General features: G+C 46.3%; 106 protein-coding genes (2 of these 106 running past the window's edge). 33 read left to right on the top strand and 73 right to left on the bottom strand.

Going from position 1 to position 115,343, the window contains the following annotated elements; genetic code table 11:
• The 8 genes from ABN764_RS00990 to ABN764_RS00955 all read right to left on the bottom strand — a co-directional run.
• Nucleotides 1-494, bottom strand: partial view of an alpha-L-fucosidase gene (locus tag ABN764_RS00990; RefSeq protein ID WP_446670692.1) — the 5' portion only. The gene continues 916 nt to the left of window position 1, outside the view; the window shows 494 of its 1,410 coding nt (coding positions 1-494); its start codon is at nucleotides 492-494; the stop codon falls past the left edge of the window.
• A gap of 273 nt (nucleotides 495-767) precedes the next feature.
• Nucleotides 768-1,508 (bottom strand): hypothetical protein, encoded by a 741-nt coding sequence (locus tag ABN764_RS00985; protein ID WP_090510341.1) that lies wholly within the window; start codon nucleotides 1,506-1,508, stop codon nucleotides 768-770.
• A 153-nt stretch (nucleotides 1,509-1,661) separates the two neighbouring features.
• On the bottom strand, nucleotides 1,662-3,653 hold the full coding sequence (locus tag ABN764_RS00980; protein WP_072727870.1) for an ABC transporter permease: 1,992 nt from the start codon (nucleotides 3,651-3,653) through the stop codon (nucleotides 1,662-1,664).
• Complete coding sequence (locus ABN764_RS00975) at nucleotides 3,625-4,404, bottom strand: ABC transporter ATP-binding protein (RefSeq protein ID WP_021253030.1); 780 nt, start codon at nucleotides 4,402-4,404, stop codon at nucleotides 3,625-3,627. The genes ABN764_RS00980 and ABN764_RS00975 overlap by 29 nt, the downstream gene beginning before the upstream one ends.
• A 210-nt stretch (nucleotides 4,405-4,614) precedes the next feature.
• Nucleotides 4,615-5,700, bottom strand: a complete 1,086-nt coding sequence (locus ABN764_RS00970; RefSeq protein ID WP_175560609.1) for a sensor histidine kinase — start codon at nucleotides 5,698-5,700, stop codon at nucleotides 4,615-4,617.
• Complete coding sequence (locus ABN764_RS00965) at nucleotides 5,697-6,401, bottom strand: response regulator transcription factor (protein ID WP_021253032.1); 705 nt, start codon at nucleotides 6,399-6,401, stop codon at nucleotides 5,697-5,699. The genes ABN764_RS00970 and ABN764_RS00965 overlap by 4 nt, the downstream gene beginning before the upstream one ends.
• Nucleotides 6,402-6,633: 232 nt before the next feature.
• A complete protein-coding gene (locus ABN764_RS00960; RefSeq protein ID WP_021253033.1) occupies nucleotides 6,634-7,494 on the bottom strand; it encodes a DegV family protein in 861 nt (286 codons plus the stop codon).
• 178 nt (nucleotides 7,495-7,672) lie between these two features.
• The gene (locus tag ABN764_RS00955) at nucleotides 7,673-8,047 is read right to left on the bottom strand and encodes a winged helix-turn-helix transcriptional regulator (RefSeq protein ID WP_021253034.1); all 375 of its coding nucleotides are present in this window, start codon (nucleotides 8,045-8,047) and stop codon (nucleotides 7,673-7,675) included.
• Between the two features lie 230 nt (nucleotides 8,048-8,277).
• On the opposite strand from ABN764_RS00955, the gene ABN764_RS00950 reads away from it, so the two are divergent.
• The 6 genes from ABN764_RS00950 to ABN764_RS00925 all read left to right on the top strand — a co-directional run bounded on the left by ABN764_RS00950 (nucleotide 8,278) and on the right by ABN764_RS00925 (nucleotide 15,427).
• On the top strand, nucleotides 8,278-9,540 hold the full coding sequence (locus ABN764_RS00950) for a CapA family protein (protein ID WP_174809171.1): 1,263 nt from the start codon (nucleotides 8,278-8,280) through the stop codon (nucleotides 9,538-9,540).
• A 123-nt stretch (nucleotides 9,541-9,663) separates the two neighbouring features.
• Nucleotides 9,664-10,584 (top strand): ribokinase, encoded by a 921-nt coding sequence (rbsK, locus tag ABN764_RS00945; RefSeq protein WP_174809170.1) that lies wholly within the window; start codon nucleotides 9,664-9,666, stop codon nucleotides 10,582-10,584.
• A 28-nt stretch (nucleotides 10,585-10,612) separates the two neighbouring features.
• Nucleotides 10,613-11,737: a GNAT family N-acetyltransferase gene (locus ABN764_RS00940; RefSeq protein ID WP_268623268.1), complete on the top strand. Its 1,125-nt coding sequence runs from the start codon at nucleotides 10,613-10,615 to the stop codon at nucleotides 11,735-11,737.
• Nucleotides 11,738-12,014: 277 nt separating this feature from the next.
• Nucleotides 12,015-13,022 carry a LacI family DNA-binding transcriptional regulator gene (locus tag ABN764_RS00935; RefSeq protein WP_065291924.1) on the top strand — a complete coding sequence of 336 codons (1,008 nt, stop codon included), beginning with the start codon at nucleotides 12,015-12,017 and terminating at the stop codon, nucleotides 13,020-13,022.
• A 290-nt stretch (nucleotides 13,023-13,312) separates the two neighbouring features.
• Nucleotides 13,313-14,713, top strand: a complete 1,401-nt coding sequence (nhaC, locus tag ABN764_RS00930) for a Na+/H+ antiporter NhaC (RefSeq protein ID WP_446670691.1) — start codon at nucleotides 13,313-13,315, stop codon at nucleotides 14,711-14,713.
• 540 nt (nucleotides 14,714-15,253) lie between these two features.
• Nucleotides 15,254-15,427: a hypothetical protein gene (locus ABN764_RS00925; protein ID WP_174809167.1), complete on the top strand. Its 174-nt coding sequence runs from the start codon at nucleotides 15,254-15,256 to the stop codon at nucleotides 15,425-15,427.
• A gap of 76 nt (nucleotides 15,428-15,503) precedes the next feature.
• On the opposite strand, the gene ABN764_RS00920 is transcribed toward ABN764_RS00925, so the two are convergent.
• The gene (locus ABN764_RS00920; RefSeq protein ID WP_446670690.1) at nucleotides 15,504-16,376 is read right to left on the bottom strand and encodes an AraC family transcriptional regulator; all 873 of its coding nucleotides are present in this window, start codon (nucleotides 16,374-16,376) and stop codon (nucleotides 15,504-15,506) included.
• A gap of 176 nt (nucleotides 16,377-16,552) precedes the next feature.
• Here ABN764_RS00920 and ABN764_RS00915 point away from each other — a divergent pair, with 176 nt between their 5' ends.
• Nucleotides 16,553-17,851 (top strand): alpha-glucosidase/alpha-galactosidase, encoded by a 1,299-nt coding sequence (locus ABN764_RS00915; RefSeq protein WP_446670689.1) that lies wholly within the window; start codon nucleotides 16,553-16,555, stop codon nucleotides 17,849-17,851.
• Between the two features lie 79 nt (nucleotides 17,852-17,930).
• On the opposite strand, the gene ABN764_RS00910 is transcribed toward ABN764_RS00915, so the two are convergent.
• Both ABN764_RS00910 and ABN764_RS00905 read right to left on the bottom strand, forming a co-directional pair.
• On the bottom strand, nucleotides 17,931-18,653 hold the full coding sequence (locus ABN764_RS00910; protein ID WP_174809164.1) for a TerC family protein: 723 nt from the start codon (nucleotides 18,651-18,653) through the stop codon (nucleotides 17,931-17,933).
• Nucleotides 18,654-18,793: 140 nt separating this feature from the next.
• Nucleotides 18,794-18,931, bottom strand: coding sequence for a hypothetical protein (locus ABN764_RS00905; protein WP_155987322.1), 138 nt, complete (start codon nucleotides 18,929-18,931; stop codon nucleotides 18,794-18,796).
• A 111-nt stretch (nucleotides 18,932-19,042) separates the two neighbouring features.
• Between ABN764_RS00905 and msrA the strand changes: the two genes are divergently transcribed.
• Nucleotides 19,043-20,029, top strand: a complete 987-nt coding sequence (gene msrA / locus ABN764_RS00900; protein ID WP_028533149.1) for a peptide-methionine (S)-S-oxide reductase MsrA — start codon at nucleotides 19,043-19,045, stop codon at nucleotides 20,027-20,029.
• Between the two features lie 61 nt (nucleotides 20,030-20,090).
• Here msrA and ABN764_RS00895 read toward each other — a convergent pair whose 3' ends face one another.
• Together ABN764_RS00895 and ABN764_RS00890 are read right to left on the bottom strand one after the other, a co-directional pair.
• On the bottom strand, nucleotides 20,091-20,960 hold the full coding sequence (locus tag ABN764_RS00895) for a protein phosphatase 2C domain-containing protein (RefSeq protein ID WP_268623265.1): 870 nt from the start codon (nucleotides 20,958-20,960) through the stop codon (nucleotides 20,091-20,093).
• Nucleotides 20,961-20,989: 29 nt separating this feature from the next.
• The gene (locus tag ABN764_RS00890; protein ID WP_251482900.1) at nucleotides 20,990-21,565 is read right to left on the bottom strand and encodes a hypothetical protein; all 576 of its coding nucleotides are present in this window, start codon (nucleotides 21,563-21,565) and stop codon (nucleotides 20,990-20,992) included.
• A 272-nt stretch (nucleotides 21,566-21,837) separates the two neighbouring features.
• Between ABN764_RS00890 and ABN764_RS00885 the strand changes: the two genes are divergently transcribed.
• Nucleotides 21,838-22,686 (top strand): DegV family protein, encoded by an 849-nt coding sequence (locus ABN764_RS00885; RefSeq protein ID WP_174811278.1) that lies wholly within the window; start codon nucleotides 21,838-21,840, stop codon nucleotides 22,684-22,686.
• A 71-nt stretch (nucleotides 22,687-22,757) separates the two neighbouring features.
• Here ABN764_RS00885 and ABN764_RS00880 read toward each other — a convergent pair whose 3' ends face one another.
• From ABN764_RS00880 to ABN764_RS00835, 10 genes are all read right to left on the bottom strand, one after another.
• Nucleotides 22,758-23,366, bottom strand: a complete 609-nt coding sequence (locus ABN764_RS00880; RefSeq protein WP_174811277.1) for a hypothetical protein — start codon at nucleotides 23,364-23,366, stop codon at nucleotides 22,758-22,760.
• Nucleotides 23,367-23,428: 62 nt separating this feature from the next.
• On the bottom strand, nucleotides 23,429-25,186 hold the full coding sequence (locus ABN764_RS00875; RefSeq protein ID WP_446670688.1) for a sensor histidine kinase: 1,758 nt from the start codon (nucleotides 25,184-25,186) through the stop codon (nucleotides 23,429-23,431).
• Between the two features lie 14 nt (nucleotides 25,187-25,200).
• Nucleotides 25,201-26,781, bottom strand: a complete 1,581-nt coding sequence (locus ABN764_RS00870; RefSeq protein ID WP_065291915.1) for a response regulator — start codon at nucleotides 26,779-26,781, stop codon at nucleotides 25,201-25,203.
• A 168-nt stretch (nucleotides 26,782-26,949) separates the two neighbouring features.
• Nucleotides 26,950-28,629 (bottom strand): extracellular solute-binding protein, encoded by a 1,680-nt coding sequence (locus ABN764_RS00865; RefSeq protein ID WP_174810197.1) that lies wholly within the window; start codon nucleotides 28,627-28,629, stop codon nucleotides 26,950-26,952.
• A gap of 86 nt (nucleotides 28,630-28,715) precedes the next feature.
• Nucleotides 28,716-29,612, bottom strand: coding sequence for a carbohydrate ABC transporter permease (locus ABN764_RS00860; protein WP_446670687.1), 897 nt, complete (start codon nucleotides 29,610-29,612; stop codon nucleotides 28,716-28,718).
• Nucleotides 29,613-29,643: 31 nt separating this feature from the next.
• The gene (locus tag ABN764_RS00855) at nucleotides 29,644-30,618 is read right to left on the bottom strand and encodes an ABC transporter permease (protein WP_028533158.1); all 975 of its coding nucleotides are present in this window, start codon (nucleotides 30,616-30,618) and stop codon (nucleotides 29,644-29,646) included.
• A gap of 201 nt (nucleotides 30,619-30,819) precedes the next feature.
• Nucleotides 30,820-32,655 carry an ABC transporter ATP-binding protein gene (locus ABN764_RS00850; RefSeq protein ID WP_446670686.1) on the bottom strand — a complete coding sequence of 612 codons (1,836 nt, stop codon included), beginning with the start codon at nucleotides 32,653-32,655 and terminating at the stop codon, nucleotides 30,820-30,822.
• A 289-nt stretch (nucleotides 32,656-32,944) separates the two neighbouring features.
• Nucleotides 32,945-33,508 (bottom strand): hypothetical protein, encoded by a 564-nt coding sequence (locus ABN764_RS00845; RefSeq protein WP_446670685.1) that lies wholly within the window; start codon nucleotides 33,506-33,508, stop codon nucleotides 32,945-32,947.
• Nucleotides 33,509-33,518: 10 nt separating this feature from the next.
• Entirely contained in the window at nucleotides 33,519-34,010 is a 492-nt protein-coding gene (locus tag ABN764_RS00840; RefSeq protein ID WP_315744161.1) for a MauE/DoxX family redox-associated membrane protein, read from the bottom strand.
• Nucleotides 34,011-34,300: 290 nt separating this feature from the next.
• Nucleotides 34,301-35,542 (bottom strand): metallophosphoesterase, encoded by a 1,242-nt coding sequence (locus ABN764_RS00835; RefSeq protein ID WP_268623258.1) that lies wholly within the window; start codon nucleotides 35,540-35,542, stop codon nucleotides 34,301-34,303.
• Between the two features lie 244 nt (nucleotides 35,543-35,786).
• Between ABN764_RS00835 and ABN764_RS00830 the strand changes: the two genes are divergently transcribed.
• On the top strand, nucleotides 35,787-36,602 hold the full coding sequence (locus ABN764_RS00830; RefSeq protein WP_446670684.1) for a DeoR/GlpR family DNA-binding transcription regulator: 816 nt from the start codon (nucleotides 35,787-35,789) through the stop codon (nucleotides 36,600-36,602).
• A 118-nt stretch (nucleotides 36,603-36,720) separates the two neighbouring features.
• The gene (locus ABN764_RS00825) at nucleotides 36,721-36,882 is read left to right on the top strand and encodes an HPP family protein (protein WP_446670891.1); all 162 of its coding nucleotides are present in this window, start codon (nucleotides 36,721-36,723) and stop codon (nucleotides 36,880-36,882) included.
• Between the two features lie 68 nt (nucleotides 36,883-36,950).
• Here ABN764_RS00825 and ABN764_RS00820 read toward each other — a convergent pair whose 3' ends face one another.
• The 8 genes from ABN764_RS00820 to ABN764_RS00785 form a co-directional block, all read right to left on the bottom strand.
• Nucleotides 36,951-38,858, bottom strand: coding sequence for an ABC transporter permease (locus tag ABN764_RS00820; protein WP_446670683.1), 1,908 nt, complete (start codon nucleotides 38,856-38,858; stop codon nucleotides 36,951-36,953).
• A complete protein-coding gene (locus tag ABN764_RS00815; RefSeq protein ID WP_065294399.1) occupies nucleotides 38,833-39,597 on the bottom strand; it encodes an ABC transporter ATP-binding protein in 765 nt (254 codons plus the stop codon). Before ABN764_RS00815 ends, ABN764_RS00820 begins: the two co-directional genes overlap by 26 nt.
• Before the next feature lie 185 nt (nucleotides 39,598-39,782).
• Complete coding sequence (locus ABN764_RS00810) at nucleotides 39,783-41,690, bottom strand: FtsX-like permease family protein (protein ID WP_446670682.1); 1,908 nt, start codon at nucleotides 41,688-41,690, stop codon at nucleotides 39,783-39,785.
• Nucleotides 41,665-42,429 carry an ABC transporter ATP-binding protein gene (locus ABN764_RS00805; protein WP_044355020.1) on the bottom strand — a complete coding sequence of 255 codons (765 nt, stop codon included), beginning with the start codon at nucleotides 42,427-42,429 and terminating at the stop codon, nucleotides 41,665-41,667. Before ABN764_RS00805 ends, ABN764_RS00810 begins: the two co-directional genes overlap by 26 nt.
• A gap of 219 nt (nucleotides 42,430-42,648) precedes the next feature.
• Nucleotides 42,649-42,948, bottom strand: coding sequence for a hypothetical protein (locus ABN764_RS00800; protein WP_174809258.1), 300 nt, complete (start codon nucleotides 42,946-42,948; stop codon nucleotides 42,649-42,651).
• 221 nt (nucleotides 42,949-43,169) lie between these two features.
• Nucleotides 43,170-44,264, bottom strand: coding sequence for a histidine kinase dimerization/phospho-acceptor domain-containing protein (locus ABN764_RS00795; RefSeq protein ID WP_446670681.1), 1,095 nt, complete (start codon nucleotides 44,262-44,264; stop codon nucleotides 43,170-43,172).
• Between the two features lie 47 nt (nucleotides 44,265-44,311).
• Nucleotides 44,312-45,970, bottom strand: coding sequence for a hydroxysqualene dehydroxylase (locus ABN764_RS00790; RefSeq protein WP_028533167.1), 1,659 nt, complete (start codon nucleotides 45,968-45,970; stop codon nucleotides 44,312-44,314).
• Between the two features lie 307 nt (nucleotides 45,971-46,277).
• Complete coding sequence (locus ABN764_RS00785) at nucleotides 46,278-47,069, bottom strand: lipid II flippase Amj family protein (RefSeq protein WP_021253095.1); 792 nt, start codon at nucleotides 47,067-47,069, stop codon at nucleotides 46,278-46,280.
• Between the two features lie 168 nt (nucleotides 47,070-47,237).
• Here ABN764_RS00785 and ABN764_RS00780 point away from each other — a divergent pair, with 168 nt between their 5' ends.
• On the top strand, nucleotides 47,238-47,726 hold the full coding sequence (locus ABN764_RS00780) for a copper amine oxidase N-terminal domain-containing protein (protein WP_446670680.1): 489 nt from the start codon (nucleotides 47,238-47,240) through the stop codon (nucleotides 47,724-47,726).
• A 91-nt stretch (nucleotides 47,727-47,817) separates the two neighbouring features.
• On the opposite strand, the gene ABN764_RS00775 is transcribed toward ABN764_RS00780, so the two are convergent.
• The 3 genes from ABN764_RS00775 to ABN764_RS00765 form a co-directional block, all read right to left on the bottom strand.
• Nucleotides 47,818-48,396 carry a GNAT family N-acetyltransferase gene (locus tag ABN764_RS00775; RefSeq protein WP_446670679.1) on the bottom strand — a complete coding sequence of 193 codons (579 nt, stop codon included), beginning with the start codon at nucleotides 48,394-48,396 and terminating at the stop codon, nucleotides 47,818-47,820.
• A 230-nt stretch (nucleotides 48,397-48,626) separates the two neighbouring features.
• Nucleotides 48,627-49,070 (bottom strand): flavodoxin, encoded by a 444-nt coding sequence (locus tag ABN764_RS00770; RefSeq protein WP_446670678.1) that lies wholly within the window; start codon nucleotides 49,068-49,070, stop codon nucleotides 48,627-48,629.
• 198 nt (nucleotides 49,071-49,268) lie between these two features.
• Nucleotides 49,269-49,745, bottom strand: a complete 477-nt coding sequence (locus ABN764_RS00765) for an NUDIX domain-containing protein (RefSeq protein WP_446670677.1) — start codon at nucleotides 49,743-49,745, stop codon at nucleotides 49,269-49,271.
• Nucleotides 49,746-49,991: 246 nt separating this feature from the next.
• Here ABN764_RS00765 and ABN764_RS00760 point away from each other — a divergent pair, with 246 nt between their 5' ends.
• From ABN764_RS00760 to ABN764_RS00740, 5 genes are all read left to right on the top strand, one after another.
• A complete protein-coding gene (locus ABN764_RS00760) occupies nucleotides 49,992-51,713 on the top strand; it encodes a peptide ABC transporter substrate-binding protein (RefSeq protein ID WP_174811411.1) in 1,722 nt (573 codons plus the stop codon).
• Nucleotides 51,714-51,830: 117 nt separating this feature from the next.
• Nucleotides 51,831-52,769 carry an ABC transporter permease gene (locus ABN764_RS00755; RefSeq protein ID WP_446670676.1) on the top strand — a complete coding sequence of 313 codons (939 nt, stop codon included), beginning with the start codon at nucleotides 51,831-51,833 and terminating at the stop codon, nucleotides 52,767-52,769.
• The gene (locus tag ABN764_RS00750; RefSeq protein WP_021253102.1) at nucleotides 52,766-53,716 is read left to right on the top strand and encodes an ABC transporter permease; all 951 of its coding nucleotides are present in this window, start codon (nucleotides 52,766-52,768) and stop codon (nucleotides 53,714-53,716) included. Before ABN764_RS00755 ends, ABN764_RS00750 begins: the two co-directional genes overlap by 4 nt.
• Before the next feature lie 18 nt (nucleotides 53,717-53,734).
• Nucleotides 53,735-54,727 (top strand): ABC transporter ATP-binding protein, encoded by a 993-nt coding sequence (locus tag ABN764_RS00745; RefSeq protein WP_090510264.1) that lies wholly within the window; start codon nucleotides 53,735-53,737, stop codon nucleotides 54,725-54,727.
• Nucleotides 54,724-55,683, top strand: coding sequence for an ABC transporter ATP-binding protein (locus ABN764_RS00740; RefSeq protein WP_090510259.1), 960 nt, complete (start codon nucleotides 54,724-54,726; stop codon nucleotides 55,681-55,683). Before ABN764_RS00745 ends, ABN764_RS00740 begins: the two co-directional genes overlap by 4 nt.
• Nucleotides 55,684-55,810: 127 nt before the next feature.
• On the opposite strand, the gene ABN764_RS00735 is transcribed toward ABN764_RS00740, so the two are convergent.
• From ABN764_RS00735 to ABN764_RS00645, 19 genes are all read right to left on the bottom strand, one after another.
• Nucleotides 55,811-56,905 (bottom strand): acyl-CoA dehydrogenase family protein, encoded by a 1,095-nt coding sequence (locus ABN764_RS00735; RefSeq protein WP_446670675.1) that lies wholly within the window; start codon nucleotides 56,903-56,905, stop codon nucleotides 55,811-55,813.
• 77 nt (nucleotides 56,906-56,982) lie between these two features.
• Nucleotides 56,983-57,438, bottom strand: coding sequence for a GNAT family N-acetyltransferase (locus ABN764_RS00730; RefSeq protein WP_065291238.1), 456 nt, complete (start codon nucleotides 57,436-57,438; stop codon nucleotides 56,983-56,985).
• Nucleotides 57,439-57,534: 96 nt separating this feature from the next.
• Nucleotides 57,535-57,822, bottom strand: coding sequence for a hypothetical protein (locus tag ABN764_RS00725; protein ID WP_021261872.1), 288 nt, complete (start codon nucleotides 57,820-57,822; stop codon nucleotides 57,535-57,537).
• 93 nt (nucleotides 57,823-57,915) lie between these two features.
• Nucleotides 57,916-58,428, bottom strand: coding sequence for a GNAT family N-acetyltransferase (locus ABN764_RS00720; RefSeq protein WP_174811616.1), 513 nt, complete (start codon nucleotides 58,426-58,428; stop codon nucleotides 57,916-57,918).
• Between the two features lie 92 nt (nucleotides 58,429-58,520).
• Nucleotides 58,521-58,718 carry a DUF4184 family protein gene (locus tag ABN764_RS00715; protein WP_174811343.1) on the bottom strand — a complete coding sequence of 66 codons (198 nt, stop codon included), beginning with the start codon at nucleotides 58,716-58,718 and terminating at the stop codon, nucleotides 58,521-58,523.
• A 2-nt stretch (nucleotides 58,719-58,720) separates the two neighbouring features.
• Entirely contained in the window at nucleotides 58,721-58,975 is a 255-nt protein-coding gene (locus ABN764_RS00710; RefSeq protein WP_021253110.1) for a DUF2164 domain-containing protein, read from the bottom strand.
• 56 nt (nucleotides 58,976-59,031) lie between these two features.
• The gene (locus ABN764_RS00705) at nucleotides 59,032-60,024 is read right to left on the bottom strand and encodes a phosphotransferase (protein ID WP_174811342.1); all 993 of its coding nucleotides are present in this window, start codon (nucleotides 60,022-60,024) and stop codon (nucleotides 59,032-59,034) included.
• Between the two features lie 51 nt (nucleotides 60,025-60,075).
• Nucleotides 60,076-60,294 (bottom strand): hypothetical protein, encoded by a 219-nt coding sequence (locus ABN764_RS00700; RefSeq protein WP_174811341.1) that lies wholly within the window; start codon nucleotides 60,292-60,294, stop codon nucleotides 60,076-60,078.
• A gap of 183 nt (nucleotides 60,295-60,477) precedes the next feature.
• Entirely contained in the window at nucleotides 60,478-61,017 is a 540-nt protein-coding gene (locus ABN764_RS00695; protein WP_021253112.1) for a DUF402 domain-containing protein, read from the bottom strand.
• 170 nt (nucleotides 61,018-61,187) lie between these two features.
• Nucleotides 61,188-62,003, bottom strand: coding sequence for a hypothetical protein (locus ABN764_RS00690; RefSeq protein ID WP_446670674.1), 816 nt, complete (start codon nucleotides 62,001-62,003; stop codon nucleotides 61,188-61,190).
• 118 nt (nucleotides 62,004-62,121) lie between these two features.
• Nucleotides 62,122-62,874 (bottom strand): vWA domain-containing protein, encoded by a 753-nt coding sequence (locus ABN764_RS00685; RefSeq protein ID WP_446670673.1) that lies wholly within the window; start codon nucleotides 62,872-62,874, stop codon nucleotides 62,122-62,124.
• A 49-nt stretch (nucleotides 62,875-62,923) separates the two neighbouring features.
• Nucleotides 62,924-64,960, bottom strand: coding sequence for a coiled-coil domain-containing protein (locus ABN764_RS00680; protein WP_446670672.1), 2,037 nt, complete (start codon nucleotides 64,958-64,960; stop codon nucleotides 62,924-62,926).
• A 100-nt stretch (nucleotides 64,961-65,060) separates the two neighbouring features.
• Nucleotides 65,061-65,336, bottom strand: coding sequence for a WXG100 family type VII secretion target (locus ABN764_RS00675; protein ID WP_021253116.1), 276 nt, complete (start codon nucleotides 65,334-65,336; stop codon nucleotides 65,061-65,063).
• 119 nt (nucleotides 65,337-65,455) lie between these two features.
• Nucleotides 65,456-65,773 (bottom strand): DUF4176 domain-containing protein, encoded by a 318-nt coding sequence (locus tag ABN764_RS00670; RefSeq protein ID WP_021253117.1) that lies wholly within the window; start codon nucleotides 65,771-65,773, stop codon nucleotides 65,456-65,458.
• Nucleotides 65,774-65,969: 196 nt separating this feature from the next.
• Nucleotides 65,970-67,139, bottom strand: a complete 1,170-nt coding sequence (locus ABN764_RS00665) for a WXG100 family type VII secretion target (RefSeq protein ID WP_446670671.1) — start codon at nucleotides 67,137-67,139, stop codon at nucleotides 65,970-65,972.
• A gap of 4 nt (nucleotides 67,140-67,143) precedes the next feature.
• The gene (locus ABN764_RS00660) at nucleotides 67,144-68,007 is read right to left on the bottom strand and encodes a hypothetical protein (protein ID WP_315744109.1); all 864 of its coding nucleotides are present in this window, start codon (nucleotides 68,005-68,007) and stop codon (nucleotides 67,144-67,146) included.
• 18 nt (nucleotides 68,008-68,025) lie between these two features.
• The gene (gene essC, locus ABN764_RS00655) at nucleotides 68,026-72,057 is read right to left on the bottom strand and encodes a type VII secretion protein EssC (RefSeq protein WP_446670670.1); all 4,032 of its coding nucleotides are present in this window, start codon (nucleotides 72,055-72,057) and stop codon (nucleotides 68,026-68,028) included.
• Nucleotides 72,058-72,093: 36 nt separating this feature from the next.
• Nucleotides 72,094-72,426, bottom strand: coding sequence for a hypothetical protein (locus ABN764_RS00650; RefSeq protein ID WP_021253121.1), 333 nt, complete (start codon nucleotides 72,424-72,426; stop codon nucleotides 72,094-72,096).
• A 246-nt stretch (nucleotides 72,427-72,672) separates the two neighbouring features.
• Nucleotides 72,673-73,620, bottom strand: a complete 948-nt coding sequence (locus ABN764_RS00645; RefSeq protein WP_446670669.1) for a helix-turn-helix transcriptional regulator — start codon at nucleotides 73,618-73,620, stop codon at nucleotides 72,673-72,675.
• A 103-nt stretch (nucleotides 73,621-73,723) separates the two neighbouring features.
• Between ABN764_RS00645 and ABN764_RS00640 the strand changes: the two genes are divergently transcribed.
• Both ABN764_RS00640 and ABN764_RS00635 read left to right on the top strand, forming a co-directional pair.
• Nucleotides 73,724-74,089: a VOC family protein gene (locus ABN764_RS00640; RefSeq protein ID WP_446670668.1), complete on the top strand. Its 366-nt coding sequence runs from the start codon at nucleotides 73,724-73,726 to the stop codon at nucleotides 74,087-74,089.
• Nucleotides 74,089-74,529 carry an N-acetyltransferase gene (locus ABN764_RS00635; RefSeq protein WP_446670667.1) on the top strand — a complete coding sequence of 147 codons (441 nt, stop codon included), beginning with the start codon at nucleotides 74,089-74,091 and terminating at the stop codon, nucleotides 74,527-74,529. Before ABN764_RS00640 ends, ABN764_RS00635 begins: the two co-directional genes overlap by 1 nt.
• Nucleotides 74,530-74,612: 83 nt before the next feature.
• Here the strand turns inward: ABN764_RS00635 and ABN764_RS00630 are convergent, their stop codons facing one another.
• Entirely contained in the window at nucleotides 74,613-75,215 is a 603-nt protein-coding gene (locus ABN764_RS00630) for an HD domain-containing protein (RefSeq protein WP_446670666.1), read from the bottom strand.
• Between the two features lie 286 nt (nucleotides 75,216-75,501).
• On the opposite strand from ABN764_RS00630, the gene ABN764_RS00625 reads away from it, so the two are divergent.
• Entirely contained in the window at nucleotides 75,502-76,134 is a 633-nt protein-coding gene (locus tag ABN764_RS00625; protein ID WP_446670890.1) for a stalk domain-containing protein, read from the top strand.
• Nucleotides 76,135-76,296: 162 nt separating this feature from the next.
• On the opposite strand, the gene ABN764_RS00620 is transcribed toward ABN764_RS00625, so the two are convergent.
• Nucleotides 76,297-77,025: a class II aldolase/adducin family protein gene (locus tag ABN764_RS00620; protein WP_446670889.1), complete on the bottom strand. Its 729-nt coding sequence runs from the start codon at nucleotides 77,023-77,025 to the stop codon at nucleotides 76,297-76,299.
• Nucleotides 77,026-77,287: 262 nt separating this feature from the next.
• On the opposite strand from ABN764_RS00620, the gene ABN764_RS00615 reads away from it, so the two are divergent.
• Nucleotides 77,288-78,049 (top strand): DeoR/GlpR family DNA-binding transcription regulator, encoded by a 762-nt coding sequence (locus tag ABN764_RS00615; protein WP_021253127.1) that lies wholly within the window; start codon nucleotides 77,288-77,290, stop codon nucleotides 78,047-78,049.
• A gap of 128 nt (nucleotides 78,050-78,177) precedes the next feature.
• Here ABN764_RS00615 and mtnA read toward each other — a convergent pair whose 3' ends face one another.
• The 9 genes from mtnA to ABN764_RS00570 all read right to left on the bottom strand — a co-directional run bounded on the left by mtnA (nucleotide 78,178) and on the right by ABN764_RS00570 (nucleotide 87,623).
• Entirely contained in the window at nucleotides 78,178-79,278 is a 1,101-nt protein-coding gene (mtnA, locus tag ABN764_RS00610; RefSeq protein ID WP_446670665.1) for an S-methyl-5-thioribose-1-phosphate isomerase, read from the bottom strand.
• A 17-nt stretch (nucleotides 79,279-79,295) separates the two neighbouring features.
• Nucleotides 79,296-80,519: an S-methyl-5-thioribose kinase gene (mtnK, locus tag ABN764_RS00605; RefSeq protein WP_065291257.1), complete on the bottom strand. Its 1,224-nt coding sequence runs from the start codon at nucleotides 80,517-80,519 to the stop codon at nucleotides 79,296-79,298.
• Nucleotides 80,520-80,540: 21 nt separating this feature from the next.
• Nucleotides 80,541-81,542, bottom strand: coding sequence for an ABC transporter permease (locus ABN764_RS00600; RefSeq protein WP_446670664.1), 1,002 nt, complete (start codon nucleotides 81,540-81,542; stop codon nucleotides 80,541-80,543).
• A 2-nt stretch (nucleotides 81,543-81,544) separates the two neighbouring features.
• Nucleotides 81,545-83,059: a sugar ABC transporter ATP-binding protein gene (locus tag ABN764_RS00595; RefSeq protein ID WP_446670663.1), complete on the bottom strand. Its 1,515-nt coding sequence runs from the start codon at nucleotides 83,057-83,059 to the stop codon at nucleotides 81,545-81,547.
• A gap of 111 nt (nucleotides 83,060-83,170) precedes the next feature.
• Nucleotides 83,171-84,289 (bottom strand): sugar ABC transporter substrate-binding protein, encoded by a 1,119-nt coding sequence (locus tag ABN764_RS00590; RefSeq protein ID WP_446670662.1) that lies wholly within the window; start codon nucleotides 84,287-84,289, stop codon nucleotides 83,171-83,173.
• A 765-nt stretch (nucleotides 84,290-85,054) separates the two neighbouring features.
• Entirely contained in the window at nucleotides 85,055-86,029 is a 975-nt protein-coding gene (locus ABN764_RS00585) for an alpha/beta hydrolase (protein WP_174811281.1), read from the bottom strand.
• A 130-nt stretch (nucleotides 86,030-86,159) separates the two neighbouring features.
• Nucleotides 86,160-86,546 carry a DUF2500 domain-containing protein gene (locus ABN764_RS00580; RefSeq protein ID WP_174811282.1) on the bottom strand — a complete coding sequence of 129 codons (387 nt, stop codon included), beginning with the start codon at nucleotides 86,544-86,546 and terminating at the stop codon, nucleotides 86,160-86,162.
• A gap of 62 nt (nucleotides 86,547-86,608) precedes the next feature.
• The gene (locus tag ABN764_RS00575) at nucleotides 86,609-87,133 is read right to left on the bottom strand and encodes a GNAT family N-acetyltransferase (protein ID WP_083189148.1); all 525 of its coding nucleotides are present in this window, start codon (nucleotides 87,131-87,133) and stop codon (nucleotides 86,609-86,611) included.
• Nucleotides 87,134-87,155: 22 nt separating this feature from the next.
• On the bottom strand, nucleotides 87,156-87,623 hold the full coding sequence (locus ABN764_RS00570; protein WP_446670661.1) for a DinB family protein: 468 nt from the start codon (nucleotides 87,621-87,623) through the stop codon (nucleotides 87,156-87,158).
• Between the two features lie 151 nt (nucleotides 87,624-87,774).
• On the opposite strand from ABN764_RS00570, the gene ABN764_RS00565 reads away from it, so the two are divergent.
• On the top strand, nucleotides 87,775-88,287 hold the full coding sequence (locus ABN764_RS00565; protein ID WP_142543140.1) for a DUF2165 family protein: 513 nt from the start codon (nucleotides 87,775-87,777) through the stop codon (nucleotides 88,285-88,287).
• A gap of 136 nt (nucleotides 88,288-88,423) precedes the next feature.
• Here the strand turns inward: ABN764_RS00565 and ABN764_RS00560 are convergent, their stop codons facing one another.
• Together ABN764_RS00560 and ABN764_RS00555 are read right to left on the bottom strand one after the other, a co-directional pair.
• Nucleotides 88,424-89,734 carry a purine/pyrimidine permease gene (locus ABN764_RS00560; RefSeq protein ID WP_446670660.1) on the bottom strand — a complete coding sequence of 437 codons (1,311 nt, stop codon included), beginning with the start codon at nucleotides 89,732-89,734 and terminating at the stop codon, nucleotides 88,424-88,426.
• A 59-nt stretch (nucleotides 89,735-89,793) separates the two neighbouring features.
• Complete coding sequence (locus tag ABN764_RS00555) at nucleotides 89,794-91,131, bottom strand: sigma 54-interacting transcriptional regulator (protein ID WP_174810419.1); 1,338 nt, start codon at nucleotides 91,129-91,131, stop codon at nucleotides 89,794-89,796.
• A 283-nt stretch (nucleotides 91,132-91,414) separates the two neighbouring features.
• On the opposite strand from ABN764_RS00555, the gene ABN764_RS00550 reads away from it, so the two are divergent.
• Nucleotides 91,415-92,335, top strand: a complete 921-nt coding sequence (locus ABN764_RS00550) for a proline dehydrogenase family protein (protein ID WP_446670659.1) — start codon at nucleotides 91,415-91,417, stop codon at nucleotides 92,333-92,335.
• 92 nt (nucleotides 92,336-92,427) lie between these two features.
• Entirely contained in the window at nucleotides 92,428-93,975 is a 1,548-nt protein-coding gene (pruA, locus tag ABN764_RS00545) for an L-glutamate gamma-semialdehyde dehydrogenase (protein WP_072727806.1), read from the top strand.
• Nucleotides 93,976-94,299: 324 nt separating this feature from the next.
• Here the strand turns inward: pruA and ABN764_RS00540 are convergent, their stop codons facing one another.
• The 3 genes from ABN764_RS00540 to ABN764_RS00530 all read right to left on the bottom strand — a co-directional run bounded on the left by ABN764_RS00540 (nucleotide 94,300) and on the right by ABN764_RS00530 (nucleotide 97,221).
• Nucleotides 94,300-94,992, bottom strand: coding sequence for a hypothetical protein (locus tag ABN764_RS00540; protein ID WP_446670658.1), 693 nt, complete (start codon nucleotides 94,990-94,992; stop codon nucleotides 94,300-94,302).
• Nucleotides 94,993-95,182: 190 nt separating this feature from the next.
• Complete coding sequence (locus ABN764_RS00535) at nucleotides 95,183-95,464, bottom strand: hypothetical protein (RefSeq protein ID WP_065291270.1); 282 nt, start codon at nucleotides 95,462-95,464, stop codon at nucleotides 95,183-95,185.
• Between the two features lie 68 nt (nucleotides 95,465-95,532).
• Complete coding sequence (locus tag ABN764_RS00530) at nucleotides 95,533-97,221, bottom strand: methyl-accepting chemotaxis protein (protein WP_446670657.1); 1,689 nt, start codon at nucleotides 97,219-97,221, stop codon at nucleotides 95,533-95,535.
• 292 nt (nucleotides 97,222-97,513) lie between these two features.
• Here ABN764_RS00530 and ABN764_RS00525 point away from each other — a divergent pair, with 292 nt between their 5' ends.
• The 4 genes from ABN764_RS00525 (at nucleotide 97,514) to ABN764_RS00510 (ending at nucleotide 102,701) form a co-directional block, all read left to right on the top strand.
• A complete protein-coding gene (locus tag ABN764_RS00525) occupies nucleotides 97,514-98,563 on the top strand; it encodes an AI-2E family transporter (protein WP_446670656.1) in 1,050 nt (349 codons plus the stop codon).
• 490 nt (nucleotides 98,564-99,053) lie between these two features.
• Nucleotides 99,054-100,379, top strand: coding sequence for a glycosyltransferase family 2 protein (locus tag ABN764_RS00520; RefSeq protein WP_446670655.1), 1,326 nt, complete (start codon nucleotides 99,054-99,056; stop codon nucleotides 100,377-100,379).
• Between the two features lie 75 nt (nucleotides 100,380-100,454).
• Complete coding sequence (locus tag ABN764_RS00515) at nucleotides 100,455-101,555, top strand: acyltransferase (protein WP_021253147.1); 1,101 nt, start codon at nucleotides 100,455-100,457, stop codon at nucleotides 101,553-101,555.
• 6 nt (nucleotides 101,556-101,561) lie between these two features.
• Nucleotides 101,562-102,701 (top strand): glycoside hydrolase family 18 protein, encoded by a 1,140-nt coding sequence (locus tag ABN764_RS00510; RefSeq protein WP_142543150.1) that lies wholly within the window; start codon nucleotides 101,562-101,564, stop codon nucleotides 102,699-102,701.
• Between the two features lie 151 nt (nucleotides 102,702-102,852).
• Here ABN764_RS00510 and ABN764_RS00505 read toward each other — a convergent pair whose 3' ends face one another.
• Nucleotides 102,853-103,398: a putative glycolipid-binding domain-containing protein gene (locus ABN764_RS00505; RefSeq protein WP_446670654.1), complete on the bottom strand. Its 546-nt coding sequence runs from the start codon at nucleotides 103,396-103,398 to the stop codon at nucleotides 102,853-102,855.
• 197 nt (nucleotides 103,399-103,595) lie between these two features.
• Between ABN764_RS00505 and ABN764_RS00500 the strand changes: the two genes are divergently transcribed.
• Entirely contained in the window at nucleotides 103,596-104,294 is a 699-nt protein-coding gene (locus ABN764_RS00500; RefSeq protein WP_446670653.1) for a cupin domain-containing protein, read from the top strand.
• Between the two features lie 129 nt (nucleotides 104,295-104,423).
• On the opposite strand, the gene ABN764_RS00495 is transcribed toward ABN764_RS00500, so the two are convergent.
• The 3 genes from ABN764_RS00495 to ABN764_RS00485 form a co-directional block, all read right to left on the bottom strand.
• Complete coding sequence (locus tag ABN764_RS00495) at nucleotides 104,424-106,709, bottom strand: beta-glucosidase family protein (RefSeq protein WP_446670652.1); 2,286 nt, start codon at nucleotides 106,707-106,709, stop codon at nucleotides 104,424-104,426.
• 23 nt (nucleotides 106,710-106,732) lie between these two features.
• A complete protein-coding gene (locus ABN764_RS00490; protein WP_268623220.1) occupies nucleotides 106,733-107,974 on the bottom strand; it encodes a PTS sugar transporter subunit IIC in 1,242 nt (413 codons plus the stop codon).
• 255 nt (nucleotides 107,975-108,229) lie between these two features.
• Entirely contained in the window at nucleotides 108,230-110,755 is a 2,526-nt protein-coding gene (locus ABN764_RS00485; RefSeq protein ID WP_446670651.1) for a GH39 family glycosyl hydrolase, read from the bottom strand.
• A 292-nt stretch (nucleotides 110,756-111,047) separates the two neighbouring features.
• Between ABN764_RS00485 and ABN764_RS00480 the strand changes: the two genes are divergently transcribed.
• From ABN764_RS00480 to ABN764_RS00465, 4 genes are all read left to right on the top strand, one after another.
• A complete protein-coding gene (locus tag ABN764_RS00480; protein ID WP_446670650.1) occupies nucleotides 111,048-112,322 on the top strand; it encodes an esterase/lipase family protein in 1,275 nt (424 codons plus the stop codon).
• Nucleotides 112,323-112,421: 99 nt separating this feature from the next.
• Nucleotides 112,422-113,138, top strand: coding sequence for a YiiX/YebB-like N1pC/P60 family cysteine hydrolase (locus ABN764_RS00475; protein ID WP_446670649.1), 717 nt, complete (start codon nucleotides 112,422-112,424; stop codon nucleotides 113,136-113,138).
• A gap of 25 nt (nucleotides 113,139-113,163) precedes the next feature.
• Entirely contained in the window at nucleotides 113,164-114,345 is a 1,182-nt protein-coding gene (locus tag ABN764_RS00470; protein ID WP_446670648.1) for a YycP family beta-propeller protein, read from the top strand.
• Between the two features lie 251 nt (nucleotides 114,346-114,596).
• On the top strand, nucleotides 114,597-115,343 hold the 5' end (the start) of the coding sequence (locus ABN764_RS00465; protein WP_446670647.1) for a methyl-accepting chemotaxis protein. Its footprint extends 1,314 nt past the window's final position; only the first 747 of its 2,061 coding nucleotides appear in the window; its start codon is at nucleotides 114,597-114,599; its stop codon lies off the right edge, out of view.

The raw sequence follows: 115,343 nt of genomic DNA, 5'->3' as shown, positions 1-115,343 counted from the left end.
TGCCTGCATACATCTGCGTACTTATGGGTATGGAATGGCGTCTGTGCACCTGTTATCCGATAGTCCGTTGTTTTGGTGTCCCACATGCAAAAACCATCATGATGCTTCGTGGTAAAAATCAAATACTTGAAGCCGCCTTCAACAGCAAGATCCGCCCATAATTCCGGCTGGAAGCGCAGCGGATTAAATGTCTTATTTAGATCGAAGTATTGCTGCTTCAGCTCTTCGGCATCATAATCCCAATCCACACTATCTCGCGACCACTCTTCATCGACATCACTAAGCGCCCACGACTCTACGATACCGAGCTGGGAATAGGTTCCCCAATGCATCATTAAGCCCAGCTTCTGATCCTTGAACCATTCCAGCTGTTCGAGCAATTCAGGGCGATCTGGCTTCACCCATTCGTCTTCCCCACTGAAGTTATGTACCCCTTGCTGAACGATCTGCTCATCCTCACGTAGTTCTGCCTGTTGCTGAATGGTTTCACTCATCTCGCTTATCCTCCTCTGTCTGTTCATTGATGAAATCGAACCATTGTACTAACAAAAATATCTATTTCTAGTTAACCAGAAACCGCTCTCAATCTGCAATACAAAAACAAGGACACAAGAAAATTACGGGGAAAATGAATAAACGAGCGGAAAATTCTATAAATGGTGTCTTTGTCAAGGATCGTGCACATCATGCATCTCAACGCAAAAAAGCCCCCAACATGTGACGCGCGTCCCGCGCTCACATTGAGGACTGTATGGATATGCATCCCTTTATGGAGTGATGATAAATTCAATCTGGTCATCTGGCTGCAGAACAAGCTTCCGTCCCTCGACCACCGTCATCTTCTTCCCATTTACCTTTAATGCAAAGTCTATCGTTTTTTCCATTTTTCGCTGACCAATGTGCAGCACTTGCTTGCCGTCATCTGACAAGGAGATTTGTGCAAACTCATCAATTAGATCGTTAACATTCATATTCTCTTTCCAGCTGACCACATAGGTATTGGTCATTTCTGGGATCGTAGTGCCTCCGTCGATACTCAATGTCAGTCCTGCAGTAGGCAGGGAATTCGTCTTGACATCCATTCGCTTCACAAACACAACAACCGTATCACCGGGGCCAACGATCTTCTCCATCGCTGCAGGTTGCCTAAGTTCTTCATCATTGACCACGATGCCCCATCCCATCTTCGTATCTAGGGCAACATCTCCGACGGACATGATCACACCATCCTCTTCAGAGATCTTTACAATTCCTGTCTGCTTCAAGGAATCGGTAACGGTCATGCCTGACTTCCAATCAATTTCAATGCGTTCTGACAAGTTCGGTATATAGGAACCGCCCTCGATAGTAACTGTCACCTTCGAAGCCGGACTAGATTGCTCTTCTGCCTGCTGCTCCTGCTCAGTTGTCTTGGAGCAAGCAGTGATTATGCATATCAACAACATCAGTACAACAAGAACTTTGGAGTGTTCGGCGTAGTTGCGAATGCGTAGCCATCGTCTTTTCATTACGTCAACTCACTTTCTTGCCTTCTCTACCTATAAACATACAGGTTTCTTAGTCTATTATGCAATAAGATGAGCAAGAAATCGTATCAATCCCGTAACAAAATCCGTCGGATTTACAACTCGTTCGACATAAATACGAGAGTTAGCCCTTATTTATACAACTACTTCCTCCAATATTTTCCTCATATAGGTTTTTCGTGCAGCGAAGAAGAAGAGCGCCTGCATCACAACGAACATGCTCACGACTGTCAATGCATACCCCATCATGTTCGAATTAACCAGGTTGCTCAGTGTCTTCAAGGCGAACAATGTATGAACGCTCCCTACCATGCATGGTGCGAAGAAGATAAGTCCTACTTGGAACGTAACAACACGACGGATCTCCGCAATCGACAAACCAATTCGCGTTAACCCCTTGAAGTATGCCTGATCATCCTGCAGTTCGGTGAACAATTTGAAGTAGATGACACTTCCGCTCGCGATAAAAAATAACAAACTAATAAACAATCCGATGAACATCCCTAGAGAGGACACTTGGTTCGTGCTGCTCCAATCATACACCCTGCTTGAGATTCTGATACTGTCATCTTCCTCTTCGTTAAACGACACGTGCTCCCGGATCTTTTTGTCTAAGGCCAAGGAATACTCCCAATCCGACCAATTGAATGCATGTCCATATCGAGCTCGGTCAGCCGGCGCCTTATCGAAAAATGGGGCAAACAAATCATCGCTAACGACTAATACATTGTAAACGCCTACGCCTGAATTGATTACATTTCTTGTGGTCTTTTCCCGAATATGCCCGGATACCTTTGTATACGTATCACGAATATGCCCCGATACCTTTGCAGACGTTTCACGAATCATGATCGTTACAGGCCCTGGATATCCCAAATATAGTTTCGAATCACTTGGTTCATCCACATTCAGGGGCTTACGAAGAACAAGAACCATCTCATTGTTCATAAGGGAAAGGGGTTGTCCCCCATCCATTGCAATGATCCGATTATAATCAGACACACTAACCATAGCTCCATAGTTCTCAGACAACTCTTGCGTATAATACACTTCAACATACCTGAAGTCAGCATCTTGTTCTATCTCGTTCTTTGTGCTGTCCCCCCAAGCCTTTATCATTTCTGGTTTGATCGGTTGCTGTCTGTCCTTCGTCCAGGTGATGACGTAGCTTTGCGGCATATCATTCAACTGCTGCCGCTTCATTGTCTGATCGAACGCATAAAAGCTTGCGGTAGCTGTCAACACTACTGCACACAAAATGGATACATTGAACAGCACACGGGCATTATCCTTCAGCTTGAATGCTGCTTGTGAGATATTCAACAAATTGGTTCTTCGATAATAGACGCGCTTATTTCGCTGCAGTATACGGATAATGGCTACACTGAACTGCGTGTAGAAGAAATAGGTGCCCAGCACCGTGAATCCTAATATCGGTAACGCGGTTAGGCCGAACAACTGTATAGTTGTAACATAAGCCAGACTATATCCCAGCGCTAGCGAAAATACAGAGAGAATGACGAGCACCCATGAGAATTTAGGCGGTGATTTCGGCTCTTTGTGCGCCCGTATGAGCTCAACAATTTGACTGCGCCCTACTTTTCTCAATGAATACACGGTAATACACGTAAACAAAATCAAGTAACCTGCCGATGTTAGTAGAATCGCTTTCGGAACAATATAAAAAGTAATCGGGGTATCGACAGCCAGTATGTGGGATAAAGCCATCAAAAACAGCTTCGTCATAAAGGCGCCGATTCCCATTCCTACTGCAATGGCTAGGATGGAAATAATCATGTTCTCATAAAATACGAGTCTTCGTAACTGCAGCTTGGTCATTCCGAACAGAGTGAGTAAACCGAATTCCTGCTGTCTGGATTTCAAAAATGCAGAGCTTGAGTATAACGTAAAGAAAAAAGAGAAGATGATGATCAAATACTCGCACATCATCATTACTTCTCGAATTCGATGTCCACCAGGCACTTGTCCATTAACTACGTCAGGATGGTAAATAAATGCTGCATACATAAAGAAAATCATTACCGCGAAAACACTGCTCAAAAAATAAGCGCTGTATCGATGCCAATTCCCCTTGATATTACTTGTAGCGAGCTGTCGGAATGTCATCGAAGTTCCCTCCTAGCAAGCTTAGCGAGTCTAAGATGTGCTGGAAGAAAATCTGTCGATTGGCACCACGTCGCAGTTCGGAGAACAATCTGCCGTCCTTAATGAATAAGATTCGTTTGCAATAACTCGCCGCAAAAGCATCATGCGTGACCATCAATATGGTCCGATTCGATCGCTCATTCAAATCTTCGAGCGCAGTCATAACATCCTTCGCAGCCTTGGAATCTAAGTTTCCTGTCAGCTCATCCGCGAGAAGCAGAGATGGCTGATGAATGACTGCTCGTGCAATCGCCGTCCGCTGCTTCTGACCACCTGAAATTTCATAAGTACGCTTATCCAATATATGATCAATGCCAAGCCAGCTCGCCGTTTCCAACAGTCTGCGCTCAATCTCTCTAGCCGAGATGCCGTCAAGAGCAAGCGGCAATATAATATTCTCCCGAATACTTAACGTATCCAGCAGATTGAAGTCTTGGAAGACATAACCGAGTTCTCTTCTACGAAAATAGGCCAACTTCCGATTGCTCAGCTTCGCCGGATCCGTCCCGTTAATAAACACATCTCCAGAAGTTTGCTTGTCTATCGTAGCTAATATGTTCAACAGTGTCGTCTTGCCACTGCCTGATGGCCCCATAATCCCAACAAATTCCCCTTCATCGATCGTTAGATTGATATCTTGAAGAGCCGTATAGGTCATGTTTCCTCGTGTTCCATATACTTTGGATAATTGCTTAGCTTCTAATACAGGCATAGGTGTCCGCCCCTTCCTCCTTGCTTACGCTCCAGAATCCTCATGTATACACACAGTATACCCTTTCCCTTCTTCCTGCCAACATCGAATTGGCTTTCAATCCCCTCTACCACCTTACAAAGTTGTCACATTCGCCTGATCCTATAACAATAGCCCTCTTCCTCATGGAAAAGGGCTTCAGGGTAAGCGTTTGTTCATCGGGTCATGTACTTAGTGCAATCGCTCCAGCAACTGATGGTGCATAGCTCTAGACTCGAACTTTATCGTTACTGTCGTGCCTTCATTCAGCTTCGATGCAATACTGATTGTGTGTCCCAGCTTGGCGCAAACTTGTCTAACCAAGTAGAGTCCCATACCGGTTGCATCCCCTTCCTTACGGCCATTCTGACCGGTGAAGAATGCATCAAATACACGCGGCAAATCCTCAGGAGCAATACCAATTCCTTCGTCTTGAACATGCAGGAGTATTGAGTCACCTTCCCGCTCCACCTTAAACATTAACGATTTGGAGCCCTCTTTGTCCCTCATATATTTAATCGAATTCGTTACAAGCTGTGTTAAGACGAAGTTCAACCATTTCTCATCACTATCGACAATCACATCATCGGCTTCAATCTTCGGGAAAATTTTATGCTTAATCAGCGATTTTTTATTCTCATTCACAACCTGCCGGATGACCTGCTTTAGATTCAATCCCCCAACATGAAGATCCAGCTCGAACTTGTCCAGTCGTGCCGTACTCAGCATCATGTCCAGACCTCTCGTAAGACGATCAGCCTCTTCACTCACACTCCGCAGCAGCGACTCAATCTGAGACTGATCAAGCTCATATACTGGCTGCTGTGTAAGCAAATGAATAACAGACACCGGAGTCTTCATATGATGAACCCATTGGTTCGTGAAGTGAACATGCTTCTCTCGGTCTTTCCGCATCGTAAGCAGTTCGTTCATAAATGAGCGATATTGACGTGATAGAAGCGCATGCATTCGTCTCTGCTCTAATGTGCTTGGATGCTGCAAACAAAGCGTGAAGTCACTATCACTTGCATTCGTCTCTGCATTGTACATTTCCTTGTACCAGCGCCGTTGATTCGTATAATCATAGACTAAACCAATCATAAGAATGAACACAGCAAGTATGAAGATATAGATGAGACTTTCCTTCGCAGCAAATCGCTGCCCAATGCTAAGATCTAGCCACACAACAAGCAATGCAATCGCTATCGCTAAGAAGCACGTTAAGATAATTACAGTTCGGTCTCTTACATATTGGAGAAAGGTCATTCCCGGCTTCATTCATTCACCCATGTAGCTGACATGCGATACCCTTGGCCTCGCACTGTCTCTATTGCCTTCGCAATTCCAATCTCCTCCATCTTCTTGCGAACGCGGGTAACATTCACGGTTAGCGTATTGTCATCGACGAAGTCTACATCATCCCATAACGTCTCCAGCAATGTCTCTCGAGATACGATATAGCCAATCCGTTCCATAAGGCAAGCAACGAGAAGAGCCTCATTCTTCGTCAAGTCCACACGCTTGCCTGACCATTCAAGGGTGTTCTTCGCCCGGTGCAGTGTTAAGCCTTGGACAATCAGCTCTTCACCATTGCCCCCACCATTAGCTGCGTATTCCCCATAGGTTCGGCGCAGAACTCCTTTTACTTTGGCTAGAAGGACGTCGAGATGGAATGGCTTCGTAATAAAGTCATCGCCGCCATTTTCAATCGCCATTACTTGATCCATTTCTCCCGTACGTGCTGAGACGAATATGATGGGTACATTCGTCTCACTGCGGAATTGTCGACACCAATAGAAACCATCGAAGGCCGGCAAATGGATATCAAGCAAAATTAAATCTGGATTGATTTCCAGCATTTCATCCTTTAATTGGCTGAATTTTGTCGCACGAGCTACATTGTAATTGTATTTTTCAAGAGAAGACTGCAAGATCGATGCAATCTTATCATCATCTTCCACGATCATAATTGTATACATAACAATACCCCCAGTTCGCGAACGTACTTCTATCTATTTTGTTGCTTTCTTGTTTCCATCATAACATAAACTTCTTTTAATCTAGAAACGAACTATCCACCTGAATGCCTATGTACGCAGATTCAGTAGAGCTGAATCTCTCCATACAATGAACACAACAGAACAAAGCTCCCGCTTCTTAAGACGGGAGCTTATCGATGTGTTCCTTCAATAAATCATATGTTGGAAATATTTACGTTGTCTGTGGCAGTTCTTGATACGTGATGAGTACCCCGCCTTCACCTGCATAGGTGCCGATGACTGGGCCCATATTCACGAACAGAACTTGATCGAAGTGATATTTGTCGAGCAATTCCTTCATAAAGGCCTTGGCCCGCTCTTCACAATTGGAATGTGCAAAGGCAATCCACTCTTTGTCAACATGGTTCCATGCGTCCCCAACCTTCTCAATCAGTCGGCGGAGCGTTTTCTGTGTGCCTCGTATCTTCTCCATCACCTCTATGGAACCCTCTTCGCTTGCCTCCATGAGCAGCTTGATGTTCAACATAGAAGCGACCGTGCCCTTGAACTTGCCCAAGCGTCCGCCACGAATGACATTATCGAGGGTATCCAGGGTGAAGTACGTGCGAGTGTGCTTCACTTGGTGGCTCACGGTATAAGCAACCTCATCAAGTGTCTTCCCCGCTCCAGCTAGCTGTGCCGCACGCACGGCAAGCAAGCCAAGGCCAGCAGATGCTGTCTTCGTATCTATAACTTCAATCCGGTTCGGATGACCTTCTTCCTCGTACATCGTCTTTGCCATTAATGCATGATTGTAAGTGCTGCTTAAGCTAGAGGTCAAGGAAAGGACCAATATATCTTTATCAGTGCCAAGCGATTGATACATATGGTAGAAATCAGCTGGCGACGGACTGGATGTCTTCGGCAGATCCTCCTCCTCTCGCATACGCCCATAGAATTGAGCGGTATCCATATCAGAGGTCAGCACCTCTTGTCCGAAACGTACATATAGAGGTACTACATGGATGCCGAACTGCTGGACGATCTCTGGAGTCAAGTCTGAACTTCCGTCCGTAATGATGTGAATGGTCATGTCATTCTCCTGTCCTAAAGTAAAAGTAAGTTAGTATCGCTCATTCCGCTTAATTATACGAGCTTGTCCATACGTTTACAACGTCAAAAAGTAGGCAATCTTGTGGACACAGCAAAAATGCCGAGCACTAACCTGCTGTCAAGTTAGGCTCGGCATCCGATGAGCTGTCCACTGCGCATTATTCTTGATCCGAATGCTGTAAGGTAGAGCTAGTCTCATCGCAGCATCCGATTGATTCGTTCACCCACTGCTCCGCCCACTGCCCTATGGCTTCCATTACTGGCTGCAGAGCCAATCCTTTGTCCGTAAGCGTATATTCAATGCGTACAGGCGTCTCTGGATACACATTACGAACTACAATCCCTGCCGCTTCCATGTCTTTCATGCGTTCACTCAACATTTTGTCGCTCATGGTAGGAATGAGTGCGGAAATATCCTTAAAGCGCTTCGGCCCGCTCAATAGCACCTGAATAAGCAGCCCGTTCCAACGCTTTCCCAAAATGCAGAATGCCGCTTCGAATCGGGGACACATTCCCAACTGATCTGATTGCATCCGTTCATCCCTCCTTCTATACTTACAAAATGTAAGCATATTTATTTTACCATAGCTGATTCGAAAAGAAAACGCGACTGACATCATTTATTACAAAATTTAATGGACTTGCAAAGAATCTGCAACTTTTTTGGTACGTACGATCATTATAATAGTATGGTGAAAACTTACAATCCATTATTTATTTAATCCGAAAATATCGGGTACTTGCAGAGCTGAGGAGGCTTCCATTGAATTCATATCGCGAGAGCAGGAAAGAGCGGCATGCCCGCATAAAGAAGCAGAGGGCGCGCAAACTGAAGCAATTAGCCGGGGTGGGATTGCTGGTAATTATCGGCCTTGGCTGCATGCTCGCGCTGACAGTGGCCATGCGCACTGTAGAGAACCAGTCTGATTTGGTTTCTCCACCTAATGAAAGTGTGACTCCTACGTCCCCACTGGAGCCAAATCACGAGCAAAAAAAGAAGAACATTGCAGCAAAGGACGAATCAAGTAAATTTGTGTTGCCTCCTTCGCATGATCCCATCCGAATTGTCTTTGCAGGAGATGCACTCATGGATTGGTCCGTCAAGGAAACCATTCGCAAAAAAGGACCTGATTATCCATTTGAATACGTCAAGGACGAGGTCAGCAGCGCCGATTTTGCAGTTGTAAATCTGGAGACCGCTATCACACACCATACCGAGAAGGATACGAATCAACTGTATAATTTCAAGTCCGATCCGGAATCCTTGCAAGGAATTAAAAATACCGGGTTTGATCTGGTTACGATCGCTAACAATCACACCCTCGATTTTAAACAGAAGGGATTTCTCGACACACTATCATACTTGGAGCAATATGACATCCCCTATGTAGGCGGCGGAAGAAATAAAGAAGAAGCGTATCGGGCGCATACGGTGAAGATTAAGGGTCAAACAATTAAGATCCTCGCCTTCTCCCGATTTATCCCTCAAACGTATTGGTTCGCCGGAGAGAAGCGCCCAGGAATTGCGGAAGCATATAATAAATCAAGTGTTCTCCCTGTTATCAAAAGAGAACGTAAAGACTGTGATTACTTGCTTGTGTATCTCCATTGGGGGGTTGAGAAAAGTCATCGTCCAGAACCATGGCAGCGTACCTATGCACGTGAAATCATTGATGCTGGTGCAGATGCCATCATCGGCAGTCATGTCCATGTTCTGCAGGGATTCGAATTTTATAAGGGCAAGCCAATTGCTTATTCGATCGGCAACTTCTTATTTCCAGATTATGTGCGAGGAGACAAAGCGGATACAGGGCTGTTGAATCTAACGCTGGATCAAGGAGATATCTCAATGCACTTCACCCCTTACTTCATCTATAAAGACCAAATAATTAAGAAAGATGAGGCTTATGATCGAAAGCAATTAAAGTATTTGGAATCCATCTCGTTTGATGTTAAAATGGACGGCAAACAGGTACGGGATGCAGTGAAGGCAAATGGGCGCGCAACTGCTCCGCCAACACGCTAACCATGCTAGATATGCCGACATCTCGGTCATAAGACGCGAACCTGTACGCAGGATTCGCGTCTTATTGTATGTAAGGCATAATGCCGCAGCATACACAGCAAGCAAGAGGAAGGAAGATGTAATGTGACACAGCCAAAAATAACAATCATCGGAAGCTTGAACATGGATCTCGTAACGGTCACCTCCACAGTGCCAGCACAAGGTGAAACGGTAACTGGTCAATCGTTCGCGACCATGTACGGAGGGAAGGGCGCCAACCAAGCGGTAGCCTGCGCACGTCTAGGGGCTGATGTCAGCTTCATCGGATGTGTCGGTAATGACACATTCGGCACAATGATGTTAGATAACTTGAATCGTGAAGGCATACATACTGAAGCTGTTGAAGTACTTCGTGATGTATCTTCAGGAACCGCTTCCATTATTGTGAAGGATGGAGATAATCGCATTATTGTTGTACCGGGTGCAAATGCACAGGTAACAGCTGAACGAGTTCGCAAACACGCCGATGTCATTCGCCAATCGGACATCATCGTTCTGCAGCTTGAAATTCCTCTTCCTTCGGTACGAGCTGCCATCGAGATCGCGGCTGAGTCAGCAATCCCTGTCATCCTTAATCCAGCACCAGCAATGGAACTGGATCATCAATTGCTCAGCCAAGTCACTGTGCTCACGCCGAATGAGTATGAGCTTGCCGAGCTTCTCGGGCAAGCGGTTCAGGCAGGCGCCTTCGATTGGCAATCTGCTCTGCAAGCGATGCCAGGTAAAATCGTGTTAACCAAAGGGGCTGATGGAGCCTATTGGTCAGACGCCAAGGGACAACTTCACCATAGTCCAAGCCACCGGGTCAACGTTGTTGATACTACGGGAGCTGGTGACACATTCAACGGCGCTCTGGCCGTAATGCTTGCGGAAGGCCGCTCTATGGAGGAAGCAATTCCGTTCGCGACAGCCGCAGGGGCATTGTCTGTGACCGTATTCGGCGCGCAGGGAGGAATGCCGACTCGAGAGCAATTGACGCATTGGATCGCGCAGCACCAAGAGTAATAGCCCATTTATAAGGAGGAAGCAATATATGGCAACGATTCGCATGCTGCAGGCACTTGATTATGATGCTGCAGCCAGATTGTCTGATGACGTGTTTCGCAATGAAAAGCAGATGTCGATGGCACATAGTTTTTCGTACTTGTTCTCCCCTATTACCGCTCACTCATTTGGTGCGTTTGAGGACGGGGAACTGCTCGCACATATGGGATTGCTTCCATCAGTTGTCCGTATCGGACGATCTCGACTACCTGTATTCTCACTCGGCTCGGTATGCACATCCGAGGCTGCTCGCGGCAAAGGATTCGGTACGGATCTGCTGCACAAGGTTCAAGATCATGTTGCTTCTACAGGCGGAGTGATGATGTTCGTGTCCGGAGGACGATCGCTCTATACTCGCAATCGTTGTTATCCCTTCGGTCAAACACAGATTTATACGGTTACTGCAGATGCAAATGTTGCTGAAGAAGCGGGTGTTACAGCTCGCGTTCTTACTGAGAATGACTGTTTTGCTTGGTATGAACTTGCGCAGCAACGAGAAGCTGCTTTTGACTTAAGCTTATGGGATATGCACGGACTTGAGCATGGCGGTGCATTCGCTTCCTGCGTCATGATGAAGCCTAAGGTATACGTACTGGAACGCAACGGTCACATTACTGCATACATCTATATCCTGTTCCCTTCTGCCAAACAGCAGGATGCTGCACCACGTGTTTATGAGTATGGCGGCGCCGCTGAAGAGGTTACATACTTGCTGCAGCTTGTAATGAAACAGAAGCAAATCACTGCTTCCCAACTGTACGTACCATGGCAGGATACGGAAGTCAGCACTTGTCTGCGCGGCTATTCTTCGGAAGAGGAGCCAAACCAAGGGACGTTGTATGTTCCGAGCATGGAGCGACTATTCCGCTATATGCAGAACTGGTGGAGTGATCAAGGGGCGCTGGCCGTGCATATTCAAGTTACGGAGCTTGAAGGCGGTAATGTTCGCCTTGAGTATCCAGATGCAGCGTCAGTTGAACTTACTGAGAGTCAATTGTTCTCCCTGCTATTCGATCCGAAGGCAACTGACATTCTCCCTCCTGAATGGCCTTCTGCCGAGCAATTGAAGATCACAATACCACTTCCTTATACGATCGGACTTTTTTACGTATAACTTAATGTTCTCATCATCATTTCTTCTATCGCAGTTGTACTGCTTCAAAGCGCACTAAAATTAGTGCGCTTTTACTTTTGAAGTATACAAAGTTCCACACTGTTTCGCCTTGCCCCAAGCTTTCCTCTTGATGTGAACCTGAATTTTCGCATACAATGAACAAAAGTAGTAGGATATAATCAGAAGGTGAATCCTAGAAATGATTACCCCTTATACTTCCAAGTATCCACATCCCGATGCAGCCTTCTTTTAATTTGTATAATAGGAGCATTTTCATATGGCTACCATTTATGATATTGCGAGACAAGCCAACGTCTCCGCAATGACCGTATCACGCGTCATTAATAATACAGGCAGGGTCAGCGAAAAGACCCGAACCAAAGTTAAGCAAGTGATGGAAGAGATGCAGTACATACCAAATTCGGTTGCTCGCTGTCTCGTCACCCAAGAGAGCAAAATATTATCTCTACTTATTACAGATATCACAAACCCATTCTTCACAACAATGGCCCGTGGAGCAGAAGATGCCGCCATGCAGCATGGATATCGTCTTATGTTCGGCAATAGTGATGAGAGCTTAGTGAAGGAAAAAGACTATGTTCAAATGATACTGTCCATGCGGGTGGATGGTGTCCTATTTGCGCCCAGTGGAGACCAATCCAAAGAACATCTGGAATGGCTGACAAGACAAAATGTCCCGTTCGTGCTGCTTGATCGTGAGGTTCCAGGGATCGATTGTGATGCAGTACTCGGGGATAGTCGTGGCGGTGCCAAACAGATGGTCAGTGAATTAATTCGGTATGGACATCGACGGATTGCCCTATTGAACGGGTCTGAAGAAGTATCGACCGCCAGGGAGCGCAAAGCAGGCTATATCGCCGCCTTGCAGGAAGCCGGCATCCCATTTGACGAACAACTATGCATGCAGATGGGCTATTTACATGATCGGGATGCGCTCGATTTATCTCATTGGACGGAATTGGAGCCGCAATCTCGCCCTACGGCTATCTTTGCTGCCAACAACATGCTTGCGCTCTCTATCTTTACGGCGCTGAATCATGTCGGACTGCGAGTTCCGGATGATATCTCGATCGCTTGCTTTGACGATTTTGGGTGGGTAGAAGAAGCGAATCCGTTCTTTTCTGTTGCTTCACAGCCTGCATATCAATTTGGAGAGACCGGAATGCAGCTGCTGCTTGAGCGAATCAAGGATCGGGATCAAGCCTCCCGCCGAATTATTTTACCCTGCCAAGTCCACATGCGGCAATCTGTACGACAGCTATAGAACCATAATAAGCTCGAGCACGTTCACGGCCTACTCGAACGGGATTTCATCCCTGTTCAGAACAGGCCGTTCTTTTTTGTCCAGTGAATACCACGAAGCTGCCCAATCGTGTTCCTTGCCTCTTTCTCCGACTCGAATGTATATTCTTACCTGTAGACCTAGTAAATCAAGCGTACTAGAATAGAAACATTGACGCTTCTTTTGCTTTTATGCATAAAAGCGTGTAAGTGTAAAAGCATCTATCCGATCTTTACATACTAAAAACGTTACCATCAAGGAGTTGAATAACTATGAATACGAATGATGAACAATCAGTCAAGCAGCCACTCCGCTTCGTGCAGAGTGTTACCATCTTTGCGGTCATCATCGCCATTTTACTGCTTACAATACTTGGATGGGGTGCACAGCCGCACATCCCACTGCTAACAGCAACTGTTGCTACAGGCTGTCTGCTCTTGCTGTTCGGACAATCGTGGAATCTAGTAGAACGAGCATTGATTAAGGGACTTCAAGCTTCTGTTATGCCTGCCTTGCTCCTATCTCTTATCGGAATCCTGATTGCAGTATGGATGATGAGCGGGACAGTTCCTACGCTACTCGTATATGGAACCTCCTGGTTTCAGCCTCAATGGTTCACGATTAGCGCTCTGCTGCTTACGGTTATCGTCTCGATGTTCGTCGGCAGCTCAGTGACGACAGTCGGAACATTCGGCGTAGCCTTGATAGGCATGTCGGATTCCATGGGCGTCCATCCCGCAATCGTAGCAGGGGCAGTCGTGTCTGGTGCCTGCTTCGGGGATAAGATGTCTCCGCTCTCCGATACGACGAATTTCGCATCTGCCGTTGCACGTGTCAGTATGCCTGATCATATTCGCAACATGACGAAGACGACCGTACCCGCATTTCTTATTACCTGCATCGCCTTTTTATTTTTCGGTTCTTCCGCTCAATCCAATATGGATCAATTGCTGTCGATGCAGCAGGATATCCGCAGTGTATTTCATATTCATCCGCTAACTTTACTGCCGCTTGCTGTCGTGCTTATCGCTGCATTTAAGCGATTGCCAATCATCATTACGATGCTGCTCGGTATTGGATCGGGTCTGCTAGTTACTGCGCTCATTCAAGGAGACGTAAATGTTCCACAATGGATGGAAGTGATGCAGGGAGGATTCCAAGGGTCATTCCAGATGGAGGAAGTAAGCCGTATCGTGAACCGAGGTGGCCTTCAGTCTATGACTTGGGCAATATCGCTCATTGCGATTGCCTTCGCTCTGGGAGGATTGCTGCAGCATGCAGGCATCATTGAAACGATGTTCAATCGTCTGATTGCACCTGTAAAGACCAAGGAAGGACTTGTTGTCACAAGCGGACTTAGTTCAATCGGGGTGAACATGATTACAGGTGAACAATACATGTCGATTCTGATTCCGGGCCAATTGTTCGAATCCGAATATGATAAGCGCGGCATTCCACGACTCACCTTATCTCGTACATTGGAGGATTGCGGAACATTAGTGAATCCGCTTATTCCTTGGGGGGTCAGCGGTGCAATGATGACAAGCGCGCTTGGTCTTACCGTACTGGATTACATGCCATATGCTTTCTTCCTGTGGGTATCCCCACTGGTTACATTTGCTTTTGCACTATTGCCCGGGTTAAAACGTGTGACACTCGGTAATTCACAATAGCAACTTCATTGCAGGTCATCAGTCGCAACGAGATGATGACTAAGCGGTAGGATACAGAAGACCCTATTGCTTCTTCCAATCCAGTTATGATACTGTCTTCTTAACTAGTCATGGATTATAGACAGAAAGGAAGGGATAAGATGCGCCTTATACATGCCCGTATGCCAAGGTATATATTGCTTGTACTTAGTGTGCTTGCTATCGTATGTACAGCACTTACCCCTCTTGCTTCGAATGAAACGATGTTCATGCATCCTGATGAATCCGCATTTACGTATCCCGAGCATGTAAGCTCTGTAGTAGGCATTCATCAGGTTCAGTCTATTAAGCATTTTTCCATGCCTTTATGGTTCATCTTATTCATTCTCTATATCGCGATCGCCCTCTTGAGGAGCCGACTTCCCAGTTACAGATTTGATACGCCGTATATGATTTTACTGCGCAGTCAATTCTTGAGGCCTCTCAAATTCACTTCTAGGTTCGTGGCTCGTCCCCTCGCCTGTACAACTCAACAATCACTTACAGACGAGGAGAATAACAATGACGACATCGAACACGAACACGGAGAAACAAATGAAGCAAGAGAGCGGGCCTTCCGGCAAAGAGCAAGCATTGAAAACAGATATACAGGTTCTTAATCGGGATTTGAAGCATATGATATGGTTTATTATCCTGTCAGCGGTAGTCATTACCGCACTTTATTTTCTCATGTAACGAACGTACTACAAGCATCCCATTCAGCAGAGGCTGTGTGGGATGCTTTTTTATGGATCCCATCACGAAAGCGCATTCAAAAATATAGACACCCTGACGGCTTTCCACTCTGCATCTCAGTTCGATGTGAGGAAGGAGAGTGTGAATACCATTTTTTATACAATTTCGAGAAATAAAGAGCATCTTCGTAGCCGACAGCCGCAGCAATTTGCTCGATTGTTAACCTTGTCGTCATCAGCAATGTTTTGGCGCGCTCCATCCGGATGCGCAGCAAAAACTGCATAGGCGATTCCCCCATTTGTTTGCGGAACATCTTCGATAAATAGGTGCGGTGATAGCCTAGCGTATGTGCAAGTTCGTCTATGGATATGGATTTATCAAACTGCAGCGACAGCCAGCGAGCTGCTTGTTCTACCTGACGTTCGATATCGGAGCGTTTATCATCGTTATTCGCATCAGAACCTTTGTCAGTAGTACGTGCATATTCAGCAAGAACAACACGCATATAGCCCTCAGCTTCCATGTCCCCAGCACTGCCTCCGATTTGAAGTGCTTTATATACATTCCGGAACAACGCTTCTACTCGATGTATGCGATAGCCTTGAACAATTGGTGCATGCGGCCCAATGCCGATTATCGCCAACAGCTGTTCGACACCGCTGCCGCGATATCCTATCCAGCGGTACTGCCAAGGATCTGCTTCATCAGCTACATAATGATGAAGCTCCCCCGGGAAGATGAAGAAGCTCTCTCCTGCCCCAACTTCATAGGCAACCCCTCTAATCGTAAATTTCCCTCTGCCAGACTGTACACAATGCACGATCCCGTAATCATGAACGCTAGGACCTACGTGGTGCAGAGGTTCCGTGATTGATTGGCCGCAGAACAATACGGACAGTTCTCCCTTGGAAGGTGCTTCATTAATTGCGAGATTTGCTCGTTCACCCATCCGGTTCCCTCCTAACTGACAACAATCCTCCATATTCACATTCGTTTTCCCCATACCAAGCCTTAATCGATTCAGATACATTAATTGTACAACAATCATTTCCAAGTTGCATCACACCATGCCGATGTTCCCTTACATTTCATGACAGCAGCTCGGAACGAAAGGAGACAAGATATATGAGTAAAATTACATTTCTCGGAGCAGGAAGCACCGTATTTGCCAAAAACGTATTAGGTGACTGCATGCTCAGTCCATCACTGCAAGGATTTGAGCTTGCCTTGTTCGATATTGACCACGAGCGTCTTCGTGATTCCGAAAGCATGTTGACCAACATGCTTGGAACGACTGGCAGCACCTGCCGAGTTGTTGCCTACACAGACCGCAAAGAGGCACTGCGCGGCGCTAAATATGTAGTGAATGCGATTCAAGTTGGCGGGTACGATCCATGTACAATTACAGACTTCGAAATTCCGAAGAAGTATGGCCTTCGCCAAACCATTGCAGATACGCTCGGAATTGGGGGTATCTTCCGCAATCTGAGAACGATCCCTGTCATGCTTGATTTCGCCAAAGATATGCAGGAAGTATGCCCAGATGCTTGGTTCCTGAACTATACAAATCCAATGGCCGTGTTGACCAATGTGATGAACACATACGGCGGGATCAAAACAGTAGGACTCTGTCATAGTGTTCAAGTATGCGTACCTTGGCTGTTCCATGATCTTGGCATCGACAGTGAAGGTGTAAGTGCGAAGATTGCAGGCATTAATCACATGGCGTGGCTGCTCGAGGTAACTCGCAACGGCGAGGACTTATATCCAGAAATTAAACGCCTTGCCTTGGAGAAACAAAAGACAAAGCACACCGACATGGTACGTTACGAACTTATGTTCAAATTCGGCTATTACGTGACGGAATCCTCCGAGCATAACGCTGAATACCATCCATACTTCATTAAGAAACAGTATCCAGAACTGATCGAGAAGTATAACATTCCTCTGGATGAATACCCTCGACGCTGCATCAACCAAATTGAAGGTTGGAAAAATATGCGTGAACAGCTCGTCAATAACCAGCATATCGAACACCACCGTACCCATGAATATGCCTCATATATTTTCGATGCTATGGAAACAGGAACCCCATTCAAACTAGGTGGTAACGTTATGAATACAGGACTTATCACCAATTTGCCGCGCAATGCATGTGTTGAGGTTCCATGCTTCGTTGATCGCAACGGAGTTACGCCTACCTATGTTGGCGATCTGCCGCCACAGCTTGCAGCGTTGAACCTCACGAATATCAATACTCAGCTTCTTACGATCGAAGCTGCAATTACAGGGAAGAAGGAGCACATCTACCACGCGGCCATGCTCGATCCGCATACGGCAGCAGAGCTTAGTCTGGATGATATCGTCTCCTTATGCGATGATCTGATCGAGGCTCACGGAGATTGGCTTCCGAAGTTCGTATAGGGAAGAACTCATGCAAAAGCGGTACAGTTGATCGACAACTGTACCGCTTTTTCTACTGCTATATCTTGATGACCGTTCATTATTCCCCTTGTGCACGTTTATGCACTTGTGATGCCTGCGCTGCTTTCTTGGCCTGCTGGCCTCGTTTAATGGACAGTCCAGCTGCCACGACAACGATCACCAGTGCGATCTCAAATCCATACTTGATGAATGGATTCGAGAAGAGACCGGCTAGCGAATCGAACTTCATGAACTCACCGACGAACATTTTTGCTGCGGTCCACGCTAGCACCGCTGATCCGATGATAATAATGATCGGGTAGCGCTCGATGAATTTCAGTACAATTGTGCTTCCCCACACGACAATAGGGACGGAAATTGCAAGTCCCAGTACGACTAGCAATCCATGTCCATTCGCCGCACCCGCTACAGCCAGCACATTATCGAGCCCCATCGCTGCATCCGCAATAATAATCGTTCGAACTGCCGCCCAGAAGCTGCCTCCCGCCTGCACATTATGCTCTTTTTCTTCGACCATGAGCTTGATCGCAATCCATATGAGCACGGCTCCGCCAATCACGAGCAAGAACGGAATTTTGAGCAGCCATACAACCCCTAAAGTGGCCAGTGCTCGAATGATTACTGCTCCGATCGTACCGAAGATGATGACCTTCTTCTGATCTTGCTTCGGTAGGTTGCGAGCCGCTAGACCGATAACAATCGCGTTATCTCCTGCTAACACCAAGTCAATGACGACAATGGACAGCAGCGTGGTCCAGAACTCTAATGAAAATAGCTCCATTGATAGTTCCCCCTTGACATTAGTATGTATAAATACTGTAAAAAACATGAACGCCGCTACCACGATCGTGGTAACGGCGTTCCGATCAGAAAGAGACCTTCACCAACGCAACCATCGTGGCAAAGGTCTCGCAAACAACGTTATACGTTGCCAGTAGCGCCGAGGATGCGCGTTGTGGCGTATCCCGTAATGACGACGGTTACTGTGCTAGCTACTCCCCTTTGGAGTATTCGTTTTTTCAGTGAACTAATCATAACACCGGTAATCGAATTGTTCAACCATCATTTCTCTCTATTTTCTCGCTCTATTACAGATCTAGCGTTGTTCGAATGATAACAATTGGGTATGATGAAGATATACGTATTTAATCATAAGGAGGCTTCCCCATCGTGAGCAAAGAACTATCCAATCATCATCCTTCACTTGAAAAAGCAACCTTTGCCGGTGGCTGCTTCTGGTGCATGGTCACGCCGTTCGAAGAGCTTCCTGGCATCCATTCGATTGTGTCTGGCTATACAGGAGGACACACTGACAGTCCTACATACGAAGAAGTATGCTCAGAGACAACCGGGCATGCCGAAGCCGTCCAAATTACATTCGACCCTGCTCTATTCCCTTATAAGAAGCTGCTCGAGCTATTCTGGCAGCAAATTGATCCTACAGATGAAGGCGGACAGTTCCATGATCGCGGTTCGTCTTATCGAACAGCTGTCTTCTATCACAATGAGGAACAACATCAGCTTGCACTGCAATCCAAGCAAGAATTGGAGCAGAGCGGTAGATTCGATAAACCAATCGCTACTGAGATCGTTCCCGCTGGCACGTTCTACCCAGCAGAAGAGCATCATCAAAACTATCATCAGAAGAATCCAGCCCATTACAAGCGCTATCGCTCCGCATCGGGCAGAGATGCCTTCATCGTGAATCATTGGGGAGTCTCCGATGAAGAGCGTACAGCCCTTCAAGGGAAGCTGACGCCAATCCAGTATCGGGTAACCCAGCAGAATGGCACAGAGCCCCCTTTTTCCAATGAATACTGGAACCACGAAGCAGAAGGAATCTATGTGGATATCGTATCTGGTGAGCCGCTCTTCAGTTCGTTGGACAAGTTCGATGCAGGCTGCGGCTGGCCAAGCTTCTCGAAGCCGCTTCGTTCCAATCATGTGGAGAATAAGCTGGACACTTCTCACGGCATGGTTCGTGTGGAAGTAAGGAGCAAACTGGCCGACTCCCATTTGGGACATGTATTCGATGATGGCCCTACCTCAACAGGACTTCGTTATTGCATTAACTCTGCAGCCCTGCGGTTCATTCCGAAGGAGAAGCTGGAGCAAGAAGGATATGGGGAATTCGCATCCATTTTCTCGCACAACTAGGATTCTCTAGTACGAAGGCCCAAATGAGGAACGACTTAACCGTTCTCATTTGGGCCTATATCTAGATTCGCTCAATTGTTAACAAAATACCGCTCTTGTCGTCGCACATTTTGAATCGGGGTATTTGATTGCAGTAGGCATCTATTCGTTCACGTGCCTCCAAGGCGGCGGCACATTGCTCCATCCCAGTAGTAATGATGTATTGGAACCACCGCTCCATACTGCTCTGTTCCTCGTCAACACGCCAAGGATAAATGCCATCTGATACAAGCAGAATATGCGTAACTCCCTGGAGTGGGAGGGCTCCATATTCCAGGCGATGCTGCACGGCCTCATCTCCATTAAGGACGCTGTAACCGAACTCTGTATTCGCACGGGAACGATTCTGCCTCAGCAGCTGCCGAATCTCTTCTGGCTGCCTATGCTCCCTCCAATCCTCCTCATGCTCCATCCACGCTGACAAGGCTCGCTCATCGAAGGGGGCGACTCGATCATAAGTTACAGCTCGAACCTCCCCGGATTCATATAGCGCGTATATCATGCAATCGCCCGTCTGCGTCCAATACGCATAATACTCATCAAGCCACACAGCGGCATGAACCGCACCGAACCTTCGTCCTGTATCGTATGGAGCGATGCCGTATTGGCGCATCGTATTATCCAACTTGCGATTTGCATCCATGAGTCGAGCACACATCACATCGAGTGGAGAATCGATAGCTGCTGTAGTAGTGATAGATTCCAGACCACGAGCAATACTCATGGCAGCCATCTCTCCTGCCGTATGCCCTTCCTCATCTGTAATAGGCTCCAATCCAGATACACCATCGATGACCGCATATAGCTGCTGTTCGGGAAGTGCAATCATCCGGTCTTCATTTCGTCTGCCCTGCCCCTGTCTCGTTGCTGCATCACAATGAATTCGAATCATTGCTGTTCCCCCTTCAATTGTTCTTACGCTCAGCTACCTGACTTCTGCACCATCTTCGCAGCTTGGCCGAACAAACCCATTAGCATGAAAACAACGATAATATATAGCAAGAACATCGGCGCCGCCATTGCGGAGAACACCATCGGTGATGCAAACGCGAATCCGAGCATACTTAATGAACAAGCGAGTGCAACTGTAAAATAGATGGATCGTCTACGGGCCATATGTGCGATGTAGCCCCAGTCACGGCGCAGTGCATACTCCCGCAAACCACTGCACATGAAGGTTACTAGTGTAATGTTCAACCCCGTCTCTGCTATACTGCGAAACACTCCAATCCATGCTCTCGCTTCCGCACTGACTCCGCCTAACAGCATCGGCTGCAGCAGCTCATACACCGCTAGAACGATCAGCGGGATACATACTCGCTTCGCATGTAGAAAGCGATCAGATACGGATATCAATTGTGTTACACCGCTAAATACCAAGGCAAAGCCTACGATGTCCGGCAGCAGATCAACGCCCCTCGGCGCATAATCAATAAAAAATAACAAACCCCATTGAATTCGTCTAAATGCCTTTGCTTCCATATTCATCTTGTTCATCTTTGATGTCTGCATGTCCTTTCCGTATGTACTTCTACAAGCAAGCTGTACCCAATTATGAAACAGTTCAGCATGCTGTTATCTTGCTTCAGTATACCGTGACGTCTTAAGCGAACGCAATCTCGCGTCCTATTTGGAATATTTTTTCAGCCTATTCACTCAATTCGGATTATGTAAGTCCATTCCTTTTGCAGTATAATGGTTAAATGTCTAGTTGAGTAACATTTCCTTATAGCCTAATAGAAGCTACATACCTTTCAGGAGGAAGCATAATGAATCACATTAAAATATTTTCGGACAGCACATGCGATTTGCCGAAATCACTACTTGAACGTTATGACATTGGCATTATCCCTTTATATGTTACTTTCGGTGACGACGCTTATCGTGATGGAGTGGATATGACCCCTCCGGAATTGTACAAGCGTGTAGATGCATGCGGCAAGCTGCCGAAGACATCTTCGCCATCTCCAGCTGATTTTGTAAAGGCATTTGAGCCATTTGTGAACGAAGGCCGCAAAATTCTGTATATCGGGTTGTCTTCCCACTTATCGTCCACCATTCAGAATGCCATTATTGCCGGGGATATGCTCGGTGAAGGTACTGTAACTGTCATTGACTCCTTAAATTTGTCTACCGGTATCGGGATTCAAGTTCTCAAGGCAGCGATGGCACTGGAATCTGGTTCATCTCTGGAGGAAACTATAGAACTTGTTGAGGACGTTCGCGGCAAAATGGAAACCGAGTTCATTATAGATACATTAGATTATCTATATAAGGGCGGACGCTGCAACAGTCTGCAGAACTTGATCGGCAGCCTGCTTCGCATTCGTCCTGTCATTAAAGTTGTCGATGGAAAAATGATTGCGGCCAATAAAATTCGCGGCAAACGCGAGAAAGCACTTGAGCAGTTGAAGCAAAATGCGCTGGATCATGTGGATGAGATGGACAAGGATATCGTATTCGTCACTCATTCCTTATCGCCTGAAGATGCCAATATGATTCAGGCCGAATTGCAAGAGAAGACGGGCGCAAAACATGTGATCCTGTCGGATTGTGGTTGCGTCATCTCCAGCCACTGTGGACCAAACACAATTGGAATCGTATACGCGCGCAAATAAATATACAGCGGCTGACCTCGCCACTAGAGCAAGGTTCAGCCGCTGTATTTATGTAGAGAACGTATCGTATTTTATTCCATTGTACGAGTAAAAAAACGAGCAATCCCACCCGCCCCAACAGCAAGGCAGATCCCAAGAAGCATCTGTACAATCACTTCAATGAACTTGGCGCTGTCATCCGTCCAAGCCCGCTCTGCAAATAAAGCCACTTCTTGATTCGAGAGCATAATCAATAGCTTGATAAATTCCGGGATGCTGTTCACGAGAAGCATAATACCAGCAATACCTAGTCCGATTTGAAGGGTGGTGCGAAGCACCGGGTTCGCAGAATGCGTCTGGCTGCGCATCGGAAGGACACTTTTCTCGCCGCTACTCGATACGTCTGTATCTTGTGTCTTCACTAGAGTCACATCACGTAGTTTAGACGGTGCTAGCGCCTTCGATAATGATCCTGCCGTGCACCATAGGATGATTCCTCCTATAAGCGGAACAAGGACAGGAAGGAGCAGTATGACGAAATTGGTGATTACAATATTTTCACTTCCAACCTCCATATGAATCATCGAGGAGATCATATTTACCAGCGCAGCTGCAATCTTCGCCAACTCTAAGAAGGCGGTCACGATCCAATAGAGAGCGCCGAGCCGAACAGCCAAGAAGGCCAATGATCGAGCATTCAATTGATTTTCCTCCATTTCTGAGCATGGATTCATAATCATCTATTATACAGGATGTCTGGCGCTTATTGGGAAGTTATTTGCTCTGATGCCTCAGCTGGTATACGTATGGATACAGATGTGCCAATGCCAAGCCCGCTCACAATTGTAACTCCATACTCTGCACCGTAGTGCAGTTTAATACGTTGATCTACATTTCGAATGCCGTAGCCTGTATTCACATGGTCTCTTCCATCAAAAATATCATGGATTCGCTGAGCGGTCATACCTACCCCATCATCGATGATCCGGAACAGCAGGTCATCCACATCCTTCTTTGCTACAATTCGAATGAAAATTCGATCTCCACACCAAGCATGTTCCAACACATTTTCAATAAATGGCTGTACAATCAGCTTTACCGTACGATACGGCCATACTGCTGGGTCAATATCGAACATAACACTAATGCGATCACCGTATTTAATCTTCTGTATATCTACGTAAGCCTGTGCCTGCTCCAACTCATTATGTACCGGTATCATCAGTTTGCCGTTGTTAAGCGCAAGTCGGTAGAACTTAGCCAGGCCTAATACCATCTGCTGCAGCTTCTCATTATCCCCGAACTTCGCTAGCCGATTAATAGAGGACAACGTGTTATACAGGAAATGCGGATTGATTTGCGATTGCAGCATCTCCAATTCCGCTTCCTTCTTCTGCAGCTGTGTCAAATACACTTCCTTAATTAGCGCTTCAACATTTTCGCCCATGCTATTCAATGCGGTGGCAATTTGAGAAAATTCATCCTTGCCCCGATAGGAAATTCGTTTGTGCAGATCGCCTTCCCGAAAAGCATTGAGCACTGACACGAACTTCGTAATCCGAATCGAGAAATATCTCGAAATGAACACTCCTGCGAATGACAACACAATAAAGCAGATCAAGCAAATAAAAATAACAAACAATCGAACCTTCATCGAATCTTCTTGAATAATGGAAAGAGGCACATGTGCGACCAGCTGCCAAGATTGCTTCCCTACCGTCTCCTGGATCGTCAAATAGTTGCTCTGCGTATCCGCTTCATTAGCAGGCAACTTGCCAGACTGATAGATGCTTCTCCCCTGTTCATCCACTAGGTAGATTACGCTGTCATTTCCAATCTTCGAATAATTAATACTATCGAACAGCTCCGAGATCGCAACATTAAGGCGCAAAAATCCAACTTCTTGAAGCTTCAGAGGATTATTGGTGTCCACAAGCCGACGAAGCAGGGAAATTCGACTATTCTCTGCATCACGCTCAATTTGGCTCCACTTCATTGTGATGCTGTACTTCTCGGGTGGAAAGCTCTTATACCAATCCTTATCTGTAATTCGATTCAAATGATAAATTTCATACGGCCAGTTATAATCCGTAGGATTCTCTTTCCCAAATGTACTGTGATGGATCTCATTTATGGATTCATTACGAAAAAAAACAGAAATCCACAGCTTCATTCCAGTTGCCGAAGATGCCGCTTCTATCTTAGGAATAACATACTTCGTAATGCGATCATAATTTTCCCAGCCTTCCTCGTAGCTGCGCAAATATCGATACAGCTCATAGTCGCCGTACAATATAGAAGATATGCGAATTATATCCTGCATCTTATATTCAATATTATCGCGAATCTGCAGCAGTGTTCCTTGTATATTGTTCCGTGTATGCTTGCGAATCGATTGATCATACATGGAATGGGAGACAAGTCCTATGACTAATACAGGAACAATGATGAAAACCATATAAGTCAGCATGAGTTTGTAGCCAATCGGCAAATAGCGGAACTTCGGTCGCTGTTCGTTCATTGACTTCTCCCCTATCATGTTTCCCGCTTGCGATATTCCATCGGAGTCATGCCGTATGCTTCCTTGAATTGTCTGCTAAAATAGGGAAGGTATCGATAGCCTACCTGATTCGCAATTTCATAGATTTTGATGGAGCTCTCATGGAGCAGCTCGCGTGCCCGCTCCATACGAAGCTGTATAAGGACTTCACTGAACGATTTCCCAGTCTCCTCCCTGAACATGTACCCCAAGTAGTTCGGTGAGAATGAGAATTGATTCGCCACGTCCTTCAGTGTAATGTTCTCGCTCATTTTATCCTTCATCACTTGAATCATTTCTCGAATGAGCCGATTATTCTTGGAGGTAGATTTGCTGCGCAAATATTCAGATATTTCAAATGTCTTCCTGACGAGCCAGGAGCGAATATCGCTCACCGTATCAAATTGCAGCAGAATATCCAAGTTATGCAGCTCCATACCCAATATATCGAACAGATTCTCATCCTTTGTCTTCAATTGCTCATCCAGCTTCCATATGATGAACATCGCGAGATTATGAACGGTAAACTTAGAACGGAGCATGCTCACAGATTCGAACAGCCTCTCTATCTCATCGTAAATACAGACCAGCTCATATTCCATCAAGGCGTGAAATAGTGCCTCCATACGTTGTTCCAATGTACGCGCATCCATCATTTCGGGCTTCAAACTCACCGCTTCGTAGCGGATAAGCCTCCCTTTGCCAATAAACATTTTGCCATCAACCGCTTTGGTTGCCTGTTGGAACGAGAGATAGAGCTGTTCCAATCCGTTTACTGGTTCCCCTACCCCAACTGTCATCGTCACGGAGAACTGAGTCTCAATCACCTTATATAAATCATCAATGAAAGGGTCTAAATACTGATCATGAATCAGCACCATCATCCGATGAGGCGTCAACTTGCAGCAATGAGGCATATGATGCTTCAATCCAACCTCATTGACCGCATACAGGAATTCCTTCGTTGTAACCTCATGTGACAAGCTCGTATGTTCTTGCGTCCAAGTCATATAGTCAAGTTCCATAACAGCAACTCGGACAGGCCAATTCAGTTTGTCAAGCCCATAAGAGGCAACTAGCTTCATCATTCCATCCTGCTGCTCACTTCTCCACTGCCCGTCAACCAACCGCAACAGCAAATCATTCTTCGCCATCGGAATCATATGCTGATAGGCTTCCTCCACATCACGACGCTTCCGGTCATCATCAAGATCCTGCTTCACCTTCTCGAGTGCAGCGATAAGCTCATCATCATTCATCGGCTTGAGTACATAACTGTAGGCCTTCAAAGATAATGCCTGTTTCACATAACTGAAATCTTGGTGACCGCTTACAAAAATAATTCGGATATTGGAATTTACCTCAATCGCCCTGCGGGCCAGCTCCAACCCGGACATATTCGGCATATTAACGTCACTGACGATAATATCGATAGGCGTACTATCAATAATATGACAAGCCTCAAAGGCGTTATTTACCGCTGCTGCAACTTCTAACCCAAGCTCTTCCCAAGGAATGAATTGCTTCATTCCTTCCAGATCAAGCATCTCGTCATCAACTAACAACACGTTATACATGAATGAGGCCCCCCAAATGATGCAGTCATACAATTCTCATTCCAGCATTTCCCTAAACAAAGTATAACAAGTTCAACTATCATTTGAACAGTCAGATGATTTCAAAATAAAAGATTGGATCAAAAGAACGAAGACCCGCTGGCAGACAGCGAGCCTTCGTTCCGAAGATTATTTACCCATTGCTTTCTTATTCTCCGTCCAAACTTTTGTAACATGGTCAAGGAACTTCTGATAACCAACCTTCATGGAATCATCATGTGCTTTATCCAGAATTTGCAGTGCTTCTTCATCGGATTTCGCGTACATGGATTTTGCTCTAGCTGTCAACCAAATATCTCTAACACTTTGTCTAGCAATCCCCTCTTCACTATCTGGAGTCGGCTCCCAGCCGAGGAACTCCGTGAAGTCACCTTGTGAAGCCCATGTTACTTCCATTTGCCAGCGGTTGCTGAAATCAATCTTATCTGCTGGTACAGTAGACAACATTTGCTTTTTCGTATTATCCATGAACATTGTATTGCCCACCCATACCAAGTCGCCAGCTTTACCATTTATTTCAGAAAGCGTTTTCGGATCATTCATGTATTTATCCTTATTAAATTTCGGTGTCAGACCATCAGCTTCAAATCCATCCCAATAACCATCCGCTCCTGGAGGTCCCCAGTTAAGTACCATACTGCCTTCAGGGCCAGTCATCCAGTCAAGCATCGCGAATATGGCCTCTGGATTTTTCGCATTTGTCGTAATGGCAGCTACGTTCCATCCAAGTTGGTTATATGTTCCTGGATAGATTTTGCTAGCATCCAGACCTTGTTTTACAATCGGTTTAATAAACATATAGCCGTCTTCCGGATCCTTCTTCTTCAATTCCTCATCTGCTACAGCTAGCATCTTCATCGGATCGAAAGTTGCAATAACAGCAAACTTGCCATTCATCGCTTTTTCTCTTACTTGGTCTTCTGTTTGCGTATTCGCATCTTGCGTCATCAGCTTCTCACGCATCAGCTTCGCTGTATATACAACGGATTCACGGAAGCCTGGATCCTTATAGATGGAGACCATTTTATCCCCATCTGGAACTGCGAAGAAGCGAGTAAGGGACAAGTTATTTTCTTTAAAGGAAGAGAAGAGTTGGTCAATACCGTGACCGTCTTTTGCCAATCCCGTTTCAAATGGAGTGACGTCAGGGAACTTCTTATGAACAGCTTGCAAGTATGCATACAAGTCGTCAGTCGTCTCCAATTTTGGAGAGCCGAGCTCTTTATAGATTTTTTTGTTGATTGCATAGCCCGCGTTTCCGTTTGGCTGCTGTGTATAATAGTTCGGTACCTGATAGATCTTGCCGTCAGGCGAACGGAGCAATGCTTTGTGATTTTCAGTCAAATACTTCTTGAAATTCGGGTACTTGTCAATATACTCATCCAATGGTACGAGCATACCAGCCTCACGAAGACGTTCTATATCGGGCCCTCTGTCAGTCCAGATAATATCAGGAAGCTCATTGCCCGCAATCATCGTTTGCAGCTTCTGTGCATTGTTGCCACCTGAACTGATTCCATTGACCGTAATTTTCAAGTTGTCCTGTATCCACTTCGAAGCAGGGTCCTTACCCCATTTCGGCAGCTGGTACCAACCATAGTTGCCATAGAACGATACTTCAAGTGGTTCCTTGCCCAATTCGTACAGGTCACTCTTCGGAGTTTCACTTGATTCTTTGCCCGTGTCGCCTTGCTTCACAGGTTCATTCTCAGGTGGAGCACTTGTCTTCCCACTGCCGCATCCTACTAACAGAGTGAATACCATAAAAACAGACAACACACTCAGCAGAAGATTTTTTTTGTTCTTCACGGCTTTTTCCCCTTTCAATTTTGTAATCTATGTTTAAAGCAAGGTTGCTCTAAACGCATCCAAATGTCCAGCAGATTAAACAATCGCTACTCTTTCAACGAGCCAATCAATACACCTTTTACAAAGAAACGCTGCAAGAACGGGTACACACATACAATTGGAAGCGTTGCTACCATAATCGTGGCCATCGTCAATGCCTTTGAGGTTATTTTCTTCGCAGCATTGATGTGCACAAGCGCACTCGTATCTACATTGGACAACTGTTCAGATGCGATGTTGGAGAATAGTATCTGTCTTAGTATCGTCTGAATAGGAAGCAGATTCTCGTTCGTAATATAGATACTGGCTACGAACCATTCATTCCAGTGCGCAACCGCTGTGAACAGAGACAAGGTAGCAATAACAGGGCCAGATAACGGGAAGACAATACGGAAGAATGTTCCCCAGTTACCGCAGCCGTCAATCTTCGCTGACTCTTCCAAGCCTTGCGGCAAGCCTTGGAAGAAGGTTCGGAATATAATCATATTCCATACACTAATAAGTGCCGGAATAATGAACACCCAGAAAGAGTTGAACAAACCAAGTCCACGAATGAGCATATAGCTCGGAATGAGACCGCCTCCAAAATACATGGTAACAATACACATAATCATATAATACTTGCGGCCCATAAGCCCTCGCTTCGACATCCCGTATGCAAAAATGGCCGTCGCTAAGATGGATGCTACCGTTCCAATGACCGTTCGCAAGAGGGCAATCAAAAACCCATTCATTAATCGCGAATCTTCGAATACAATTTTATAGTTCTCCAATGTAAACTCGCGCGGCCAGAAAGTAATGCCGCCCTTAGACGTATCCAATCCTTCATTAAACGATATGACAAGTGAATTCCAGAATGGATAAAAGGTCGAAAAGGCCAATAAGGTTAACACTACATAGATAAAAACCGTAAAGATGCGATCTCCTATACTATCACGTATCATTATTCAGTCCTCCTAGTTATGGAATGATTCATTACCATAAGCTATTGCCCGTCTTTCTGGCAATGAAGTTCGCAAATGTAAGCAACGTGACGCTGACAACAGCCTTGAACAGGCCGATTGCCGTTGCATAGGAGTACCTGTAATTATCAATACCGACACGAACTACATATACATCAAGCGAGTCTGATACTTCTCTCAAGGCTGGATTCGAAGCGAGAATGAGAATGTCCTCGAAGCCTGCATTGAGCAGGTTGCCGATTGCAAGAATCATAAAGATGATCACAACTGGCATAATGCAAGGCAGTGTAATGAGCGTCATCTGCTTGAATCGACTCGCACCATCTATCGATGCTGCTTCATACAAATGAGGATCGATCCCTGCAATCGCTGCCAAATATACAATGGAGGCAAACCCTATTTCCTTCCATACATTGGTTGCAACGAGAATCGACCAGAAATATTCTGCCAATGACATGAAGTTAATCGGCTCATCGATAATCCTGAGCTTCTCTAACAGCATATTTATGCTGCCATTGTCTACGGACAGTAAGGATGTAACCATGGATCCGATAACTACCCATGATAAGAAGTGAGGCAAGTACGTAACGGTTTGAATGACCCGTTTAAAGGCCATCTTGCGCACTTCATTAAGCATAAGCGCTAACACAATTGGCGCTGGAAACCCGAAGATAAATTTCATAAAACTGATAATAATCGTATTTCGCATAACAGGTACAAATTCTGGTGAATTAAAAAAATCAATAAAGTGCTTTAATCCTACCCACTCATTGCTGAACAGATTGAAGCCTGCCTTAAGCTTATAATCTTGAAAAGCAATAAGAATGCCATACATAGGGATATAAGAAAATATAAAGATTAGAGCAAGTGCGGGCAGCACCATGAGTTGTATGTCTATTTGCATAAAAAATCGTTTTAATGCGCTTTTCTTATGCTTATCCAGGTTCAGGCCCGGTTCTATCTCTGCTCCCGTGGTTGCCTTCGCCATATGAAAATCCCTCCTTGATTCAATATAACTCTTGCTGAATAAATCTTAACTCCTTCCAGATGTTGTCTTCTTCATTGTAAAAGCAAAGCGCTTTCACGGATATATGACAAACCAACGATTATTGATACTTTGACACGTTCTTTTATAAAAAATAACAATAACTTTTACAGACATAAGGTATTGTTTCTTCAATACACCTCATTAAGCGGTATATCTACCAGCTTGCGAAGCGAACATTTTCGCATATTCGCCCTGTTTTTGAATTAACTCCTCATGACTGCCTTCTTCGATGATTTCACCATCATGAAGTACAATAATTCGATCAGCATTCCTGCAGCTGCTCAATCGATGGGAGATCATAATGGTTGTCTTCCCCTCGCATAATTTCATAAAATGATCATATACCTCCGCTTCAGACTTAGGATCCAAAGCTGCCGTTGGCTCGTCCAATATCATGAATTGTGCCTGCTTCATAAACGCCCGACTTAATGCAATTTTCTGCCATTGTCCTCCAGACAATTCATGTCCGCCTTCGAACATAGCCCCAAGCGCCGTATCCATGCCTTGCGGCAGTTTGCGCAGTATCTCCCCTGCCCCGGCATTGTCTGCCGCTTCCATAATCATTGCATCGTCATGAATATGGCCCAACTTTCCCATGGCAATGTTCTCACGTGCAGTTAGCTGGTAATTGACGTAATCTTGGAACACAGCAGACACATTCTCCCGCAGGCTTGCTGTATTTATTGCACGAATTTCTATCCCATCATATGTGATTGAGCCTTCGTTCGGGAAATAGAGTCCTAATAAACATTTCACAAGCGTACTCTTGCCTGCCCCATTCTCTCCTACGATTGCAATTTTTTCTCCAGCCGCAACACGGAAAGTAATATTTTTCAATATAGGCTTGGATTGATTCGAATATGAGAAAGTAAGATCGCGCACCTCAATACAATCATGCAGCTGACTTGGAAACATAACTGTATTCTCTTTTCTTTCCTTGTCTTCTTCTGTTTCTATATGTAAATATTGTAATACTTCACTGACAAATAAGGATTCTTCATATATCCCCGCTATATTACGTCCCAATCCTGATATGAACCCCTCTATTTGCACCAAAGCCTGCGTCAGTGAAACATAATGGCCTATTGTCAATAACCCCTGATAGCCAAACCATACTAATATACCGAAAGTACCTATGTTCAAAAATGATTGTACAGAACCAACTAATAAGGCTCTCCAGCTCGCTGTTTTCTCCAATTGATATCGTTCATCTGTTGTTTTCCAAAATAACTCAGTCCACTTCCCTATTACATAATCTGTATGTTGATAGATTCTAAATTCTTTAGCTGCATGCCTGCTGTGCAAAAGTTGGAGCAAATAGTGTGTTTTTCTTTGTGTTGGGGTTTGATTAATCATTTGCATGTATTTGCGCTGGCCGAAGTATAAATTGACCCACAAACTAGGAATCAGCATAAGCAGCACAACAAGTGCGAGTATCCAATGAAAGGATAGTAAGACAGACAACATTCCGATTATAGATATGGAGTTCCGCAGCGCGTTCATAAATAATACAAATATCGAAAATCCTCTAATATCCATGCCGAGAGCTGCTCGCTCAAGCTGATCAAAGTACTCGGGACGGTCAAAATAACGAAGCGGAAGCTTAGATGACTTGTGGACTAATAAGTGTTCAAAATAAAACTTTAAGTGCTGCTGCGCACGAAACCCTACAATCTTCTCACCAAATTGAATTAGTTTATCGAGAAGCAGCAGTGTACCCTGAATCCCTAACAGCAGATAGATTGTCAGCAGGGAACTGGAGTGGCTTTCGAATAGTGCGGTTATCTCATCAATGAGTTCCTTTACTAGATAAATTTGAACGACAGGGATTAACGAACTTATTATATTGCACACAACAATAATCATAGTCATTCCAGGAATGACCTTCATCATCGTGGGGATAAACTGAAATAGGACATTTGTAATAAGTCTTCTTTTTTCTTTAAAATTACGTTTCCCATCACTTGAAATTTCCATCGTTTATTCTCCTGTTTATACGATCTTTTCAATGCAATGAAAAAGAGAAGAGAGGGAGTCCCTCTCTTCTCCGTCTGACTACTAACAAGTACAATAATAAGTAGTAGTAGAAGAACCTGCGCATACATAAACGCTTTCATAAACAAATTTTTCTTGCGGATAGTGCGCACACTTCGACGAAGTGCATCCGCCTGTCGTGAAGCAACCTGAACTCATATGCATAGCCTCCTTTCAACATAGTCATATTTATAGTCAAAGGCAGACGCCTTAACTACCTATTGCAATTACTTTAAGCAGCAACTTTCATCTGCCCCTTTTCAACTAGCAAGTTCAACTGCTCTTCAAAATTGATAATGCTCTTGGTTCGTACTTCTGCGGCGGAGGATAAGTAATAGATGAACGGGTAGTATCCTGTCTGAAGTCTGGCCATATCTGAGGGAATGATAGGGACAATGGGCATCGTTAGCTGAAATTGATTAATTATTTTCTCTACGTCAAAATCATTGCCCTGCATCATTAAGATAATTTCTATGTCTGGCCTTAATTGATAGAAGCGTTTAAGGATTGGGTATACGAGTTTGCATTGATCACAACTTACAGAGGTAAAAGCGATGAGGAATCCTGTTTTGGTCATGCTCTTCAAATCAATTGATCCTTGATTAATCGAGTCAAATTGGAGCTGGGGAAACAGTTCACCCGCAGGCACTCCATGATGCTCATGCACCAACACTGGGCCTTGATTCGTATTGGCTTGCTGAATATTCCGTTTTTTTCCAATTTGGACAATATAATAGGTTTGCAATGTGACAATAATCCATAGTGCTAAATAAGAAATGTTAAAAACCTGTTCCATTCATGTCCTCCTAACTTAATAGGCTGCGATTATTCCATAACGTATAGACATTAATGAGCCCGATAGTGAAACCAGCAATACTGATCCATTCGATTGCTGCTGTTCCGCTCATGGAAGCAGGACTATGCAGCCAGATGCATAATAGAGAGGCTCCGAAGAATGGAGTGTTTCTTATCATTGTCCCCCAACCTAGTTGCTCTTCTGTCGTTTTCCCGAAGCAATTGCATGTAATCTTTTTCTTGTCCCATAGTGCTTTTCCAGCTACGAAATAGAATGAACCAAATAGGAGAAGCGAACCTACCGCTCCAGCATAATGAGTTGAATCAATCACTAGTAAGGCGGCAATGAGCAGTTCGAACACTATGACGCCCCAAGCCGTAAAAGAAGGAAAGTTGAGCTGTTGTACGGTTTTTTCAAAATCATGATAACTTACTAGCTTGGCAATTGAAGAGTACACAAGAATTGTACACAGAAAAATAGTCAATGCTGCTTCAAGTCCCATATGTTCCCCCTCTTCATTCAAAAAATAGTACAGCGTCATAGTAAGATGTTTGCTAGATCGCATGAGTCTAGTTCTTTAGTTGCACCACTCTAGTTATATTGAAGTATATGCCTTGCAATGAAATGTTGAAATATGACAAAACAACGATTATTGATACTTTTACATGTTTTTATCATCACGATGCATAAAAATACGAATATGATCCTGAGGTGAATGCGAAAAGTGCCCAAAGCGTTGGTTCGCTTTGGGCACTTGCGTTATACAATATTAAGAATACTAATTAAGATAAATTAATTTTCCACCTTCAGCTCTTCAACAGGACGAGTACGACAGCTGCCCTGCAGCACACGCTCGCTCACATTGCCGAAAGTATCTATTGCCTGTACCGCGATGGAGTATTCACAATCTGGCTTCAGCCCGGGTATCTCCAGACGAAGCTGCTCCGGAACCGGATATTTATAAGATTCGGAAAATGCAGCGTAATGTACAGCCTCTTCTAGTTCATTGCGATTCTCAACCGTAACGTTGTAGGCATGTACAAGCTCATTATCAGATGCCTGATCGAAGACGATAACGATAGAATCTGAAGTTGTACACTCCTCTTCTACATGCAATTGTGCGTGATCAGGGAAGCATGGCGCTTCTGTGTCACGATGAATGGTATATGTAAAGGTTGAAGTTGACGCTGGCAGCGACACAACCCAAGCGTCTCCAATTTCACGATCATATTCAAAATCAAGTCTGTGTATGGCAACACGATTCTCAAATACCTCGACAAGCAAGCCTTGGCTGAACTTCTCGAACCCTAATGGCAAATTCCCTTGAAGCTTGCCATGTTCCACTTCCATATAGCTAAGCGAAGCCGTTCCAACAGAAGTAAAGTCCTCCTGATGAATACTGCGCGGATCCTGAAGCGGATAGTGGGAGTGCCCGGAGAACGTAATAACCTGCGGATATGGCCGCAATGCCTCCATAAGCGGTTCAATATTGTCCTGAATGCCCCAGTCCTCGCTGCCGTACACGGTGTCCTTCAAGTGCTGATGCAGGAAGACGAATATAGGACGCTCTGCTGAATCGGCTGCAGCCACCTGCAGTTGTTCGCGAAGCCATGCAATCTGATCCAATGAGAAGTACCCTGATGTAACCTTATCCTCTGTCGCCATGACAATGAAATGGTAACCCTTAATGACCTGATGAAAATATAAGGATGGCATCTCCGTTTTTGCAAGAAAGCGAGCCTGCGCTTCTTCAATCGGAAGTCCGTTCCAATAGTCGTGATTGCCGATCGTGATGAGCGGTGTCGCTCCTGGCAGCTTATGCTTGCGGAATACTTCCAAATTGCGATCGTATTCCTCCTCAAGTCCATTGTTTGTTAAATCCCCTACAATAACAAACGCATCCTGATGAGGCGCCCTTGCATTCAACTGCAACATCGCTCGTTCGAACTTGGCGACACTACCTTCACCCGAAGGATCAATATGTATGTCACTGATTACCGGAAAGACGAGTGTAGGCTGCATATGTGTTGACATCGATCGTTCATCTCCCTTGTCCTGTTCATTCTATTCGATCTGCAATGCATGAAGCATGGATTAATTCACCTCTAGTCTATAACCTTTTTCTAGAGATGACCAGAGTAGAATATTTACTTAATTCGTGTTGTGAAATAGTTATGCTTTCTTAACTCGTCAAAAATACCATATTTCGCTATAATAGAGGTCTACATGAAGCAAGATGCCACCATTGTCCACCTTATCGTGAGGATGTGTAAATGCCTTGTTAGCCATTGAACGCCGAAAACGCATCATGCAGCACCTGTTCCAGGACGGCAGAGTTCTCGTTGCAGAGCTTAGCAAGCAGTTTCGAGTGACGGAAGAAACAGTGCGAAGAGACTTGGATCGTATGGAGAAAGAAGGTCTCCTGCTAAGAACACATGGGGGAGCATTTTTAGCAGAGACATCCGTAAGCTCTGACGTCCCTGCATGGGTGCGCGAGGACTGCTATTTGTCTGAAAAGAAGTGGATCGGAACAAAGTGCGCTAGGCTTATCCAACATGGGGATACGATTATGCTTGATTCGAGTACAACTTCACTCCATATCGCCAAAATAATAAAAGCGCGCAAGCAATTGACTGTAATCACAAATTCACTAAATGTCATCATGGAACTATCAGATGCTGAACATATTAAATTAATTTGTACCGGTGGTACTCTTCGCCGCCGATCACTGTCCTATTCTGGACATGCTGCTGCCAACGCCCTCGCCCGATATACTGCCGACAAAGCCTTCCTCTCGTGCTCCGGTATCGATCTTACACACGGCGTAACTGACGCCAATGAAGAAGAAGCTGAAATACGCAAGATTATGCTGCATCATGCGAAGCAGAGTATATTAGTCGCAGATATAACGAAGTGCGAGAAAATAGGGCTTGTCAAAATTGCTGAATTGTCCAGCTTCCATACGCTGGTTACCAATTGTCCGCTGCCATTGCAATGGAGAGAGGGACTGGCGGCACAATCCATTATTCTCGATGATCAGTGCGATCCGAATAAGCAATATGCCGCGACGGCTCGATGCAGTATGAACAGTTAAATGAAAACAATGATTGATGATTACTCCCTAATTGGAGACCTCATCAATCCGCTTCCTGCTCGTTCTTGAACTTTTCTACCAAAATATCGCGTATCGTAATTGCCGTGGGGGATAATTCATCCCTGCGGGCGCCGATCCACTGCTTATTATGATGACAGGCGCCCCTTGGTCTTACCTGTTGTTTCCGGTCGGGTTAGGAGCCGTTGTCTTAGTACTGGCGGCGTGGACATATCATCGTACACAGGGAAAACAATATCCTAAGCATTGGTTCACCTCATAATGTTGCAAATAAATAATAAGGAGCAGATCGCAACGGCGACCTGCTCCTATCTTTTTTGGACTGCTTGATTACAGTACCTTCTTCAGTTTTTTCACATAATTTGCTCGAATGAATAAGAAATAGACAACCTGAATAACGAAGAATGTACCTAATACTAGAATGATTTCTTTTAAAATAGAGATTTGCGAGAACAAATTTTGCAGTGTGTTCAATGCAACGGCACCATGAATGATAGCTACGACAATCGGTACAAAGAACAGCAGTCCGATTTGAGTGGATACAACCTTTGACAGTTCCCCTTCAGTCAGACCCAGCTTGGAGATAGCTCGATACTGCACGATATCGGAATCCAAATCCGAGAATAGTCGGAAGTACAGGAAGCTGCCTGCTGCCACGAAGAAAACAATTCCTACGAACAAGCCTGTCAGCAGAATTTGGCCCATACCCTGATTCACTTCCTGCATCGCAAGCGCTCGCGCCTGAAAACGATAGTGGGGATTGGTACTATCAGCATTCAACTGTGTATTCAGCTTCTCAGCAACTGCCTTCGTTCCCTGCCAGTCATCCATCGCAAATACATGCATCTCCATATCGGTTTTCGACTTTGGAAGTGCGTTGAAATCTGAATCCGACATCACAAGCACATGATTTCCAGTGATGTATTGACGAACATCTTTGCTCATGTCCGGTACATCTGTCAATTGAAGCTTGCTTCCACTGCTCAGAATCAAAGTCTGCCCCTTCGACCAGTCCTTCTTCCCTCTGTTATATCCGAAGTCATCCATCTTGAATTGCATCAATACCGCACTTCCTGCATCTACACGGATCTTATCCTCCGAGATCAGGTTATAATCCGTTACGGAAATTGCATTGAATGAGTATTTATCTTTAAGCTCCGCATCTTTATTATGAATAACGAAGCTGTCATAGTTAACGTTTTCTTCCTTCAACCCTGTCTCAATGTATGCAAGATGTTTTTGCTCCTGCTTATTGTCGGCATAGGACTCATAAGACATCGGCGGCATCGATCCTGCAACGCCTTCAGTCAGCATCGCTTTGAACCCAACAAGCGTGCCAATGGCTGTAAATGCAACGGTTGAAATAATCGCGACAAGGAAAAACATGCGCGCATTATCCTTCATCCGATATGCCAAATCGGACAGTGTCAACATGTTTGTATTCCGGCGATACAACTTCTTGTTCTTCTTCAATTTATGAATGATGTACACACTTAGCTGTGTGAATAAGAAGTATGTACCGATCGACACAAGAATGACGACAGGCAGCAGTGCAAACATAACAAGGGTTCCGCGTACGATAAAAGCTATCGCATAACCGATCAGCAGCAGCATGGCAGCCAGAATAGCCAGCCATACCGACGCCTTCGGTTCCGGTTTTGGCTTCGTCGAAGCTTTCAATAGATCAATAAGTGAGCTTGTTCGCAAGATCGTCGCCGTAAAGAACGAGATTACTAGGAACAACAGCATAAAGGCCACAAATGTAAACCAAAGCGCCTTTGTTGGGAAGTAGAACGATAACGAATGCTCCAAATACAACATGGACGAACCGAGCATAAGCATCCCTTTAGACAAAATCAGTCCTGCTGCTATACCGGTCACAGTCGAAGCAAATCCAATGATCGTATTTTCTAGAAATACGAGACGCTTCAGCTGCATATTGGACATCCCCTGCATGATGCAGACACCGAATTCTTTCTTTCGCGTCTTCAAGAAGACGCTCATCGAATAAAGAATGAAGAAAAACGTAAAGACGTAAATGATATACTGGGCAACCTGCATCCCAGTTTGTGCGCCTTTTCCGAATCCCCCACTCTCCGCCAAATTCAATTCTGGATGGAAGGCCAGCATCGAATATACGAAAAAGATCATAACAGAGAAAGCACTGCTTATAAAATAACCGGCATACAGCCGCGCGTTGCGAATAACGTTTTTAAACGCGAACTGACGAAAGTTCATCTTCCGCGCCTCCTATTGCCGACAACACATTCATAATTTCTTGGAAGAACACTTGTCGTTGATCATGCTTATGCAGCTCTCGGTACAGCGAGCCGTCCTTAATGAAGATGACGCGATCACAGTAACTGGCAGCAAATGCGTCGTGAGTAACCATCATCATCGTCGTGCCGTCTTCCTTATTGATTTTCTGCATCATTTCGAGAACATCCTTCGCAGACTTCGAATCCAGATTCCCCGTCGGTTCATCCGCTAGAAGCAGCTTCGGATTATGGATCATAGCACGAGCGATTGCCGTCCGCTGGCATTGTCCCCCAGAGATTTCGTACGTACGCTTGTCCAAAATTTGCTTGATGCCCAGCTTCTCCGCTATCGTTTGAACACGCTGCTCCTGCTCCTTAATGCTCACATTTTCCAGTGTTAATGGAAATACGATGTTTTCCTTCACCGTCAAGGTTTGCAGCAGGTTGAAATCCTGAAACACGAAGCCAAGCTGACGGCGGCGGAACAGTGCCAACTTGCGTTTATTTAAGGCGTGCGCATTGCTCCCACCAATCAATACTTCTCCTGATGTGGGCTTGTCGATTGTCGATACCACGTTTAAAAATGTCGTTTTCCCGCTTCCGGACGGCCCCATAATCCCGACGAACTCACCTTCGCGAATGGTTAGGTTTAAATTCGATAATGCTTGATAAGAGACTTTACCCTCGTATACTTTGGATACATTTTTAACCTCTAGCATAGCAGAATTACACGCTCCTTGTTGTTTTCGGTACCTTCACTTTACTCCCGATTAGCAAATACAACCATTGTTATTGCTTACATTTTCCTTTCAAAATTGTCACGTTCATTCCTCAGCTGCAATTCAAATAGAAAGAGAGCAAGCCACGATACGGCTTACTCTCTGATAAGGATATAACTGTGTTATTACAATACTTTTTTCAGCTTTCTTACATAGTTCGCACGAATGAGCAAGAAGTACACGACCTGAATGATGAAGAACGTGCCTAATACGAGTATGATTTCTTTCAAAATCGATACGTTCGGGAACAAATTCTGCAACGTATTCAGTGCAACCGCTCCATGAACGATAGCTACAATGATCGGAACAAAGAACAGCAGTCCGATTTGCGTCGTAACAACCTTGGAAAGTTCCCCTTCTGTCAACCCCAGCTTCGAAATTGCCCGGTACTGGACAATATCATTATCCAAATCTGAGAACAGGCGGAAGTACAGGAAGCTGCCTGCTGATACGAAGAACACGACTCCGACAAATAAGCCCGTCAGCAAGATTTGTCCCATTCCTTGATTGAGTTCTGACATCGATGTCGCTCTGGATTGGAAGCGGAAGTCTTGCTGCTTTTCTTTTTGGAACTGCTTCTCCAGATCTGCTGACAATGATTTTGTCGCCTGCCAGTTCTCCATGTTGAAGATATAATTTGTCTCGTCGAACTTCGTAAGCGGGATTGCCTTAAAATCCTCATCTGACAATACCAGCACTTCGCCGCCCGATACAAATTGTCTCACATCGTCGGTCATCTCGAGTGAGTCAACAAGCTTCAACTTGCCTGTCTGCTTCAATGTCAAGGCCTGCCCCTTCGACCAATTTGAAGCTGTGCTCCTATTGCCAAAATCATTGCTTTTCGTTTCCAGCATGAATCCTTCACCCTGACGGAGCTGAATGCGCTCTTTGGCGAATGAATTGTATTCCGTTGCCCCCATCACCTTCATAATCGATCCATCTTTGAATTCTGCTGTTTTGCTATGAATGATGTAGGCATCATACTTGATGTTTTCTTTCTTAAGTGCTGACTCAATCAAATCTACATGTTTCTGCTCGTGCTTATTGCTCATTGCAGTCGATTCATACGACATAGGCGGCATCAAATCTGCCACACTGTTTGTCAGCATTGCCTTGAAGCCAACGAGTGTGCCAATAGCCGTAAAAGCGACTGTGGAAATAATGGCGACGAGGAAGAACATCCGTGCATTGTCCTTCATCCGATAGGCCAAGTCTGACAAGGTCAGCATATTTGTGTTCCTGCGGTACAGCTTCTGCTTCTTTTTCAGCCTATTAATGATGAACACGCTTAGCTGCGTGAATAAGAAATAAGTGCCTACCGAGACAAGAACGACTACAGGCAGCATGGCGAATAGAACCTGTTCCCCACGGACTACGAACGCGGTTCCGTAGCCACCTAAGATGCACAGTGCTGCAAATATCGCGAGCCCCGCATTAGCCTTGGGCTCTGGCTTCGGCTTCGTTGAAGCTTTTAGCAGGTCGATCAAGGAACTTGTACGTAATATGGTAGCCGTAAATAATGAAATCGCAATAAACAGTGCCATGAAGGCTGCGAACGTGAACCACAACGCTGTCGTTGGGAAATAGAATGACAATGGGTCATCCAAATATAACAAGGATGAGCCTAGCATGAGCATTCCCTTTGACATTACTAATCCGGTAACTATCCCTGCAACCGTTGAAGCAAATCCGATAATGATATTTTCCACAAATACAAGGCGCTTCAACTGCATATCAGACATCCCTTGCATGATACACACACCAAATTCTTTCTTCCGTGTCTTCAAGAAGACACTCATCGAATACAGGATGAAGAAGAAGGAGAACACATAAATAATGTACTGCGCAACCTCCATCCCCGCCTGAGCACCCTTGCCGTACTTGCCGCTATCGGCCATGTTCAATTCCGGATGGAAGGCCAGCATCGAATACACGAAGAAGATCATGACCGAGAAGGCGCAGCTTATGAAATACCCGGCATACAATCGCTTGTTCCGAAATACGTTCTTAAACGCGAACTGACGAAAGTTCATCTTCCGCTCCCCCCAATGCTGACAAGACATTCATAATTTCTTGGAAGAATACTTGCCGTTCATCATGCTTGTGCAGCTCTTGGTACAGCGAACCGTCCTTGATGAAGATGACGCGGTCACAGTAACTTGCAGCAAATGCATCATGGGTAACCATCATCGTCGTGGTGCCGTCTTCCTTGTTGATCTTCTCCATCATTTCAAGCACGTCCTTGGCTGACTTGGAATCCAGATTACCAGTCGGCTCGTCCGCAAGCAGCAGCTTCGGCTGATGGATGATTGCCCGCGCAATCGCAGTACGTTGACATTGACCACCCGAGATTTCATAGGTGCGCTTGTCCAGAATATGTCCGATTCCAAGCTTGTCCGCAATCACTTTTACACGCTGTTCCTGTTCCTTAATGCTGACATTCTCCAGCGTCAATGGGAAAATAATATTTTCCTTCACGGTCAAGGTCTGCAGCAAATTGAAATCCTGAAATACAAAGCCAAGCTCTCTGCGCCGGAACAAAGCTAGTTTACGCTTACTAAGAGCGTGTGCATTGCTGCCGCCAATCAATACTTCTCCTGATGACGGCTTATCGATCGTGGACACCACGTTCAAGAAAGTAGTCTTACCACTTCCGGATGGCCCCATGATGCCGACGAATTCGCCCTTGCCTATCGATAAATTCAAATCGGAAAGTGCTTTGTAAGACACTTTGCCTTCATATATTTTGGATACATTTCTGACTTCCAACATAGATGCTAATTACACTCCTTCGCTTACCTGTTCTGTACCACATACTTTACTGGGTATGAAGAAATGTAACCATTGTTATGCCTTACAATTTCCTTTCATTTTTGTCATGTAATCCATTTTGACAGATCACTTCTCCTATCAAAATAAAAAAGGATCCTCGCATGACCGCATGCAAAGAATCCTTTTTATCGACAACATCTACAACTAGCTTACTGTCTACTAATGATGATCTCCTTTTCTCCGACTGAACGCAAACCCTCCAAAACCGCCGACAATCGCAAGATAGAATCCGAGATCATACCACCAGCCTGTATTATTGATCTCATATACACGGATTCCATCCTTGAAAAGCCCAAAAATCAGCGAGATCGGCGCAATCCAGCCATGCCAGATCCCCCAGAAGAAACCAGCTGGTGATTGATCCGTGTACGAACCGTCTCCAGGCATACAGCCGCTCAGCAGAATCGTCATGGTTATAAACACTACACATAAGAGAATAAATCGTTTGGAATGCTTCATTAAAATGTCATCCCTCCTATATTAAAATTACGCTACTGTTCAGATGATACATTAACAGCGATGTCCCCTTGACCATTTCTCAAAATTGGCGCATACATCATAATCGCATCGTTCTCAGCTATAGGCTCGTCTTCGCAGCACTCACCTGTCTCATTATATATGGCTCGGTGCAGTACATTATGACGAACCTAGCCTACTCGTCAAGCAATAGCTGCGATGTATCATTGAAATATCATTGCTTTTTCAGGGTCAATATGATATATTAATTCTTCTCTTTCCATATTTTGATGTGTTCCAACAAAGAAGTGGGAGAGATTACACAATCCTTTCTTAGGGGGTAACTGAAGGTGAGCGACACGTTTCAAAGTGCCTTTCAAGAAGAGCAGCACCGTCTGAAAGACACGCTCGACATCATCGAGCAGCAATACGACAAAGTTCATAATGTAGCCCCTTATACTGGGCACGACGGTGTCTAGTTCTTCCTGAACATAGAGCGGACGAGCCACCTCGACCGTTGGTTTGGCGTAATTCAAATAATCTGTAATGATCGAATTCGCCTGTTCAATGCCGGAAGCTGCATAATTCCGATAGGTCTGAATTTGTTCCGGGGTCAAGTTTTTACGGTTCATAAGCTGTAGAAAGCCTTGTGCAGTTGTCAGTGGATTGCGAATTTCATGAGAAATGGAAGCGGCGAGCTGACCGATAACTTGATATTTCTCAGCACGAAAAAGCTCTTCCCGCATCCGTTCCTGATTTTTGACATGATGATAGATGTAGCTTACATACATCGAGGACAAATAGGTTCCAATGACAGCAATCACCACCTCTACTCCCTGCACTTGATCCCATTGATCGAAGAAGAACAGATAGCCAGCTAAATATACCGTAATCAGCAGCAGCGACATGAGGAAAATCTTCAAATAGGTACTCTGCAGCACCTGCTTATAGTGCAGAATAAGTCCAGCTGCGAGCATCATCGTGGAACCAATGATTGTCGGTACCGAGTAAATCTGCAAGTATAGTAATGTGCACAGATTGAATGCCAACCATGTACATATCCCTGGCAGCAAACCCTCGAACAGAGCAGCTAGCGCAAGAGACACAGGAGTTAAATGCAGCCCGTACAGCAATGGATCGATATCTTCATACCCAATATAAAAACAAGTCAGCAAAATTAAGATAAAAATAAACAACAGCTTGCGACGGTAATGAGCGAACATGAATTTCGGCGTGATGATGAGAAACATAAGACTTGCGCTCATAATATAGAGCAGCCCTTTGAATTCATGCGCTAATATGGAATGGATCAACATCATTATTCCTTTCCCTATCGATTCAATGCCTTGAACGTTGAGCATTCGAGTCAGCCAATGATTTTCCCGTTCCATGGAAGGCCTTTATGGAATCGGGAGCGGTCATTGGAACGCCATGCCGATAGCAATGGATAATCATACATATCCCATATTTTGCAGGGTGGGGCATCGATCGACGATCGTTCGATGATGCAATTGACCGCTCTTCGCGCAGCCTCATTCGCCCCTTCCATCGTAGCCAAATCTGTATTCGTTCGAACATAATCCGACGCAAGGAACAGATTCGGAATTGCTGTATATGCATTCGGCCGCAAGTTCCACGTGTGGACATGATTCACGAGCAGCGGCTCCATGTTGATCACTTCATGCGGGTTCGGGAATTGAATATCTTCATCGAGATACCAATGCACAATCATATCATCGCTCAGTATGGTCTCACCTTGATTCAAGCTCCGCTTCAGCTGCTCCCACACTTCTATCTTAATTTGCTCGCTAGTGCAGTGCATTGCCGGCTTCCCGAATACAATACCAGGCGTTTTCCAATCCGATACATCGATCGAGATGATACCTGCCACATCCCCATTGCCGAAATTGCTCATCTTGAAATGCGGCCAGAACTGAGCTTGGGATACAGAAGTCAATGCCCAAGGGCTGTCCATATAGATGACATGACCATGGATGATAGGGACATCTTCTTTCAAATAAAATTGGACGCCGTTCATCCATTCTACGTTCTTCGCTAGCTCAGGCAGTCTGCCCAGCAATGGATCACCCTCGATTAGATCCTCCGTAATCAGTTCCGCCATCACCTCAACGGGCAGTGCTGCGATATAGTAATCTGCGGTTACAATGTGGGAGCGGCCTTCTTCTTGAATGGTCACGCCTTGAATCCGGCCATTCTTGCAATGAATATGTTCAACTTTCGCTCTTAAGCGATAGTCGACCCCCCCTTGTCTCAAGTAAGTCAGCCAAGGATTGATCCACACATCATTGGTAGGGCCGTTCAGCAAGCGATCCGCACTACCTCCTGGCAGTACCATATCCAGCATTACGGTTGCAGCTACCGTGCCTACTGTGCAGGCATTCGCTTCCTTCGCCCGTGCTGCGACCAATATGCGCGTTAGGCCGGTGAAGATGTGTCTGAATTCCGCTGACTGCTTCTCCGCCTGTAGAAAATCCCACCATGCTACTCGCTGATAATCCAGCAGCCGGCGTTCATCACAGCTAGTCAGAACCTGCCACAGACAGTTCACATAACGGTCGACGTCCTTCTCACTTAAACCAAGTTTATTATCGAATAGTGATTTAAGCAGTGTGCGCCAGCCGCGTATCGTTTGCGGGAATTCAGTAAGAAAAGGAAGCATAGGACGATTGAAGAAGGCAAGTCCCAAGTTCGTTCCTTCGATTAGATTATCAAATACGGTTAATCTCTCGGTACTGTTCGGCCGTTGATAGGGAATACGCTTCATGGTGTCCGTAACGTGCTTATAGAATTTTGGGAAGAACCGGAATCCGTGTTCTCCTGGCAAATCTGGTCGACCATTCGTCCCCGAATTGGGAACCGGCATACTTCGTGCCTTGCCTCCTGGAATGGTTCTCCATTCATACACAGAGACGCGAAATCCACGCTCCATTAGTTCGTGCGCTGCACTCATGCCGGCGATACCACCGCCTAGCACGATCACACTTGGGCGATCTTTCCCCACCATAAACAATTGAGCACTCCTATTCCATTATTATCATTGGAAAAATAAACTAGTTTCATATTACTATAAATCGACGGATTACAACACCTCTCAACGCAGATCTACAAGAAAAACAGAATGTAAGTTAGAAACGTGCCCCCTCCTACCATTTTACTTCATAGATTTGGAACCTATTTGCAAGAAATCAACAACAAAAAACCTGCCCTTTGATTCATTGAGCAGGCATGTATTTCGCTGGATTTCACGGGGAAGAACGGTTCATTTTTCATAAATATGGGTAATGACAATTTGTCGAATGCGAGTTCATCACCTAGATAACTTGAACGACCCAAGCAATCCATGCAGCAGCTGGATAGAACAGCAACTGAGCGATAATTGTACCTACCGCTCTTGAGAACATCAAGAGCGCGAATATTTTACCTAAGCGATTCCGTTCTGTCACATCGCCCATTGCACGATCGGTAAGCATTGCCATTTGCGGATCGACGAAGATCGTGAGTATGATCGTAGCTAGTCCGTTAATTAGTCCAGATGATTGCGAGGCGGCCGTACTATACTCTGGATTCAATGCAGATGCGTACAGTGCTGCCAGAACCCCGATCGTATAGATGCTGGTGACCAGACAATTCAATAGCAGCAAGCGCTTCGGAATTCCCATGATCCGCAGCGAGCGGAGCATGTTCCATGTTGGCGTTCGCAGATGATGCTTCACATGCCGAATCTGATCGAGGGATACGGATGAAATCAATTTCGGAATAGAGCCTGACACTTCCATATGACGTATCACTCTAGTTGCAATCAAGACAGCCGTTGGAAAAAAGAGCATTGCCAGCAGCGTTCCTACCGTTGATGAGCCGATTACAATACGGAACTGGCCTTCCAAATCAAATTCCGGATGCTGCTTTGCATAATCGATAATTTTCCCTGTCATTGGGCCCTGAAGCAAATTTGAAGTACGAGATACAAGGACAATTATGCCGGTTAATGATAGGGCAACTGCAAGTCTACCTGTACGTACGCCCGCGTAGCGAACCGCATAGGACAATGTCTCAAATAAATGGATAAGCATAGTTAGTAAGGAGATGATGATAATTTTATCCAACGTGAACTCCCCCACAGGAAATCGTTGTTATACCAATTATAGCTTAGAATCATGTTTTTTATTTTCTCACGTCGTTTCCGTACTTGTCCAGATCAAAAAAGACTTCTAAATGTTGCAACTTTTTCATTCTATCATCGTTATTATTGTTAAAGGGGGTTTCGGGCTTACATGAGAGATGTTACTCGTACATTGAAATACAGCCTATCCATTCTAGTAGGCTGTCTACTTATAACACTGATTGGTTCAAGCTTCGCCTATGCTGGTGATGGTGCCGAGCATAAGGTTCAAATGCAACCGGCTCCGATTCCGGTCGTACGTGTGGTAGATACGGATGGGAATACCTTATCCCATGACGCCTTGATCGAGAATGGGCTGACATATATCCCTATTAAGGATCTAAGCACGCATTTGAATTTGAAGGTACGATGGGAATCATACAGCCATACTGTATATATTGAAGGGGACAAATCAGATATTACGTGGAGCTCACTAACTGGCAAGATGAAGGTGAATGGCAAGGATACGGTGCTCACGACATTCCCTCAAATTATTAACAATAAAACCTTTATCCCGCTTCGTCTTCTGCAGAATGTATTTACTTATCAATTTGACTGGGATAGCAAAACGAAGACCGTTACCCTGCTCAACAATTGGTAGAAGGTTGGATGATGTACGCAGCAATAATGAGCGGATCGATCTGAAATCTAGAAAGAGCAATACGGGCTGTTCCTACCTGTACTGCTCTTTTTTATGCTTGCTGCCCATCCAACAGGTCTTCGTTAATAATGGAGAACAAATGAACATCCTCGTAGCGCCCTTTTACAAAAATATGCTTACGAAGCACTCCCTCCTGCTGAAAACCGCACTTCTCCAATACGCGAATCGAGGCAGTATTATCTGGGTAGCATCTAGCTTCAATCCGTACAAGCTTCATCGAAGTAAATCCATAACGAATCACCTCGTTCACAACCTCTGTCATGAGGCCATGTCCCCAGCAGGATCTGGACAACGCATAGCCGATCTCAACACGTGCATGCTGCTGATTCCAATTCCCAAAGCCGCATGTGCCGATAAGCCGCTCCGACTGCTTGCAGTAAATTCCCCACGGAGCAATCTCTCCGCGACTATAACGCTGGATAATCCAGTTCAGAAAACGATGCGAATCAGCAATCGTCTGGTGAGCAGGCCATGTTGCAAACCGCGAAATCTCTTCATCAGAGGCATATTCAAACATATCCTCAGCATCCTGAAGTGTCATTTCCTTCATACGTGTACGGGCTGTCTCTAGGACTGGAACGGGAAAGAACAGTTCGGTCTTGCGCATCATGATTTCCCTCCTTATGGATCTGGGGTTCACCTTATTCTTCTACACAAGATCATGCCATAACCTCCCGCTATTGTCTAACCACGCTCTATCTCTATCTATCTCTTCAACGTAACAAAGAAAAACAGCCCGTTACCTTCAATAAGGACACGAGCTGATGTCTGTTTTAGATGCTGTTATTAGAATTATCGCTTTGGATGATTGCGAAATAACAGAGGTAGAACTAGACTTGATTATGAACGAAGCTTGCCAACGAAAGTACTCCCGAATTGTCTACACAGTTCCTTCTCATCAGCCTTAGGCGTCAATTCTACCTTCAAGCCATCCAACACAACTTCGCAGCCGCGCTGACGCAGCTTCTCAATGAGAATGTCTACTGCGGCACCATATTGTGCGTACGAAGAATCACAAGAACCAAACACGGCCGCCTTCTTGCCCGTCAGATCCACATCATCCATCTCATCGAAGAAATCAAGGAATTCATCGGGCAGTTCACCATCCCCCCATGTGTACGCGCCAAGCAGAATTCCTTCGTACTCTGCCATCTCCGATGCATAGGCATCCATGACTTCCTTCATCGTAAGCTCCTCATCAGTTCCTTTGACGCCTTCGGCCACAGCTTCCGCCATTTCTTCTGTATTCCCCGTCATACTCGCATAAATTAACAATGTGCTCATGTATATAACCTCCAACTTGTTTATGTACATAATATTGATATTGATAATCATTATCATTATAATTGGAGTCGTTGCATTTCGCAAGCAGCAATCTTCTGCCAATTAAAAAAGGATAAGGCAGCTCTATCGAGCTCCTCATCCCAGATCTAGCCTTCAACGCTATTCTTAAATACCGAAGGTTAAACGTTAGCGTATATGTTAATTCGTGTCTCCCATGTAGACGTCTTTTTCCCCTCTACCCTGCAGCTTGGGTATCAATTGTGCAGGATAAACTCGAATGTGATCAAGGGCTGATAAGGCAACCCACTCTACACCAACCTGATACTCGTCAGGATTCGTTCCTGCAAAGATCTGAGCCTCTTGCTCCGCCGGAGGAATACACTCATCAAGTTCAGCGACAAAATAAAATTCAACCTGATGGACATCGGCATCCCATTCTGCAAATTGATGGTTTTTACCTATGTACTCACGAACGTACGCGAGGTCATGCACACGGATATGGCAACCTATTTCTTCCATACATTCCCGCTTCAACGCATCACTTAATTGCTCTCCATGTTCCTGTCCACCACCTGGGAACAGGTAGAAGAATCCTTCCTGATCCTTGTTTTTCGTAAGCAGCACTTTTCCGTCGTATATGATGATTGCCTTGGCTGAATTTCGTATGGGCTTCATATGTCTTCCCCCTTGATAAAAGTGTTCTAACAGTTAATTGTACCTTAATTGGCAAGCTGTCAATGCGGTAATCGTTACGAATTTGATAAATTTTTTATAAAATCATCGAAAAAGATAAAGACGAACACCTAACATTATGGTAGTATATGGTACAAACCAGGTGTCAATTATCTCCTCTGACCTGCATCTAGTAAGGTTGGCGTATGGTGTAAACGATTATTCCATTGAGAGGGGAACTGTACACGTATGAAACGTAGATCCATGATGCTTATGTTGACGCTTTTACTGGCAATAAGTGCGTTTGTAAGCGCTTGCGGAAGCAGCAGCACGCCTGCCCCTGAGTCCAAGCCGAGCGAGACTCAGAAACCTGGCGACAGCGGGACAGGTGAGAAAAAAGAAGAGAACAAGGACGTGGCACTCGCCTCAGATCAGACCTTCCGCTTCAACATGAAGAGTGATCCTCCTTCCCTTGATCCTGGTACATCTCAGGATACAACTTCCTTCCAAGTATTGAGCCATATCTTTGAAGGGCTCACACGATTGGATGAGCACGGAAAAGTTGTTCCAGGTACCGCAGAGAGCTGGGAAGAAGATGCTACGAAGACCAAGTATGTCTTCCATCTCCGCAAAGATGCCAAATGGTCGAACGGCGATCCTGTAAAAGCAAAAGATTACGAGAACGCTTGGAAACGTGTTCTCGATCCTAAGATGTTGCCAGCTCCACCATATGCCTATCAGCTGTACTACATCAAAGGTGCAGAAGATTACAACACGAAGAAATCCACGGATCCAAATTCCGTAGCAGTGAAAGCCACTGACGATTACACGTTGGAAGTCGAACTCACGACTCCAACTGCTTACTTCTTAAGCTTACTCTCCTTCCAATCCTACTACCCTGTACACACGGATGCCCGCGATTCAAAATGGGCTTCTGAGGCAAGTACTATCATATCGAACGGCCCATTCAAAATGTCAGACTGGAAGCATCAAAACTCACTTGAACTGGTTCCAAACGAACACTACTATGCAAAAGATGAAATCAAATTTACGAAAGTACAAATTACAATTGTCGAGGATCCTGGTACCGAAGTCAGTATGTATGAAACGGGAGCACTTGAATTCGCAGGTCAGCCGACTGGTGAAATTCCGGTCGACCAAATTGCGATGCTGAAGGAGTCGAAGCCAGATGAGCTTCAAATCAAAGGTATTGCATCCTCGTATTACTACCTGTTCAACAATAAGCAGAAGCCATTCGACAATGTCAATATTCGCAAGGCACTGGCAATGGCTATTGATCGTAAGCAAATTGTTGAGAAAGTCACGCTGGGTGGTCAAACACCTGCATTTGGTATTGTTGCGAAAGGTATCGCAGGGATAAATGATGAGTATCGCAATGAATCTGATGACAGCGCCTATTTCAAGGAAGATGCTGCTGAAGCAAAGGCTCTTCTCGAAAAAGGCTTGAAGGAATCCGGATTGACAGAAATGCCTGAATTTACACTCACTCACAATACCAATGAAATGCATAAGAAAGTTGCTCAAGCCGTCGCGAATATGTGGAAAAATACGCTTGGACTGAAAATAAAGGTTGAAAATCAGGAGTGGGGTGTCTTCCTAAAGAACCGGACGGCATTGAACTATCAAGTCGCTCGCGCCGGCTGGACGACAGACTATAATGATCCAATGTCATTCATCGATCTGTATACGACTGGCAGCGGCAATAATGATATTGGGTACAACAATCCTGAATTCGATAAACTGGTGAAAGATGCGAAGATATCTGTGGATCCAAATGCACGTATGGACTTGATTAAGCAAGCTGAGAAGAAGCTGATTGCAGACGATATGGCGATCATACCGATTTTCTATCATACAAATGTCCATTTACAGAAGCCGTACGTCAAAAATGTATTTATCGACTACCAAGGACAAATAAACTTCACTCGCGGTTATATTGCAGAACACTAATCGATCGATCGTGACATTGAGCATGTAAATAGTCGGGGTACATATGCAGGCAATGTTCATATGTATCCCGACTTTAGCATTATAGGTTGAAATTATCCTTCAGGAGGCTGGTGGAATGTGATTCGCTATGTCCTTACCAAGCTAATGTATCTCATCATTTCCTTATGGGTTCTGGCTACACTTACCTTTCTATTGATGAAGGCTGTCCCAGGCGACCCATTTCTGTCAGAGAAAGCCGTTCCTCCAGAAATACGTGCAAGGCTCATGGAACAATATGGACTCGACAAGCCATTATATGAACAGTATGTCGTTTATTTGAACAAGCTCGTTCAAGGTGATCTTGGTATTTCCATGAAAATGCAGGATCGTGAAGTCGTTCAGGCCATCCGCGAATCCTTTCCCTACTCACTTAAGCTCGGTATCTGTGCATTAATCGTGGCCGTTACGATTGGAATAGGACTCGGTATTGCTGCAGCAATGCGGCATCGCAAGCTGATTGATACGTCTTCCATGGTACTCGCTGTCGTTGGCGTGTCTGTCCCAAGCTTTGTTCTTGCCTCATTTATGCAATACGTGCTTGGGGTAAAACTGAAGCTACTTCCTGTCTTTGGACTAGCAGGCCCCCTCACCTATGTCATGCCCACCATTGCGCTATCAGCTCTACCGATTGCTTTCATCGCCAGATTAACTCGCTCCAGTATGCTGGAGGTTCTGCATTCTGATTATATTAAGACAGCCAGGTCCAAAGGTCTGTCTGCTGGTGTCATTGTGCGCAGACATATTTTACGCAATGGAATCTTGCCTGTTGTTACGTATCTTGGCCCACTTACTGCAGGTATTGTTACCGGTTCATTCATTGTGGAGCATATTTTCGGAATCGGTGGTCTTGGTAAAATATTCGTAATGAGTATTACGAACCGCGACTATTCTCTCATCATGGGGATCACTATGTTCTATGGCGTTATATTGATGGTGGCTCGCTTCCTTACTGACTTGGCTTATGGTGTTATCGATCCTCGCATTAAGCTTGCCAAAGGAAAGGAGAAAGCGGCATGATTACCTACAACAAACAGAATCCATTGCATCAGCCCCCTATCAAGCCCGAGCAATTCAAAAAAGCGAACATCGACGAACATGCGGCGGAGGCGATCGAACGCGAGAGTATATCCGCTTGGCGCGATTCGTGGCTTCGATTGCGCAGCAATTGGGCAGCAATGACAGGCCTCGTTATTCTTGTTCTGCTCATTATTATGGCCATCATCGGACCAATGTTAACTTCTTATGACTACGAAACCAATTATTTGGACAAGACGAATTTGCCACCTTCCTCAGAGCATTGGTTCGGCACGGACGATCTCGGCCGCGACATGTTCGCCCGTACTTGGATGGGCGCTCGTATTTCACTTATCGTCGGCTTCTCCGCAGCCCTCATTAACCTGATTGTCGGCGTCATATATGGCGGCATTATGGGGTATGTGGGAGGCAAACTCGATGAAATCATGAACAAGGCATCTGAAATTATATTCACACTTCCTGACCTTCTTGTAGCCATTCTACTGGTAGTAGTACTAGAACCAAGTCTTGGCGTTATTATATTGGCACTGTGCTTCACTGGCTGGATAAATATGGCCTGGATTGTGCGCGGGCAAATGATGCAGCTCAAAAATCAGGAGTTCGTCCTTGCCTCCCGTTCGCTCGGCGCATCGGGAGCACGGATCTTGTTCCGGCATCTGATTCCAAATTCACTCGGCCCGATTATCGTTACGCTAACCTTAGCAATTCCTGTATCGATCTTCGGCGAAGCGGTTCTTAGCTTCCTCGGGCTTGGTGTACAATCCCCTGCTGCCTCTTGGGGAACGATGATTAGCGATGCATTGAAGGCGATGACCGTCTATCCATGGCGTATCGCATTCCCTGCATTCTTTATCAGCTTGACGATGCTTGCATTCAACATGTTTGGCGATGGACTGCGTGATGCACTCGATCCGAAGATGAAAAAGTAGACGAGGAGGATGACGAATATGAAGCCTTTATTGGAAATCAACGACCTTCACGTCTCTTTCCACGTCCGTGGCGGCGAGGTGAAGGCAGTACGCGGTATCAATTTTCATGTGAATCAAGGCGAGGCCGTGGCGATCGTAGGCGAGTCCGGCTGTGGCAAGAGTGTTACGGCGCAATCGATATTGCGGCTGCTGCCAAGCCCACCTAGCAAGGTGAAGCAAGGCGAGATACGCTTCAAGGGAAATGATCTGCTGAAGCTGAAAGAACGTGACATGCAATCGATTCGCGGCAAGGACATCGGCATGATCTTCCAAGATCCCATGACTTCATTAAATCCGACGATGACGATAGGTCGACAGATTACTGAAGTATTAATGAAGCATCAACAAATGACCGCTTCACAGGCGAAGGCACGGGCTATCGAGATGCTGTCTATGGTTGGTATTCCGAATCCAGATTCCCGCTTCCAGCAATACCCGCATGAATTCTCGGGAGGAATGCGCCAGCGCGCGATGATTGCCATCGCACTTGCCTGCAAACCATCCCTGCTAATCGCAGATGAACCGACTACAGCGCTTGACGTAACTATACAAGCTCAAATCTTGCGCGTTATGAAACAGCTGCAGCAGGAGATGGGCACATCCATTATATTAATTACACATGATCTCGGAATTGTCGCTGATCTATGCGACCGAGTCATTGTTATGTATGCTGGTAAAATCGTTGAGACCGGAACGAAATGGGATATATTCAAAAATCCACAGCATCCTTATACGAAGGGCTTGCTCCGTTCCTTGCCTCGTCTGGATCAGAAGAAGGAGGAGCCGCTTATTCCGATTTACGGCACACCGCCAGATCTGATTAAGCCGCCAGCAGGATGCGGGTTCTGCGCTCGCTGCAATGAAGCGATGGAAGTCTGCATGTCCTACGATCCGGAAGTAACGAAGGTAGGCGATTCGCATCAAGCGAAATGCTGGCTTCTCCATCCGCTGGCGCAGGAGGTGGCTCGATGAGCAGAGAGGCATTGCTTGAAGTACAGGGATTGAAGAAGTATTTCAATCTAGGCCGCGGCAATATATTAAAAGCGGTTAACGATGTCAGCTTCACCATCCATAAGGGTGAGACCCTCGGTATGGTTGGTGAATCCGGCTGCGGGAAGTCCACTGTAGGACGAACTGTCCTGCGCCTTTACGAGCCGACAGGCGGCAAGACAATCTACAATGGAACGAATATTTACAGCCTGAAGCGCAAGCAGATGGCAGCGATGCGCCGTGAAATGCAGATGATCTTCCAAGATCCGTACGCTTCGCTTAATCCGCGGCTCACCATCTCTGATATTATTGGAGAAGCTATCGATATTCACAAGCTGGCTGCGAGCCGCGCAGAAAAGAAGAAGCGGATCGAAGATCTCCTTGATCTTGTTGGCTTGAATCCAGATCACGCTACTCGCTATCCGCATGAGTTCTCAGGCGGCCAACGACAGCGGATCGGCATCGCTCGCGCGCTTGCCGTAGATCCAAAGCTCATTATTTGTGATGAGCCGATCTCCGCGCTTGATGTATCCATCCAAGCACAAGTCGTTAACTTGCTGAAGGATCTGCAGGTTCGACTTGGACTCACCTACTTGTTCATCGCCCATGATTTGTCCATGGTCAAGCATATTAGCGATCGCGTGGCCGTCATGTACTTGGGTAAAATGGTTGAACTGACTGATAGTGAGACGCTCTACAATGAGCCGCTTCATCCTTATACGCAAGCGCTCATGTCCGCCATTCCCGTTCCCGATCCAGATATCGAGGCGCAGAAGGAGCGAATTGTATTAAGCGGTGAACTCCCAAGTCCAATCAATCCACCGAGCGGTTGTCATTTCCGTACGAGATGCCCCGCGGCAACTGAGCGATGTGCGGCTGCTGTTCCGGAATTCCGTGAAGCCAAGCCTGGCCATTATGTAGCCTGCCATCTCGTTTAGGATGTATCCAATTATTTCAGACCAAGCAATAAAGGCAGAGAAGAGAATCAGGAGACGTTCCTCCTATCTCTACTCTGCCTTTTCATATCGTTTCCAAGCTATCTTGGAAGTGACGTATACCTCTTACTTAATCAAACTTCACTAACAATGAGTGATGACACACAGTCTGCAAGTCCCGATATATTTGATTGATTGGCGCATCCTCCATAACTGCATGGATGCCCAAGTACGGGAAAAGCGCATTGGCCGATGATAAGGCTGCTTGTCCAGCTTCCTTACACCGAAGTGATACTTCCTGTACATCCGTGTCCGTGAGTACCTTGCCTTGTGTATGCTCGTTCCACGATTGCTCGATAGCTTGATAGAACGCACTTATCGCTTCCGTCAGCAATTCGTTCTGAATGATGATTTTATTCGATATAGAATCATAACGGTTCACCGAAGCATTCTCCCATACAGTGCGATTCCGCTCCGCAATATTTCGTGCCTCTTCCAGGAAGTGCATTGCCAGCCCTATGCTTACAGCAGCGAACGATGCTTCTGCAAATGGCAGGAACGGATAGCTGTATATCGGGTTATCGTAAAGACCATTTGGCTCCATAATGCTAAAGGTTCGTTCGTCAGGTACAAATACATCATGTACGACTATGGAATGACTTTCAGTAGCCTTCAGGCCAAATGCGTTCCAATCCTTCACGATCTCAACTTCATCCGGCCAGAATACGAATGAACGAATGACCGGCTCCGCTGCTGATTCCCCTCCAGTATCCGATTCGGCATGCTTTTGAACCACACAATTGGCGGTGAACACAGTCGCATATGTGGAGCCGCTGCAGAACTTCCAGCGCCCATTCACCCGGTATCCGCCCTCAACCTTCACAGCCGTGCCGCTTGGATGCCCCGATCCTGCTACAACCGCTTCCTTCCTCGTATAAGCATCCTTCGCCACTTCTGGCGTCATAAATGGTGCAAAGAAGCCACCTCCAGAGCCAATCGTTACGAGCCAGCCGAAGCTGCCATTAATCCAGGACGTATGCTCGAACCATTTCAACGCTTCGGGAAGTTCTGTCATATTCCCCTGTAATTCAACTGGTACGAACAGCTTGAACAATCCACGCTCATAAATCCATTGCAGCAACTGCTGCGGAAGCTTCCCCTCTCGCTCAATGGACAATGCCTGATCTCGAATGATGCGAATTTCTTCATCGGTAAAATGATTCATCGGTAACACGCTCCCACTCTTATCAACGTATGGATAAATGCAAATCTATCTATCTATTTATCCATTATAGTACACGTTTACAAGATAAGGCGGAGACGAATCATATCTACGCAAGGAATTCCATTCTCTTCGATCGGTTCATCATAGTGAATGACGAAGAAATCGGTATCGATTCCGCAAATACGGAAGCCGCATTTCTGATATAAACCGAGCTGTGACAGACTGGAGTTCCCAGTGCCTACCTCCAGCACTTGATAACCAAGCTCTCGAGCGCACTGAATGGCATGCTGTACAAGCTGCTTGCCATAGCCCTTGCCCTGCCACTCTTCTGCAACCGCCACATTCACAAGCTCAAGGGTGTGGGGGCGCGTCGGAAGCAGAAGTACAGCTCCAATCGTCTCTCCATTCACATTCAATGTATAACCGATACTGCGATGCAAGTATTGATTCACGGCAGCTTCTTCCGGATCAGCAAGCAGCAGCAAATCTAGTGGGATGTTGCGAGTTTCCGTAGGAATAATGAGTGCTTCCAAGATGATTATCCTCCTCTAAGCTGTCTCTCACTTCTCACCTGCATGGTTGAATCAAGTGAATGACAGAGTTTGTGTGTGGATTCATTAGCATGCAACTTACGCCATCTGACCATATTCCTGGGCATATGCACCATGCTGTAGATAATGCTTGTATAGGTGGAAAAACACACGTATTCCCCCATAAAAGTTAGAGTCATGCTCACTCTTGCGTATTAAATAAACTGTATCCTCTATCGAAGGTACTTGCCCTTTCTGACACATCCGTTCATACTCTACAAAGTCGACTTCGAACAACCCTTTCTTCTCGCCTGCCTCCGTAGCGTAAGCGTATAATGCCGTGGAACCTTCCAACTGCTTTAATTGATAATGTATCGTTGAAGCCATTGCAAATCACCTACTTATGTATAATGTAGTATCTGTCCCGCTTCACGTGTGCGGTGAGCAATTGTTCACAACGGAGTAGTCGGATCCTACCTGTTATATCGACAGTTGTCCCCATTCCATAGCGATTTCCGTATGCGGTTCTCCGCCAATCTCAATTTCTTTCTCGCCGACGATTATTGCACCGGTACGACGATAAAATTGAAGAGCACGATTCCCTTTCAAAACCCATACCAACATATTCGTATGTCCGAACGATTTCGAATGCTCCATCACGTGTGAAACGAGCTTGCTGCCGAGCCCTTGTCCTTGAACGGTCGACAGCAAGTAGAGTGCATATAATTCTGCTCGATCCGGAAATTGTTCGCTCCGGCTTGGGCCACCCATCGCAAAACCTGCGATTTCCTCAGTATCCTGTACTGCGACATAAATACACTTGTCCGCTGTCAACTGTCCTATTGCATGCTCCCACATATTTTGTCTAGCTTGTACAGATAAGCTAGACAAATAAGTATCTGATACAATCCCTTGATAGGCAGTGCGCCAGCTGTCGACATGAACACGCGCAATACCAGGCGCATCGCCAGCCATCGCTTTTCGAATTTGCAATTGACACCCTCCTCTACAGGTGAGTTCATCATCGAATATATTCAATACACTTCAACAGAAAGTCCTACCTTGGATAAGAAATGCTGCATCCATTACAATGCACACAGAGGGATTGCCTCCAACAGCAATCCCTTCCACATATGGCCCATCAATTGGTACGGTTCAAGCATGATAAAATATTCAAAGTCAGGTGTCATACTTCCAAGAACTAGCCCCGTCACACTTAAGTATTGCCGCGCAAGACACTGAACAGGCGCAGCATACAGTAGATGTGCGAAGGTAAAAGGCATGATTATCTGCTGCCCTTCTCCGATTTCTTCATTGCATATAGATCCTCTTCAATGCCAGCCATACGCTGCTCCAACATCGCACGCGCATCCTCGATAGCCTGATTATATAAGTACGGCTCGAACATCTTCAGTAGATAATCAACAAGCTCCTCTGCCTCGAACATGCCCAGGGATTCTCCACGCTCTGTCTCAAAATACTGCTTCAAATCCTCTATCCATTTTTCCTTCTGCTCTCTAGGCAGCTTCTTTACATTCATGATGTCCCTCCTAAGTTGCTAAGTCGCTTGTTTACTTCCTTCTATCGATGAACTTATTATAGATTACCTACGAATTCAACAGACAGCGAGTTGAAATACTCCATCTTCTCATCAATAAAATCATCGCCCGAATCGATGCTTCCGACAATATGCAAATCATGGAGACATAGTCCCATTAACCACAACTGACGTGCAGCAACGAATACGGGAACTGCTCGAATATCGTCTTCGTGAAGTTGACGTACAGACTGATAGCCTTCTAGGAATGCATCCCACAACTCTGACAGCTTTCCAGGATCATTGCCTAAGCGCACCTCACGAGCCAAGCGAAATTCTGCTATATCATAAGCGCGGTAGCCATAACCGCACAAGTCAAAGTCATAATGAGTATACGTCTGATCGCCGCTGTAACTAATATTAGTATTTCCATGCAAATCCCCGTGACACACTCCCCAATCCAGCGCTGAGAACTGTGTAATTTGCTCCTTCAATGCGCTGCCAATGGCCATCAACTTCTGAACATCTTCAGGCCTATGCTGAATTCGGTCAGCAATCACCTGCAGCGGCTTATCGATTAGATAATTCTGATCCATAACAGGGCGCTCATATGAACTTGTAAACGTATCTGCTGCACCGTGCAGCTGCGCTACTGCTTGTCCGAACAATCGGCTAATGTCGGCATTGTCGATTGAGCGTTCTTCTCCCACAGCATAGGTGAACAGGACGCCAAATCGAATACCTTCAGGCGCTTGGAGCGGATGAACACGTTCCCCATTCAATGCCGTAATCGGTAAGGATACGGATATCCCCTCAGCTTGTAGATGAAGAAGGAAATCCATCTCAAATTCAACCACTGCCTGGTGTCTTCTCCAATCTCCACGATATACACGGAAAATATACAGGGCGTCATCGCCATGCACCTTATAGGTATCGTTCATTCCGCGCAGCAAAAATTCAACCCGCTGAACCTTGCCTACAGCATAATTCTCTTCTATCCATTCCTTAAGTGCTTGCTCGCATAATGTAGAATATACAACTGGAAAATGCATTTGACCCCACCCTTTTCATGTCCGGCTGACTTACTCTTTTACGTTTCCTTCCTATTTGCGCAATGTGAGTACAGCAGCGATAAGAAGCAAGGCCAGTGTGAGCGCATACATGACAATTGCTGTTGGGCTGGTCTGCTGACCTGGAAATGCATCCTCTGCTTGATATAACAAACTTGGCTGACCTAACTGAGTTAAATCTTCTTGCGCATGCACGATTTGCAAGGTACATATCTTAGACGCATCAGGTATGGAAAAAGTTTCAACCCTCATCCATCCCTTGGTCAAATGAGAGTTGAAAATTGGTTGGCTAATAGGTGACTAGAACTAGACTAGCCTACTGTTTCCCAATACGAAATAACTTCCAGTTATAGATAGGATCTAAATACGGGTCAAGTTATGCAGAAATGCGAACAAGTGCTATAAAGAATAAAGAAGACTGATATCAGTCTTCTCTCATGGCATAAGCAATTGCTGCATCATTATAAAGTCCTCTTTACTTCGTCTAACTAATGGGTGTTCCTTCACTTCATGAACGAGTCGGGAAGCTTCTTTCACAGCTGTGCTGTATTGATCATGGGTAATGCGTCCCCACTCCAGAGCTTCTTCCAGCTCATCTTCATCCAAGAGGAAGATATGGCCCGATGGCAGCAGCACAACGTCCAGGTACAAGTCGTCGAAATAGGGGATGCCCCGATCATCCGTTCCGACCGGTTCACAAACATCCACGTACCACTGCATAACCTCTCCCTGTTCATCAAATACAGTCGTAATGGAATAATGCTCATGCAAGGGGAAATATTGCATCCAGCAATATCCTGTATCTACGAGCTTTATTCTCTTCCCGTCCATTGTCACTGTTAACGGCTGCCGCACCGCATTGAATTTAATCAGAGAGATGTAGCCTGTAAATTCCGGAGAATCTACTTCAGTTAGCGCGAACTGCTTGGACAAAATCCGTTTCCAATCGTAGCGATCTGCGTGTTTTCTCTTCATGTGGCAACCTTCCTCAGCTCGGATGCCGTCTCTTTATTTCCCATTTGTCGAGCACCGCAGTTCGTCACCTGTATCTGCAGATAGACAAGAGAGGCCCAGCTTCAAATTTCCTTTGCTACGATTATACCTTACTCGCAAGCGTTCGGCATGTGATATATTGTCATATCTCCTTATTTTCCGCAAGATGACCAGCTTATGTCGAGCAGAGATACATCATCCTCCAGCATTTCTCCATTTCGATGCTCCAGCTTGTGGCGAAGCAGTTCGTCTGCAGGCGGATACGGCAGGCTGTCCAATTCGGATAACCCGTCGGTATACACCATCAGCCGAAAGGGTGCATTGCCTTCAATATGGTGGTGCAAGGTATGAGCTCTTCCGCCGATGAGACCACGATAGACTGACCACCGTTCTCCACTTGAGCTGGAAGTCTCGAACAGATTGCAGCTTTCTTGTCCATGCTGCCATAACCGACGTCGCCCGTCCCCATGCCATGCAAGCCATATTCGACTATACGGCTCTGCTTCATCCGTTCCATCAGTGCCATCGATCCGCCCGCAGGTGAACATCGCCTCGCTCCCGATTCGTTTCTTGTCTTCCAATACTTCCTTCACAAGTGGAGGGAGTCCCGAGGGAATCGGCAGCCCAGACATTTGCTCAGCTGCTGCATCACGTAGAGAATCCAGATAAGCATGCAAAGACTCGGCATTCAATTCAGACTGAACAGCAATCCAGCCCAATAGATGGGCACCTAGAAACCTCGCAGCAAAATCTCCTTGGTAGCTCAAACTGACCCCATCGCATAATACAAAGCTGAGCGAACCACCATCTATGCGAAAGGCCAAATAATCTTGATTGTTATCCTTATATTGCGCCGTCTCTCCCGCTCGTGCGTAAGCAAATCTACAGCGAAAAGAGGATTGCTCGATCGTCATTAACGGCTGATCCACCTGTTGGGAACAACGGTAGTGAAAGGATGTCAGACTCAATCGGATTCACCCTGCCTTTCTTACGTAATCCAAGCTGTATCGTTGTACAATAGGCATACGGAGATTGAATAGCTTCCTGCAATCTCTCCTCATTGTGAATTCCCTTCGTTAGGAATAATTAGCGCACAGGAGTAGCGGCAGACATTTGGAATCCGATCGAGACCAGCTCTGGACAATTTCCGGGCAGCATCATGTAGGCTCCTGATGAGAGGTGATAATCCGCCTCCACCAACATCTCACGATAGCTTTCCGGCAAGATCGAAGACATGCTTCGCAGCTTCTGTGCATGTTCATCGGTAAGAACGGTATCCTGCACGATTCCCTTCCACCTGCGGGGTTCTTCAATTGGTGTATCCAACATGTGATCCGTAATAAATATATTCTCGATAAGCACATTGCCGTCCGGCACACTCATTTGCATAATCCGCCTAGCAATTGGCGCTGGATCATCCCCGGTAGCAACTCCGTCCGTCATATGGCAAATAAGCGGAGCGGGACAGTCCTGCATATGAGACAGCTCGGCCTCCAGCAGTCTCTCTGCCTGAAGGAACGCCTTGGCTGCATCAGAGAAGCGAACCGGCGTCAAATCAGGTAATGCCCCCATGCTTGCAATCTCGTCAATTCCCTTGATGCCATTCAGCACATCATAGACATCGTCACTGTAGGCCAATATTGCAATGCGATAGCGCGGTGTCAGACGATTTCCCTTCGTAGAACGGAATACCATCTGTCGAATCGCTTGGGATAATGCGTCATATACTACATCGATTCGTCGTCTTCCGGCCATCGTCATATTCATGGAAGCACTGATATCAATTAAATAGATGAGAAGTGCAGGCGTGCGCTGTGAAGCCTGTATCGTGTAGTTCATCCGTCCAATTCACCTCATAGCATGTTATTTCAATCGTGCCTGATCCGCGCTAAATGTCAGGCAGCATATAGGACGTATCATTCAAGAACTTATAAATATGTCCGGCCCTCGTCCCCACCTTGCCTACATTTTTGAAGTAGTCTGGATCCTTTTCATACCGTTCTGTAAACTCTAATGCATACTTTGAAGCATTATTCACATTATTTCTTGATAGTGCATTATACGCCTTATTGTAAGAAGCAATCAGCAGTACCACATCACGACTGCGAATCTTCTTTAATTGAGCAGCTTTCTCCGCAGCCTGTGCGGCCTGTGCCGCTTCCAGCCGTTTGCGCTCCTGCTCGCGAGCCTTTTCTATTTTCAGCTGTTCATCCCGCTTCTTCTTCCACTCCACATACTTCTCATATTGCTCTTGTTGATCATACCGGGCCTGCAGGCGTTTCCGCTCCGCATCCTTCTTCTTCTGTTCCTCCAGCTTATTGATGCGCTGCTGTTCCTCTATGCGCTTCTGCTCATCTTCCTTGCGTTGCTGTTCCTCTTGCTTGCGCGCTTCCTCCTTGCGCTGTTCTTCCTCACGAAGCCGTTTTGCTTCTTCCTGCTTCCGTTCCTCTTCCGCCTTCAACTGTTGAGTCTTCGCGTCAAGCAGCGCTTGTTCTTCCGCAGCCTTCTTGACCGCATCTTCGTTCATCTGATTCACCACAAAAGCTCCACAGCCAAGCAATAGGAGTGCTGACGCTACACTAATGATCGCAATCGCTCGATTCCCTAGCTTGACCTTAGACCGTGGCATTTGATCGGCTTCCCTTGCAAGCTTCTGCTCCAAGTCTTGAATCGCCGCAGCCAGCTCAATATGCATCGGACTTTCCTTCTCAACAAAATGATGAGCCGATCGGTATACTTCCAAGGCACTTTGCAGTTGATTTTGCTCTTCTAATTCTCTTGCCTGCCGGAACAGGCGATTGACCACATCCGGATCAACATCAGCCCGAGCAGGAATAAGGGGGACGGATACTGCATCGGGTTGTACAGCAGAATTCTCTGTGCATCCTTCCGCCTCTTCATCTATCGCTTTATCCTCTGAACGCTGCTCATGAATCGCTTGCGTTCCTTCTGGCGCATTCTGCTGCTTAACGTCTATAACGATCTGTTCTTCCTCGGCTACGCCATTAAGCACAATCAACCATTCACCGAAGGTCGGACAACTGCTCAAATCCTGGCTTTCCCAAGCGCGTGAGAACAGATCCGATACTTTGCCGCCATATCGTTCTGTTAATACATGCTTCAATCCCTCATAACGCTCGCAGGAGGTTTGCATTTCACGTTGGTCGAAATAGCTCTCGCCCCATGCCTTATCCACGATCTGCTGAGATGACCAACCAAGCATCTCTGCAAGAAGAATGCTGCCTGCGAATCGATCTGCATATGCACTCCACATCCCTGTCAGCAGCGCACGATGTGCAGCATATCCTGGAGAGCCACTGAACAGCACATCCGGTCGATCCATCTTAGGACTATAGAGCTGCTCCACATCTACCAGTTCAATCGATGATGCCTTCGAACTCTGCTTAACTTCCGAGAAAAACGGAAGCATGACATTCGGCGCAGACAAATCGCAATGTGCCAGACCTCGCTGCTCCATACCGGAGCATACTCGTGCGAGCGATTTGGCAATCTGCAGGCTGTCTTGGCGTGTCAGCCGATTATGTTCTGCAACGATATCCAGCCACGTCGGGCCATGTATCCACGGCATTACCACTGCATAGAGCAAATCCGTGCTCTTCTGGATAAGTCCTCCGTTTTTCTCAGGGGTCAATACGTTCCGACTGCACACGCTTAGTCCTGGAAGCTCACTATAGGTATCGAGCAGCTCAGATTGATATACCATCGCAGGGATACGATACTTCGGATGGAACACTTTGAGCGCCTTTGCCTCTACAGCATCTCCTCGGGTTGGAAGCAGCTGATAGATGACACCCTGTCTGCCAGCCTGCGCATATACGAGGCCAGGAGCTGCCGGATGTTCGCCGAACCGATATTCGATATCTTGAATAATGATCGTATCTCCTGATTGTGGCTGAAATGACATAATTCCTATCCTCCCGAGATGATGCATCTGTATGATGTAAGAAAAACCGGGAGTGTCTTACGCCCGGCTTCCTCTTCGTATTCAAGTAAGAATTGAACGATTAGCGCTGTTCATCCACAGAGCGGAACTTCTGCGCAATAGCCTTCAATTCTTCGCTAATTGTGTTCAAGGTTTGAACGAAGGATTGCATCTGCTTGCTTGCTTCTTGGAATTCTTGGAAGAAGCGCTGTTTCGTCATCCCTTCCCATTGACCTTCCATTCCTTGAATAGCTTGTGTCAGGGTAGCTACGATCTGTTGACTCTGATCTCCACCCTGCTTGAATTGATTCGACACTTGATCAACCTGTTCCGGTGTAATTAAAATGCGACCTGCCATGTTTGTTCCTCCTTTTGGTAGACATAGACATTTGAACGACAAATAAATTATGCAAATATTTCTATTAATAATTGTACATGAAATCTATTACAAATTTAAAAGAGTCTGCAGTCCTAATTCTAAAATGTGGACTCCTGAGCCTGAGGAACGCTCTGAAGTACGAGTTGGAACTGCTCTTCTTCCACATCGGTATAGCCAACGTGGACAATCATTTCAATGTCTTCCTGATTGAACAAATAGGAGTAGTTCTCATCAATATACCCTTCAGGATATATGACTCCCAAATAGTCGAACAAACGGTTCGTAGTGATCTGCAGCTGCTTGCGGCCATATATCATTAATTTTTTGCTTCCTTCATGCAGCAGTACGATAGAGCCGAGTGGAAGCAATGCATCCTCTCCATTCCCAACATGTTGTTGTTCAGTCTGATTCCCCATAATTCATCCTTCCCTTTCTACTCTTGCATCCTACAATTCTTATCGAAGCTGCACACGCGATGCGACGAGCTGATCATATTAACCAATATACAAATAACATGAGCAGTATTCTGATCCTACAGAGCGATAAATAAATATCATAATATAGTTCCTATGTCATAAATTAGGTTAGTCTATTAGCCCCGTTTTAATAGCTTCAACTAGGCAGTAGTTTACCTACTGAACCGAACATATCTGAAACCTTATTCACGACTTTGCCAGCAGCCTTCGTTGCACCGCTCTTCACCGCTTTAACGCCATCTTGAACAGCATCAGTTGCCACTTTCGTTCCGTTCGCAACGGTATCAGTCACGGTATCCACCACAGTGTCAACGGCATCAACCGCATGGGTCTTGATAGACTTGCCATTAATGGTTACCTCCGTAACCATAGAGATAGCAGCTCCTGTTGCTAACCCTACTCCTGCCCCTACAATAGTGCCGGCAACAGGAACGACTGAACCTACCCAGGCTCCCACGGCAGCACTCGCTGCCATGGTACCTACTCCGATTGATCCATTCACAACAGTACTGGCAGCTGCACGACTAGGGCCACCCTTCTCGTAATCCGTCATGACTGCGGTACCTGTATCGTATGCAAGCCCCGCATATCCAAGCTTGGCACTCCATCCCTTGATAGAGAGCGATTCCTTTGCTGCAACTACTGGATCAACGAATTTCCACACATTTGCATGATTCGCTGCATTCGATGCCGCATATCTCGTTCCTTGAATCCCCTCAGACAGTGCGAATTTCGATCTTGCACCACTGATTGTCACGTAGCCGTCTCCACGAACATTCACATTGAACCCGCTCTTCGCCATATTGATCATGCGGTATCCGTCTTTGCCATAGCCATACATTTCAGGAGTCGTTGGCTTCCAATTCCAACCGCCTGAACCTTTATCCTCTTGTGTGCCAATCGCCCGAACAACCGCATTTGGGTTCGATATGGCGCCTACCTGTGTCCCTAGAGCAGGGATAATCAGTGATGCCCCCCCAATCCCTATCGTTGAATATAATGACGCCGCCGAACCGATTTGATAGGCATGGCCTAGAATCGGGTGCGCTTGCTGATCAGCTGATTGAAACTGATCCGCCTTGGACTGAAGCTGCTGGCTTAAATCAAACAAAAGCGTATGTATTTGAGCCGATAACCGAGAAGCTTGCTGCCATTTTTCTCCGATCGCAGCCTTAATAGAAACCTCCCACTCCAGCGTCTGCAGAGAACGTTCCAATGACGATTGAATCGCATTTAATTGCTCCGCTGTTGCCTGCAACTGACGGCTCCCCTGACGAAGCGCATCCGGCGTTACGATAATGCGCACGATGTCACCTTCCTTCTTCTATAGAATGCTGGCGTTCCCACTCGATTAACAGGCCTTCAAGTTGTTCCTTTGTTGTTAATGTAGCAGTCAGCCAATCCTCATCACCTTTGGAGCTTTGCCGAATAAGCCAATTGCGGGAACCTCCGACGAGAAAAGCAGCTCCCTGTACATCCCAGCTTTTCTCATTCCACACAAGAAACAAGAGCTCCCCTTCTGCGGTACGATGCTTCAGCGAATGCGCCAGGGCCATTGCTCCCGCTTCCTCTCCATCGAAGGTCATTAGCTGACTTGTCATTTGCTCTACGGTAAGATCATCTGCATGCTCATAGAGTTTATGGAAATGCCTTTTGGACAGCATAACAGCAGCTATCTCGCTTTCCGGCTGATCAGCCCAGTTCATGCGGTTCACAATGACAGAACATGCCTCATTCGTCGAGTCATATTCTCGAAAGGAGCAAATTTCCGGTTGGAGCCGCTTCTGTGCTCGTTCGATGACTAGTTCATTCGTAAAATGAAAATAGCCTTCGTATACTTCGCGATTAGGCCCCTCATCTGCTGCATTTGAAAACCGAACCCAGCAAGAGCGATTTGCCAATCCCGTTACCGCTACCGTTGAATAGACGTGAGATGGCATAGCCAGCTCTCTGCCTCCAGGCTCTTCCGTTAAGTATCCCTTGCGCAGCAGCGCAGCTTTGACCTTATTCCATTCTTCTGCAATTTCCTCAGTTAGATAGCCCCGAAATGGATCCTCAATCCCAAGCAAGCGATCAGATCCAATGATTCCAGCAAGAAAATACAATTCTTTTACGTGAAGCTCAATACCACTTCTGCCATCTTGCGCTTGTAGATATGGTTCGTTACTCGTCACCAATGTGTCCACCCCCCATCAGACCCGCACTTTCCAACGTTTATGTATAAGTGTTGTCCATGCGGCCGGAGTCCATATTTCATCGTAGGGTATTGCTGTCTTTATTTTTGTAAATTTACGTCTAACAAAATATCCTTGACCAGGAGGAAGTACCTTCGACCCACTAGGACCAGAAGACTGCGACTCTGAGATCGGGATTCGGAAGAAGGACAGATCATTCGCATCAATCGTCCCAAATAAAAATCCAGCTTGCGATGCTTTGACATCGTTAAACCAGTCCACCCCGAAGGTTGGAAAATCAGATGGAACCCCTGCCAATACGAGATGTACCCCTTTATCCCGACCTTGGCGTACGATCGCAGACAGTTGATCTTTGACCGTGTAATCCGTGAGCTGCTTGCACAGCATATCTGCATCATCCATAACCAGCAGTAGGATTGGATCCCCTCCATCCTTACTCCGGGACGAGACCTGATCATATACTTGCTGAATGAATCCAGGAATTCGCTCTTCCTCTGTTACAATCTCCCTTACATGAGGCAAGTCTCTTAGCGAAGCAACGCCATTGTCCCCATATCGAACATCAATCGCATAGATATGCAAACGTTCTGGAGACATATGATAAGCCAAAGACAGCATCCAGCTCGTAAGGAATGAGGTCTTGCCGCTCTCCATAGGACTTGCGACGACGAAGTGAGGACCTTCCTTCAAATTGACCAGATATGGCTCCAAATCATCTGTGCGCACGCCAACAGGCACGGGTTGCAACCGTTCCGAGCATTGCAGCTGCTCCGCTTCTATGATCTCGCTTTCCTCGTATGAATCGTCGTGCAGCTTCAGCAGTTCACTAAGACGCACACGCTCAGGCAAGCTGCGAATGAGTGGGGCTGCAGCCCCTTGCCAGGAATTGTGCATCAATCGAATCTGTGAACGCAACTGAAGAACACGTTCTACATCATTGTTCCCATCCGCAGGATAAGCAGTCTGGAATTCGATCGGTACCCCGTTATGCTTAATGAGTCCGCGACCTGCCTGCAGCCGCGCCGGCGTTCTAGCCGGTCTGCCCACAGCAAAGTAATAGTCGCTTGGATCAGCTAATTCATACGAAATCGCATTCGATATATTGCTACGGAATTTGTCAAAAATATCGGTTACGCGATTGGCTGTAATCACGAATGAAATGGCCAAGCTGCCGCCTTCTCGAAGCAAATATTCCAAACATTCATTCTCATCCGGATAGGAAGTTCGGAAATTCAAATACCCGTCAATGATAACAACAATATTCGGCACCGATAGCTGTGTTACCTGCCGATAAGAAGCAATCGTCTTGACGCCGGCTTCGGACAACATCTCTGTTCGTTCCTTCACCTTCGCAAGAAGATAGCGGAACAGCCGCTTGAGTCTATCTTCATCCTCACCTGCAATTACCGCGCCCACATGAGGCAAGTCAGCATAATCCTTCAGCATGCGCCCCATATCCACAACATAGCCGTGCCAGACATCAGGTTCATACTGCTCAGCGAGAGACATGAGAAGTGTCTGTACAAATGTTGTCTTTCCCGTTCCCGGCATTCCGTATACTGCCCAATGTTCATGATCCATTTCGATGCCAAGCGGCTCCTGCCGTTGGTTCATGACGTCATCCAGCAAGCCTACAATTGGTTGTATTCCCTTAAAATCACCGGGAACACCTGACAACGTCCGTGTACGCTTGAATAATTCACTGCGACCTAGCTCTTGTGGCAGCGGGGCGAGCCATGGCCCTTGCAATCGATTAATTTCCTCACAACATGCCGCCTCGGCAACAGCATCAATGAATACTTGAAGCTGCTTCAGCTGATCTTGCTCATCATAGGCCGACAATAGTGTATCACTAGGCAGCAAAGCCTCCATCTTCCCGTTCAGACGAACCTCGCTCACTTCAATTCGCAGCGGCTGACCTTCCTGACGCTTTACCAGATAAGGTGCACCGCTCCATGCGAATTGCATCTCCTCGAACACTTCGTCACTGCCCACCTGAAAATACCCGCGCCCTGGATGCGTAATCCAAGCTGCATTCGGAATTTTGAGCATATCCCGACTATCGCCTTCACTCTGAACACGAAGGCAGATGCGGAATCGTGTATTGCTCCATATCTTCTCATCCACTACCCCGGCAGGCTTCTGAGTCGCCAGCAGCAAGTGAACACCTAATGTACGTCCAATAGCTGCTATACTGATCAACTCATCCATGAATTCTGGCTGCTCCTTCTTAAGCTGAGCAAATTCATCAATGATGATGATCAAGTGAGGCAGCGGATTCTGATAGCGAAGCGGCGACTTGTAATACTCGTCAATATGCTGCATGTTTCCCGCATCATTCAAGATGCGTTGTCTGCGAATCAGCTCAGCACGAAGCGATACCTGTGCACGCTCGATCAGGCTCTCGTCTAGATTCGTAATGGTTCCTACGACATGAGGAAGCTTCTCGAACGTATTAGACATTCCTCCGCCCTTGTAGTCGATCAGCATGAAGGCCACATCATGAGGGTGGTAATCAGCTGCCAGTGAAGCAATTAGCGATTGAATAACCTCACTTTTGCCTGAGCCTGTTGTTCCTGCGAGAAGTCCATGTGGACCATGTCCCTTGCGTTCAATCTTGTCATGGAGATTCAAAGACACCAGCTTGCCACCAGCACGCACACCTACGGGCACTGGCAATGTATCTGGATATCGATTTCGATTCCAGCGTTCCACCAGCTTCAATTGCTCAACTTGTTCTACACCGAACATATCGAACAACGTTAGAACGGGTGGAAGATCTGAAGCAGCCGAACGCTTCAAGCGAATCGGCGCCATATATCTTGCCAGCGTATCGATCTTGTCAGCAGATAAATGATCCATATGGAAGGAATGCTGAACGATCCCCTCCTGATCCGTTTTTTGCGTAGATACAGCAGTATCTGCACCGACTTCTACAATAAGGCGGCATTGCATCGGAAGCCGCTCCTTGCGATCAGACAGCACTAGGGTACAGCTGTCCACTCGGCTCGCTTCTTCTAATAGAAGAGGATATAGCGGCTCTTCCTCGATCATTTGGCTATCCTGCAGCAGAACAACATAAATGGGAAGCTGCTTCTTCTTCTCGCCGGTCGTCTGGAAACTCTTGCGACGATTTAGAATTCCATACAATTGATCAGCCAATTGATGTGCCGTACTACGCCGATCAGCCAAATAACGCTGTGTGCGATCATCATTCCATGTATGCGGAAGCCATCGCAGCCAGCCCCAATTCTCTGCTTCCTGCTCATCGTAGAGCGCAGCTAGCTTCACCTCATCAGGCGAATGCCTTGTCGTCAGCTGAGCAATCACAATCCGTACTGCTTCCATAACGGAAGCTTTGTCTCCAACGATTCCGACTACCTTCGACTCATACAACGGCAAGGTAATTGGAACCTCATCTACACTGCGAGAATCTTGTTCGAGCTTATGAGCCGCCTCGATAAGTGGATCCTTCTCGTAGCCATCGGTTCGCGGAGTAATGATTGGCATATAAAAAGGCACTTCTCCGGTGCCAATGCGAACATCCATAAAATCAACATCAAAAGGCCCGCGTTCCCACAGGCTGCTGTTGCGATTTTTCACAATTTGATGGCACACATCTGGATCACCATGAATCGCATACATCGCTGTTCGCTGCTCATGTTGCTTCTCGATAATCTCCAGGCGATGCTTCTCCAATTGAGCCAGATACATCTGACTTCGTTCCGCCTGCTTGCGCACGTACTGTCTTTTGTTGCTCAAATACAAGAAAAATGGAAGCGTATAGGACATAAGCATCATCGAGATGGTAATCATTTGAAACATCATATAGTTACTATTGCCCATCTTCCCTGACATGGACATATATATGTAGAATCCGATACTGACCAAGGTCATCACAATCGGAATAATCAGTGTAACGATAGAGAACGTCGGACGCGACGGTTCAGCAGGAGGCCGTAATATCTCAAGCTTCTCCTCTGGTAATTCCGGCTTAATGCGAGGCGATCTCTGATACATCACGTTCACATTGAACAACTCCTCGTCTCGTTCCTCTTGTCACGACTACTCAGTATGTTCATCAGCCTCATCGAGTTGGAACAATGCTCGGCGACCAAACGATGGTGCTGAATCTGTAGTCGTGGAGAACGCTCGCTGTACGCGAATGTATGCCCCTTCACGGACACCTGCCTCCAGCAAACGCTGCTGCTCAGGAACAGTACTCCATAATCCTTCTGGCTGCTTGACTTCCAATATATATTGCATATGATTCTTCGGTGGTTCTCCGAATAGCTTCAGTCCAAGTATTGCCTTCAACTGAACTACTGTACAATCATCCGCTACATCAATATCGAACCACTCACGGCCTTGTCTTCCAAAAGAGACGGTAAGTATCATAAGCTAAGGCACCTCTCACACCAGCACGTAGTGATAAGTCAACTCTAGCACCATTTGACTATTATTGTCAATTTATGTGAAATAACACTCTATTAATTCGTTATTCCTACCAAATTTACTCCAAATCTATTACTTCTCTGTTTAGTATATATTGGGATCACACAATTACAATAAGCCCAAAGACGGGGTTTAACCCCAGAATATCCCTCAAATAGACTGGTAATAGAGATTCATAGTGTACCTCTCTTAGTGTTGATATTGTGCAATTAACTGCTCCGCCTTCTGCTGAATCAACTCTATAATCTCTGGAGGTTCGATGACATGCGCATCTGTCCCCATTCCAAACAGAATGTCCGCCAAATAGCCTACCTCAGTCGCCGCGATCACGTGATTGATCACACCCGTCCCATCTTCGCGCACAGTCAGCGACTTATCCAACCATGGATCGGCTTGACATTTCCGAACCCCAAGCTTCGTCAATTCCACATAAATGGCAACAACATCGTCCTTCAGTTGGGGAGGCTCGAACCACTCTTCCAAGCTCATTAGCTCTAACATAGGTACCGTATGCTGCTCAACCTCGATCACCTCAAGCATGCAATCCGCACGGAACAACCGATACCCTTTCCGCTCCATACAGTAGGCTGGGCAATACCAATAGCCATTATGGGCATATAGGCCGATTGGGACGATATCGCGCAATTCCTCTCCTCTGATGGAAGCATAACGGATCTGGATCACCTTATTGTCGAGCGAAGCATATAGCAATTGCTGCAAATGCGGTATATCCTGTTCACGAGGAGGAACCCAAAATCGTACACAGCGCTTCATCGCGTCGATTTGCTTTTGTGTATGTGGAGACAGCACCTGATAGAACTTAGATAATGCCCTCGTGGCATCCTTGCCAAATGGGATTGTCTTATATTCTTGCAGCAGCTGAACGGCGAAAAAGATAGCAAACGCCTCCTGCTCCAGAAATGTCAGCGGCGGAAGCAGCTTCTCCTTCAACAAACGAAACCCGCCCCTAGGTCCATACTCCGTATATAGAGGAACACCAAGCTCTTCTAATTGGCGCAAATCCCGCAATATTGTCCGTACGGATACACCACTTTCTTCCGCCAGCTCACGCGCGGTAAACTGCTGCTTCTTGTTCACAATCATCATCAACTCAATGAGTCGCTGGGATTTGTTCATGTCCGAGACTCCCCCTATCGCAAAACGATTTCATAACTATGACATCATTTGTCATAGTTAGATGGTACAGTATGTGCAGTACGAGATACAAGGAGGAAATAGAATGATACGAAAAATGGAATGTGCCGCATTATATACTGCCAGCATAGAGGAATCAGTTGCTTTCTACACCGCAATTGGGTTAAAAGAGAGTTGGACGATCACACGCCCTCTTCCAAATGGGGAACCATGGACAATTGTGGGGTTGTCTTTCCCAGATGAACTCAGCTCAGAGCTTGTGCTGCAGAACAACCCTGAGTTGAAAGAAATCGATATCGAACTTCTCGTTGATGATGTACGAGAGACGTATGCGAAACTGCAAGAACGGACTGATATTCATTGGATTCGAGAACCGTTCCCTACCGAATCTGGACACGTTGCCGTCATGGAAGCTCCAGATCACAACGTGTTCGTTCTAGTTGGCAAATAGTGAAGAATATTGAGGATGGGATTGCGGTGTACATACGACTGGCAAAATGGGAAGAAACGAGCGCAATTACGCATTTCTTCAATGAAAGAATAGATCTGCACCATGATGGGTTGACAAGCGGAGAGCTTCGCTGTCCAGATGGGGTTGCTGCTGCAATAAGACGCAAGCAGCTGCTTGTCGCCGTCGTCGGCCTGCGATTGGCTGGAGCATTGCGGTTCTACCCTCGCAAAGGGAGTGAGCGCATCTCTCTCTATCAATTTGCTGTAGCGGAACCGTTCAGGGGGCAGCATCTATTGCGACAAATGCTGGATACCTTAGCTCCTCATCCGATAGAATCAGCCTGCCCTATTCAGTCCAGCTTCAATGGATACTATGAGCAGAATGGATGGAAGCTGGAAGGTTCGAGTGCAACCCGCAATCGTTGGGTTCTCTACGTCTAGATGAACAAAGAGGAAAGAGGGAAGGATGCATACTCGCTCGCTCCTTCCCCCTTTATTCATGGTTTGATGCTAGACAGCCTTAGTTAGCTGTTAGCCAAGTATCCCTTCTCCACTGAACTGCGGATGAGTTCTTCTGCTAGCTTCCCCAGTTCCGGAGCCCCATCTCGGATTGCTTGAATCCGCGCCAACACTTGATCACTCGTTACCTTATGCTCTTTCCACGACTTGCCTTCTGTCACATAGTTGTGAAGCAGCGGCTGCAAACGATCAAGTGCAACGGCAAATTGCGCTTCCGGTGTCTGACGCTGCTCATATTCCGTCCATAATTGTGTTAGCGCCAGTTTCTGATCCTCTGGCAAGATGCCAAACAACCGCTTGGCCGCCTTTGACTCGCGCTCGAACTTGCTTGCATTGCCTTCAGCGTCATATGCAAAGGTATCCCCTGCATCAATCTCGACCACATCATGAATAATTAACATTTTGAACACACGGAGCAAATTCATATTGCGTTCACTTGTATATTCGTGCAGCAGCATTGCCATCGCTGTCAAATGCCATGTGTGCTCAGCATCATTCTCATGGCGGCTTCCATCAAGCAAATACGAACGACGAAACACCTTCTTTAATTTATCCAATTCCTTCACAAATTCAAGTTGCTTCATTAATCTTTCATTTATGCCCGCCATGAACGTCATTCCCCTTCGTCATCCTTACGCTATCCGTGCAGGATTCCCCTGCTGCAGATGCTTCTACATCTCATTATCTCACAGCCATTCGAAATTGCATAATGGCAAAAAACACGATAATCATTGACCTATCTCGTCATTTCTCAAATATTTCCTAGTTCTTAAGAGGTAGTGGAACTATAATAGAATTGATCCATAATACCTATGCGAATAGAAAGGGGTTACCACGATGAAACGTGTAAGATGGAGTAAGCTGATAGCCGTAAGTACTGCTTGTATCGTTGCGATGACGACATTCTCATCGATCTCAACCGCACACCCTGGCCGAACAGATAGCAACGGGGGTCATACGTGTAGAACGAATTGCGAAAAATGGGGACTGGAGTATGGGGAATACCACTATCACAATGGTGGATCTAAGTCTTCTTCTAAGAAGAGTTCGTCATCCAAATCATCCAACTCTTCCAAATCTTCATCATCTAGTAAATCAACAACAAAAAACAAAAACAACGCTAAACCTAGTAACACAACTAATAAACAGGCAAAAGAAAACAAACCTGTCGTCACGGAAGTAGCTGCTGCCATCACTCTTAACAAGGAAGCAACTAAACTGCCTATTCAGGCTATACGCCATGACAGCCAGCTTATGCTTCCACTTATCGATACCTTAAAGGCACTACAAGCAAACTATTCGGTTAAAGACAACAAAATCTACATATCTTCATCGAAACGGCAAGTGATTGTCCCAATTAAGCATAACCATTACACCTTCTCCATTGACGGAACGATTAATAAACTTACGGCTCCCATGATTGTATACAAAGGCAAGTTCATGGTTCCACTTCAGTTGCTTCGTGATGCATTGCCAAGCACTGTGGAATGGAATGAGTTAGCGAAAACAATAAATATCTCCCTTTAGAAAAGGTAACAGCCCCAAAGATATCGCATCCGATGCAGCTGCATGGATTGTGACTATTCTTTGGGGCTGTATGTGTCTGAAATTAGAATCAAAATCCATCCTGAATTTCTAGTAATCCCTTCACCCTGCCGACTTCGGGATCTGTCTCGATGAAGCGCATATCTACGAATTTAATTTGGATAACACTCGTTCTACTATCTTATCCGCAAGTTGATCGAAGAGGGTGTCTTCCTCCCGCCGCCTTAACGATGGATTTCCACCGCTTGTAACGCCCATCCGGCTTCGTATGTCTACGAGTTCCGCGACCTGCTCACTTGACAATTCATTCGTGCGACCAAGCAACCTGCTCGCATACATGTACATCAGTGCATAATGCTCTAGCGATTCCATTCGGAAATAGGCTTCTGTCATATCCCTCCCCCACGTTAATGCACCATGATTCGCTAGGAGCACAGCATGATATCCTTTGCAATATGGGGCAATCGAATCGGGAACCTCCTGCGTACCTGGTGTCGCATAGGGCGCAACGGCTACTCGTCCCAGATTAACAATTGCCTCGGGAGAAATAGCTTGATCCAGATCAATCCCCGCAATAGCAAATGCCGTTGCCACTGGAGGGTGCGCATGAACAACAGCACGTACCTCCGAGTTCTCCTGATATACTCGCAAATGCATCTTAATTTCAGAAGAAGGCTTGTATGTACCCGACAAAACATTACCCTGCATATCCATCTCCACCAGCATGTCAGGTGTCATATAGCCCTTGCTTACCCCTGTCGGTGTAGCCCAAATGGTACCCACTTCGGTCTTCATCGTAATATTCCCATCATTTGCAGCCACATAATTCCGTGCATACATCCTTCTGCCGATGTCACAGATGAGTTCTTTCATTTCCGTATCTGAGTTAGCTTGCAGCTTATTCAATCCTTCCCCCCCTGTGTCTCTGGCTTGTCTCCACATCAAACATAAAGAGGCTTATATCTAAAGTTTGAATCCTCGTATGCCACATATTTAATATTCGTACTTTATATCCGTTTTGTCAATGTATTGTGTTGTTTTGTGTGGATTGTTTATGTATGAAGTTGGCAAGCTATAGAGAGGAGATATGATATAATGGAGTTAAAATCAAACATAAGCGGAGAGAACGGACAATATGCTGCCTATTACGAGAAAAGCGAAAATTAAAGATATCATCCAAGAGGAGAAGAGCGTTACGGTCGCCAAGCTTACTTCACTATTTCAAGTCACGGAGGAGACCATTCGTCGAGATTTGAAACAACTAGAGGAGGAAGGCGTATTGACTCGAACTTATGGAGGTGCGTACATACCTGATGGTGTTCAAAATGATATCAATATCCAGCTCCGAGAACATATCCATGTTGATGGCAAGAAGCGAATTGCAGCGCAATGCGCTCAATTTATTTCAAACGGAGACTCCATTTTCTTAGATGCCTCTACCACCTCACTGTACATCGCACAACAAATTCAGGAGCAGCGTCTGACGGTCGTAACCAATTCAATTAAAATTATTAATGTATTGATGAACAGTCCACAAGTGCATCTTGTTGTCATTGGCGGCGGCATATCCTCCAGCTCCATGTCGGCTCTGGGTAGAAATGCGGAAGTGAATATGAAGAGCTATTTCTTCGATATGGCATTCATCTCCTGCCGATCAGTCAGCATCCAGCATGGACTGACAGACTCCAATGAACAACAAGCTGAGGTTCGGCGCATTGCCGCAGAACGGGCAAACAAGGTATATTTGGCTGCGGACTATACGAAATTCGACCGAACTTCTTTCGCAAGTATTTGTGATTTGGATCAAATCCACACCATTGTTACTGATCAGCGTTTGGATGAAACATGGCATGAGGTCACTAGCACGAAGGGGATCTCCTTATACGAATGCGAATAAATACATGTACAATAAGAAAACCCCTGACAGACAAATCGCCTTGTTCGTTGTCGATTTGCATGCAGGGGATTTTTGTTTAGAAACGGATTCGTCTCATTAATATAAACTCGATTACTTTAAGCAGTCGATCAACCCTTCTTAGACGCAGCTTCCTTGCGGAACATCTCTGACAGAGAATCTGCAAACGGCGGATAAGCAATGCCATGCTGCGTGATGATTGCTGTGATGAGAGAATGATCGGTCACATCGAAGCTAGGATTGTATACCTTAACCCCTTCTGGCGCCATTGGCTGCTCATACCACTTGCTCGTTACTTCACTGTCAGGACGCAGCTCGATATGAATATCGTCGCCTGTCTGGCACTCCAAATCCACCGTAGATAATGGCGCGCATACATAGAACGGGATGCCATAATGCTTTGCCAGGATGGCCACACCAGAAGTGCCAATCTTGTTCGCTGCATCACCGTTCGCCGCCACTCGGTCGCAGCCGACCAATACAGCTTGTATCTTGCCTTCCTTCATAACGATAGATGCCATATTGTCACAGATCAACGTTACATCCACGCCCGCTTCCTTAAGCTCCCAGGCCGTTAAGCGAGCCCCTTGCAGCAATGGACGCGTCTCATCTGCGTATACCTTGAACTGATAGCCCTGCTCTTGGCCGAGATGGATAGGTGCAAGAGCTGTTCCATACTTCGCTGTTGCAATGGCCCCCGCATTGCAATGTGTCAAGATGCCCCAGTTCGGCTGAAGCAGAGACAATGCATAGCGGCCGATGCTCTCGCATACCTGTTCATCCTCTGCGCGAATCGCTTCTGCTTCCTCTTTCAACGCTGCCTTAATCTCAGCAACAGAGCGATCTTGCACCTGTTCCAGCCTTGCTTCCATACGATTCAGCGCCCAGAACAGATTCACTGCCGTTGGTCGCGACGAACCCAAGTATTGCTTCGCTTTGCCGAAATCTTCGAAGAATTCCTCATACGTGTCCGCAGGGGATCCCTTCACACCCAAATATACCCCGAATGCCGCCGCAATGCCGATAGCAGGCGCACCACGCACCTTCAAATGATAGATAGCATCCCAAATATCTTCGAGTTTCTGTAGCTCGAGATATACGGTTTCATTCGGAAGACGTGTCTGATCTAGAATGACTAGCGTATTCTTCTCATCCTCTAACCGAACTGATGATATCATGCTGACTGTTTGACTGCTGTTCATTTGACTCATCCTTCCATCCTCCCATTCTATCGGCTGTACATCTCGCTGCTTGAACTGATGATACGGAAATAGTCACTGCCTCGCTTCATGTCAGAACGATCCATAATGAGCTGCTTGCCCATGATGAGACACATCCGCTCAGCACGTTCTCTTGCATCAGCATCAGCAATGGATGCAATCTCTCTCACATGCGCGATGCCGAGTGTGCGACGGCACAATTCAAGCCCCGCAACACCCGCTGCATCCTTCATAATCAGATCAAGATAATATCGATCGAATCCGGGATACGAAGCTGACTTATCTAGAACAGATGTTGACCATAAGGATAAGAATTTCGTTTGGAATTGGTCAACAACGTCTTGAATCGTTTCAATGATCCATTCCATATGACGTTCCTTCAAGTCGCCCGCTTCCATTGTACATTCTGCATTCACATAGGCAAAGATTAAGTTTGCAATAATATTGCCCACATCGTATCCTGCTGGCCCGTAGAAAGCGAACTCCGGATCAATCACTTTGGTCGAATCCTGCTTCACGAAGATTGATCCTGTATGTAAATCGCCGTGAATAAGAGATTGAGTATGCGTCATAAATTCAAACTTCATCTTCGCCGTTTCCAGCAGCAACGCTTCATCTTCCCACAAATGCTTAGCTGCGAATTCACGAATCGGCTCGTAGACATCGTTTCTCGCACAATTGTAGAATGGCTCCGTATATACAAGATCTTCGGTAATCTCACACAAATCAGGATTAATAAATGTTTTAACCCGTTCTTTCTTCTCCTTATGATTCATGACAACATCAGATGTCAACAGCAATGTGTTCGCCATAAATGTCGTAATATGCTCCACGAACAGAGGGAACTGCTCCCGGTTCAATAACGCGGTGCGCATAATGACATGATCGGACAAGTCCTCCATTACACAGCAGTTCATGATCGGATCATAGTTGTATACTTCCGGGACAAGTCCAGGTGCAAGCTCATTTTGGATTTTCAGAATCTCGCTTTCGATGCGATTACGGTCAGGAGATACTTTGAATTCATCCGAAATCCGCGCTACAGGGCCTGCTTGCTTAATGATAATAGAACGCTTCGACTGCTCATCGACGAGCCGGAACACGTAATTTAAGTTGCCGTCCCCAATCTCCTTGCAGGTCAAGCTCGCATCCTCGGAGAATACATCCAGCTTCGTTAACGCATAGTCGATTACATCTGCTTCTTGCATTGTAAAGTACGTTGTATATTTCATTCCTTTTCCCTCCCGTAAGCCTTATTTTTTCTTGTAATACGTTAAGGCCAGTGCAAATGCGAGCACCGTCCCCTTCACGATGTCCATCGCATAGTATGGAACCGACATCATGACAAGACCATTTTGCAAGATCCCAATCAGGATTGCTCCAATGAATGTACCGAATGCATTCGGTTTCCCAGCACCTGCTACAGAGAAGCCGATGAAGGCTGCCGCTACTGCATCCATCAAATACGGCGCACCAGCATTCACCTCTGCAGTCATAACACGCGAAGCGAGTATAATGCCGCCAATCGCTGCGAACCCCGCTGATAGAATATAAGCAAGCACTCGGTACTTATTGACCGCGATTCCTGACAGTTTCGCCGCCTCGATATTGCCCCCGATTACATACATATATCTGCCATGCTTCGTGTAGTTCAAGAATACGTGCACAACAGCGACTACAATGAGCATTATGACAATAATCCAAGGAACTTGCCCGATCTTAGCAAATAAAGCACTTATTTTCCCCGTTGCGAACGAGCCATCTGGCATCACCATATTTTGCGAGACAGTCGCCCCTCTTGTATAGGTAAGCGCCAAGCCTTGTATAATGAACATCGTTGCCAGCGTCATAAGCATGTCCGGTATTTTCACCTTCACAATCATGAACGAGTTCACTACACCTGCAATCAGACATACCAGGATCGCAGCAATGATCGAGATGAATGTATTTTGCGAATGCCATACGAACATAGAAATAACGATCGCATTTGCAAGCGAGGCGACGGAACCAACGGACAGGTCAAAACCGCCTACCGCAAGCGAGATCGTGATCCCAATAGAAATAATGGTTACAATCGAGATCGAACGCAAAATATTAATAATATTGGACGGCAGCAAAAAGCTGCTTGACAGCGTTCCGAACACAGCGATCAATAGCAATATTGTAATAATGGTGCCGTATTTATATAAAAAATCGAAAAAGTCAAACGACTTGGGTGTCTGTCCTTGAGCTTGACTACGTCGAATTATGCTCATACCTATTTACCTCCTGTTGAATAGAACAATAATTCTTCTTCATTCGTATCGTTCGTGTGCAGTTCCTTCACAATCTGTCCGTCGTACAGTACATACACACGATCCGTAATGCCTACGATTTCCGACAATTCACAGGAGGCGTAGATTACACTCTTCCCTTGCTCCGCCAGCCTCGTAATTAGCTCGAAGATGTCCTTCTTCGCCCCGACGTCCACGCCCTTGGTTGGCTCGTCAAATATGTATACTTCCGCATCAGCCAGCAGCCACTTTCCAATCGCAACCTTCTGCTGATTGCCGCCCGATAAATTTTGTACTTTCGTATGTTCGCTAGGCGTCTTAATGCCGAGTTCCTCAATAAGCCTTCTTGCCTCTTCTCTTTCTTTGCGAAATTGAAGGAACGGCCCCCACTTGCAATACCTCGATAGATTCGCTGCCGAGATGTTATGCACGACAGATTCAAATATCAATATCCCTTCCTTGCGCCGCTCTTCGGGAACAAGCGCAATTCCTGCCTTCACGGCATCATGTGAATTGCGAATGGTTATCGGTCGATCATCGAGCTTATGCTGTCCCGACTGAATCTCGGAAGCCCCGAACAGCGCTTTGCATAATTCCGTCTTGCCCGCTCCAACCAATCCTGCGACGCCGACAATTTCCCCTTTGCGCACATGCATATGAATATCTGCAATCTTATGAAAGTCAGATAGATTGCTAACTTCAAAATGCATGCCTCCAATGGAAGTTGCACGCTCGGGAAATTGCTCGCCAAGCTTCTTGCCCAGCATGTATTCAATCGTCTCAACAGGGGTGGTATCCGCAATCCGCATCTTCGTCACGAGTTCCCCGTCGCGCATGATCGTGATATCATCGCAGATCTCGAACAGTTCCGGCAAGCGGTGAGAAATAAAGATAACCCCTACATTGTTCGCCTTCAGATCGCGTACAATGCGGAACAGTTCAGTCGTCTCTGCATGACTTAGCGGCGCTGTTGGCTCGTCCAAGATAAGAAAGCGGCATTTCGTAGAGATTGCTCTCGCGATTAACACCATCTGCTTCTCCGCCAGTGTTAATTCACTGACGAGTTTCTTGGTTGGTACCTGAACATTCATTCGCTTCAATATGTGCCCAGCGGAATCATGAAGTCTCCTCCATCTGATCCATTGCTTCGGCCCCATATCATGAACCATATCTTCCAACATGATATTCTCGCCTACTGTCAAGTAAGGAATCAGCGCAGTATCAACTTCCTGATAGACAATCTGAATCCCTAGGTTTTTCGCCTGACGCGGCGAACGGATCGTCACCGCTTCACCATTAATCCAGATTTCCCCGGTATAGTGACTATACGCACCGGACAATGCCTTCATTAAAGTAGACTTCCCTGCCCCATTAGCGCCAATCAGCGCATGCACATTCCCCGTCTCTGTTGTAAAATGAACGTTCTTAAGCGCTTGTACACCGGGAAACTCTATCGAGATATCCTTCATTTCCAGGAGTATCTTGCTCGTCTTCCCCATCTCCCTGACCCCCTGTTCACGATGAGCAGGCAAGCGCTTCGCGCGCCTAACCAGTTGTCTGATCCGACGCTTGCCTGTTCGCTATCACTGTGCGAGACTAGCTTCGACCTGTTATTGCGCCTTGTTAGCCTTCTTAAGCGCCTTCATCCAGTCTTCTTCGAAGTCCGTGCTTACACCCCAGCCCGGAATAATCTTGTTCAGGCTCTCCATGTTGACAGCATCACCTATGGAGTTCAATTGAACTTGAGTAATCAAAGTCGGCTTCAAATCATATTTCGGAGGTGTATCTTCACCAGCAATCTTCTTCGCCAGCAAGCGCAAATTGACTGCACCAATTACCTTCGGATCAACTGCCGCCGTGGAAGCCCATGGACTGTTGTCCTCTTGCATGAGCTGCAGATCAGCATTCGATACATCGATACCGTAGATTTTAATCTCTTCACGACCCGCTTCCTTCAACGCCCGTGCTGCTCCAATTGCGAACGCGTCCCATGTTGCGAAGATCGCATCGATTTCCCCTTTGCCGTGCTTAGTCAGCATCGCTGCAACCGCATTCTGTGTCTGAACAGATGTGTCTGTTGCAGCCACACCGAAACGCTCCACTTCCTTAATACCAGGATTATCTTTCAAAAATTGCTGATAGATTCCGTTACGAGCTACCATTGGCGGAAATCCATCTACCCACAGGTATACAATATTCCCTTTGCCGTTCAGCTGCTTATTCAAACTTTCTAGCGCTAGACTTGCCAATTGGCCATCATCCTGTGATGTCATGGTTACCCCATTCACCGAAGACACTTCTGGAACAGAGTCAAATGTAACGACCGGGATTCCTTTTTCCGTCAGCTTCTTCACATCTTCAACCGTTGCCGCATCATCACCGTGCGAGATGATAACGCCGTCATATTTTTTATCCATCGCTTGAGCGATCGCATCATGAAATTTGGCAGAATCGTTATTCGCGGAGAAGGTATCTACTACGAAGCCCAGCGATTCACCCTCTTGTTTGGCTCCAGCTAGATACTGTGCGGTATGGTCATCACCGCCGATTTTGCGAATAACCATAATTTTTATGTCTTTGTCTTTAATCGATTGTGGAAGGTCAGCAATTGCCCCCTTGTCTACGGCGGCCTTGCCTGAGGATGACTTGCCGCTTGTTGAACAGCCTGTTGCAACAAGAACGACAGCCATTAATGATAGGATCAGTACTTTGAACATGTTTCTTTTCATAGAACACACTCCTCGATATCATATGAAAATGATGAATGCCCCGCACTAAAATTGGTTTGTTTTTCCTATAATTGATTTCATACTAACACCTACATTGTGGAATCGCAACGAATAATATTGTTTATTATTGATTGTTGTTGTTTCTTGTCTGTTTCGCTGCGGCGAAATCCCCCCTCTTGCCTAATTACTCTTCTTACCCGTGTTCATCGTTATGCAGGCATCCCTCCTTGGCAAAATATAAGCCAATACCAAAATGCGAATGGCAAGTGATAAGAATAGGAAGAGATGAAGAGATAACCCTCCTACCTAATTAGAAGCAAGCTCCTAACTGATGGGTCATCATTCTCGATCAAAAACGTGAAATTCAAGGATTGCATGGAATAATGTCAGGAATGCAGCAGGATGAAATATAGTCAGGATACCGTTCGGGGGTTCGTTTCTATGGTGAGTTTCCTTAAGGAGTCCCGATTGCAGAGATCGAAATCTGCTATTTTTTGTCATGTGGTAGCCTATATTATACTATAATTATATGCTTACTAGTGTTATTTTTTTCAAAGATTCGACATCGGTTTTCACTTCAGCTGCTGTCACATAGATATTGGTTTTTATTGCCGATATCCTCCATTCTATGAACATGGTTACCATCGTTTTTTGTCAATTGAAGACAAAAAAAAAGGATGACTGCACCATACAGTCATCCTTCATCCATTTCATCGATATGAATTGGAGCTATTTATAAATTCACATGACGTAAATCCCAGCGCCTCATGCTCCATTCGCATTGCTTCCTGTCCACACATTGACTCCCGCCTCGTCATATTGATCCTGAACTTCCTTCAGGAAATCATGCACAGCAGACTCGTACTTCTGACGATCGGTTGGGTATGCATTCGCATGCACAGCATCGTCGATAATTACCAGCTTCGTTAATCCCTCTGTCTTCTCTTGATAGATCTGTTCGCTCATCCGTGTTGGCACGAATGTGTCTGCCTTGCCGTGTATCAGCAGTAGAGGGATGTCCTTGTTCGCAACCTCTCGAATCGGCTTCACCTGCTTCATCGAGAACTGTGCTATCCGATTCAAGCTCCGTTCCAACAGCGCAATAAATGGAAAATGTGGAACATGGTTCAGTTCCTTCATTTGATATTTCATTAATTCTTCCATGTCCGAATAGGGGCAATCCGCAATGATGAATTTGGCATGCTTATTAATGCCTGCATACATCAGTACTGTGCCTCCACCCATCGATTGCCCATGAAGACCGATGAAGGCATCATGACCAACTCGTTCACGTACCCATGCAACCCAGCGATCGAGGTCTTGACGCTCATAGTAGCCATACGTTGCATACGTCCCTTCGCTTCGCCCATGGCTCCGCTGATCCACAAGGAGCACATTATAGCCTTCCTCGGTAAATAGATTGATAAACTGCGAGCCAATAATATGATTTGCCGTATAGCCGTGGACGATAATCATGACTTTCTTGCGCTCTGGATAGGGCTCGATATAGTACCCGCGCAGCGTCAGACCGTCCTCCGAAGTGATGAATACATCTTCCTTGGCCATTTCAGCGAATTCCTGCCTGCTCATCAAGCCGAACCCTTCAACCGCGTCAAACGCTTTGTCCAGCGTGCTTCTCTCCCACATCGTTACCTGACGGAAAGCATACCGGCTCACTGCAATCGTTGAAATCACAATGATCAGGATAAGAATGAACGCAGCCGCTCCAATCCACCACATGTACAATCATCCTTTGCAAAGTTCCTATTCTGTCTGTCTCTCTATATGATAGCTGCTCCAACATCATTTCGCTAGTTCCATGCACACTGGCACTGTATCGTCTAGCTGTGCGTATGATACCATCCTTCTTTCAACGAACGTGATACCGCTCGAACTCATAAAACCTCGTCCCTTGAAATGTCAACTTCCCGCGATCTCCTGCGGCCAGCAATCCGTAGTCCGATTTCTTCACATGGAACTCCATCCGATCCCCGCTCTCCACCTCGAACGTCGCGTAATAATGGGTTGAATAGTGGCTGAAATGATCCGCGTCATGACTATTGGACACCTCTGTTCGCTTATCCGTCACTATCGCTTCCACAGTTAGAACTGGCTGTTGATTGTTGTAGTTCCATTGCATAATACCCTTAATAATCACAAAGATGAAGACAGCTATAAACAGAACAATGAAAATTGGGAAGATCGTAGACATCAGATTGAACATTGATGCTGGCTCATTGAATCCTCCTACGCCCATGCAGTACCCTGCTCCTTTACCTGTTGACTCTGAGTATAACCCCGGCTGATAAGGCTGATAACTTACCCCGTCTTGATCGTAATCCAATACTTGCAAATTCCATCCTTGGTGTCGCTTAATACACCCTCGTTGCCTTCAATCACTCTTCGTGAGCGAAGATTATCTTCATCGACTGTCAGCAGCACTTCTGTCAACCCAAGTCCCGCTGCTTCACGAACAAGTTCACGGAGTAAGAGCGTTCCATATCCTTTGCCTCGCTCATCTAGCCGGATGACGTAGCCAATATGACCGCCTCGTTCAAGCAGCGCTTCATTCAATCTGTGCCGAAGCTTCCCATATCCAACCGGTCGACCGTCCACATACAGCCAATATATCGTCTGCTGCACATATTGCGGCATTAGATTTATCCCTTGCGATATATTCCAATGCTGTCTCAGGTAGCTTCGGAATTGGCCTCTTCTTATGCCGTACGCACTATTGACGAAGCCATTCTCACCTGGGCCGATCCCCTGCAGCATCTCATAAATATCATAACCATCTGTAAGCTTGAGCGATCTCAGCTCTATCATCTTCTCAGTTCCACCCATGGTGTAATGCCTCCAATCCCATCTATTCAAACATTACAATCTTAGGCTCCGCCGCATGCTCACACAGCAAGGTGAACAACTGACCCCGGTGATGCGCCAGATGAAGGATGATTTCCAGCATCCACTCAAAGCGCGAATATGCAACTCCCCAATACGCGGTTTTGATTTCAAGCCAGTGCTCTTCCGACCACGAACGCATCGCTTCAACTAATGATTCGTGAGCGTCTGCCAACGTTTCCTTCATTTCTTCGATTGTATGTGGTGTATGTTCTTCATAGAAACGATCCATATCGGTCTGAGTTGCTTCGTTCATAATATGCAGATCGGCCGCACAAATGAGAGTCAAATGAGCGAGCATGTCTCGTAAACAACGTTTATGAGACATGGGCTGCAAATCCAACTGCTGCTCTGTTACCTGTTCCAAGATGCCGCGAATTGATTGTACAGCAAGATTCAATTGATGAATAAGTGATTGTTTATGAGCTTCCATGTCGATTGAAATCTCTCCCTGTGTCAATGATGTATGTCTTGCAATTTGATATTTTCGCACTCCAATATGAACGTTTGACAACATATTCATGGGTGCTATAGTAGTATTGTTAAATCATTACATAGAAAAACATAGAAAAGGGGTAACAGCTATGAATCTCTCAACAGGTGTGTTAATCCGCTTTACCAAAGCATTAGCCGTGATGTTCTTCGGGCTGTATGTGTTCCTCGTTGCCTTCGGCAATATTACAGATTACAATACGAACTTCCAATTCGTGAAGCATGTGCTTAGTATGGACACCACATTTCCCGATAACAACATTATGTACCGCGCCATAACAGGAACGACGATTCATCATATTGGTTATATTGCGATTATCATCACAGAGGCAGCTGTCGCATTCATTTGCATCTGGGGATCACTTCGCCTGTTCTCCCACTTGCATGCAGATGCAGAATCCTTCCACAAGGCGAAGAACGTGTCGATCGCGGGTCTTATTCTTGGCTTGTGCGTGTGGTTCCTAGGCTTTCAGGTAATCGGTGGCGAATGGTTCGGCATGTGGATGTCCTCAGAGTGGAATGGCTTGTTCCCTGCGGATCGACTGACTACATTCATGATGGGTGTTCTCATTTTTCTAACCATGAAAAACGATGAAGTGAACTAATCTACCATTTTCCCTATTTTGCCAATCTATTATAATACGAAAAAGGCGACAAATCCAATTTGACGCCTTTCTTTTCGATATATTTAGTTGTTCTTCTCTTCGTTCCATCGCAAGATTATATACAACATTCAGCTTCCTACGATTCTTCCTTCTGTGTTCTGCCCGCTCCACGATCCAGCAAGCGGCTTCCCTGCTCCATCGCCATGCACAGGATCATGCCTACGATCAATCCGTTGTTCGCCATAGTCTTCAGCAGTCCTGGCAATTGCCCAACTGCTTCAGCCGGGATGAACATACAGCCAATCCCCATCATAATAGATACGCCGAGGATGAAGCGATTGCGCTCATTCATAGGAATCGATTGGAACTCCTTCAATCCCAATCCGACCATCGAAGCGAATGGGATGAATATCGTTGCATACCCTACCGGCATGGGAATCGATGCAAAAAAGGCCGTTGCTGGCGGAAAGAAGCTAATCCCTGCAATGAGCACACAGGCAATAACGAATGGCAGACGCTCATAAATTCGAGTCGTCATGATGAAGCCCGCTGTCCCTGAAATCGGAACACATCCCATTGCGGAGAAAATGCCTCCTAAGCCTGTATTCGCACCCATCATCAGCATTGTACGATCATAATTGACAGGTTCGGATGTCTTTCCTGAATTATCCATCACACCCTCCATGACGCGAATGCTCGTCATCATATTGGCAATGAGAAGAAGACTGACGAACAAGGACGTCATCAAGATGCCGGAATCCAGTTCAGGCAGGCCCCAAGCGAATGGCATGGGCGCTGATACCCATGAAGCAGAAGGCTGTATAGGCTCAGTGATGCCGAGCAGATAGAACAGCAGCCAACCAATGCACAAGCTAATGAGCACAGAATAGTTGCGCAAAAAGGCCTTCGAACTCCGCGGCAGCAGCATGGCACACAATAATGTAATAATTGCGGGAATCGTAACCTGAAGCTCTACATGTGTAGAGGCACGATAGCCAACTCCGAGCATTCCCTTCATGAAGGAGCCGCTAAGCTGTGCAACAAGCAGAAGCAGATACGTCCCTACGACAAGCGGTGTGAACAGCTTGCCAATTGCCGACGTTAAGCGCAGCACAGCAATGATAATGAAGAGCGCGCCTGCAATCAGCATCCCCATCTCCAGCTGCCGCAGTCCGCCTTCGAGCGATATTGTTCCTGCCGCGATGAGGCCGCCGTAGACTGCGAAGACGCCCCACCATAAACCAGCCGGATTCTCCATAATCGGCAGCCGATGACCGAACATCGTCTGCAATATACCTGATATCCCGATAATCAAAAACGTGCGCTGCATGAATTCCGCAATATCCTGCGGAGAAAATCCAAACGCATGTCCAACTGCCAGCGGAGCAACGAGGCTTCCCGCCAAAATAAATACGAGCCATTGGAATGAGGCCAATCCTAATTTCATGATGTCTCACCTGTTCCTATCTCTATCTAAGTTGTCTATTCTATGATGCAGTTGTAATACTATGAACCTTCCAGTCCATACTGCCTAATCTTATAATACAACGCTCCGCGCGATATGCCGAGCTGTCTAGCTGCCTTGGCCTTGTTGCCCTTCGTTCGCTGCAGCGTCTCCGAGATAAGCGCTCGTTCCATCTCTTCCGAATGAACGCTCAGCGGGAGTTCGGGCTGCGTCAACTCATTCAGTGTCGTAAGCCGGGCATAGTCGGGCAGATCCTGAGCAGCAATGACCCCATCTCCGCCGCGCCCTAGATGAGACGCTAGCGCATATTGCATCGCATTGGCCAATTGCGCCATGTTGCCGGGCCAACGATAAGACGTTATCGCCGCCATTGCATCCGCGCCTAGACTCGGTATAGCCGCGCCAACCTTCTCTGCAGCTTCGCTTAAGTAGAAGCGTGACAATTCCGGAAGCTCCTGCTGGCGCTCCATGAGAGAAGGAATATGCTCGATCTGAAACACATAGTACATCTCCTTCAACAATTGAGCAGATTGTTCCCGCCGCTCAGATCCAGCCCACTCACCGTTCTCTTCTGGAATCGAGGCTATCACATGCGCATCGAGCGTGACGGCTTCCTTCGATTCCATCTCTCCCGACCGAACATATTGACCTTCTTGCAGTGCTTCTATTAACCTCTCCTGCACCGAAGCCGGAAGCATATGCACATCCTTCAAATACAAGGTTCCATTCTGCGCCAGCTCAAGCTTGCCTATTCGTGGGTGCTCTCCTTCATAGCCGAACAATTCAGCCTCCAGCAGGCCTGCTGGAATCCCACTACAGCTTACATAGACGAACTGTCCTTCACGACCACAGTGAGCGTGCATCCACTTCGCAACCGACTTCTTCCCTGCTCCTGCAGATCCGGTTAGCAGCAGCGGACACTTCATCCGAGCCAAGGCCCCTAGACTGCTCTGCTTCTCCGCGGTCAGCGGCAGTAAGGCTGTCGTCACTCCCTCTTCACTTGGACGGCTGACCATCTCTGCGCTCAATTTCACATATTGTGTTACATTCCGTTCAATCGAAATGGCGCCCATAAGCTCCTGATTCTGATCGAATACAGGAATGGCATTGATCATCACATGCATTCCCGGACGCGGTTCATGATAGACCTCGCGCACTTCCTGTCCGCTCTCCATCACATGCAGCAGCATAATCGATTCCCGTTGGAAGTAGTCTCCGATCTTCCGCCCTACGATGACAGTCCGCTCAATGCCATACGTACGCTCAGCGGCACCATTCCAATAGATAACCGTACCCTCAGGATCAACAATCGTCACTGCATCATTCGTCGCTTTCAACACGCCTTCGAGCCATGATTGTATTTGTTGCGACTCTAGCATTCTATCACCGATTCTTCTCTATTTTTTCTTAAATTATGGCAAAAAGAGTGGGAAAAAGCAACGAAAACACAAATAGACACCTGTTCCGTGCACATGTAGAGCCCAACCCATTTTCCATATGATGCTAAAATAATGATTTACTTTATGCGCTTGATGTGATTATAATTAATCATAAATTGTATTTGTGTATAATTTTTGAACACTTATTCCAGTGCTAATGAACGTATTGCGAATGAGAAGAATGTAAAAATACCATTACAGTAAAGAGAGGAAGCTGCACGCCATGGAGGCAATCATGCGCAATGCATTTCTCTTTCTCTCGAAGAATCGGCTGGCCAATCGCACAGCGAAGAAATACGGACTGCGATTTGGCGCTAAACGATTCGTCGCGGGAGAGCAAATTTCGGAAGCGATTACATCGGTTAAGCAATTAAATGATCGTGGAATCGTAGCCACGCTCGACCATCTTGGCGAGTTTATTTCCACCAAAGAGGAAGCAGCAGAATCAGCACAGTATTGTATCCGTACCTTAAATGAAATAGCAGCGCATCAAGTTACGTCCAATCTCTCAGTCAAGCTAACTCAGCTCGGCTTGGACATCTCGCCACAGCTCTGCATGGATCATATGCGCTCCATCCTAGATACTGCTCGCCGTCATAATAACTTCGTGCGCATCGACATGGAAGACTACGCTCGCAACGAAGCCTCCATCGACATCTTCAATCAGCTTCGCGAAGAGTTCGGCAGCACGGTTGGCCTTGTCATTCAGGCTTATCTGTACAAGAGCAGCGAGGATATCGAACATCTTAACCGCTACAAACCCAATCTGCGGCTGGTTAAGGGAGCATACAAAGAATCACCACAGGTTGCATACCCGAACAAGGTTGATGTCGACCGCAATTTCATCCACATCATTGAACAGCATCTAGCCAACGGCAATTATGCCGCGATCGCCACACACGACGACCACATCATCGATCACGTCAAACAAATCGCACAAACTCACAATATTCCACGCACACAATTCGAATTTCAAATGTTATACGGCATTCGGACTCAAGCACAGCAGCAGCTTGCTGACGAAGGTTACACCATGCGCGTATATGTCCCATACGGAAATGACTGGTATGGATATTTCATGCGCCGACTTGCAGAACGTCCTGCGAACGTCGGGTTCGTTCTCAAATCGATGTTTAAGGCATAGCATCCTGCATGCTATAGCAGATCCATTTCATACAAATTGACAGCACTCAACTCCATATTACTAAGTATCCATTCGTTAAGGAGGTCATCTAGATGACAGTAATCGATTATCGGAATGAGCCATTTACGGATTTCACAGCAGAGGGCAATCGCACGGCAATGCAAGGAGCATTGCTCAGAGTGCGTGAGCAGCTGGGTAATACCTACCCATTGGTCATCGGCGGCGAGCGAATCTTGACAGAGAAGCGAAGCACCTCTTCGAACCCAGGCGACCTTGATCAAATTGTGGGCCATGTTGCTCAAGCTGGCGTCGAGCTCGCAGAATCAGCAATTGCAGCAGCGGATGCAGCATTCTCCAAGTGGCAGCACGTTGCCCCAGATGTGCGTGCAGGGTATTTGTTCAAGGCAGCTGCCGTCATGCGCCGCCGCAAGTTCGACTATGCTGCTTGGCTTGTATACGAGGTCGGCAAGAACTGGGCAGAAGCAGATGCGGACGTGGCGGAAGCAATTGATTTCTTAGAATTCTATGCGCGGGAAATGATTCGTCTTAGTGGTCCACAGCCGATTACAACAATTGCTGGTGAAGACAATCGTCTCACTTACATTCCACTAGGCATCGGAATCGTCATTCCACCGTGGAACTTCCCGCTTGCCATTATGGCTGGCATGACCTGTGCAGCTATCGTATCTGGGAATACTGTCGTGCTGAAGCCTTCTTCCGCCTCTCCTGTCATTGCAGCGAAATTCGTTGAGTTATTGGAGGAGGTTGGCCTTCCAGCAGGTGTAGTGAACTACGTTCCTGGTTCTGGCTCAGAGATTGGCGACTTCTTAGTTGATCATCCGCGTACTCGCTTCGTATCCTTCACGGGATCACGCGACGTTGGGCTTCGCATCAATGAGCGTGTTGCTAAGACACAGCCAGGCCAGCTGTGGATCAAGCGCTTCATCGCAGAAATGGGCGGTAAGGATGGCATCGTCGTGGATCAAACCGGAGATGTGGAAGAAGCAGCAACTGCGATCGTACAATCTGCCTTCGGCTTCCAAGGACAGAAGTGTTCCGCCGGTTCGCGCGCCATTGTCCATGAGGCGGTATACGACGAAGTTGTTCGACTCGTCACCGAGAAAACACAAGCTTTGCGTGTAGGTCTTGCTGAGGAGAACGCCCCAATTGGTCCAGTCATCGATAAGCATGCGTACGACAGCATTATGAAATATATTGAGGTTGGCAAAGGCGAAGGCAGACTCGTAGCTGGAGGCAGTATTGCCGATGGCAACGGATACTATATCCAACCGACAGTGTACGTAGATGTTGATGCAGAAGCAACCATCATGAAGGAAGAAATATTCGGTCCCGTACTGGCGATCAGCAAGGCTTCGAACTTCGAGCAAGCGATCGATATTTTCAACAATACCGATTATGGCTTGACCGGTGCAGTATACAGCATGAACCGCGAGCATCTGGAATATGCGCGCCATCATATGCATTGCGGCAACCTGTATTTCAACCGTAAATGTACAGGCGCACTAGTAGGCGTACATCCATTTGGCGGATTCAATATGTCAGGAACCGACTCGAAGGCAGGAGGAAGAGACTACCTGCTCCTCTTCACACAAGCGAAGCTTGTATCAGAGAAGTGGTAATCTCCAATTCACTTCAATGATATGATTTACTAAGATTAGCTGCACTTATCCTACGATAGAGATTAGCCGGCAGGCCTCCTCCGTTACAGGGACAGCTTGCTGGCTTTTTTATGATCAAGAACCATCTGGATGCACTCATTCTCATCTGTTGTACAGAAATCCAATGAGCCTTCAGCCTAATACCACGATGGCTAGAGGATCAATCCCATGCTAGAACAATTCAACTTGGCTTGGTATCTATTACGAATCATGTGATATCCGGTTGTTTTGAGTTGAGATATGCCGAGCAAAAGGGTTACCGGTAACATTATTGATGGCTTTTCGTTATCTCTTCCCAAGTATTAGGGCACCCGCAATCAAAAATCCGAGAATTTCTGCAACAATCCAAATAACGCGAGTATACCGATTTTCCACATGATCCATGTCCTTCAGCTGTGTAACTTGATGATTATATTCATGAGGGCGCATCAGCTGCCCAATCCCATCCTCCGTATGCTTCTGGGCCGCATGATCCAGCTTAGGCGCAATTCGAACAATCTCACCATTGTCGTACCTACCTAGAACCCGTTCTCCATCAATTACAAACGATAATGACTTTCCGCCGCTATTCACATAGTATTGCAAGGCTGCAATGTCCGGCTCTTCCTGTGCATCCTTCAATAACGCCTTACCTTCTGCAATCTTAAGCGGATAACTTCCCCACTTCATCTTATAGTTCCTATTTGTTGTATCCGTCCTATCGAGTGAGAATAACGCCATATCCCCAACATTCCATGCATAGCACACATTCGCTTGCTGAGCATAGGTAACTGTAATGTCTTGCTTCGTCTGCTCACCTGACACGATATAGATGACTTGAATCGCCACCCCTGCCTTCTCATTTCGTATCACTTGCCCAATAAGCAGCGTATCTTGGTCGTTGTGAGTCAATCGGTGTAGTACATCTGCAGCTTGAACAGGGATTACGAAGGATAGAGCCAGCCATAGAAATAAGCCAAGGCAACAAATCCTTCTCAAGGCCACACCTCCACACAATAATTACCTTCCTGCCTGCTTCTGTAATGTATTGGAATTCATTCACGTTTCCGTATTATACCATTCCATCTCGTGAAATGTCTTCCTTCCATTCAAAAAATAAAAGGATATGAAGCTGCTGCATCATATCCTTTACCCTCTTCAACTTATGTCCTGCCTTCATCCAAATATGCTACACGTCGGTTGCAGGTGCTTCAAGCGTATCCCATGCTGCAGACAACAATTCATCGAACAAATCGTCGTCTCCTTCGAGCTTCGCATCCAACTCGTAGAATTCTTCTTCGTCACCAGACTGGGCTGTGAAGTGCAGGTTGTAATCCCAATCCTTCCCGTTCTTGCTGAAGAAGCTAACTTCATACGGTGATTTCAATTGCTCTAACTGGAAGACTACTTGTCCGATATAAGTCTTGTCTTCATTCTGACGCATCGATGCCTTCGTTATTGTTACACTCATATATTATCCCTCACTTCATCCTTCAATCTCTATCATTATAGGTAAAAATCCGATTCGATGCCAGTCACTTAGCTTAGCTTGAAATGACGTACAGAAGCTTGCAGCTCACCAGCAAGACCGTTTAATCGCGTAACCGATCGATTCATATCTTCCATAGCCGTCGATGTAACCTGTGATGCGGAGGATAACAGCTCACTTTCTTGAAATGCATGCTGTGCAAGTTCGCTCAACTGCGACAACGCAGCTGCTACCTCCTCTGATCCTGCCGACAACTCTTCCGTAGATGCGGACACGTCTTGAATTTGCGACGCAACCTGCTCCGTCGATTGAGTGATACTATGGAAGGATTGCCTAGTTTGCAGCACTGCCTCTTGCCCGAGGAGAACTTCTCGTGTGCTCTCTTCCATCGCTTCAACCGCTGCATCCATCTTCTCATTTACTTGACCTACAAGGCTTGCAATTTGCCCTGCCGCATGCTTAGACTGATCTGCCAGTTTCCTTACTTCTGATGCCACAACAGCAAATCCCTTGCCATGCTCCCCGGCTTGTGCCGCTTCAATAGAGGCATTTAGAGCAAGCAATTGAATCTGCGCAGCAATAGTCGTCATCACGTTTACCATCTGTTGAATTTCAGCAGATTGCTTGCTTAATTGCTCGACCGTGTATGAGGCATTGCGGTTCGCCTCATGAACTGCCACGATTTGCTGTTCCGCTTGACGAATGAGCTCATCCCCACCTGAGGCCGATTTTTCTGTATATAGAGCGGAATCAGCAACCTCAGCAGATGTTGCAGCAATTCTTGCAATTCCTTGAGCCATTTCTTCCACTGCTCTTGCACTCTCGGCAGATGCACGCATTTGTATTTCGGCGCCTCCAGCAATTCGATGCATCGACTCCGAAAATTGATTGGTCGCGTCCGTGGTCTGCAATACTGACTGCTGAAGCTGCTCTGACGAATCCGCCACCATATCAGTTGCGGATTGAACATGACTAATCAATTGGGATAAATCAACACGCATCTTCTCAAATGATTTCGCCAATTGCCCCATCTCATCGTTTGTAGACCGAATAATAGGGTGACGCAAATCACCGTCTGCGATTACACGGGCAGATTCATTCAACTGCTTCATAGATCGAGCGATGGATCGGGTCAACACCACCGCAGTCGTAATCGCAATGAGAACGGTTGCAAGCAGCAAAGTGAATAAGACCGACTGATGAGAACGATTCGCCTGCTCCACGGCATTCATCTCCTGCTGAATACGGTCCAATTGCTGCGACCGTATGTCGTCCATCTGCTTGTTAATTTGTTCAGAAGCTTGGTCGAAGGAGCCCATCGTCTGGTTCCCCGCTTCCGTTCCTTTATCAATATAATCATGTGCCATCTGTTGGCCCATCTCATAGAAATTCCTAAACGATCCCTCAATCTCATCTAATTTGCTGGACAACTCTGGATGGAGCTGCTTGAAGTGCTGAACATCCGCTTGGAACTGTGAGACATACTTAGCGGCTTGGTTGAATCCATCGTCCATACCATCCTGCGCTCTCGTAACCCCAATATCGGTAAGCCACTGCTGAACTTGAACGACCGACAGCTTCATATTATCTGCGAGCAATGTTGATTGAAGTGTTCGTTCCTTTATCTCTTTCATTGTGCTCAGCTGATTGCTCGACGCCATATATTGATACGTAAAAATTGCAAACATGCAGATGACAATAATCGAAAACCCTATTCTGTTTTTCCACCGGATGCTCATTTATGCCTCTCCTTCTTATGTCAATCGCCTCGTCTCCTTCACATCTTAGCGTAATATATTCCATTTGTCAGTTTACAATTTCACCATATTTCCGAGTGATGTCGTCTACTTAAGAAAAAAGTAAGAAAGTTATTTACTTTTTTCAGTAAAAGATTGAATCCTTACATTTGCTATCGCGTATGGAATGTCATATGCTTGAATACAGTGAAAGGAAGAGCGTTCTCTTCTAACAGATGTGGCAAGGGACCGAACTGCTCTCACAAGTGACAATCAAAGGAGCCCCAGATTTACGATGGAAACAGTGAAAGAATTTTTCAAAGGTCCTGGTGTCAAACGCATCTTTATTCTTCTTGTTATTATCGCCTTGCTCTTTGCAATGCGAAGCATGATCCACCTCATCCTTATAACGTTCATCTTAACGTACTTAGTGGACAGGCTGCACACATTCCTCCATCGGAGGATCAACAAGATCATAAAGGTGAATTATAAAGTAACCGTACTGCTTCTCTATGCAGTACTGCTGCTCGCCATCATCGGTGGAGCATACAGTGTCTTCCCGAAAGTGATTACACAGATTGAGCAGCTCGTGAACAATATTATTCAGTTCTATAATTCAAAGGCCTTCATGAATTACGATTTTGATTTCGAGTTCATGCAATACATTACAGACTCGCTGCAGAAGATCGACCTAGCGAGCTATGTGAGTAAGGGCTTCGACTTTATCGTGAAATCAGTCTCTGATATTGGACAATGGGGTACGAGAGCTATCATTTCCTTCGTCCTCAGCTTGTTCTTCGTACTGGAGAAGAAGCGTGTCATGGAATTTACGGAGAAGTTCAGAACGAGCAAGATTGGATTCATCTATTCGGAGTTGGAGTATTTCGGAAATAAGTTCTTGTATTCATTTGGCAAGGTCATTGAAGCACAGTTCCTTATCGCCATCGTGAATACCATCTTGTCCACAATCTGCTTGTGGTTGCTCGGCTTCCCGCAGTTGTTCGGCTTAGCTATCATGATCTTCCTGCTCGGGCTGATCCCGGTAATGGGCGTTGTGATTTCACTCATTCCGTTGTGTGCGATTGCTTTCACCATCGGCGGCTTGATTAAGGTCTTATACGTCGTCATTATGGTCATCGTCATCCATGCGATCGAGGCGTATATCTTAAATCCGAAACTGATGTCAGCGAAGGTTCACTTGCCAATTTTCTATACGTTTGCCGTTCTTATTATTGCAGAGCATTTCCTCGGCGTATGGGGATTGATTCTCGGAGTACCGATATTCATGTTCTTCTTGGATCTGCTTGAGGTTAGCGTGAAGCAAGAACCTGTGAAGACAGAATAACAGCTGTTCCATAACCACTATCATCTCATATCTCATGGCGAAGGGCCGGTGCGTTAAGCACTCGGCTCTTTTTGATAAGTCATTTATGTTTCACAATGTTAAAGACTTCCTAAATTTCACTGTTCCACGAAAAATGACAAAAATGCTCGTCTGCTCACGATTGAAAGTGATGTATTCGTTTTCTTGAAAGTTAAAGCGGTTTTACATATGGTAATCATTAGGATAGTTTGTGATTAGGTAGAATATGGCCTAATTAACAGATTGGAGGATAATGGAAACACAAATAAACGCTTGGTCAATATTTTCCACACCGCAATGCTTTTCCACCTAGACCACATCATCACGGCACGATACCCTACTTTGTTGAAGCAGCATCAAATTTATTCATCTCGCGCATACATACACCTACACACTTTTTCGCTTTATCACCACAAAGCAAGGAAGATTTTTCATGTTTCGTTCGAAGTAGAGAGAGAAGGAGTGAAACTACATGCAGTATTTTTTCTATGTGACGACGTTCATCTTTTTAGGATTTCAGCTCTTGTATACGATCGTTCCCTTATTGTTCAGCAAGGTGAAGCAATTGAATAATGACCTGAGCGAAAAGTCAATCAGCGTACTCGTCCCTGCCTACAACGAAGAGCTCACGATCAAAAATTGCATCGAGGCAATGAACAGTGTCAATTACCACAACTTCGAGGTCATTATTATTAATGATGGCTCGAAGGATAATACCATGCAGCGTTTAGATGAGCTCCTTGATTTGAAGCCAGTTCAGCGTACGGGCGACGGCAAGCTAACGTATCAAGCGATCAAGAGCATCTATGGCTCTACTACATATAAACATATTTTCGTGATCGACAAGCTTAATGGCGGCAAGGCTGATTCGCTCAATGCCGGCATTGACTGCGCACAATCGGATATCGTCATTACACTTGACGCAGACAGTATGCTGGAATTCAATTCATTGAAGTATGTCAATCAATATTTCCACAATGAGGATATTATCGCACTTGGCGGTACGGTCAAGATTGTGCAAGGCGCTGAGAAGAAAAATGGCGTCATCGTAGAGAAATTCATGGGGAAAGGCCTAATCAAGAGCCAAATTCTTAATTACATTCACGGATTCTATGTACGGAAGCTAACCCAATCCGTATTCAATTCGATCGTCGTTATTTCTGGAGCGTTTGGCGCCTTTTATAAAGATGTGCTGGTTCAAGTGAATGGCTTCCGCAGCACCGTTGGCGAGGACATCGACATTACTTTGAAGATTCATGAATACATGAAGGCCAATCAACTGAAGAAGAAGCTGGTCTATGCACCTGAAGCCGTATGCTATACGGAATGCCCTGAGAATCTGAAGAACTTCAATAAACAGCGGATACGCTGGCAGAAGGCTTTCGTAGACTGCATCTTGATCTATTGGTCCCAGCTATCGCAGAAATTCAGCCTAGGCGTCAGTCTATTTTTTGCTATCGACGGCTTTGTGCTGGGAACCCTTACGGCGTTCACGACGATTATCTATCTTATTAACATGCTTCTATTCGGCGGCAGTATCACACAAATGCTCATCCTGTTCTCCATCATTGTTCTCGTAAATGCCGCTCAAATCATCACCTCATTGTATTTATGCAAGAAGTACGACAGCAGCTACTCGCTCCGAGATTATATCTATATGTTCTTGTTCAGTCAGTACGAGCTGCTCACTTACCGTAATCTACTGCTGTACTTAAATATTGTCGGCACCATTAAGTACTTCGATAATGATGAGGGCTGGGGCTTCGTAGAACGCAAAGGCGTAGCCACCATTAGTTAATACCTGTATCTGCGCAACCAGCATTGCGGCCATATAACAAATAGAATGCCGCATGTTCATTTTGGGAGGGAGAATATGGAGAGTATTTGGAAGAGCAATCGGATCATTTATGTAGATATACTACGCATTCTGTCGATTCTTGCCGTCATCGTGCTGCATATTACTGCAGATTTGCTGACGAGAACGAATGATTTCGACACATCGTCTTGGTGGGTCAGCAATATTTTCAACTCCGTATCGAGATTTGCAGTTCCTGTGTTTTTCATGATAAGCGGCGCCATGATGCTGCGGGTGAACATTACCACATACAGGGATTTTTATATAAAACGAGTACTTCCACTCGTCATCGCACTAGTCAGCTGGTCACTGATTTATGCGCTTTACAATCAATACGTTATCGTTAACAGCAAGATGAATGCACTTGCGTTTCTGCAGGATTTCGGCTATAAGCTGTTGACGGACGGCAACTACGTCCATCTCTGGTTCCTGTATGCGATCATCGCCATTTATATGACGATTCCCTTAATTAGCAAGCTTGTTAAGACATGCAGTGAGAAGGATTTGCGCTATTACTTATCCTGGTGGGCTGCCATTAGCATCGGCTACCGATTCATTTCAGACATTATCGTCAAGCTGACGGGACAGTATATCAATATCCCGCTATTGAACATTCCACTGTTCACAGGGTTTCTCGGCTACTTCATCTTGGGACATTATTTATTTACATATGGCTTGCCGGACAAATGGAAGCAGGTATTGTTCAATTTAGGCATCGTCTCCTTCTTCCTAACACCAGTGGCCACCTACTTCGCTTCTAGACATCTAGGGATATTGGATGAGACCTTCTACGGGAACTATTCCATTACGACCTTTTTCATGGCTGTGGCCATGTTTATTTGGTTTAAGGAGAAGGAACCAACCCTGCATGAACGAGTCAATTACAAGCTGCAAAAAATGATTGGCTCGATTTCGAAAGCAAGCTTCAGTATTTATCTCATTCATTTATTGATTGAGCTGCTCGTATCGAGAAGGGCCGAAACAGAAGCGTCCCTACTCCAGACATCATCCAATCTCGTGTTCAATGTTATCGCCGTATTCACTGTCAGCTATCTGCTTGTGAAAATGTTGAATCTCAGCAAGGTCATGACTACCGTTCTGTTCGGTGGAAAGGGGTAAGCGCGAATGAAGGTCAGTCTCTATACGAAATTATTTATTGCTGCTCTGCTGGTTGGAATGTCTCTCTATGCTTACAATGTGAGCAGTCAGGCCGAACAGAAGATCACTTCGGTGTATATTCCAATCTGGAAAGATATCAGTCAAATGAACTGGAAGGATCAAGCGATTGATATCGCCTTTATTGCATTTGCCCGAATTGATAAGAACAACATCTATTTCCACGAGAACAAGGACGAAAATGAGCGGATTAAGCAGCAAATCACGAAGTTGAAGGAACAGCACCCTCAGACTCGATTCGTGCTCGCCGTTGGCGGATATAATGCCGATGGCTTCTCTGACGCTGCGATGGATGGAAATCGCTATTCGTTCACGGAAAGCATTATTAGCATGGTAAAGGAACTGGATTTGGACGGTGTCGATATCGACTGGGAGTATCCCGCCTTCGATGCCTGGGGTGCAATTAAGGCACGTCCTGAGGATTCAGTCAACTTTACAGCGCTGATGAAGGAATTGAGGGAACAGTTGAACCGACTTCCGCATGTGCATAAGAAGTACTTGTTAACCTTTGCCGCGGGCACGCAGGACTGGTATTTCGAGAAGGTCGACGTCAAGGAAATAGAGAAATACGTCTCCTACATCAATGTCATGAGCTATGACTTGACAGGAAGATGGTCGGATACGACCGACTATAATGCGAATCTGTACAAGGATGCGAAGGGCAAGGCCAAAGAGAGCGTCCATGACATTATTCAGCGCTACAAGGCTCATGAGGTAGACAGCAAAAAGCTGCTGCTGGGCATCCCAGCTTATTCTTATGGATGGGAGAAGGTCAAGAGCGAGCCGGGCAGCAATGGCGCCTTCTCCATCGGCAAGCCTATCGACATTGACAAGATCGATCTGAGCTATAGCACGATCGTAAAGAAATACTTGAATCAGAAGGGATTCAAGCGTTATTTCGATGAGACCGCTAAGGCCGCTTACTTGTTTAATGGTGATACCTTCATCTCCTATGAAGATGAGGAGGCCTTGAAGGCTAAGATTGCATACATTAAGGAGCATGAACTGGGCGGTGCAATGGTCTGGGAATATTCGCAAGATGCGAAGGATGGAATCGTCAATTATTTAACGAAGCACTTGAACAAGTAAAGTGAATGAATGAGAGTATGCAGACCTCATTGCCGCCACATACAGCATGGGGTCTGCTCTATTTTCGCGATAAGCAAGGCAAACTAAGGAAGCTTTTTAATCCTGATCTTCTTGTTCCAGCTTTAGCATCCTGCCAGTACCTGCAGAATGCCTATAATGCCCTCCACTGAACTTCATAATTCATAGCAACCCCATTTGCATCTACCTGCAGATGGGCCATATATCCGCTATCGATGGAGCGATAGATATAGGTGTTGTCACCTGTCTTCTCATAGGATTGCAGCAATGGCTGCACCGTGAATTCGGGGAAACAGATCCAGGCCGCCATAACCTCGGCACATTGGCCAATCTCGAGCTGCAGACGCCGAATAGGCAGCACATTGGTCGATGGCGTTACACCGATATCAATATCCTTGGCGCCTGTTAGTTCTTCTCGAACTACCCCATTCACTGTCCAGCGATCTTGATGATCCCGCTCCAGCCTGAGCATTCTTAACTTCTGTTCTTCGTGGTAACGCACCACGACTTCCTCAGTTCCCCCCTCTGCATCGCACTTCACTTCATATTCAACGAAGCAGCGATCCGCATCGGCACAGATTACTTTGCCTTGAATTACCGTTGCAGGCTGCAAAGTAACTGTACAGTATTCAAGGCCTTCGCCTTCAAGCCGTTTCCATATAACATCATATGTCATCATGATGCCTCCCTTTTCCATGTTGTCGCAACTTCCTTGTCCTTCCGTATCTATAAATGCGTCTAGCACCTATCCATAGATTACCACTTCATTCTACCTTACCTGAGGTTTGCACTCCAACTAGAGAATTTGGGCTCACGTCTTGTAGGCGAATACATATGATATGGCATACAAATTCCCGTAAAGGCAGGTTACGAGCAGTGGCTACCAATAACTCTATTGATTTCGCTTCACCGGATGCTCATTTTGCTTATGATGTGAATCAGTCCTTATTCTTTCGCAAAGATGCAAACAACTACATTAACGTATTAGGCGTAAGCCAATTAAACACGCTAGGCAACACCTCGTTACTGGATATCTATTTAAGCAGCGGCAATACCGTAGAACCCCATATTCATCAGAACGCGAGTGAATTGGTCTATTGTGTAGCAGGAGAAGCACTTGTCAGCCTCATTAATCCGTTCACGAATCAATTATTAAACTATCAAATCAAGCCAGGCCAGGTCGCCAATGTGCCCCAAGGCTGGTGGCATTATGAGGTTGCGAACCAAGACAATACGCATCTGATTGCGATCTTCGATGCACCTACTCCAGAAGTCATCTTCGGCTCAGATATACTCCGATTGACCCCTCCAGCAGCCTGGGCGCATTCGTATTGCCTTGATGAGGCGAAAGTAAAAGATACATTAGCCCCAATTACAAAGACCGTTGTCATCGGGCCACCGGCAGATTGCCAAGCATGTTGTGAACAGGAAGTCGATGATACGACGCATTCAACCTACAGCTATTCCTCTAACTCGTCTTCACATCCACACTCCCCTTACTCCCAGTATCAACACCCTGCTTATTCAGCAAATGGATTTCCTCCCTATTATCCTTTTCAACGAACGTTTTTTTGAAATCAATCACAGCGGCAAGCAAATTATAGATATTCCGCAAACAAAGAAAAATCCCCCGATGGCAACGCATGGGGGGATTCCTCTTTCCTATCTATGAAGTTAACCGAATAACCGCGGCGTATTTTTCCTTTATTGAACCGCTTGACGGCGCAAGCGATCCACTTCGGCAATCAGCTCTTCTATTACTTGATCTGGAGTACGGTGAACGAGCCAGTTCTGACCGAACATTTGCAGCACCTTAATCGCTGGGAAGTCTCCCCAGAATCCGACAAATCCTTCATTCAAAACCACCTGATCGATAACATGCTTATTCATCTCATTGAAGCACTTTTCCAATACCGATTTGGCAAGCGGATCAGCGATCCAGTCATTTAAAAGGCTGAACTTGTGGAAAGACACCTCTTCCTTGCCAAAGTCACAGAATACGCGCTCCGTCAGGCGAATATCCCGGGAAGAGCTGCCTGCAACAAGCTTGAAATAGCCCGTTTCGGCGACCCAACGATTGTACTTTGTATTGTAGTAAGCGAAGTCCCGCTCTTCCAGCTTGAACACGACTTCCTTCTTCTCATGCGGCTGAAGCTCGATCTTGGCAAAGGCCTTGAGCTCCTTCTCTGGACGCGTCCACTTGCACTCCTCGTCGTGAACATACAGTTGGACAACCTCTTTCCCTGCTACGGCTCCCGTGTTTTCTACTTGCAGAGACACGGTTACGCGGCGGTCATGCTGTAAAACCTTCATGTCCGAGTAAGCAAAGGTCGTATAGGACAATCCATGACCGAACGGGAATTGCGGTGCAAGCTCCTTGCGGTCATAGTAGCGGTACCCGACAAACAGTCCTTCACGGTAAAACAGCTTGCCGTTCTCGCCGCGGATGCGCATATGGGATGGATTGTCAGACAGCTTCACAGGGAATGTCTCGGACAGCTTGCCGGATGGATTCGTCAAGCCGAACAGAATCTCCGCAATTGCACGGCCTGAGCCCTGCCCTGTCAGCCAGGAGTGGAGCACACCCGGTACATGCTGCACCCAAGGGCGCATCGCCATTGCAGTACCGCTGCTCGTTACGACAATGCATCGCGGCTGTGCAGCCGCTACCGCCTGAATTAGCTTCACCTGATGCTCGGGAAGATCGATGCTCTCAAGGTCATGCATTTCGGACTCCGCATATTCGGGTTGTCCGACGAACAGAATCGCGAGATCAGACTTCGCTGCAAGCGCTGCGCTCTCTTCGATCATCGTCTCATCGATACGCTCATCCTTCGGGTAGCCTTCCGCATAGCTGAATTGTACAGACTCGCCAGCAATCTTCTGCACCTCTTCCCACGGGATGTCAACACGTGTTGGCGTAACTTCGGCACTTCCGGCGCCTTGAATTCTCGGTTTCTTCGCGAATGCACCGATCACGGCAATAGATTGAGCTTTAGCAGGGTCGATCGGCAGAATGCCGTTATCATTTTTGAGCAGTACAATGCTCTCAGCCGCTGCTTTTCTCGCCAGCTCGTGATAATCAATTGCAGCCGTATTCAACTCCTCTTCATTGGCCGTTACCTGTTCTACCAGTGTAAGAATGCGCCGTACGCTCTTATCGAGCTGCTCTTCCGGCAAGGTGCCATTCTGAACCGCCTCTACAATCGCAGTCGTATTGTAATGAGCAGGTCCTGGCATTTCAACATCAAGTCCTGCCTTGAGACCGCGAATACGATCGTTGACTGCTGTCCAGTCCGACAGCACGACGCCTTCATAGCCCCATTCTTTACGCAAAATGTCATCCAGCAGATGCTCATTCTCGCTCGTATAGGAGCCGTTAAGCAGGTTGTAAGAGCACATAATTGTCCACGGATCGGACTTCTTAATAATCCGCTCGAACGCACTCAGGTAAATCTCGCGCAGGGTACGCTCATCGACCTCCGAGCTTGTCACCATCTTCTCGAACTCCTGGTTATTGCAGGCAAAGTGCTTCACGGAAGCGCCAACGCCTTGACTTTGAAGCCCATTTACGAAGGCTGCGCCGAGCTCACCGGACAGACAAGGGTCTTCGGAATAATATTCGAAGTTTCGGCCGCCTAGTGGCGTGCGCTTCATATTGATGCCAGGCCCAAGCAGAAGCTCCACGCCCATTTCCTTCCCTTCTACACCAAGCGCTACACCGACCTCGTGCAATAGCTCTGTATTCCAAGAAGACCCGATCGCAGAGCCTGTTGGATAACACGTGGCTGGAATATTTCCCTCCGTAGCAATTCCCATCTCTTCATCGCTATTCGTCTTGCGTATGCCATTCGTACCGTCATACATGTGGATCGGTGGGATGTTCAAGCGGTCAATCCCCTTCGTCATCCACATGTTCAGTCCTGCACATAGCGATGCTTTCTCTTCAAGCGTTAGTTCCTTCATCCAATCGTTTATCTTTTGATTCATAATATATCCCCACTTTCTATGTTTTATTGCTGTTCCGCTTCTTCCTGCTCCTTCTTCAACTCTTGCGCGTCATAAATCTTGTAGAACGGATACCATACGGCAAAGATGATAGCCAGTACGACTGCCAACAGGATAAGCCCATTGAAGCCGGACATGAGGTATGTGGAGATTCCAATCGGCGTATACCAGAGTTGGAACACCTTGCTTGGAATCTGAGCGAATCCAAGGTCTAGCGCCAAGTATACGATAATCGGTGTAATGATACCGTTGATCCACATCGGAATCATCAAAATCGGGTTAAATGCGATCGGTGCTCCGTATATCACAGGCTCGTTGATGTTAAATAAAGATGGAACAAGCGTCGCCCTGCCAATCGATTTCAGCTTCTGCGACTTGGCAAACAGGAACAAGATGATAAGCGGCAGGGTCGCACCAAGTCCGCCTACTCCGAGCCAACCGGAGAAGAATGTTTCAAACGTATTAATGTTGACCGGTTCAAGACCTTGCGCCACCAGGGCTGCGTTCTGCTCAATCGCCGGAATCCAGATTGCATAGAAGATTGGGATGATCACCCACGGACTGACCCCGAAGGAGTACAACGCAACGCCAATCATGTTAAAGAGCAGGAAGCCCCATAGCGTTTGTCCTAATGCGTTAACTGGCTCGAATACGCTTACAATCAGATTAAAGATATCGAAGTTCAGTTGATATACGAGCACCCATCCTAGCGTAAGAATAATCGCAATCGGAACGAGGAAGTCGAACCATTCCATGATGAACTCCGGCAAAGTCGAATCCTCTTTGAAAAATGAGAAATTGTTGAACACATTAAGTACTACGGCCACCGCAACTCCGACAAGCAGCGCGGTAATCATTCCAGAAGGCCCGAAACGTTCCATAATGAACTGAATCGTTCCGTCCTCGTTCGTGACGGGCTTCAGCAGCATCAGGAATAAGGAGATGCCTGTCGCTCCGGCAATGAGCTTGATTTTGTCGCGCCCTTTCTTCTGCATGACCGTATAGGGCGTTAGGAAAGCGATAAAGATCCCCAGCAGGCCGAAGCTGAATGTAGTTATAGGCGTTAAGTCCGGCATCCCCGGAATAAAGTCTTTCAGAATCGAGATCAAGGTAACAAACGATCCAATAAAAATCATAGGTAGGGTAACCATAATGGCTTCCTGAATGGAAGATACCCATACATTGTTTGTAAACGCCTCCAAACGCGGCGCAAATTTTTCGTTCATCCACTTCATGAGACGATCCATGTATATTCCCCCTTCGCAGCATATCTATTGATTGGTTATGTCATGTCTTAAGTATAGAATTGATTGAGAGCGCTTTCCCGTTCTTCTTTGCTGCAATTAGGGACGTTTCTTGTTCTCCTACACCCGACCGGATTAGCATTTGCAGAATGGAAACCGTTTACACAACAAAAAACACCCCTCCGAGAAGGGGGGCGCTTTGTGTTTCATGGTACCAGTAATTAAGAAACAGAAGCCTCCTGCTGTAACAGAGGCCGACTAGTATTGCCTTGCAAACGTAAGCAGCATCACACCATGAGGTGGAAGGGTCACTTCTTGCTGCCAGCCCTGTTCAGCATGAATCATCTGGGTATTCATCACCGGCCCGCTTCTGGCGTCCAGATAATGAAGCTCCTCCTCGGTTAGAAATTGAGGGGTGCCAAGTCGAACCCATTCATCGAACACAGATCCGTGTTCGCGATCCAGCAGGTAGCTTGTCATTTTATAGCTCCCAACAAGCCCTTCGAGGCGGATATGGAATCTTTTATCCCCCTTCTCCTCGAATACGGCATATCGATTCGTATCGGACAGCTCCGACCAATCTCCACTTGCGAATAGCTGATCGACGTGCACGTAATGGTACAGAAGCAGCTGCACACTGCCGTCGCTGCACCTTGTCGCGAAATAACCGTCTCCGCGAGCGATAATCTGATCCCCAAGCCTGTGCAGCAGCTCAAAGGCATAGTAGCTTGGCTTCCTTAGTCCGTCCCGATTCATAAGCCCGAATCCCCCGTAGAAGTGGGATGACGGAACGATGCTTTCCTCGAATACGTCTGTAAAAGACCAGAAGGCCAGTCCCTTCATAGTGCCAAGCGTTGTGAGCGCATGATAAATGACGAACGGAGCCATAAACGCCGTATCATGCACGAGATTGCGGTCATACAGCGAGAAGTTCCACTCGGTCATGAACAGTTCCACATCGCGATAAGACGTAACCGAGAGCTTGGCTTTCAATCGTTCAATGCTCTCCATATAAAAGGACGGCTGCATGATCGTGGTCAGGCGATCGTTCTCATCCTTCTGGAAAGGGTACTCCGAATACACATGGAAGGAGAAAAAGTCGAGCGGCACCTCATGATCACTGCAATACGCCAAAAACTCCTCTGCCCAGGTATCGTTCCATAACGAACCGTAGCCTAGAGCAGGTCCACCGACCTTAAGCTCCGGTGAGATGGACTTAATCGCCTGCGTCGTCGATTCATAGAACGCAAAGTATTCCTCCTTCGTCCCTGCCCAGCACACGCCGGACAGATCGGGCTCGTTCCATACTTCAAAGTACCAGCGGCTCACCTCGTCCCAGCCATAGCGGTTCAAGCAGTGTCGGACGAAGGCCTGAATCAGAGCATCCCATTTGGCCTGCTCTTTAGGTGGGGAAATGCATCCCTTCCACCAAAAGACCGTCTCATTCGACCTTCTCAACAGGCTCGGCATAAACCCAAGCTCGACAAACGGCCTTACGCCCTGCTGAAGCAAATAATCATACAGCTTGTCCACGTAGGACCAATTGTAGATCGGCGTACCGTCAGCCTCCTCGCTGTATACCATCATTTCATCATTAAAGATGCCGTGGAAGCGAATATATTGAAAAGGAAACCGGCGCTGCATCCCGCTGAACTGGCATCGCCAGTCCTCTCTTAATCCCTCGACTGCCCGTCCTGCCGTCGTGACGACGTTCCAGTGCTTAGCGAAAGGCGCGCACTGCTCATTCGCATGAACCATTACGTTCACCGACGTTGAAGCAGCCGCTGATATAGTTCCCGCCACCGAGGAAACGGGCCTAGACTCAATTCCCTCGTCCGTATGGAGATGAAGGTAGCGATATAGTGAAGACATTGCCTGAATCGTATCGGTTTCATAATAGTCTCCGCTGGATGACTCTTCATAGGTGAGCGGCTTTCGACCCGGATCCGGCAGATCGGTCAGGGCGAAAGATTCCCGATATGCGCTCGGCGTACTGTTGTATTTTTCCTTGAAATATTTATTGAACAGCTTGACGTTGGCAAAGCCGCAGTCGAGCGCAATTTCCGTGATGCTCTTCGCCGTATTAGCCAGCTCTGCCTGTGCTTTCTCGAGACGGACAAGCGTCAAATACTTTTGAAAGGGTATGCCGATCTTATCACTGAAGAAATGCGAAAAATAATGCAGACTTAAGTGCTCCTGATCCGCCATCGTCTGAAGCGAAATTTTCTGGTTATAATGCTGATCAATGTACTCGAGCACCCGATTCAGCCGCTTGTAATCATACGACTTCGTATCTTCCTCTACCGCCTCGTTAGTTCCTGATGCGAAATAGCGCAGCAGATGACCGCACAGCATCTGTAGACACCCCAGGGTGTAGCTGCGAAAGCCGCTGGACTTCTTATTAATCTCATAGACCATCTTCGCCAAATAATGGCGGATGGCATCATAGCTGCTGCGATTCTCCTCCGTCTGCGTGCTGGAATTGCAATGAATAAACGCGTTCGTATCGAGCCACTCCGGGCCGAATTGCAGCGTCAGCAGCACGTTATCCTCGTTCATGCGCTCAATCTTGTGCACAGACATGCTATTGATGACAATGATATCGTCCTGACGAAGGGTATATTGGCGCTGATCCGTATACATGACCACCGAGCCTTGAAGAACGTAAATAATTTCAATCTCTTTATGCCAATGGAAATGGATATGCTTCACGCTGTTTACGAATAATTTGATAGGCAAATCGTCTTGGTGCTGTATAAACTCGTATAAGTAACGGATAATCAAGCTCCCCCTTTCCATACTTTATTATGTGATTGAGCGTCCAGGAAATTCAAGGAGACTTCTTCTTCATCTGAATAAAAAACTAATTCCAGTACAGGAAACTTATTCATGAAGCTCCGATTGCCAGAATAATTGAATATAAGAATCCACTTCAGAGGGATCTTTGGATGAAAGCAGGTAATTCAGCAACTTAATTGTAACCGCTTTCTCTATAATGAAATGTAGGGGTTCCTTCACGAACTCCCGATAACTAATGAATGACTGCCTCGAAGCAGTCCAGGAAAGGGAGGATGCTATGTCCCGTTTTAAGCATGGCAAGAAGATCGAGGTGGCCCTCGTCGCGCTTCTCATGTGCACGCTGCTCATTCCCTTCTCGCAAGCCCAGGCTGGCGGATCAACGCTGGCCATGGAGCAATCATTCCCAAATGTCGCCAATGGCTGGGCTAAGGTAGAACGCTGGAAGGACAGTAATCCCCTGTTCACAGCGGAACAATATCCCCCAGATGGGCGAGGAGATCAGAATGGACAGCGGCTCACCTTCTTCGGAGGCATTGGCCAGCCCCATTCAAGCCGCTTCTTGCTGTACTATGCACCTCAATATGACACCAATACAAAATCCACACCCGTTCTGCTTGTCCATGGTGCTAACGACAATGCCGATCGGGCTTGGGCTAACCCAAATGAGTTCGGGCCGAATACATGTGGAGCTTCCACATGCCCGAGCACAGGCCTGATGCAGCAGCTTGTCAGCCAAGGATATAAAGTATTTGCAATCGGATTCGGCCACAAGCATGGAGACAATTACTATGCCGCCGAGCACATCCAGAATGCCATTCACATTATTAAGCAAACAACGGGTGCCAGCAAAGTTGATGTTGTCGCTTGGAGCAAAGGGGCCTTCGCCTCGCGGATGTATGCTTCCTCCGTAGCGAAAGGCGGAGGAACTCCGTATGCCAACGATATTCGAAAGCTTATTCTCATTGGCAGTCCGAATAAAGGAACGGACTTTATATTCAGGCACGGATGGACCTTCAATTATGGAATCATTCCGGAATGCGGCGGCAATGTCAATGCCCCTTCTCCCCACACACAAATGATCTGTTATGGCACCTGGCGCAATCATCCCGAGCTGTCCATATACAGCACATCTCAAGGCAACTATTTCCCCGGGCAAAAGCAAATGTTGGCGAAATGGGACACTGCGTACCCGCTTCCAGCGACTGAACAAGATTGGTATACAACCTATTATGGAGGTACGGGATTTTTCACGAAGGGAGATGGGATCGATTACGCAATCCAGCAGGGCTCGCTCGTCAACAAACTTATAGGCTCCGGCATACCAGGTACAATTGCCACTTACCTGCTGTCTGGCAATGAAAACAACATTCCGAACGTGCACAATGAGCATACAGGGCCTAGCGATGGGGTGGTATTCGTGAACAGTGCTTCCGCAACGGATGGAATTGGAACTGTCGCAGGAAATGTTACCTTGAAGCTCAATCACTTAAAACTAGCCTGGGCTCCGCAATCCGTAAATGTCATCGAACAATGGCTCAATACAGCTCCTTAATACAAAATAATTAATAATTAGTAAAATTATTGAATATTTCCCCAAGTTGATTGTATGATAGGAGTGAAAGTATACCAATTGATAGATGGGAGGATTTGAATGAAAAAGATTTTGCTTGTTATGCTTCTGTTGACGTTGTTCGTTCCTACAACCGTTGGCGCGTTGGGTCAAGATGAAGAAGCACAGTTGGATCGCGTGTTAGGGGTATACCCTGATGTGACGAAGGAACAGCTCTTGTCCGAAATTGATTACGCTTCCCGTGTTACAAATCAGCCACGCAACGTCATCATCCAACAGATGCACAAGGAGCTCAGCTCCAAAAGGCTGTCACCGCAAATGAGCATCGCCTCAGGAGACAAAGGTCAAGGAGCTTATCAGCTCGCCTCTTCCAGCAAAGGCGATGTGTTCTTCGAGACCGCTTCGACGATCGGCATCCCTCACGGCCATGTAGGCATCTACTACACACCGGATTATATCGTCGAGTCTGTCCCTAGCACAGGAGTCCGCAAAGTAAAGCTTATTGATAAGCGAGTAGATAGCGGCTCCAAGATTCTCACCCTCAAGAATGAATATGCAAACGCAACAGCGCGGTCCCAAGCTGCTGACTGGGCAAATGGCCGCATCGGTGAAAAATACTCCTACAATTTTGCTACGAATCGTCTTACCTCATGCTCCGGCGACAAAAACTGCTCCAAGTTAGTATGGTGCTCCTTCAAAGAGAAAGCCAACATCGATATTGATAGAGATGGCGGACTCGGTGTATATCCGGTCGATATTCGCGACTCATCCATGTTCACAACAGTAAGAAGCTACTAATTTGTTCGGAACGGAGATGAGAAGCTTGAAGACCTCGTATCACGCTATGTTACGCATCCTTATCTATACTGTCTTCCTAGTCATTTCCTCTCTTCTCATCTCTTGTTCTCAATCATCTCCACAAGACAATAATACCAAGCTGAATAATCCTCCCGTCGCCCTTGTCTACTACTCTACTTCCTTATCTCAGGAAATCATCGGCGGCGGGAACTCTCACTTCTTGTCTATCGACAAGGACGGGAGCATTCAGACTCGGAACGGAGATGGATTGGAATGGAATGCCCCTGTTCAGCTTCAGGACTCGAACCGCATTGTCATCCAAGCAAGAGAGAAGATCCATGTGCAGCAAGGCAAGGGATCTGAGGATACATATTCTTCACGATGTAGAGTAAGTGCAGGGTATAGACAGATGTCGGGCTACTTAACCTCAAGCAAGTTGTATTACGCTTTGTTCAACAAAGGGATTGACACCCATGACAACTATATATCTACCATCCGCTGGGGAGATGCGCAGCACCATAATTGCGCGGATATTCCAGAGTTTGTTGAGGCGCAGGGCAGCGATGAGAATCATATTTATGTATTGACCTCTGATCATGCCTCTCTGCAAGGCCTAAACCTTGTTGTGATGGAGCTAGAGGGGAGCAAGCTTCAACAAACGAAATATCCTCTATTGGACATCTATACAGGCTCTCTTATCGTGCAATCGAAGATGGTTTCCACACCAAACAATATGTACGTGGTCTTCTCAACCCGAGATGAGCACAATCGTATCCATCTTCAGCTTATGGAAATTAATAAGTCCACTCATACGGCAATAACCTATTCGCTTCATACATACAGAGAAGAGCCGGACAATGCATACTTCTCGCTTAGCGCCAATAGTATCGGCATTGTGGATAAGATGCTCTATTATGTAGATGGCTACGGTACAATCTTCTCGTTCTCACTGGAGACGAAGGCTTCTGTGAAGTCCAACACCCTTGCCAAGTTCCAGCGGTCATCCAATGTGAACGATGCGATGGGCTTTGTATATGGCACTTTCTATTATCTGTTCCGCTATGATGAGTCCGACCAAGTACATAAGATTGAACAATACCACTTGTCGGATGGCAAATTGCTGAAAAAACTCCCTATTCCTAACCTGGCTTCGAAACTCTCCTCCGGCGTCTACTTATATGATTTTCAAATGCTCACCAATCTGTAAATGCCCTCGCGGGCTGCCTTCATCTTCATCCAAGACGAGGCAGCCTTTTTCACTTGAACGAGATCCCCCCCTCACTCACCCCATTTACCGTAATTTACCTATAGAAATTTACTTAAAATTAAATGTTTAATAGATTGAATGAGCATTACATCATATTTTTCCAACCTATTCAGAAGGGAGGTGTCTAGGCGTTCAACCGCGTAGAAGTAGACCATAGCATCGCAAAATATAACAGCAGGGGTGGACTAGGCATGGTAACACAGAAGAAGTGGATTTCACGCATCGTCAATATGTCGCTGCGGGTAAAGCTTCCACTGTTAATCAGCACATTGGTAGTAGCAATGTTGATTGGAACGAGTACGATACTGTACTGGTTCAGTTCTGACATTCTCTTGAAGGAAAGCAAAAATAGTTTGACTATGAACGCCAACCGCATCGGCGAAGGATTATCGTCTTCCGTAAAGCTGGAAGCACAGTCCGTATATTTAGCCTCAGTACATGGTACATACCGCTCATTGCTGGATCTTCGAGCAGCGTCGTCTATGGATGATGCTCATTTTTTTTCGAAGGATAATTCCTTGTTCAACGAAGCAAATAGACTGCTGACCCAAAGTTTCCAAGGCAGTACGGGCACGGAATCCTATCAGCTCATTGATAAGAAAGGGATCGTCATTGCAAGCTCCACTCCGGAAGCCATCGGGCAAAGCCGCGCAGATCGCGCCTATTTCCAGGCTGCCATGAAGGGAACGCCGACCATAAGTGACGCTTTAACTTCGAAGAGTACCGGAAGCCAAATCGTCGTATTCGCTCAACCGATATCAGCGCCCGACTCGAAGGTAGACGGTGTCTTTATCTCGACGGTCAACACCTCGTTCTTCGTGGAGCAATTGAAGCAATTGGCCGGCGATAAAGTAGGCACAATTATTATTACGGACCGCCTAGGCCATACGCTCTTCCATTCACAGGATAAGACCGCGACTGGAAAACAGATCAAGTCC

Origin of the sequence: Paenibacillus wuxiensis, from assembly GCF_040195695.1 — a bacterium.
GTDB classification, from domain to species: Bacteria; Bacillota; Bacilli; order Paenibacillales; family Paenibacillaceae; genus Paenibacillus_B; species Paenibacillus_B suaedae.
This window is presented reverse-complemented; position numbering and strand designations above follow the sequence as displayed.

Bases quoted from the DNA above. Each gene is read 5' to 3' on its own strand.
- ABN764_RS00985 (WP_090510341.1), bottom strand. From the start codon at position 1,508: ATGAAAAGACGATGGCTACGCATTCGCAACTACGCCGAACACTCCAAA.
- ABN764_RS00980 (WP_072727870.1), bottom strand. From the start codon at position 3,653: ATGACATTCCGACAGCTCGCTACAAGTAATATCAAGGGGAATTGGCAT.
- ABN764_RS00975 (WP_021253030.1), bottom strand. From the start codon at position 4,404: ATGCCTGTATTAGAAGCTAAGCAATTATCCAAAGTATATGGAACACGA.
- ABN764_RS00970 (WP_175560609.1), bottom strand. From the start codon at position 5,700: ATGAAGCCGGGAATGACCTTTCTCCAATATGTAAGAGACCGAACTGTA.
- ABN764_RS00965 (WP_021253032.1), bottom strand. From the start codon at position 6,401: ATGTATACAATTATGATCGTGGAAGATGATGATAAGATTGCATCGATC.
- ABN764_RS00960 (WP_021253033.1), bottom strand. From the start codon at position 7,494: ATGACCATTCACATCATTACGGACGGAAGTTCAGACTTGACTCCAGAG.
- ABN764_RS00955 (WP_021253034.1), bottom strand. From the start codon at position 8,047: ATGCAATCAGATCAGTTGGGAATGTGTCCCCGATTCGAAGCGGCATTC.
- ABN764_RS00940 (WP_268623268.1), top strand. From the start codon at position 10,613: ATGGCAACGATTCGCATGCTGCAGGCACTTGATTATGATGCTGCAGCC.
- ABN764_RS00935 (WP_065291924.1), top strand. From the start codon at position 12,015: ATGGCTACCATTTATGATATTGCGAGACAAGCCAACGTCTCCGCAATG.
- nhaC (WP_446670691.1), top strand. From the start codon at position 13,313: ATGAATACGAATGATGAACAATCAGTCAAGCAGCCACTCCGCTTCGTG.
- ABN764_RS00925 (WP_174809167.1), top strand. From the start codon at position 15,254: ATGACGACATCGAACACGAACACGGAGAAACAAATGAAGCAAGAGAGC.
- ABN764_RS00920 (WP_446670690.1), bottom strand. From the start codon at position 16,376: ATGGGTGAACGAGCAAATCTCGCAATTAATGAAGCACCTTCCAAGGGA.
- ABN764_RS00915 (WP_446670689.1), top strand. From the start codon at position 16,553: ATGAGTAAAATTACATTTCTCGGAGCAGGAAGCACCGTATTTGCCAAA.
- ABN764_RS00910 (WP_174809164.1), bottom strand. From the start codon at position 18,653: ATGGAGCTATTTTCATTAGAGTTCTGGACCACGCTGCTGTCCATTGTC.
- ABN764_RS00895 (WP_268623265.1), bottom strand. From the start codon at position 20,960: ATGATTCGAATTCATTGTGATGCAGCAACGAGACAGGGGCAGGGCAGA.
- ABN764_RS00890 (WP_251482900.1), bottom strand. From the start codon at position 21,565: ATGAACAAGATGAATATGGAAGCAAAGGCATTTAGACGAATTCAATGG.
- ABN764_RS00885 (WP_174811278.1), top strand. From the start codon at position 21,838: ATGAATCACATTAAAATATTTTCGGACAGCACATGCGATTTGCCGAAA.
- ABN764_RS00875 (WP_446670688.1), bottom strand. From the start codon at position 25,186: ATGAACGAACAGCGACCGAAGTTCCGCTATTTGCCGATTGGCTACAAA.
- ABN764_RS00870 (WP_065291915.1), bottom strand. From the start codon at position 26,781: ATGTATAACGTGTTGTTAGTTGATGACGAGATGCTTGATCTGGAAGGA.
- ABN764_RS00860 (WP_446670687.1), bottom strand. From the start codon at position 29,612: ATGATACGTGATAGTATAGGAGATCGCATCTTTACGGTTTTTATCTAT.
- ABN764_RS00855 (WP_028533158.1), bottom strand. From the start codon at position 30,618: ATGGCGAAGGCAACCACGGGAGCAGAGATAGAACCGGGCCTGAACCTG.
- ABN764_RS00850 (WP_446670686.1), bottom strand. From the start codon at position 32,655: ATGGAAATTTCAAGTGATGGGAAACGTAATTTTAAAGAAAAAAGAAGA.
- ABN764_RS00845 (WP_446670685.1), bottom strand. From the start codon at position 33,508: ATGGAACAGGTTTTTAACATTTCTTATTTAGCACTATGGATTATTGTC.
- ABN764_RS00840 (WP_315744161.1), bottom strand. From the start codon at position 34,010: ATGGGACTTGAAGCAGCATTGACTATTTTTCTGTGTACAATTCTTGTG.
- ABN764_RS00835 (WP_268623258.1), bottom strand. From the start codon at position 35,542: ATGTCAACACATATGCAGCCTACACTCGTCTTTCCGGTAATCAGTGAC.
- ABN764_RS00820 (WP_446670683.1), bottom strand. From the start codon at position 38,858: ATGAACTTTCGTCAGTTCGCGTTTAAAAACGTTATTCGCAACGCGCGG.
- ABN764_RS00815 (WP_065294399.1), bottom strand. From the start codon at position 39,597: ATGCTAGAGGTTAAAAATGTATCCAAAGTATACGAGGGTAAAGTCTCT.
- ABN764_RS00810 (WP_446670682.1), bottom strand. From the start codon at position 41,690: ATGAACTTTCGTCAGTTCGCGTTTAAGAACGTATTTCGGAACAAGCGA.
- ABN764_RS00805 (WP_044355020.1), bottom strand. From the start codon at position 42,429: ATGTTGGAAGTCAGAAATGTATCCAAAATATATGAAGGCAAAGTGTCT.
- ABN764_RS00800 (WP_174809258.1), bottom strand. From the start codon at position 42,948: ATGAAGCATTCCAAACGATTTATTCTCTTATGTGTAGTGTTTATAACC.
- ABN764_RS00795 (WP_446670681.1), bottom strand. From the start codon at position 44,264: ATGATGTTGATCCATTCCATATTAGCGCATGAATTCAAAGGGCTGCTC.
- ABN764_RS00790 (WP_028533167.1), bottom strand. From the start codon at position 45,970: ATGGTGGGGAAAGATCGCCCAAGTGTGATCGTGCTAGGCGGTGGTATC.
- ABN764_RS00780 (WP_446670680.1), top strand. From the start codon at position 47,238: ATGAGAGATGTTACTCGTACATTGAAATACAGCCTATCCATTCTAGTA.
- ABN764_RS00775 (WP_446670679.1), bottom strand. From the start codon at position 48,396: ATGATGCGCAAGACCGAACTGTTCTTTCCCGTTCCAGTCCTAGAGACA.
- ABN764_RS00770 (WP_446670678.1), bottom strand. From the start codon at position 49,070: ATGAGCACATTGTTAATTTATGCGAGTATGACGGGGAATACAGAAGAA.
- ABN764_RS00765 (WP_446670677.1), bottom strand. From the start codon at position 49,745: ATGAAGCCCATACGAAATTCAGCCAAGGCAATCATCATATACGACGGA.
- ABN764_RS00760 (WP_174811411.1), top strand. From the start codon at position 49,992: ATGAAACGTAGATCCATGATGCTTATGTTGACGCTTTTACTGGCAATA.
- ABN764_RS00750 (WP_021253102.1), top strand. From the start codon at position 52,766: ATGATTACCTACAACAAACAGAATCCATTGCATCAGCCCCCTATCAAG.
- ABN764_RS00745 (WP_090510264.1), top strand. From the start codon at position 53,735: ATGAAGCCTTTATTGGAAATCAACGACCTTCACGTCTCTTTCCACGTC.
- ABN764_RS00740 (WP_090510259.1), top strand. From the start codon at position 54,724: ATGAGCAGAGAGGCATTGCTTGAAGTACAGGGATTGAAGAAGTATTTC.
- ABN764_RS00735 (WP_446670675.1), bottom strand. From the start codon at position 56,905: ATGAATCATTTTACCGATGAAGAAATTCGCATCATTCGAGATCAGGCA.
- ABN764_RS00725 (WP_021261872.1), bottom strand. From the start codon at position 57,822: ATGGCTTCAACGATACATTATCAATTAAAGCAGTTGGAAGGTTCCACG.
- ABN764_RS00715 (WP_174811343.1), bottom strand. From the start codon at position 58,718: ATGCCTTTTACCTTCGCACATCTACTGTATGCTGCGCCTGTTCAGTGT.
- ABN764_RS00710 (WP_021253110.1), bottom strand. From the start codon at position 58,975: ATGAATGTAAAGAAGCTGCCTAGAGAGCAGAAGGAAAAATGGATAGAG.
- ABN764_RS00705 (WP_174811342.1), bottom strand. From the start codon at position 60,024: ATGCATTTTCCAGTTGTATATTCTACATTATGCGAGCAAGCACTTAAG.
- ABN764_RS00700 (WP_174811341.1), bottom strand. From the start codon at position 60,294: ATGAGGGTTGAAACTTTTTCCATACCTGATGCGTCTAAGATATGTACC.
- ABN764_RS00695 (WP_021253112.1), bottom strand. From the start codon at position 61,017: ATGAAGAGAAAACACGCAGATCGCTACGATTGGAAACGGATTTTGTCC.
- ABN764_RS00685 (WP_446670673.1), bottom strand. From the start codon at position 62,874: ATGAACTACACGATACAGGCTTCACAGCGCACGCCTGCACTTCTCATC.
- ABN764_RS00680 (WP_446670672.1), bottom strand. From the start codon at position 64,960: ATGTCATTTCAGCCACAATCAGGAGATACGATCATTATTCAAGATATC.
- ABN764_RS00675 (WP_021253116.1), bottom strand. From the start codon at position 65,336: ATGGCAGGTCGCATTTTAATTACACCGGAACAGGTTGATCAAGTGTCG.
- ABN764_RS00670 (WP_021253117.1), bottom strand. From the start codon at position 65,773: ATGGGGAATCAGACTGAACAACAACATGTTGGGAATGGAGAGGATGCA.
- ABN764_RS00650 (WP_021253121.1), bottom strand. From the start codon at position 72,426: ATGATACTTACCGTCTCTTTTGGAAGACAAGGCCGTGAGTGGTTCGAT.
- ABN764_RS00645 (WP_446670669.1), bottom strand. From the start codon at position 73,620: ATGAACAAATCCCAGCGACTCATTGAGTTGATGATGATTGTGAACAAG.
- ABN764_RS00640 (WP_446670668.1), top strand. From the start codon at position 73,724: ATGATACGAAAAATGGAATGTGCCGCATTATATACTGCCAGCATAGAG.
- ABN764_RS00630 (WP_446670666.1), bottom strand. From the start codon at position 75,215: ATGGCGGGCATAAATGAAAGATTAATGAAGCAACTTGAATTTGTGAAG.
- ABN764_RS00625 (WP_446670890.1), top strand. From the start codon at position 75,502: ATGACGACATTCTCATCGATCTCAACCGCACACCCTGGCCGAACAGAT.
- ABN764_RS00620 (WP_446670889.1), bottom strand. From the start codon at position 77,025: ATGAAAGAACTCATCTGTGACATCGGCAGAAGGATGTATGCACGGAAT.
- ABN764_RS00615 (WP_021253127.1), top strand. From the start codon at position 77,288: ATGCTGCCTATTACGAGAAAAGCGAAAATTAAAGATATCATCCAAGAG.
- mtnA (WP_446670665.1), bottom strand. From the start codon at position 79,278: ATGAGTCAAATGAACAGCAGTCAAACAGTCAGCATGATATCATCAGTT.
- mtnK (WP_065291257.1), bottom strand. From the start codon at position 80,519: ATGAAATATACAACGTACTTTACAATGCAAGAAGCAGATGTAATCGAC.
- ABN764_RS00600 (WP_446670664.1), bottom strand. From the start codon at position 81,542: ATGAGCATAATTCGACGTAGTCAAGCTCAAGGACAGACACCCAAGTCG.
- ABN764_RS00595 (WP_446670663.1), bottom strand. From the start codon at position 83,059: ATGGGGAAGACGAGCAAGATACTCCTGGAAATGAAGGATATCTCGATA.
- ABN764_RS00590 (WP_446670662.1), bottom strand. From the start codon at position 84,289: ATGAAAAGAAACATGTTCAAAGTACTGATCCTATCATTAATGGCTGTC.
- ABN764_RS00585 (WP_174811281.1), bottom strand. From the start codon at position 86,029: ATGTGGTGGATTGGAGCGGCTGCGTTCATTCTTATCCTGATCATTGTG.
- ABN764_RS00580 (WP_174811282.1), bottom strand. From the start codon at position 86,546: ATGGGCGTAGGAGGATTCAATGAGCCAGCATCAATGTTCAATCTGATG.
- ABN764_RS00575 (WP_083189148.1), bottom strand. From the start codon at position 87,133: ATGGGTGGAACTGAGAAGATGATAGAGCTGAGATCGCTCAAGCTTACA.
- ABN764_RS00570 (WP_446670661.1), bottom strand. From the start codon at position 87,623: ATGGAAGCTCATAAACAATCACTTATTCATCAATTGAATCTTGCTGTA.
- ABN764_RS00565 (WP_142543140.1), top strand. From the start codon at position 87,775: ATGAATCTCTCAACAGGTGTGTTAATCCGCTTTACCAAAGCATTAGCC.
- ABN764_RS00560 (WP_446670660.1), bottom strand. From the start codon at position 89,734: ATGAAATTAGGATTGGCCTCATTCCAATGGCTCGTATTTATTTTGGCG.
- ABN764_RS00555 (WP_174810419.1), bottom strand. From the start codon at position 91,131: ATGCTAGAGTCGCAACAAATACAATCATGGCTCGAAGGCGTGTTGAAA.
- ABN764_RS00550 (WP_446670659.1), top strand. From the start codon at position 91,415: ATGGAGGCAATCATGCGCAATGCATTTCTCTTTCTCTCGAAGAATCGG.
- pruA (WP_072727806.1), top strand. From the start codon at position 92,428: ATGACAGTAATCGATTATCGGAATGAGCCATTTACGGATTTCACAGCA.
- ABN764_RS00535 (WP_065291270.1), bottom strand. From the start codon at position 95,464: ATGAGTGTAACAATAACGAAGGCATCGATGCGTCAGAATGAAGACAAG.
- ABN764_RS00530 (WP_446670657.1), bottom strand. From the start codon at position 97,221: ATGAGCATCCGGTGGAAAAACAGAATAGGGTTTTCGATTATTGTCATC.
- ABN764_RS00525 (WP_446670656.1), top strand. From the start codon at position 97,514: ATGGAAACAGTGAAAGAATTTTTCAAAGGTCCTGGTGTCAAACGCATC.
- ABN764_RS00520 (WP_446670655.1), top strand. From the start codon at position 99,054: ATGCAGTATTTTTTCTATGTGACGACGTTCATCTTTTTAGGATTTCAG.
- ABN764_RS00515 (WP_021253147.1), top strand. From the start codon at position 100,455: ATGGAGAGTATTTGGAAGAGCAATCGGATCATTTATGTAGATATACTA.
- ABN764_RS00510 (WP_142543150.1), top strand. From the start codon at position 101,562: ATGAAGGTCAGTCTCTATACGAAATTATTTATTGCTGCTCTGCTGGTT.
- ABN764_RS00505 (WP_446670654.1), bottom strand. From the start codon at position 103,398: ATGATGACATATGATGTTATATGGAAACGGCTTGAAGGCGAAGGCCTT.
- ABN764_RS00495 (WP_446670652.1), bottom strand. From the start codon at position 106,709: ATGAATCAAAAGATAAACGATTGGATGAAGGAACTAACGCTTGAAGAG.
- ABN764_RS00490 (WP_268623220.1), bottom strand. From the start codon at position 107,974: ATGGATCGTCTCATGAAGTGGATGAACGAAAAATTTGCGCCGCGTTTG.
- ABN764_RS00480 (WP_446670650.1), top strand. From the start codon at position 111,048: ATGTCCCGTTTTAAGCATGGCAAGAAGATCGAGGTGGCCCTCGTCGCG.
- ABN764_RS00475 (WP_446670649.1), top strand. From the start codon at position 112,422: ATGAAAAAGATTTTGCTTGTTATGCTTCTGTTGACGTTGTTCGTTCCT.